Annotated in this window: 97 protein-coding genes, 2 tRNA genes and 4 riboswitches (1 of these 103 cut by a window edge); of the genes, 44 read left to right on the plus strand and 55 right to left on the minus strand. The window is 55.9% G+C overall.

Annotated elements, in window-relative coordinates; genetic code table 11:
* Window positions 1–1,756, plus strand: the 3' portion of a protein-coding gene (gene ggt / locus FJV47_RS12755; protein ID WP_159613611.1) for a gamma-glutamyltransferase. Its footprint begins 68 nt before the window's first position; the window shows 1,756 of its 1,824 coding nt (coding positions 69–1,824); its start codon lies beyond the left edge, outside the window; its stop codon occupies window positions 1,754–1,756.
* 91 nt (window positions 1,757–1,847) lie between these two features.
* Here ggt and FJV47_RS12760 read toward each other — a convergent pair whose 3' ends face one another.
* Together FJV47_RS12760 and FJV47_RS12765 are read right to left on the minus strand one after the other, a co-directional pair.
* Window positions 1,848–3,248: an LLM class flavin-dependent oxidoreductase gene (locus FJV47_RS12760; protein ID WP_159613613.1), complete on the minus strand. Its 1,401-nt coding sequence runs from the start codon at window positions 3,246–3,248 to the stop codon at window positions 1,848–1,850.
* A 52-nt stretch (window positions 3,249–3,300) separates the two neighbouring features.
* Window positions 3,301–4,641: an acyl-CoA dehydrogenase family protein gene (locus FJV47_RS12765; RefSeq protein WP_159613615.1), complete on the minus strand. Its 1,341-nt coding sequence runs from the start codon at window positions 4,639–4,641 to the stop codon at window positions 3,301–3,303.
* A gap of 15 nt (window positions 4,642–4,656) precedes the next feature.
* A riboswitch (SAM riboswitch) is annotated at window positions 4,657–4,748 on the minus strand.
* Window positions 4,749–5,015: 267 nt separating this feature from the next.
* Window positions 5,016–5,116, plus strand: a riboswitch (SAM riboswitch).
* Between the two features lie 174 nt (window positions 5,117–5,290).
* On the opposite strand from FJV47_RS12765, the gene acs reads away from it, so the two are divergent.
* The gene (gene acs, locus FJV47_RS12770) at window positions 5,291–7,285 is read left to right on the plus strand and encodes an acetate--CoA ligase (RefSeq protein WP_255475158.1); all 1,995 of its coding nucleotides are present in this window, start codon (window positions 5,291–5,293) and stop codon (window positions 7,283–7,285) included.
* A gap of 87 nt (window positions 7,286–7,372) precedes the next feature.
* On the opposite strand, the gene FJV47_RS12775 is transcribed toward acs, so the two are convergent.
* The gene (locus FJV47_RS12775) at window positions 7,373–9,220 is read right to left on the minus strand and encodes a BCCT family transporter (protein ID WP_159613619.1); all 1,848 of its coding nucleotides are present in this window, start codon (window positions 9,218–9,220) and stop codon (window positions 7,373–7,375) included.
* A gap of 659 nt (window positions 9,221–9,879) precedes the next feature.
* Between FJV47_RS12775 and FJV47_RS12780 the strand changes: the two genes are divergently transcribed.
* Entirely contained in the window at window positions 9,880–10,314 is a 435-nt protein-coding gene (locus tag FJV47_RS12780) for a Fur family transcriptional regulator (RefSeq protein ID WP_159613621.1), read from the plus strand.
* Window positions 10,315–10,404: 90 nt separating this feature from the next.
* Window positions 10,405–12,585, plus strand: coding sequence for a catalase/peroxidase HPI (gene katG / locus FJV47_RS12785; RefSeq protein ID WP_159613623.1), 2,181 nt, complete (start codon window positions 10,405–10,407; stop codon window positions 12,583–12,585).
* A 94-nt stretch (window positions 12,586–12,679) separates the two neighbouring features.
* Here katG and FJV47_RS12790 read toward each other — a convergent pair whose 3' ends face one another.
* Window positions 12,680–14,017: an MFS transporter gene (locus tag FJV47_RS12790; RefSeq protein ID WP_159613625.1), complete on the minus strand. Its 1,338-nt coding sequence runs from the start codon at window positions 14,015–14,017 to the stop codon at window positions 12,680–12,682.
* Window positions 14,018–14,197: 180 nt separating this feature from the next.
* Between FJV47_RS12790 and FJV47_RS12795 the strand changes: the two genes are divergently transcribed.
* Complete coding sequence (locus FJV47_RS12795) at window positions 14,198–15,034, plus strand: shikimate dehydrogenase (RefSeq protein WP_159613627.1); 837 nt, start codon at window positions 14,198–14,200, stop codon at window positions 15,032–15,034.
* An 8-nt stretch (window positions 15,035–15,042) separates the two neighbouring features.
* Here the strand turns inward: FJV47_RS12795 and FJV47_RS12800 are convergent, their stop codons facing one another.
* From FJV47_RS12800 to FJV47_RS12810, 3 genes are all read right to left on the minus strand, one after another.
* Entirely contained in the window at window positions 15,043–15,672 is a 630-nt protein-coding gene (locus FJV47_RS12800; protein ID WP_159613629.1) for a methylated-DNA--[protein]-cysteine S-methyltransferase, read from the minus strand.
* Window positions 15,669–16,166 (minus strand): RNA polymerase sigma factor, encoded by a 498-nt coding sequence (locus FJV47_RS12805; RefSeq protein WP_159613631.1) that lies wholly within the window; start codon window positions 16,164–16,166, stop codon window positions 15,669–15,671. The genes FJV47_RS12800 and FJV47_RS12805 overlap by 4 nt, the downstream gene beginning before the upstream one ends.
* A 95-nt stretch (window positions 16,167–16,261) precedes the next feature.
* Entirely contained in the window at window positions 16,262–16,822 is a 561-nt protein-coding gene (locus FJV47_RS12810; protein ID WP_159613633.1) for a histidine phosphatase family protein, read from the minus strand.
* A gap of 111 nt (window positions 16,823–16,933) precedes the next feature.
* Window positions 16,934–17,028: riboswitch (SAM riboswitch) on the plus strand.
* A gap of 119 nt (window positions 17,029–17,147) precedes the next feature.
* Between FJV47_RS12810 and FJV47_RS12815 the strand changes: the two genes are divergently transcribed.
* Together FJV47_RS12815 and FJV47_RS12820 are read left to right on the plus strand one after the other, a co-directional pair.
* Window positions 17,148–18,521, plus strand: coding sequence for an O-acetylhomoserine aminocarboxypropyltransferase/cysteine synthase family protein (locus FJV47_RS12815; RefSeq protein ID WP_159613635.1), 1,374 nt, complete (start codon window positions 17,148–17,150; stop codon window positions 18,519–18,521).
* On the plus strand, window positions 18,521–19,015 hold the full coding sequence (locus FJV47_RS12820; protein ID WP_159613637.1) for a CoA-binding protein: 495 nt from the start codon (window positions 18,521–18,523) through the stop codon (window positions 19,013–19,015). The genes FJV47_RS12815 and FJV47_RS12820 overlap by 1 nt, the downstream gene beginning before the upstream one ends.
* An 83-nt stretch (window positions 19,016–19,098) precedes the next feature.
* On the opposite strand, the gene FJV47_RS12825 is transcribed toward FJV47_RS12820, so the two are convergent.
* A complete protein-coding gene (locus FJV47_RS12825; protein WP_159613639.1) occupies window positions 19,099–19,404 on the minus strand; it encodes a helix-turn-helix domain-containing protein in 306 nt (101 codons plus the stop codon).
* 321 nt (window positions 19,405–19,725) lie between these two features.
* Here FJV47_RS12825 and FJV47_RS12830 point away from each other — a divergent pair, with 321 nt between their 5' ends.
* The 8 genes from FJV47_RS12830 (at window position 19,726) to FJV47_RS12865 (ending at window position 28,485) form a co-directional block, all read left to right on the plus strand.
* The gene (locus FJV47_RS12830; protein ID WP_159613641.1) at window positions 19,726–20,214 is read left to right on the plus strand and encodes a GNAT family N-acetyltransferase; all 489 of its coding nucleotides are present in this window, start codon (window positions 19,726–19,728) and stop codon (window positions 20,212–20,214) included.
* 238 nt (window positions 20,215–20,452) lie between these two features.
* Entirely contained in the window at window positions 20,453–21,229 is a 777-nt protein-coding gene (locus tag FJV47_RS12835; RefSeq protein ID WP_159613643.1) for a DeoR/GlpR family DNA-binding transcription regulator, read from the plus strand.
* Entirely contained in the window at window positions 21,226–22,206 is a 981-nt protein-coding gene (locus tag FJV47_RS12840; RefSeq protein ID WP_159613645.1) for a 1-phosphofructokinase family hexose kinase, read from the plus strand. The genes FJV47_RS12835 and FJV47_RS12840 overlap by 4 nt, the downstream gene beginning before the upstream one ends.
* Window positions 22,203–24,212, plus strand: a complete 2,010-nt coding sequence (locus tag FJV47_RS12845) for a fructose-specific PTS transporter subunit EIIC (protein ID WP_159613648.1) — start codon at window positions 22,203–22,205, stop codon at window positions 24,210–24,212. Before FJV47_RS12840 ends, FJV47_RS12845 begins: the two co-directional genes overlap by 4 nt.
* On the plus strand, window positions 24,209–25,891 hold the full coding sequence (gene ptsP, locus FJV47_RS12850; protein ID WP_159613649.1) for a phosphoenolpyruvate--protein phosphotransferase: 1,683 nt from the start codon (window positions 24,209–24,211) through the stop codon (window positions 25,889–25,891). Before FJV47_RS12845 ends, ptsP begins: the two co-directional genes overlap by 4 nt.
* A gap of 52 nt (window positions 25,892–25,943) precedes the next feature.
* Window positions 25,944–26,222, plus strand: coding sequence for an HPr family phosphocarrier protein (locus FJV47_RS12855; protein ID WP_131090591.1), 279 nt, complete (start codon window positions 25,944–25,946; stop codon window positions 26,220–26,222).
* Window positions 26,223–26,348: 126 nt separating this feature from the next.
* Window positions 26,349–27,653 (plus strand): MFS transporter, encoded by a 1,305-nt coding sequence (locus FJV47_RS12860; RefSeq protein WP_159613651.1) that lies wholly within the window; start codon window positions 26,349–26,351, stop codon window positions 27,651–27,653.
* An 82-nt stretch (window positions 27,654–27,735) separates the two neighbouring features.
* Window positions 27,736–28,485 (plus strand): polysaccharide deacetylase family protein, encoded by a 750-nt coding sequence (locus FJV47_RS12865; RefSeq protein WP_159613653.1) that lies wholly within the window; start codon window positions 27,736–27,738, stop codon window positions 28,483–28,485.
* A gap of 18 nt (window positions 28,486–28,503) precedes the next feature.
* On the opposite strand, the gene FJV47_RS12870 is transcribed toward FJV47_RS12865, so the two are convergent.
* From FJV47_RS12870 to FJV47_RS12890, 5 genes are all read right to left on the minus strand, one after another.
* The gene (locus FJV47_RS12870; RefSeq protein WP_159613655.1) at window positions 28,504–28,935 is read right to left on the minus strand and encodes an SRPBCC family protein; all 432 of its coding nucleotides are present in this window, start codon (window positions 28,933–28,935) and stop codon (window positions 28,504–28,506) included.
* A gap of 115 nt (window positions 28,936–29,050) precedes the next feature.
* Window positions 29,051–29,419 carry a hypothetical protein gene (locus FJV47_RS12875; protein ID WP_159613657.1) on the minus strand — a complete coding sequence of 123 codons (369 nt, stop codon included), beginning with the start codon at window positions 29,417–29,419 and terminating at the stop codon, window positions 29,051–29,053.
* A 134-nt stretch (window positions 29,420–29,553) separates the two neighbouring features.
* Window positions 29,554–31,158, minus strand: coding sequence for a hypothetical protein (locus FJV47_RS12880; RefSeq protein ID WP_159613659.1), 1,605 nt, complete (start codon window positions 31,156–31,158; stop codon window positions 29,554–29,556).
* A 21-nt stretch (window positions 31,159–31,179) separates the two neighbouring features.
* Window positions 31,180–32,439 carry a tetratricopeptide repeat protein gene (locus FJV47_RS12885; protein WP_159613661.1) on the minus strand — a complete coding sequence of 420 codons (1,260 nt, stop codon included), beginning with the start codon at window positions 32,437–32,439 and terminating at the stop codon, window positions 31,180–31,182.
* A gap of 165 nt (window positions 32,440–32,604) precedes the next feature.
* Complete coding sequence (locus FJV47_RS12890) at window positions 32,605–34,260, minus strand: thiamine pyrophosphate-dependent enzyme (RefSeq protein ID WP_159613663.1); 1,656 nt, start codon at window positions 34,258–34,260, stop codon at window positions 32,605–32,607.
* A 355-nt stretch (window positions 34,261–34,615) separates the two neighbouring features.
* Between FJV47_RS12890 and FJV47_RS12895 the strand changes: the two genes are divergently transcribed.
* Window positions 34,616–36,145: a sodium:solute symporter gene (locus tag FJV47_RS12895; RefSeq protein WP_159613665.1), complete on the plus strand. Its 1,530-nt coding sequence runs from the start codon at window positions 34,616–34,618 to the stop codon at window positions 36,143–36,145.
* A gap of 92 nt (window positions 36,146–36,237) precedes the next feature.
* On the opposite strand, the gene FJV47_RS16725 is transcribed toward FJV47_RS12895, so the two are convergent.
* The 3 genes from FJV47_RS16725 to FJV47_RS12905 all read right to left on the minus strand — a co-directional run bounded on the left by FJV47_RS16725 (window position 36,238) and on the right by FJV47_RS12905 (window position 39,996).
* Window positions 36,238–36,372, minus strand: coding sequence for a hypothetical protein (locus tag FJV47_RS16725; protein WP_255475162.1), 135 nt, complete (start codon window positions 36,370–36,372; stop codon window positions 36,238–36,240).
* A gap of 518 nt (window positions 36,373–36,890) precedes the next feature.
* Window positions 36,891–38,198: an ISL3 family transposase gene (locus FJV47_RS12900; protein WP_159613667.1), complete on the minus strand. Its 1,308-nt coding sequence runs from the start codon at window positions 38,196–38,198 to the stop codon at window positions 36,891–36,893.
* Between the two features lie 508 nt (window positions 38,199–38,706).
* Window positions 38,707–39,996 (minus strand): adenylosuccinate synthase, encoded by a 1,290-nt coding sequence (locus tag FJV47_RS12905; RefSeq protein WP_022875364.1) that lies wholly within the window; start codon window positions 39,994–39,996, stop codon window positions 38,707–38,709.
* 278 nt (window positions 39,997–40,274) lie between these two features.
* On the opposite strand from FJV47_RS12905, the gene FJV47_RS12910 reads away from it, so the two are divergent.
* Window positions 40,275–41,057 (plus strand): MerR family transcriptional regulator, encoded by a 783-nt coding sequence (locus FJV47_RS12910; protein ID WP_235026458.1) that lies wholly within the window; start codon window positions 40,275–40,277, stop codon window positions 41,055–41,057.
* On the opposite strand, the gene FJV47_RS12915 is transcribed toward FJV47_RS12910, so the two are convergent.
* Window positions 41,054–42,289 (minus strand): ROK family transcriptional regulator, encoded by a 1,236-nt coding sequence (locus FJV47_RS12915; protein ID WP_159613670.1) that lies wholly within the window; start codon window positions 42,287–42,289, stop codon window positions 41,054–41,056. The two genes, FJV47_RS12910 and FJV47_RS12915, sit on opposite strands and share 4 nt — an antisense overlap.
* A 132-nt stretch (window positions 42,290–42,421) precedes the next feature.
* On the opposite strand from FJV47_RS12915, the gene xylA reads away from it, so the two are divergent.
* The 3 genes from xylA to FJV47_RS12930 are packed head-to-tail and all read left to right on the plus strand — an operon-like array spanning window position 42,422 to window position 46,351.
* The gene (gene xylA, locus FJV47_RS12920; RefSeq protein WP_159613672.1) at window positions 42,422–43,609 is read left to right on the plus strand and encodes a xylose isomerase; all 1,188 of its coding nucleotides are present in this window, start codon (window positions 42,422–42,424) and stop codon (window positions 43,607–43,609) included.
* Between the two features lie 36 nt (window positions 43,610–43,645).
* The gene (gene xylB / locus FJV47_RS12925; protein ID WP_159613674.1) at window positions 43,646–45,073 is read left to right on the plus strand and encodes a xylulokinase; all 1,428 of its coding nucleotides are present in this window, start codon (window positions 43,646–43,648) and stop codon (window positions 45,071–45,073) included.
* 9 nt (window positions 45,074–45,082) lie between these two features.
* On the plus strand, window positions 45,083–46,351 hold the full coding sequence (locus FJV47_RS12930) for an FAD-binding protein (protein WP_159613676.1): 1,269 nt from the start codon (window positions 45,083–45,085) through the stop codon (window positions 46,349–46,351).
* A gap of 84 nt (window positions 46,352–46,435) precedes the next feature.
* On the opposite strand, the gene FJV47_RS12935 is transcribed toward FJV47_RS12930, so the two are convergent.
* Both FJV47_RS12935 and FJV47_RS12940 read right to left on the minus strand, forming a co-directional pair.
* Entirely contained in the window at window positions 46,436–46,990 is a 555-nt protein-coding gene (locus FJV47_RS12935; protein ID WP_159613678.1) for a hypothetical protein, read from the minus strand.
* Between the two features lie 54 nt (window positions 46,991–47,044).
* The gene (locus tag FJV47_RS12940) at window positions 47,045–47,920 is read right to left on the minus strand and encodes a LysR family transcriptional regulator (RefSeq protein WP_159613680.1); all 876 of its coding nucleotides are present in this window, start codon (window positions 47,918–47,920) and stop codon (window positions 47,045–47,047) included.
* Window positions 47,921–48,037: 117 nt separating this feature from the next.
* Between FJV47_RS12940 and FJV47_RS12945 the strand changes: the two genes are divergently transcribed.
* The 3 genes from FJV47_RS12945 to FJV47_RS12955 all read left to right on the plus strand — a co-directional run bounded on the left by FJV47_RS12945 (window position 48,038) and on the right by FJV47_RS12955 (window position 52,529).
* Window positions 48,038–49,204 (plus strand): FAD-dependent oxidoreductase, encoded by a 1,167-nt coding sequence (locus tag FJV47_RS12945; RefSeq protein ID WP_159613682.1) that lies wholly within the window; start codon window positions 48,038–48,040, stop codon window positions 49,202–49,204.
* A 33-nt stretch (window positions 49,205–49,237) separates the two neighbouring features.
* The gene (locus FJV47_RS12950; protein WP_255475168.1) at window positions 49,238–50,476 is read left to right on the plus strand and encodes an allantoate amidohydrolase; all 1,239 of its coding nucleotides are present in this window, start codon (window positions 49,238–49,240) and stop codon (window positions 50,474–50,476) included.
* Between the two features lie 1,651 nt (window positions 50,477–52,127).
* Window positions 52,128–52,529 (plus strand): nuclear transport factor 2 family protein, encoded by a 402-nt coding sequence (locus tag FJV47_RS12955; RefSeq protein ID WP_159613684.1) that lies wholly within the window; start codon window positions 52,128–52,130, stop codon window positions 52,527–52,529.
* A 791-nt stretch (window positions 52,530–53,320) separates the two neighbouring features.
* Here FJV47_RS12955 and FJV47_RS12960 read toward each other — a convergent pair.
* The 3 genes from FJV47_RS12960 to FJV47_RS12970 are packed head-to-tail and all read right to left on the minus strand — an operon-like array spanning window position 53,321 to window position 56,100.
* A complete protein-coding gene (locus FJV47_RS12960) occupies window positions 53,321–54,451 on the minus strand; it encodes a tyramine oxidase subunit B (protein ID WP_159613686.1) in 1,131 nt (376 codons plus the stop codon).
* Between the two features lie 38 nt (window positions 54,452–54,489).
* Window positions 54,490–54,837, minus strand: a complete 348-nt coding sequence (locus tag FJV47_RS12965; protein ID WP_159613688.1) for a P-II family nitrogen regulator — start codon at window positions 54,835–54,837, stop codon at window positions 54,490–54,492.
* A 24-nt stretch (window positions 54,838–54,861) separates the two neighbouring features.
* Complete coding sequence (locus FJV47_RS12970) at window positions 54,862–56,100, minus strand: ammonium transporter (protein ID WP_159613690.1); 1,239 nt, start codon at window positions 56,098–56,100, stop codon at window positions 54,862–54,864.
* Between the two features lie 386 nt (window positions 56,101–56,486).
* On the opposite strand from FJV47_RS12970, the gene FJV47_RS12975 reads away from it, so the two are divergent.
* Together FJV47_RS12975 and FJV47_RS12980 are read left to right on the plus strand one after the other, a co-directional pair.
* Window positions 56,487–57,224, plus strand: a complete 738-nt coding sequence (locus FJV47_RS12975) for a gamma-glutamyl-gamma-aminobutyrate hydrolase family protein (RefSeq protein ID WP_235026469.1) — start codon at window positions 56,487–56,489, stop codon at window positions 57,222–57,224.
* 40 nt (window positions 57,225–57,264) lie between these two features.
* The gene (locus FJV47_RS12980; protein WP_159613693.1) at window positions 57,265–57,798 is read left to right on the plus strand and encodes a TetR/AcrR family transcriptional regulator; all 534 of its coding nucleotides are present in this window, start codon (window positions 57,265–57,267) and stop codon (window positions 57,796–57,798) included.
* A gap of 141 nt (window positions 57,799–57,939) precedes the next feature.
* Here the strand turns inward: FJV47_RS12980 and FJV47_RS12985 are convergent, their stop codons facing one another.
* A complete protein-coding gene (locus FJV47_RS12985; protein WP_159613695.1) occupies window positions 57,940–58,563 on the minus strand; it encodes a thymidine kinase in 624 nt (207 codons plus the stop codon).
* Between the two features lie 180 nt (window positions 58,564–58,743).
* Window positions 58,744–58,886, plus strand: a riboswitch (SAM riboswitch).
* A 20-nt stretch (window positions 58,887–58,906) separates the two neighbouring features.
* Between FJV47_RS12985 and FJV47_RS12990 the strand changes: the two genes are divergently transcribed.
* The gene (locus FJV47_RS12990) at window positions 58,907–59,194 is read left to right on the plus strand and encodes a hypothetical protein (protein WP_159613697.1); all 288 of its coding nucleotides are present in this window, start codon (window positions 58,907–58,909) and stop codon (window positions 59,192–59,194) included.
* Between the two features lie 17 nt (window positions 59,195–59,211).
* Here the strand turns inward: FJV47_RS12990 and FJV47_RS12995 are convergent, their stop codons facing one another.
* Window positions 59,212–60,582 (minus strand): amino acid permease, encoded by a 1,371-nt coding sequence (locus FJV47_RS12995; RefSeq protein WP_159613699.1) that lies wholly within the window; start codon window positions 60,580–60,582, stop codon window positions 59,212–59,214.
* A gap of 124 nt (window positions 60,583–60,706) precedes the next feature.
* The gene (gene kynU, locus FJV47_RS13000; RefSeq protein WP_159613701.1) at window positions 60,707–61,987 is read right to left on the minus strand and encodes a kynureninase; all 1,281 of its coding nucleotides are present in this window, start codon (window positions 61,985–61,987) and stop codon (window positions 60,707–60,709) included.
* A gap of 104 nt (window positions 61,988–62,091) precedes the next feature.
* Here kynU and FJV47_RS13005 point away from each other — a divergent pair, with 104 nt between their 5' ends.
* The 4 genes from FJV47_RS13005 to FJV47_RS13020 all read left to right on the plus strand — a co-directional run bounded on the left by FJV47_RS13005 (window position 62,092) and on the right by FJV47_RS13020 (window position 65,190).
* A complete protein-coding gene (locus FJV47_RS13005; protein WP_235026459.1) occupies window positions 62,092–62,577 on the plus strand; it encodes an Lrp/AsnC family transcriptional regulator in 486 nt (161 codons plus the stop codon).
* A 69-nt stretch (window positions 62,578–62,646) separates the two neighbouring features.
* Window positions 62,647–63,084, plus strand: coding sequence for a hypothetical protein (locus FJV47_RS13010; RefSeq protein WP_159613703.1), 438 nt, complete (start codon window positions 62,647–62,649; stop codon window positions 63,082–63,084).
* Window positions 63,077–64,525 (plus strand): cell wall metabolism sensor histidine kinase WalK, encoded by a 1,449-nt coding sequence (locus tag FJV47_RS13015; RefSeq protein WP_235026460.1) that lies wholly within the window; start codon window positions 63,077–63,079, stop codon window positions 64,523–64,525. Before FJV47_RS13010 ends, FJV47_RS13015 begins: the two co-directional genes overlap by 8 nt.
* Window positions 64,522–65,190 (plus strand): response regulator transcription factor, encoded by a 669-nt coding sequence (locus FJV47_RS13020; protein WP_159613705.1) that lies wholly within the window; start codon window positions 64,522–64,524, stop codon window positions 65,188–65,190. The genes FJV47_RS13015 and FJV47_RS13020 overlap by 4 nt, the downstream gene beginning before the upstream one ends.
* 16 nt (window positions 65,191–65,206) lie before the next feature.
* Here FJV47_RS13020 and FJV47_RS13025 read toward each other — a convergent pair whose 3' ends face one another.
* The 13 genes from FJV47_RS13025 to FJV47_RS13085 all read right to left on the minus strand — a co-directional run bounded on the left by FJV47_RS13025 (window position 65,207) and on the right by FJV47_RS13085 (window position 80,823).
* On the minus strand, window positions 65,207–66,025 hold the full coding sequence (locus FJV47_RS13025; RefSeq protein ID WP_159613707.1) for a polyphosphate polymerase domain-containing protein: 819 nt from the start codon (window positions 66,023–66,025) through the stop codon (window positions 65,207–65,209).
* A complete protein-coding gene (locus tag FJV47_RS13030; protein WP_159613709.1) occupies window positions 66,025–66,705 on the minus strand; it encodes a DUF4956 domain-containing protein in 681 nt (226 codons plus the stop codon). Before FJV47_RS13030 ends, FJV47_RS13025 begins: the two co-directional genes overlap by 1 nt.
* A 783-nt stretch (window positions 66,706–67,488) precedes the next feature.
* Window positions 67,489–67,713, minus strand: coding sequence for a hypothetical protein (locus FJV47_RS13035; protein ID WP_159613711.1), 225 nt, complete (start codon window positions 67,711–67,713; stop codon window positions 67,489–67,491).
* Window positions 67,714–68,235: 522 nt separating this feature from the next.
* Window positions 68,236–69,396: a hypothetical protein gene (locus FJV47_RS13040; protein WP_159613713.1), complete on the minus strand. Its 1,161-nt coding sequence runs from the start codon at window positions 69,394–69,396 to the stop codon at window positions 68,236–68,238.
* Window positions 69,397–69,620: 224 nt separating this feature from the next.
* Complete coding sequence (locus FJV47_RS13045; protein ID WP_159613715.1) at window positions 69,621–69,992, minus strand: hypothetical protein; 372 nt, start codon at window positions 69,990–69,992, stop codon at window positions 69,621–69,623.
* A gap of 31 nt (window positions 69,993–70,023) precedes the next feature.
* A complete protein-coding gene (locus FJV47_RS13050) occupies window positions 70,024–70,215 on the minus strand; it encodes a hypothetical protein (RefSeq protein WP_159613717.1) in 192 nt (63 codons plus the stop codon).
* 137 nt (window positions 70,216–70,352) lie between these two features.
* Window positions 70,353–70,763 carry a hypothetical protein gene (locus FJV47_RS13055; RefSeq protein ID WP_159613719.1) on the minus strand — a complete coding sequence of 137 codons (411 nt, stop codon included), beginning with the start codon at window positions 70,761–70,763 and terminating at the stop codon, window positions 70,353–70,355.
* Between the two features lie 3 nt (window positions 70,764–70,766).
* Window positions 70,767–71,255 carry a hypothetical protein gene (locus FJV47_RS13060; RefSeq protein ID WP_159613721.1) on the minus strand — a complete coding sequence of 163 codons (489 nt, stop codon included), beginning with the start codon at window positions 71,253–71,255 and terminating at the stop codon, window positions 70,767–70,769.
* A 982-nt stretch (window positions 71,256–72,237) separates the two neighbouring features.
* Entirely contained in the window at window positions 72,238–72,651 is a 414-nt protein-coding gene (locus tag FJV47_RS13065) for a hypothetical protein (RefSeq protein WP_159613723.1), read from the minus strand.
* A 3-nt stretch (window positions 72,652–72,654) separates the two neighbouring features.
* Window positions 72,655–74,064 (minus strand): RHS repeat-associated core domain-containing protein, encoded by a 1,410-nt coding sequence (locus FJV47_RS13070; protein ID WP_235026461.1) that lies wholly within the window; start codon window positions 74,062–74,064, stop codon window positions 72,655–72,657.
* Window positions 74,065–74,185: 121 nt separating this feature from the next.
* Window positions 74,186–74,623 carry a hypothetical protein gene (locus FJV47_RS13075; RefSeq protein ID WP_159613727.1) on the minus strand — a complete coding sequence of 146 codons (438 nt, stop codon included), beginning with the start codon at window positions 74,621–74,623 and terminating at the stop codon, window positions 74,186–74,188.
* Window positions 74,624–74,653: 30 nt separating this feature from the next.
* The gene (locus FJV47_RS13080) at window positions 74,654–80,416 is read right to left on the minus strand and encodes a DUF6531 domain-containing protein (protein ID WP_159613729.1); all 5,763 of its coding nucleotides are present in this window, start codon (window positions 80,414–80,416) and stop codon (window positions 74,654–74,656) included.
* A 122-nt stretch (window positions 80,417–80,538) separates the two neighbouring features.
* Window positions 80,539–80,823 carry a pyrophosphorylase gene (locus FJV47_RS13085; protein ID WP_159613731.1) on the minus strand — a complete coding sequence of 95 codons (285 nt, stop codon included), beginning with the start codon at window positions 80,821–80,823 and terminating at the stop codon, window positions 80,539–80,541.
* Window positions 80,824–81,199: 376 nt separating this feature from the next.
* Here FJV47_RS13085 and FJV47_RS13090 point away from each other — a divergent pair, with 376 nt between their 5' ends.
* The 6 genes from FJV47_RS13090 (at window position 81,200) to FJV47_RS13115 (ending at window position 92,260) form a co-directional block, all read left to right on the plus strand.
* Window positions 81,200–84,409 carry a hypothetical protein gene (locus FJV47_RS13090; RefSeq protein ID WP_159613733.1) on the plus strand — a complete coding sequence of 1,070 codons (3,210 nt, stop codon included), beginning with the start codon at window positions 81,200–81,202 and terminating at the stop codon, window positions 84,407–84,409.
* On the plus strand, window positions 84,409–85,722 hold the full coding sequence (locus FJV47_RS13095) for an ABC transporter substrate-binding protein (RefSeq protein ID WP_159613735.1): 1,314 nt from the start codon (window positions 84,409–84,411) through the stop codon (window positions 85,720–85,722). Before FJV47_RS13090 ends, FJV47_RS13095 begins: the two co-directional genes overlap by 1 nt.
* An 81-nt stretch (window positions 85,723–85,803) precedes the next feature.
* Window positions 85,804–90,147 (plus strand): FtsK/SpoIIIE domain-containing protein, encoded by a 4,344-nt coding sequence (locus FJV47_RS13100; protein ID WP_159613737.1) that lies wholly within the window; start codon window positions 85,804–85,806, stop codon window positions 90,145–90,147.
* A 57-nt stretch (window positions 90,148–90,204) separates the two neighbouring features.
* Window positions 90,205–90,684 (plus strand): DUF1307 domain-containing protein, encoded by a 480-nt coding sequence (locus FJV47_RS13105; RefSeq protein WP_159613739.1) that lies wholly within the window; start codon window positions 90,205–90,207, stop codon window positions 90,682–90,684.
* A 48-nt stretch (window positions 90,685–90,732) separates the two neighbouring features.
* Window positions 90,733–91,311, plus strand: coding sequence for a DUF805 domain-containing protein (locus FJV47_RS13110; RefSeq protein WP_159613741.1), 579 nt, complete (start codon window positions 90,733–90,735; stop codon window positions 91,309–91,311).
* Window positions 91,298–92,260: a hypothetical protein gene (locus FJV47_RS13115; RefSeq protein ID WP_159613743.1), complete on the plus strand. Its 963-nt coding sequence runs from the start codon at window positions 91,298–91,300 to the stop codon at window positions 92,258–92,260. The genes FJV47_RS13110 and FJV47_RS13115 overlap by 14 nt, the downstream gene beginning before the upstream one ends.
* A gap of 89 nt (window positions 92,261–92,349) precedes the next feature.
* Here the strand turns inward: FJV47_RS13115 and FJV47_RS13120 are convergent, their stop codons facing one another.
* The 5 genes from FJV47_RS13120 to FJV47_RS13140 all read right to left on the minus strand — a co-directional run bounded on the left by FJV47_RS13120 (window position 92,350) and on the right by FJV47_RS13140 (window position 98,164).
* Window positions 92,350–94,302, minus strand: a complete 1,953-nt coding sequence (locus tag FJV47_RS13120) for a serine/threonine-protein kinase (RefSeq protein WP_159613745.1) — start codon at window positions 94,300–94,302, stop codon at window positions 92,350–92,352.
* Window positions 94,303–94,398: 96 nt separating this feature from the next.
* Window positions 94,399–94,815, minus strand: coding sequence for a DUF3151 domain-containing protein (locus FJV47_RS13125; protein ID WP_159613747.1), 417 nt, complete (start codon window positions 94,813–94,815; stop codon window positions 94,399–94,401).
* A gap of 2 nt (window positions 94,816–94,817) precedes the next feature.
* Window positions 94,818–95,840, minus strand: coding sequence for a class II fructose-bisphosphate aldolase (fbaA, locus tag FJV47_RS13130; protein ID WP_159613749.1), 1,023 nt, complete (start codon window positions 95,838–95,840; stop codon window positions 94,818–94,820).
* Between the two features lie 196 nt (window positions 95,841–96,036).
* Complete coding sequence (locus FJV47_RS13135; protein WP_159613751.1) at window positions 96,037–97,314, minus strand: peptidoglycan DD-metalloendopeptidase family protein; 1,278 nt, start codon at window positions 97,312–97,314, stop codon at window positions 96,037–96,039.
* A gap of 193 nt (window positions 97,315–97,507) precedes the next feature.
* Window positions 97,508–98,164 carry an RNA methyltransferase gene (locus FJV47_RS13140; RefSeq protein WP_159613753.1) on the minus strand — a complete coding sequence of 219 codons (657 nt, stop codon included), beginning with the start codon at window positions 98,162–98,164 and terminating at the stop codon, window positions 97,508–97,510.
* Window positions 98,165–98,362: 198 nt separating this feature from the next.
* Between FJV47_RS13140 and FJV47_RS13145 the strand changes: the two genes are divergently transcribed.
* Window positions 98,363–99,145 carry an HAD-IIA family hydrolase gene (locus FJV47_RS13145; protein WP_159613835.1) on the plus strand — a complete coding sequence of 261 codons (783 nt, stop codon included), beginning with the start codon at window positions 98,363–98,365 and terminating at the stop codon, window positions 99,143–99,145.
* 73 nt (window positions 99,146–99,218) lie between these two features.
* Here the strand turns inward: FJV47_RS13145 and FJV47_RS13150 are convergent, their stop codons facing one another.
* The 5 genes from FJV47_RS13150 to FJV47_RS13170 all read right to left on the minus strand — a co-directional run bounded on the left by FJV47_RS13150 (window position 99,219) and on the right by FJV47_RS13170 (window position 106,638).
* Window positions 99,219–100,895: an FAD-binding dehydrogenase gene (locus tag FJV47_RS13150; protein ID WP_159613837.1), complete on the minus strand. Its 1,677-nt coding sequence runs from the start codon at window positions 100,893–100,895 to the stop codon at window positions 99,219–99,221.
* A 132-nt stretch (window positions 100,896–101,027) separates the two neighbouring features.
* A complete protein-coding gene (locus tag FJV47_RS13155; RefSeq protein WP_159613755.1) occupies window positions 101,028–103,358 on the minus strand; it encodes a beta-glucosidase in 2,331 nt (776 codons plus the stop codon).
* 51 nt (window positions 103,359–103,409) lie between these two features.
* Window positions 103,410–104,297, minus strand: a complete 888-nt coding sequence (locus FJV47_RS13160) for a carbohydrate ABC transporter permease (RefSeq protein ID WP_159613757.1) — start codon at window positions 104,295–104,297, stop codon at window positions 103,410–103,412.
* Window positions 104,294–105,331 (minus strand): carbohydrate ABC transporter permease, encoded by a 1,038-nt coding sequence (locus tag FJV47_RS13165; protein ID WP_370515042.1) that lies wholly within the window; start codon window positions 105,329–105,331, stop codon window positions 104,294–104,296. The genes FJV47_RS13160 and FJV47_RS13165 overlap by 4 nt, the downstream gene beginning before the upstream one ends.
* 8 nt (window positions 105,332–105,339) lie before the next feature.
* Complete coding sequence (locus FJV47_RS13170) at window positions 105,340–106,638, minus strand: ABC transporter substrate-binding protein (RefSeq protein ID WP_159613759.1); 1,299 nt, start codon at window positions 106,636–106,638, stop codon at window positions 105,340–105,342.
* A 217-nt stretch (window positions 106,639–106,855) separates the two neighbouring features.
* Here FJV47_RS13170 and FJV47_RS13175 point away from each other — a divergent pair, with 217 nt between their 5' ends.
* Window positions 106,856–107,941: a LacI family DNA-binding transcriptional regulator gene (locus tag FJV47_RS13175; protein WP_235026462.1), complete on the plus strand. Its 1,086-nt coding sequence runs from the start codon at window positions 106,856–106,858 to the stop codon at window positions 107,939–107,941.
* Between the two features lie 60 nt (window positions 107,942–108,001).
* On the opposite strand, the gene pyrE is transcribed toward FJV47_RS13175, so the two are convergent.
* Window positions 108,002–108,559, minus strand: a complete 558-nt coding sequence (gene pyrE, locus FJV47_RS13180; protein ID WP_200832012.1) for an orotate phosphoribosyltransferase — start codon at window positions 108,557–108,559, stop codon at window positions 108,002–108,004.
* 39 nt (window positions 108,560–108,598) lie between these two features.
* Between pyrE and FJV47_RS13185 the strand changes: the two genes are divergently transcribed.
* Window positions 108,599–109,042, plus strand: a complete 444-nt coding sequence (locus FJV47_RS13185; RefSeq protein ID WP_159613764.1) for a MarR family winged helix-turn-helix transcriptional regulator — start codon at window positions 108,599–108,601, stop codon at window positions 109,040–109,042.
* A gap of 96 nt (window positions 109,043–109,138) precedes the next feature.
* On the plus strand, window positions 109,139–109,963 hold the full coding sequence (gene nadE, locus FJV47_RS13190) for an ammonia-dependent NAD(+) synthetase (protein ID WP_159613766.1): 825 nt from the start codon (window positions 109,139–109,141) through the stop codon (window positions 109,961–109,963).
* 3 nt (window positions 109,964–109,966) lie between these two features.
* On the opposite strand, the gene FJV47_RS13195 is transcribed toward nadE, so the two are convergent.
* Genes FJV47_RS13195 through FJV47_RS13205 form a run of 3 tightly spaced genes read right to left on the minus strand, consistent with a single transcriptional unit; the run spans window position 109,967 to window position 110,903 of the window.
* Entirely contained in the window at window positions 109,967–110,266 is a 300-nt protein-coding gene (locus FJV47_RS13195; protein WP_159613768.1) for a transcriptional regulator, read from the minus strand.
* Entirely contained in the window at window positions 110,263–110,703 is a 441-nt protein-coding gene (locus FJV47_RS13200) for a hypothetical protein (protein ID WP_159613770.1), read from the minus strand. Before FJV47_RS13200 ends, FJV47_RS13195 begins: the two co-directional genes overlap by 4 nt.
* Window positions 110,700–110,903 carry a hypothetical protein gene (locus tag FJV47_RS13205; RefSeq protein ID WP_159613772.1) on the minus strand — a complete coding sequence of 68 codons (204 nt, stop codon included), beginning with the start codon at window positions 110,901–110,903 and terminating at the stop codon, window positions 110,700–110,702. Before FJV47_RS13205 ends, FJV47_RS13200 begins: the two co-directional genes overlap by 4 nt.
* A gap of 176 nt (window positions 110,904–111,079) precedes the next feature.
* Here FJV47_RS13205 and FJV47_RS13210 point away from each other — a divergent pair, with 176 nt between their 5' ends.
* Window positions 111,080–111,583, plus strand: a complete 504-nt coding sequence (locus FJV47_RS13210; RefSeq protein WP_159613774.1) for a MarR family winged helix-turn-helix transcriptional regulator — start codon at window positions 111,080–111,082, stop codon at window positions 111,581–111,583.
* A gap of 22 nt (window positions 111,584–111,605) precedes the next feature.
* Here the strand turns inward: FJV47_RS13210 and FJV47_RS13215 are convergent, their stop codons facing one another.
* On the minus strand, window positions 111,606–112,634 hold the full coding sequence (locus FJV47_RS13215; RefSeq protein WP_159613776.1) for a 3-hydroxyisobutyryl-CoA hydrolase: 1,029 nt from the start codon (window positions 112,632–112,634) through the stop codon (window positions 111,606–111,608).
* 105 nt (window positions 112,635–112,739) lie between these two features.
* Here FJV47_RS13215 and FJV47_RS13220 point away from each other — a divergent pair, with 105 nt between their 5' ends.
* Window positions 112,740–113,540, plus strand: coding sequence for an exodeoxyribonuclease III (locus tag FJV47_RS13220; RefSeq protein WP_159613778.1), 801 nt, complete (start codon window positions 112,740–112,742; stop codon window positions 113,538–113,540).
* A gap of 2 nt (window positions 113,541–113,542) precedes the next feature.
* On the plus strand, window positions 113,543–114,397 hold the full coding sequence (locus FJV47_RS13225) for a hypothetical protein (RefSeq protein ID WP_159613780.1): 855 nt from the start codon (window positions 113,543–113,545) through the stop codon (window positions 114,395–114,397).
* A 55-nt stretch (window positions 114,398–114,452) separates the two neighbouring features.
* On the opposite strand, the gene FJV47_RS13230 is transcribed toward FJV47_RS13225, so the two are convergent.
* A tRNA-Asp gene (locus FJV47_RS13230) sits at window positions 114,453–114,526 on the minus strand.
* Window positions 114,527–114,581: 55 nt separating this feature from the next.
* Window positions 114,582–114,654: transfer RNA gene (locus FJV47_RS13235), tRNA-Glu, on the minus strand.
* Between the two features lie 136 nt (window positions 114,655–114,790).
* Between FJV47_RS13235 and FJV47_RS13240 the strand changes: the two genes are divergently transcribed.
* Window positions 114,791–115,162 (plus strand): metallopeptidase family protein, encoded by a 372-nt coding sequence (locus FJV47_RS13240; RefSeq protein WP_159613782.1) that lies wholly within the window; start codon window positions 114,791–114,793, stop codon window positions 115,160–115,162.
* Window positions 115,163–115,343 lie beyond the last annotated feature (181 nt).

A 115,343-nucleotide genomic window follows, 5' to 3' on the forward strand; every position in this document is an offset into this window, starting at 1 on the left:
CGCCCTCCCGGCGAGCGCCGATCCAAGGCACACCGAGAAGACTCCGACGGCTTCCGGTACGGGAGGCGCCGTCGCTTCAGTGGATCCCGAGGCTTCAGCCGCGGGTCTAGAAATATTGCGTCAAGGAGGCAATGCGGTGGACGCAGCCGTAGCCACCGCCGCTGCGCTGGGTGTCACCGAGCCATACAGCGCAGGTGTTGGTGGTGGCGGCTACTTCATGTACTACGACGCTTCCACCGGCAAGGTCAGCACCATTGACGGCCGCGAAACTGCCCCTGCAACCACCCCGCATGATGCGTTCATTGATCCGGCCACCGGCAAGCCATACAACTTCACTCCCGAACTAGTCACCAGCGGTGCGGCCGTTGGCGTTCCAGGAACCGTCGCAACGTGGGACAAAGCATTAAAGAACTGGGGTTCCCAAAGCTTCAAGCAGGTTCTGAAACCAGCAACGCAAGTCGCTTCGCGCGGATTTGTTGTTGATGAAACCTTCCACGAACAGACTCAAGATAATAAGGAACGCTTCGCGGCGTTCAGCTCGACCCGTGAGCTTTTCCTTCCTGACGGAGATGCGCCGCAGGTCGGAACCATCTTCAAGAATCCCGAACTGGCCGACACCTACCGCCTGCTGGCCAAAGAAGGCCCCAAGGCTTTCTATCAAGGTGATCTAGCCTCCGAAATTTCCCAGACTGTCCAAGCTCCGCCCAAGGTAGAAGATACCGACCTACCAGTACCCGCGGGCTTTGTGACCACAGATGATCTGGTCGCTTATGAAGTCGCCGAGCAGAAGCCAACCACGGTGAATTACCGCGGCTTGGATGTTTACGGCATGGCACCATCCTCCAGCGGCGGAACCACCATTGGTGAATCGCTGAACATTCTGAGCCAATTCGACCTTGCCGGCATGGAACCGACCGATGCCCTGCACCATTACTTTGAAGCTACCGCTCTGGCTTATGCAGACCGCGGCAAATACGTTGGTGATCCGGCCTTCGTCGACGTGCCAACCACGACGCTGACTAACAAGCTCTTTGGTGCTGAACGTGCCTGTGAAATTGATCCGCAGAAGGCCTCGGCCAAGCCGGTCGCTCCCGGCGATGTGGCTAACTTCGACGGGAAATGCCCGGCGAGCACAGCTCAGCCTGCTGAAGAACAGGACACCGAGAACATCTCCACCACCCATCTTTCAGTCGTAGACCGTTGGGGCAACGCAGTGTCCTACACACTAACCATTGAACAGACCGGTGGTTCCGGCATGGTGGTCCCGGGCCGTGGTTTCCTGCTGAATAATGAACTCACCGATTTCTCCACGGTCTATGACCCAGCGGATCCGAACCGTATTGAGCCGGGTAAACGCCCGCGTTCTTCCATGTCCCCCACCATCGTGCTGCAGGACGGAAAACCAGTGTTGGCCGTTGGCTCTCCAGGCGGTTCCACAATTATCACCACGGTGCTCCAGACGCTATTGAACCGCTACGACTTGGGGATGAGCATCAGCGAAGCAATTGCTGCTCCGCGTGCTTCGCAGCGCAATACCGCAGCTGTGACCGCGGAGCCTGAATTCATCACCAAGTACGGCTCAGCGTTGGAAGCCTTTGGCCATAAGCTCACCCCGGCCGGCGATTCCTTCACCCCGCAGGCAGAGATCGGTGCGGTGGAAGCCGTGGAGATCCATGCCGATGGAACGCTGACCGCAGCGGCCGAACCTGTACGCCGTGGCGGTGGCTCCGCCATGGTGCTCAAACCAAACAAATAGTTCCAGCAGACAAAAGCCCAGAGGCCTCGGGCACCCTCAGAAAGGTGCTCGATGCCTCTGGGCTTTTGTGGCGTGCTAACTTCTCTTCGTCTTAGCTTTGGGCAGCCAAGCGGTTGCCAATCTTGTACTTAGCTGCGCGGTGAGTTTCCTTCACGCGGTCGCCGGCTGCAAAGAGCTTATTGCGCAGTGAGCCGTCTGCGTACTCAGTCTTGTAAGCACCACGAGCCTGTAGCTCAGGAACGACGTACTCAACGACGTCTTCGAAGGTTGCTGGGGTGACAGCGTAGGCCAGGTTGAAGCCGTCCACGTCGGTGTAGTCCACCCAGTCGATGAGCTTCTCGGCTACCTCGGCGCCGGAGCCAACGGTGATTGGACCGAATCCGCCCACGCCAACCCATTCAGCAAGCTGACGGATAGTCCATGGGTTGCCGTCATCGCCGCTGGCCTTCTGGAAGGTCTCCACGGAAGACTGGATGGCGTTGGACTTCACGTTTGATCCCAACGGCTCATCAGGATCCAATTCGGAAAGGTCCACACCCATCCAGCCGGAGATCAACACCTGAGCACCTTCAACATCCGCATAGGACTTGTAGTCCTCGTACTTGGCCTGAGCCTTCTCGGATGTTTCATCTGTGATGATGGTCTGCATGGCGAAAATCTTCACGTCATAACGGTCACGTCCCGTAGCCTCGACAGCGTCACGAATCTTGGCGACGGTGGCCTTGAGAATTTCGCGGGTAGGGCTGGTAACAAAAACAGCCTCAGCGTTTTCCGAGGCAAACTTGATGCCACGCGACGAGGCACCGGCCTGGTAAATTACCGGGGTGCGCTGAGTAGAAGGCTCGGTGATGGCAATGCCGGGCACCTTAAAGTACTTGCCCTCATGCTCAATGTTGTGCACCTTGGCCGGGTCAGAGTAGATCCCGGTTTCTTTGTTATTCTGCACCGCATCGTCTTCCCACGAGCCTTCGAGCAGCTTGTAGACCACTTCGAGGTATTCGTCGGCATGATTGTAACGCTCGTCGTGTTCCATCTGGTCTTCTTGGCCCATATTTCGGGCGGCCGAAGGCAGGTAACCAGTGACAACATTCCAGCCCACACGACCTTCGGTCAGGTGATCAAGGGTGGCTAGGCGACGCGCGAAGGCGTAAGGGTGCTCGTAGGCGGTGCCGGCGGTGACACCAAAACCAAGGTTCTCGGTCACCGCTGCCATGGCGGAAACCAACATCATCGGGTCGTTCACTGGAGCCTGAGCGCCCGAGCGTAATGGCGATTCGTTGGTTCCGTTGAAGACGTCGTAGGTGCCTAGCACGTCGGCAATAAACAGGCCGTCGAACTTACCTTTTTCTAGCACCTTCGCTAGGTGTGTCCAGTAACCGATGGTGTTGTAGGTCGAGGCCTTATCATCGGGGTGACGCCACAGACCTGGCGACTGGTGCACCACGCAGTTCATGTCGAATGCGTTAAAAAGAATTTCGCGATTCTTGCTCATGGGTGTTCTCCTTGCCGTGAATCTGTAAATTGTGGGTAAAAATATTTGGCGCTTAGGCGCCGTAGCCTTGGTGGTTGCTGTCCTCGCCGGTAACCAAAAGTCGTTGCGGCTGAACCGCGTTGATTTCGTAGTCCCCCACAATTCGTGCCTTATATATGGCCGGGTTGTGGGTGGCGATGGTGCGGGCATTACGCCAGTGCCGATCCAGATTGCACACGACGCTGGTCGAGGAAGCGCCCAAACCATCAAAGATCTTGCTGGTTGCTCCGAGCACCAGCGGCTGGACGACGGTCTGCGCACGGTTGGCGGACAATTCACAGACCGCGTAGCGTTCTTCATCGTTAAGCCCTGGATCGACCAACGCAGCTTCAACTTCAAGCACCGCGCCGATAACCACCGAATCCACGGCGAAGGATTCTGCGGATACTTCACCAACCAACTGCAGAACCTGCGGTTCGCGGTAGGCCGGAACCCCGGTGCCGGTGGTGAAGATGCGGGTGCGATTCTGCACCGAAACACGGAGGTCGTTGAGTGCGGCGCGGGCAATGCCTGCCTGAACTGCCGTGAGCACCAGTTGATAGATTGCTGCCTCGGAGTCGTTGGAGGTTTGCGGGATGAAACAGTCCACCGGCACCTGATGGAATTCGGTAGTTCCGGTCCCGGTCAGTCCTTGGCCAAAGCCGTCCCAGTCGTCAAGGATCTTTACGCCACTACGCTGGGTGGAGACTACGGCGATTTGGCGTCCTGGCTTCTCTGGATGGGCCACAGCCACAGCGGTCCAGTCGGCGAAAATAGTTCCGGTGCAGTAGTACTTTTCGCCGTCAACAATCCAACGGCCCTCTGACTCAGTGACCTTGGTGTTCAGCGTGCCCAGTGCATTGCCGCCGCGCTCGGTGTAGGCGTTACCTACGATCTGTCCCGCAGCGATACGAGTGACCCACTTACTGCGCAGTTCTTGGTCCTCAAGGATCAAGACGCTCTCGACAAAGGCGATATGCGCACGCCACAGTTGGCCGACGTGAGAGTCCGCCTCGGAAAGTTCTATGAGCAGGCGGAACACATCCACTAGACGCGCGCCGTAACCGCCTTCTGCCACTGGAATGCGCAACGCACCAAAACGATCACGGTTCAACAGGCCCACTTGCTCGAATGGAAGCACGCGGTTGCGGTCCCGGTCCCTAGCAGTGGAAGCGATTTGAGCGAAGATCGGGCGGAAGATTTCGGCCAAACGGTCATACTGTTCGTCCGCGCCCGAGCCGGGAGTGACCTTGAGTAGTTGCCGGGTAGGCAACTGCTCTTCGAAGTCGTCTAGTCCCATGGCGCTAGTCTGCGAAGGATCGCTGAGCTGGTTGAAGTCCAAACCGGAAGAGTTCGGCGACTCGCCAAATGACATTGAAGTCCTCAATTCTTTCCATCGGTCCTGGCGGTAGCACCGTCCCGCGTTTCGGGTGGTTGCTGCGGCGTCGTCGAGCCAGATCTCTCAGCCGCTCTGGATGGGGTGTCATTCATTTGTAGCCGTAACAATGCAATCTTTCCAAGCCACGAAGTCACATTTCTCAGCCGAGACTGGCTGGCTTGACATAGGCGTTGCACGGTCAATGACGCTTCATGTCGAAGATGACTTGCCCAGAGTACTCAACTATCGATTAAACAGCCTTGCAATGAAATAAATAACGAAATAACCCGCGCATGTGACGTAGTTATCGAAGATTTTTCATGTTACGCAAGATTTGCGTTCTATTCATTCGAATGCCTGTAATGGAAGCGTAACCATCCCGAGCGGCCGAGAGATCTGGCTCTTAGACGCCGCAGCAACCACCTATGGATCACAGTCTTTAGGCCGGTGCTACCGCCAGGACCGATGGAGATGATCATGGCTCTTAGCCTTGCACTGCCTCAAACACATACCTCGACGGCATTAGATGTTGAATTCAGCAACGTTTCGCGTACGTTCACTTCTGCGATTGTCATTCACCTGCGACTTCATTCCCCGTAGGGCTTCGCGTATTTATTCCCAGACGGAACCACAGTAAAAATCGTTTTTGCCACCAAAGCACACCAAGGAATTTTCTCTCATGACCATCGAATCGGCATCCACCTCAGCCTTGCCCTCAGAGGAAGCACGCCATGCATTCTGGGACGAAGCAGCAAACCTCCTGGACTGGGAGAACCGCTGGCACACCACCAGCCGTATCGTCCCTGCCGATGCAGCTGCCAAGCGCGGCCCCGAAATCTCTTGGTACCTCGGAGGTACGCTCAACGCTGCGGTGAACTGCGCCGACCGGCATGTTGCTGCTGGCCGGGGCGAGAAGGTCGCCCTCTATTTTGAAGGCGAGCCTGGGGATCGGGTCACCGTCACCTACAAGGACCTGCAAGATCGAGTTAGCCAAGCTGCCAACGCATTGGAATCGCTGGGTGTTGTTAAGGGCGATCGTGTAGTCATCTACCTACCGGTGCTCATCGAAACTATCGTCATCACCCTGGCCTGCGCCCGCATTGGTGCGATTCATTCGCTGGTCTTCGGTGGTTTCTCGGCCGAGGCGCTCAAATTCCGGGTGGAAGATACCAAGGCCAAGGTGCTGGTTACTACCGATGGCCAGTTCCGTCGCGGTACCTCGGTACCGGTGAAAGACAATGCTGATCAGGCAGTCTCCGGTGAGAACCATATCGAAAAGGTTCTGGTTATCCGCCGTACCGGCGATCAAATTCCCTGGACTGATGGTCGGGACGTGTGGTGGCATGAGGTAGTTGAGACTCAGTCCACCAACCATCGCCCGCAGTTCTTTGATTCAGAAACCCCACTGTTCATCATGTACACCTCGGGCACTACCGGGCAGCCTAAGGGTCTGGTCCACACCACCGGTGGCTATTTGACTCAGGCAGCTGCCAGCTACAACCTGCTTTTTGCCAATCCCGATGAGAATCAGCGGGAGAATGACGTGCACTGGTGCACCGCGGACTTGGCCTGGGTTACCGCGCATACCTATGAGATCTACGGCCCATTGGCTAACGGTGTCACCCAGGTGATCTATGAAGGTGTCCCCAACGCACCACACCCAGGCCGCCATTTCGAAGTCATTGAACGTTACAAGGTCACCAGTTATTACACGGCTCCTACCTTGGTCCGTTCGCTGATGGGTTGGTTCCCCGAAGGCATTCCAGCCACTTATGATCTATCCTCCATCAACATTGGTGGCACTGTCGGCGAAGCAGTTAACCCCGAGGCGTGGAAGTGGTTCCGCGAGCAGCTCGGCCGCGATACTCCCATAGGCCTGCCCATGGTGGACACCTGGTGGCAGTCCGAATCCGGCGCAACGATCCTCTCACCGCTACCCACCGATGACTACTTCAAGCCCGGTTGTGCCGCTCGATCGTTGCCCGGAGTTTCAGTGGACATCGTTGATGCTCAGGGCCATAGCGTAGAACCGCATACTCAGGGAAATATCGTGATCACCCAAACCGGGCCGTCGATGGCTCGTACCGTGTGGGGCAACCCTGAACGCTACTACACCAGCTATTGGGAACAATACGTTCAGCAGGGCTGGTTCCTGGCTGGTGACGGGGCACGCTTTGATGAGGATGGCGATATTTTCATTCTTGGCCGTACCGATGATGTGATCAATATTTCTGGCCACCGACTTTCCACCATCGAGATTGAATCAGCTCTGGTCACCAATCCTGGGGTTGTCGAGGCCGGGGTGTGCCCGACGAGCGACGCGAAGACAGGACACGCTGCCACGGCGTTTGTGGTGCCATTGGATAAGAGCTTAATCGCGCAGTTCCCCGATGAAGCTCTAGCTGCTCGGCAGGCAGAATTCATTGCTCAGTTACGTTCCACGGTGACAACCCAGATCGGGCCGATCGCTAAGCCACGCGATGTTGTTCTGGTTCCCGACGTTCCTAAGACCCGCTCGGGGAAAATCATGCGGCGGTTACTCACCCAGCTCTTTGAAGGAAGCACTCTGGGCGATACCACTAGCTTGCAAAATGAACCATGCATTCCGGAAATCAACGCAATTTGCCGAGCACGTCAGTGAGAGTTCGGCAGCAATTCCCCGCTTAACCTCGTGAAGCCTCGTCCCTGTGGGACGAGGCTTCACGAGGTTTTCAGCTAGTAGTTCTAGCTAGGAGTCCTTGGACTGAGCTGATGGATTCTCATCGGCTTCAGTGACAAACACTTGAGTTGATTCACCGGCTTCACCCTCTGGCTTGTTAGCCGGGGTAACAATAGGAATCTCGGTGGTCATCAGGCTGAACTGGCTACCTTCGTGCAGGTCAACACCTTGGGTTACCGATTGCTCCAGCACGGTCCGTGCCACCTTGCCGCGCAGGATCAGCGGATCCTTACTGAGGTCCTTCCACAGCGCAACGCACAGTAGCAACATCACAATCACGAACGGCAGTGCCGAAACGATGGTGATGTTCTTCAGACCGTTGAGCGCTTCTGAAGGATGATCGCCACCAGCCAGCAACATCACTGCTGCCACAGCACCGGTAGCTACACCCCAGAAAATCACCGACTTCTTAGTTGGCTCCTCAGCGCCTCGTTCGGACAGCGCACCCATCACGATGGATGCCGAGTCAGCACCGGTGACAAAGAAGATCGCGATCAGCAAGACAGTCACAACCATCAGCACCGTGGCGACCCAACCGGACACTGGCAATTTATCGAGCAGGTCAAAGAGGATCAAGTCGAAGTTGATGTCCGGAGCGCCGTCCACCATTTTGGCCAATGCCTCGCCGGTATTACCGGCACGTTCAGCGCGTTCCTGCATGCCGATGGCACCGCCACCGAAGATCGAGAACCAAATCAGCGTTACTGCCGATGGAACCAAAAGTACGCCGGTCACAAACTGGCGGATGGTGCGGCCACGGGAAATACGGGCGATGAACAGACCAACGAATGGGCTCCAGGAGATCCACCATGCCCAGTAGAAGATGGTCCACGAGGACAACCAGCTAGACATGGTGCCATCACCGGAGGCCGCAGTTCGCGATGCCATCTGTGGCAGGTCACCGATGAAGGAGCCGACAGCGTTCGGGATGACGTTCAGGATGAACAGGGTTGGTCCACCGATGAAAACGATCAGTGCCAAAATCACTGCCAGAACCATATTGATGTTCGACAGCCACTGAATGCCGCGCTCAATGCCGGAAACGGCCGAGGCAACAAACAATGCGGTGAGAATCGCGATAATGACGACCAGTACGCCGGAGCCGATCTTCTCCATGATTCCTGCGGACTGGATACCGCCACCAATCTGCAGTGCGCCCAAGCCCAATGAACAGGCCGAGCCAAACAGGGTGGCAATAATTGCCAGAATGTTGATGACGCGTCCGCCCCAGCCATGGATGATGCGCTCTCCGAAGATGGAGGAGAACATCGCCGAGAATAGCTGTGGGCGTCCCAAACGGAAGCTACCGTAAGCCATGCCCAAACCGACGATTGCGTACATGGCCCAAGGGAATAACGTCCAGTGGAATAGCGTGGTACCCATGGCGGTGCTTAGGGCCGCATCAGTGGATCCCTCTACGGTTCCTGGCGGAGGCGACATGTAGAAGAACAACGGTTCGCCCACACCGTAGAACACCAGACCGATGCCCATACCGGTTGCGAACATCATAGAGATCCACGAAACCGTACTGAACTGTGGCTTTTCATCGTCCTTGCCCAGTGGGATACGCCCGAAGTTCTTCGCGGCGACGACGATGACAAAAAGTGTAAAGACCGAGGCTGCGATGACAAACAGCCAACCGGTGTTGGTGATAACCCAGTCAAGGGCTACATCCGAGGCCTTACCTAGGCCCTCTGGGGTAGCGAAACCCCAGATAATAAATGCCAGCGCAATGGCGCCGGCGATACCAAATACCCAGTAGTCGGTACCTGTTGCAGCATATTTTTTAGGACGTCGTTTTCGAGCTGTGTGCAACTCTCCGACGAGGTCCTCTAAAGATTGATCCGTCTGCTTCATTGCTTTCTTCCTTCACTGGTAAGACTCCGCGGATAAGATCCGGTGGGAATCCAACGAGTAATCGTTCTCATGAGATGCGATTGCCATGCAGTGTGCTTGATTGCGAATTGCTTATCGGTGCCGATTCATTGAATCCTAATCTAGCGTTCGCGAGAGCTGATTGATACAGCAATCGCATTGGAATGACCGGGCAATTTCTCCGGTGACCCGACGCTATTTCTTCTCGGATCGTCACAATAAATCGTAAATAGTCCTTTTCAAGCATGGTCGAACGACTCTCATTGGTCAAACTCAAGGCTTGATTTTTCGCGGTTTTTGATCCTCTCTTGCCTCTGTTGCGCATAGCAGACAAGGCCGATATCAGCGCTGTGAGTTCAATCCCAAGGGCTAAATCATGGTGTAAATCAGACGAAGAACCGGTGACCACGTCGATTGAATTCCGCACATCATTTTCACCTAAATTTGCGATTCTCCGGAGAATTGGGCGCACTTCCACCGACCCCGATGAGTGCTTACGTCCAACAAGCTAATATTCCCCATGCGGAATACTCACTACCCAGCAAGTAAGAACGCTTGTCGTCTTCCGATCATCGTGACGTAACCTGAAATACATTGAGACTTATCTTGACTCATTCAAAATAAGCAGGCATGCTGAGGATATGACTTCTACAGACGGGCTTGAGCAAGTGCTCAAGGCAGCATCAATGCGGGTGACGCAACCTCGCGTTGCAGTGCTCGCTGCAGTTGCAGCAAACCCGCACGGTGACACCGAAACAATTATTTCGGCGGTACGCCGCGATCACCCCGCGGTATCGCACCAAGCGGTCTACGATTCACTCAAGCTTTTCGCCAGCTTGGGCGTTATTCGTCAAATTCAGCCACAAGGTCATATCGCACGCTACGAAACTCGCGTCGGAGACAACCACCACCATGTGGTGTGTCGCAACTGCGGAAAACTAGCGGACGTCGACTGTGCCGTCGGCGGCGCGCCTTGTTTGCACGCGTCAGATGATCACGGTTTCAAGATTGATGAAGCCGAGGTTATCTACTGGGGCACCTGTCCCGAATGCCAGGCTGAACTGCGCGACGAGTAACCACAACCACAAAAACTTTGTCATCAAGCGGTACTCTCCGTGCGGTGAACATTGAAACCTAATCCCCAAAAAATCCGTAAGGAAGAGCATATGTCTGAGACAACAGCAGGTCAGTGCCCGGTTGTAGGCAACACTGGTCGTGTACACCCGACCCAGGGCAACGCCAACACCGAATGGTGGCCAAATAAGCTGAATCTGAAGATTCTTGCAAAGAATCAGGAGGCTACCAACCCTCTGGATGCAGACTTCGACTACATCAAGGCTTTCGAAGCACTGGATCTAGCCGCCGTCAAGGCTGATCTAGCTGAGGTTATGACCAAGTCCTACGACTGGTGGCCAGCAGACTTCGGTCACTACGGTCCCTTCCTGATTCGTATGGCTTGGCACTCGGCGGGTACCTACCGCTCACACGACGGCCGTGGTGGCGGTGGCGCCGGACAGCAGCGCTTCGCTCCACTGAACTCCTGGCCAGATAACGTGAACCTGGATAAGGCTCGCCGCCTGCTGTGGCCTGTAAAGAAGAAGTACGGCCAGTCCATCTCCTGGGCTGACCTTATGATTCTGGCCGGCAACGTCGCGCTAGAAGATATGGGCTTCAAAACCTTCGGTTTCGCCGGCGGCCGCAAGGACGTCTGGGAAGCTGACGACGATGTTTACTGGGGCCCTGAAAAGGTATGGCTAGAAAGCGAACGCTACACCGGCGCCCGCAACCTCGATGCCCCACTGGCAGCCGTTCAGATGGGTCTAATCTACGTCAACCCTGAGGGTCCAGATGGCGTTGCTGATCCGCTAGCTTCAGCAGCCGATATCCGCGAAACCTTCCGCCGCATGGGCATGGATGACGAAGAGACAGTCGCCCTGATCGCCGGTGGCCACACCTTCGGTAAGACCCACGGTGCTAGCGCTGAATCCCACAAGAGTGGCGATCCAGAAGCTGCACCACTGGAAATGCAGGGTCTGGGCTGGAAGTCTGACTTCGGCACCGGTCACGGCGACGACACCATCGGTTCCGGTCTAGAAGTAACTTGGACCTACCACCCAACCCGTTGGGACAACGAGTTCTTCCACATTCTCTTCGCCTACGAGTGGGAGCTGTTCCACTCTGAAGCTGGTGCACAGCAGTGGCGTCCAAAGGACAACGGCGGCGCCGACATGGTTCCAATGGCGCACAACGCATCGGTACGCCGCGAACCACGCATGCTCACCAGTGACCTGGCTCTGCGCGTTGATCCTTCCTACGAGAAGATCTCCCGCGAGTTCAAGGACAACCAGGAAAAGTTCGCGGACGCCTTCGCCCGCGCTTGGTTCAAGCTGACCCACCGCGACATGGGTCCAAAGTCCCGCTACTTCGGCCCAGAAGTTCCAGCAGAAGATCTACTGTGGCAGGATCCACTGCCAGCCGCACCAGAGACCACCCTAGGCGCTGCAGAGATTTCCGAACTCAAGGAACTGATCAAGAACTCCGGCCTGTCGGTTCAGCAGCTGGTCTCCACCGCATGGAAGGCAGCGGCAACCTTCCGCTCCTCGGACAAGCGCGGCGGTGCCAACGGCGGCCGTATCCGTCTGGAACCACAGATTTCCTGGAGCGTGAACCAGCCAGAGCAGCTCAAGCCAGTTATCGCAAAGCTGGAAGAAATCGTTGATACCTTCAACGCAACTTCAGGTATCAAGGCTTCCTTCGCCGATGTTGTGGTTCTTGCCGGCAATGTAGGCGTTGAGCTGGGCGCTGCAGCAGGTGGAACTCAGGTTGAGGTTCCATTCACCCCAGGTCGCGTTGACGCAACCCAGGAACAGACCGACGTCGAGCAGTTCGCATGGCTGGAGCCAGTAGCTGACGGTTTCCGCAACTACGACTCGGGCTTCTTGAACCTGCCTTCCGAGTACCTGCTGCTGGACCGCGCTAACTTGCTGGGCTTGACCGCACCAGAAACCACCGTACTGCTTGGTGGTCTGCGCGTACTGGGCAACAACTGGGATGGTTCGAACACCGGTGTGTTCACCGAAACCCCAGGTGCGTTGACCAATGACTTCTTCGCAAACCTACTGGAACTGGGCCTTGAATGGACCCCAGATGCAGAAGAGAAGACCTACGCAACCACCGACGGCCGCTGGGTTGGCAGCCGCGTAGACCTGGTCTTCGGCTCTAACTCCGAGCTGCGCGCGCTGGCCGAGGTTTACGCTTCGGATGATGCCAAGGAGAAGTTCGTCAAGGACTTCGCTGCAGCATGGGCCAAGCTCATGGATGCTGACCGCTTCGAGCTACGCAAGTAAGCAGCCCTAAGCGCAAAACGGTGGCCGTCACCTTTCCGAAATTTTCGGAAGGTGGCGGCCACCGTCGTTTTTGAGAGCTGTCGTTGCGCTACCCCTAAGGAACCGGGTTGCCTAGTTCGCGCAGATCAGTCTTGCTTGTTTCGCGAGCCCATACTGCGCCAATCACAGCGAGGATCGAAGAGGCAGCCACAATCCATGCTGCAGGACCCCAGTTGGCAGTCACATCTCCCACGAGGGCGGTGGCAAGCATCGGGGTGAACCCGGCGCAGAGGATGCCGATCTGCAGGCCGATGGCCATGCCCGAATAGCGCACCTTCACGTTGAACAGCTCAGAGAACCAGGCCGGGTAGACCGAGTTCGACGCGGCGTATGTTCCGGCTGTGATCAGCATGCTGGAAACAAAAATCATGGCCAGGTTTCCGGTGGAAATCGTCAAGAAGTACACAAAGATCATTACACCGGAACCCATGACGCCGGCGATAAAGACCTTCTTGCGCCCGAAGATGTCAGAGAGCCGTGCGAAGAATGGCTGGCTGATAATGGCAATGATGTTGCCTGCGATACTCACCCACAGCATGGTGGCCGCAGAAACCCCAACAGACACCGCATAGGCCAGTCCAAAGGACTGCATGAACGTGTTGGTAACGACCTGGAATGACATCAGCGCCACCTGGATAAATTGTGCCGGGTGGGTGGTGATCATCTTGGTGAACGGCAGCTTAACCGTAGCGTCCGCTTCCTGCTTCTCCTCGAAAACCTCAGGCTCCTCCAACGAGCGGCGCACGAGGTAAGCAGCGACGAGAACCAGCAATGAGAGCCAGAACGGAATCCTCCAGCCCCAGGCCAACCGCGCCGATTCTTCCATCGTGGCCACCGGGAGGAAAGCGAGCGAGGCGAGGACGATACCGAAGGAAATGCCGCTCATGGCAAAGCTAGCGAAGAAGCCACGGCGGCCTTCGGGCGCTTCCTCGGTGGACAGCGCCGAAGCGCCAGCCGTTTCCGCTCCCGCGGACAATCCCTGCAGCAGGCGCAAGATCACCAGAAGTGCCGGTGCCCAGTATCCGGAGGTCGAGAAGTCTGGAAGTACCCCGATGAGGAAGGTTGCCGAGCCCATGAGCACCAGGGTCATCACCAGAGTTGTCTTGCGTCCCAGCCTGTCACCGAGATGTCCAAAGAAGACTGCGCCGAAGGGTCGAGCTATGTACGCGACACCGAAGGTGGCAAACGAGGCCAGCAGTGCGATGGTTGCATCCCCAGCCGGGAAGAAAATCTTGGAGAAGATCAAAGAAGCCGCGGTCGCGTAGATAAAGAAGTCATAGTACTCCAGCGCGCCGCCGAGGAATCCCGCGAGCGCTGCTTTCTTGGCTCGCTTGAGCTTGCGCTGTTGCTCCTCATCGAGGCTCGCGCTCGTATGGGTGGTGGTCTTGCTCATGGGGTGTCCTTCCACAGCAGCGGGGATGTTTCACGTCCTGCACTCATGTTAGTTGTACGCAATGCGCACATCTGTGCGATATGCGACAATGAATAAAGTACAGCAAAGGTGAGGCGTGTCACAAGATGTTAATTAGCCTGCGTCATCAACACTGAACCAGTTCGTCTCGGAAGGACAACAATGAGTTACGAGGACAACGCAACACAACTATTCATCATCGGATCCCACGCCTCCCACACCATGTCGCCCGATCTCTGGAATCCGGTATTCGAAAAGCTAGGCAACCACTGGACCTACCAGCCCTGGGACGTACCCGCGCAAGGCGAAATGCAGGAAGTCCACAATGGATTGCTCGCTGCGGATGTCGTTGGCGCCAACGTGACCATGCCCCACAAGCAGTGGGCCGCGGCCATCGCAGACGAACGCTCGGAACAGGTCAGCCTCAGCGGCGCAGCAAACCTGTTGATTCGGCAGGACGATCAGCTCCACGCCTACAACACTGATCTGATTGCCGTAGAAAACAGGCTTGCCGCGAAATCCCATGATCACGTTTTGCTGCTCGGCGCAGGTGGCGCCGCTCGGGCCGCGCTGGTTGCGCTCAAGGGGCGCATCGGCACCGTCACCATCACGGACCGAAACCAGGATGTCGCCGAAGAGCTACTGTCCCTGGCCAATGGCATGGGAACCCGGGGCAGGACCGTGGATTTCTCGCACGTTGCCGAAGCAGCCACGCAAGCCTCGCTGATCATCAACGCCACACCCATCGGCAAGTATCCAGAAGACCCGGCGCCTTGGGGCAAAACCCGGCTCACGCCTGGAACCTTTGTCTATGACTTCGTGTACGGCGAGCACGTCACGGGAACAATCCAGTCGGCCATAGACCAGGGCCTGGAATATTCCGACGGCTGGGAGCACCTGCTGCTTCAAGCCGAAGCGATGATTCCGCTGCTGGGCTTGGGAGAACAGACCGCTGCCCAGCTGCAGCTCTCCCTGAAGCGCATCCGCGAAAACAATTGAGCCGGGCTCTAGAACAGCGTGCCCGGCGCACCGCCGAAGTCCGGATTTTCCAGCTTCAGCAATTCTGTTTTCGCTTCCAGTCCGCCCAGGTATCCGCCTAATGACCCATCAGTGCGCAGCACCCGGTGGCACGGCAGGACGATGGGGATCGGATTGGTCGCGCAGGCTGACCCGACGGCGCGTACGGCCTTCGGGTTGCCGATGCGCTCGGCCATGTGCGAGTAGCTCCAGGTATGCCCGTAGCCGATCTCGCCCAGCTCCAGCTGCACCTGGCGGCGGAAGGCAGTGGAGAGCTTGAGGTCCAAGGGCACGTCGAAATTGTGCCGGGTTCCGGCAAAGTACTCGTCCAGCTGCCTGGCCACGGCATCCAGGCGCGAAGGATCCTTGAGGATTCGCGGGCTGAGTTTTTGAGCGAGCAGTTCAAGGATCTTGTCGTGGTCTTCGGTTTCGAAGGCCACCCGCACCAGGCCAGCCGGGGTGCTGGCCAAAAGCAGCGAGCCTACCGGGCTATCAACGATGCGGTAGGAAACGTCGAGCAGTTCCTCGGCCTGTGCCTTGGCCCGAAGTTCGTTGCCTAGTTTTTCCAAAAGCTCGGTTTCTTCTCCGGTTGCTGTTGGGTTGATTCTTGAGTCAGTCATGACTGCTCCTGCCACAGTGTGTCGTCGCCGAGTATCCGGCGAAGGTTCTTGATCCCGTCGCTGCCTGCACGCCGAGCCGCGGCCTCAGTCCCGAAAACCAGATGGGCTATTTGCGCATAGCTCAACCCGCCGAGATACCTGTACCCGACTACCAGCCGTTGCTTCTGCGGCAATTGGGCAACCTCTCGCCAGAGCTGGAGGTTCTCCAGCTCCAGCCCAAGATCCGGTTGTCCGTCAGCGTGCTCCCATTGCTGATGATCGTCAAGGATCTCCGGCTTGTTCTTGCGCAGTTCATCGATGGCCTTGTTGCGCGCGATACGCACCAGCCAGGCGAGGACATTGGCATCATCCGCAAGCTGCGGATAGGCCTTGAGCGCAGAAAGGAAGGTCTCGGACCAGGCGTCCTGGGCGCGGTGCTCATCAAGCAGGGCACGGCAAACCCGTAATACGTTCAGCCCATAATCCTGGACTATCCGCTCAAACGGTACTTGCATGGCTCTCCTGAAGTTTGGCGCCTTGACGGGCTTTCACCATGTAAACGCTGCGCGCTGCAAAAGTGTGAGGTTCCGGAGAAGAAAACTTCCAGCTCCTAGCAGCTGACCAAATCGAGTTCTTCAGCCAGCTCGTTGAGGCGTTGGATATTGATCTGGATGATCTCGCCGTTTTCCACGCCTCGTGGCAGCTTGGTTCCAGCCAGTGCATCGCGGATGGCGCGCATGGTTGCGCCATGGCTCACCACGGCCACCTTCTTGCCGGCATGTTCCACCGACAGGTCTATCAAAGCGGGAATCGCCCGGCGCAGGATATCGTCGATGGGTTCGAGCTGGGACTGCAACGACGCTGATTCCTCTTCGGAGACCTCGGCCATGATCCGGCCTTCCAACGGCCCGAATCCGCGTTCGATGAGATCCGGGACCGGCTGGCCGGTTTCTGCGTTTAATTCCTCGGCAATCAATGCGGCGGTTTCCTGGGCCCGGCCCAGAGGGGAAGCCAGGATCAAGGAGAAGCCCTGGCCTACCAATTCGCGGCCGACACCGCGGGCTTGCTCGCGTCCGGTGTCATTCAGTGGAATGTCGGTACGCCCTTGAAGGCGGCCAGCCAGATTCCAATCGGTCAGTCCGTGTCTGATCAACACCAGCGCAGTATCCATGAGTCCAGCGTACCGGCGAGCATGGATATCGAAGAATCTCCGATATTACGTCCAATACGCAACGTTACGACTCATAGTTAGGTCACGAACGGTCATGTTGCGAAGATTATTACACCATCCCGAGCGGCTGAGAGATCTGGTTCGATGAAGCCGCAGCAACCTGCCACATCCGGTGGTTACGGTGCTACCGCCAGAAACGATGCAGCCGCTTTTCCTGATTAAGCAAAAACAGGAAGCGACATTGATTCCGGGATTCCTGCCTCGATCGCACCACCGCTTGCCGGTGAATCGCGAAAACCCAATCGACAAGGAGTCGTAAGCCATCATGGCAGATCATCAGTTTGGATTCCGCACCCGCGCATTGCACGCCGGTGGCACCCCCGATGCCGAGCACGGCGCCCGCGCAGTGCCCATCTATCAGAGCACCTCATTCGTCTTCAAAGATGCCGATGACGCAGCCAACCTCTTCGCATTGCAGAAGTACGGCAACATCTACTCGCGCATCGGCAACCCGACCGTCGCTGCTTTTGAGGAGCGCATGGCTTCCCTGGAAGGCGGCATCGGTGCAGTAGCCACCGGTTCCGGCATGGCCGCCGAGTTCGTCACCTTCGCCGCCCTTGCCCAGGCCGGGGACCACATCGTGGCCTCCTCCAAGCTCTACGGCGGCACCATTACCCAGCTGGACGTCTCACTGCGCCGCTTCGGCATCAACACCACCTTCATCGACTCCAATGATCCAGCCGACTTCGAGGCCGCCATCCAGGAGAACACCAAAGCCGTCTACACCGAAGTGGTAGCCAACCCTTCGGGCGATATCGCCGATCTCAAGGGCCTGGCCGAGGTGGCGCACCGCCACCTGATCCCGCTGGTCGTCGACTCCACACTCACTCCCCCATACATCCTGCGGCCAATCGAGCACGGTGCCGATATCGTGATTCATTCGGCCACTAAGTTCATCGGCGGCCACGGCACGACCCTTGGCGGCGTCGTCGTGGAGTCCGGCAAGTTCAACTGGGGCAACGGTAAGTTCCCGGCCATGACCGAACCGGTAGCCAGCTACGGCAACGTTTCTTGGTGGGATAACTTCGGCGAGTACGGATTCTTGACCAAACTGCGTAGCGAACAACTGCGCGACTTCGGCCCGGCCCTGCCAGCCCAGTCGGCATTCCAGCTGCTCCAAGGCCTAGAGACACTGCCTCAGCGCATGGATAATCACTTGGCCAATGCCAAGCAGGTTGCCGCATGGTTGGAAGCCGACCCACGGGTCACCTACGTGAACTACGCAGGTCTGCAATCGCACCCGCAGCATGCACATGCCAAGGAACTACTGCCGATGGGTGTCGGCTCGGTCTTTAGCTTCGGCGTAAAGGGCGGCCGCGAGGCCGGCTCCAAGTTCATTGAAGCTTTGCAACTGGCCAGTCACCTGGCCAATATTGGCGATGCCCGCACCCTGGTGCTTCACCCCGCATCCACCACACACCAGCAGCTGAGCGCTGATCAGCTGGTTGCTGCCGGTGTTCCTGAAGACCTGATCCGCCTATCGGTGGGTCTGGAAGATGTCGAGGACATCCTTTGGGATCTGGATCAGGCACTAACCGCTTCGCAGGAAGCCGTTGCTGGTTCTGCCGAAGAATTCGCGGCACCAACCTATGACGGTGCAGCTTGCGCCATTCCTGCAGCACCGAAGGGAGCCAACTAATGAGCACCACCGAACGCACCTGGGAAGGTCCGGGCGCAGCCGAACGTCTGGGCATCCTGCGCGACACCAAGACCATTGCCATCGTGGGCGCATCGAACAAGCCCTCGCGTGCCAGCTACTTCGTCGCGACCTACCTGCTGTCCTCGTCCAAGTACAAGGTGTACTTCATCAACCCGGTACTCGATGAGATCCTGGGCCAGCCGGTCTACAAGTCCCTGGCAGATCTGCCAGAGACCCCGGACCTGGTGGAAGTCTTCCGCAAGCACGATGACCTGCCCTCGGTTTTGGACGAGGCCTTGGCTGTGGGTGCGAAGACCCTGTGGCTCCAGCTCGGTTCATGGCATGAAGACGTGGCGCGCCGAGCCGAAGCGGCCGGCATGAACGTCGTGATGGATCGTTGCGTCAAGATTGAGCACGCCCGTTTCCACGGCGGGCTGCGTTTAGCCGGCTTTAATACCGGCGTGATTTCTTCCAAGCGCCAGGTACTCGCCTAACCAGTCCTGATGAACTAATGCCGGTGCCGGGCAGCCTATTTGGTTGCCCGGCACCGGCATTACCTGTCTTTTACAGTCCAGCTCTAGGCGATCCGATAAGTTTCATCGCCGAATTTCGCTTCCACGAGCAACGTCCCACCGAGCGCTTCAACATACCTGCGCAAAGTATCAACTTGTGCCCGCTCAACGGCGCCGTGCTCGATGTTGGAGACACGTTTCTGGCTGACGTCCAGGACCTTAGCCATCGCAGTCTGCGTGAGTTTTGATTTTTCACGCAACTCCCTGAGGCGATAGGCGCGGATTTCGGCGCGCAATTGATCCTCAAATATTGATGCGAGCTCTTCATTCACCGGTCTTTGTTCTAGTAGTTCATCAAGGTTCTTAGTCATCACCTTCACCATTCAGTAGTCGTTGCCAACGAGCTTCATAGACTGGATCCGCGAATTCTTTATGGCGTCTGTAAGTGGAAGCCCCAACGCAGGAACATCAGCGGCCAGAAACCTGGGTACAGAAAATACGCGAACAATGCGACGCCTATTAAAGTGCCATGAACCAGAGCTCAAGATTTTCAACATCGATGTGCCACATGACAAATTTTACTATTCATACGTTCTAGAACTCATAAGGTATGCAGCACACTCCATGGATTACGATTGAAATATCCAAAGACTCTCGGGCTAGGCCCACCCAACTAACAAGGAGTCCCCCAAGTGACCGTTACCGTGCGTCGCGCAGATTCGTCAGATATTCCGGCAGTTCAGGCCATTGGACTATTAACTTGGCCTGCCACCTACCTACCGTTCACATCGCCAAACTATGTTCTGGCAAATCTGAACTCGTGGTGGACAGAATCTGCCGTTCGGCAAACGATCGAAGAAGACGCTACCTTTGTTGCCTGCGATGGTGAGCAGGTATTGGGCACGGTGACCATTGGTGAGTTCGAGGGAGATGCCGTGATCTGGAAGATCTACGTGCTTCCCGAAGCGCAGGGCAAACGTATTGGTCTCTTGCTCATGAATACTGCACTGGAATTTGTCGGCGAGCACGCCGACGTTCGCCTCGAATTCGTCAAAGGTAATGAACACGCTCGGGGCTTCTACGAAAAAGCTGGGTTTGCTTTTGATTTCGAGGAAGAACCGGGCGATGGCAGCGTTACCGTGTGGATGCGCCGCAAAGCACGCGCCGCACACTCAATCTAGCGCGGTGAGAATCCGACAACAAGCTAAGCATCAAACCATTCATCAAGACGAAAATTTTTGTCTCCTCAGCTCTGCGATAAGTTGGCCACTTGGCAAAATACCAACTATAACCACTTTTAAATGTCCACATCGTTAAATTTCGCTCACATTTCACTTGACGTTCCCACGCAATCGGGCATAAAGTCATGGAAACACAGATTCATGTGGTGCAGGTCATGAGGAATTGCGGAGGCAGTAAATGTTCGCCGAAGAACGACACCGGCTGATCGTCGAGCAGCTTGAGAAGGACGGTAAAGTTACCGTCGCTCAGCTCGCCGAACGCTTTGAAATCACCCGGGAAACGGTCCGCCGCGACCTTGCCCAACTCGAATCAGAAAACTTCTTACGCCGTGTTCACGGTGGAGCGGTCACCACCACCGAGGCAAGTACCCGAGAGGAAAGCCACCTGATCCGCACCGCCATCCACTCCGATGCAAAATCTCGGATCGCTCAGCGCGCCCTGAGCCTGCTGCCGGTCTCGGATGCTTCGGTCATCATCGATGCGGGCACCACCACCGAGTTCCTGGCCGAACGCATGCTGCGCACCAACGCAAGCGCAGGGCTAGTAATCATCACCCATGCACTGCCTATCGCCTCGGTTCTGGCGCAGAGCCCTGAGACCACCTTAGAGCTGATCGGTGGACGCGTGCGTGGCCTAACCGGTGCAGCTTCGGGCGCACAGACCGTGGAAGAGTACTCCCGTCACCGTGCAGACATTGCGTTTATCGGCACCAACGGACTGCACGCAGGTTTTGGGCTAAGTACCCCAGACCCGCTGGAAGCAGCCGTGAAGCGAGCACTGGTTTCCAGCGCCCGCCGCGTGGTCTTGCTAGCGGACAGCTCCAAATTTGATCAGGAAACTCTGGTTCGTTTTGCCAACCTAGGCTCCGTTGACACCCTGGTCACCGACCAGCAGCCTGGCGCTGAACTAGCTGCAGCGCTGGAAGCTGCCGATGTAGAGGTAGTGATCGCATGATCGTCACATTGACTGTTAACCCAGCCCTCGATAAAACCGTCGAGCTCAGTGAGCCACTGTCCCACGGTGCAGTACAGCGCGCCACCGCCAGCCACGTGCAGGCTGCCGGCAAGGGCGTAAACGTCTCGCGCGCCATCGCCGCCGCAGGCGTGCCCACCTTGGCAGTACTCCCCGGGGCGGTCACCGACCCGCTGGTCACTGCGCTGAGTCACGACAAGCTGGCTCACCGCACCCTATCGATCAGCGAACCATTACGCACCAACATCACGCTGACCGATCCTGATGGCACCACCACCAAGATCAACGAGCCGGGCCCTTCCTTGGACGCCGCCCTGCTCACCGAGCTCAGCGAGCTGGTGGCCACCGCCGCCGTCGAAGCCAACTGGCTGGTCTTAGCAGGTTCGCTGCCTCCGGGCGTCCCTGCCGACTTTTACGCGCAGCTCACCGCTAAGCTTCGTACCGACCTTGGGGAAAAGTGCCCAAAGATCGCAGTGGATACCTCTGGTGCTCCGCTGATCGAACTCTTTGCCCATAGTGCGCAGCACGTCCCGGATCTGATCAAGCCTAATGCTGAAGAGCTGGCTGAGTTGGTCGGTGGCTGCGACGAAGAAGCCCTTGAAGGCTCGGTAGAGCTGGCCACCAATTGTGCCCAGCAACTGCTGGCTAAGGGCGTTGGTTCGGTTTTGGCCACTTTGGGAGCCAAGGGCGCCCTGCTGGTCACCAAGGACGGGGTCTGGCATGGATCGCATACCCCGATCACCCCGCGCAGCACGGTGGGGGCCGGCGACTCGTCGCTGGCTGGTTACCTGCTGGCTGATGTTGCAGGAGCCAGTGCTCCCCAACGGCTAAAAAATGCCGTCGCCTACGGGGCTGCCGCCACGCAGCTACCAGGCTCCACCATCCCGACAGAATCTGATCTCACCGTTGACGCCGTCACCGTCAACGAACTTATCCCAACACAAGGAACCGAGTCATGAGTGAACTAATCACCCCCGAGCTCGTGCTGCTCGACGCCGATTTGGGCAACAGCACCACCGAAGTCATCGAAAAGCTAGCCCAGCTAGTTGCCGATCAGGGTCGAGCCACCGACGCTGCCTCGTTGGCTGCCGACGGTAAGGCGCGCGAAGCCAAGACCGCCACCGGCGTTCCTGGCGGTATTGCGATCCCGCATTGCCGTTCCACCGCGGTCACCGAACCTACCTTGGCCATGGCCCGCCTAAACCCGAAGGTGAACTTCGGCGCCAAAGACGGCGAGGCTGATCTGGTCTTCTTCATTGCTGCCCCGGACGGTGCTGATCAGGCCCACCTCAAGCTGCTCTCCAAGCTGGCTCGTGCACTGGTGAAGAAATCCTTCACCGGCGCCCTGCGTGAAGCCAAGAGCGAAGCTGAGATTGTGGAACTGGTGCGCGAAGTGGTTGCTGACAAGCCTGCCGCTGCTCCAGTGGCCGCACCGGCCGCCGAAGCGGCTCCAGCTGCAGCTCCCGGCACCAAGAAGAAGTCCATCGTTGCGGTGACCGCCTGCCCTACCGGCATCGCGCACACCTACATGGCTGCTGACTCGCTGGCGCAGACCGCCGAAGAGATGGGTGTGGACTTCGCGGTAGAGACCCAGGGTTCTTCGGGCTCCACCCCACTGGATCCAGCAGTCATCGAAGCGGCCGACGCGGTGATCTTCGCCGTTGACGTGGACGTGCGTGACCGTGGCCGTTTTGCCGGCAAGCCAGTGATCCAGGTTCCAGTCAAGCGCGGCATCGATGAGCCAGAAAAGCTGATCAACGACGCTATTGCAGCCTCCGAAGATCCACAGGCACGCCGCGTTCCAGCCGGTGCCGCAGCAAGCACCGAAGAGAATAAGGACAACGAGTCCTTCGGCGCTGGCCTAAAGCGCGCACTGCTCACCGGTGTCTCCTACATGATCCCGTTTGTGGCCGGTGGCGGTCTGCTCATCGCTCTAGGCTTCCTCTTCGGTGGTTATGACATCACCGAAGTTGCGGATAAATACCTGACCGAGAATACTTTATTCAACCTGCCTGATGCCGGCTTCATGGCCTACATCGCAGCAGTTGCGTTCAAGATCGGTGGCCTGTCCATGGGCTTCCTGGTCCCAGCGTTGGCCGGCTACATTGCCTACGCCTACGCTGACCGACCAGGTATCGCACCGGGCTTCACCGCTGGTGCGGTAGCAGGCTTCATGGGCGCTGGCTTCCTCGGCGGTATCGTCGGTGGTCTGCTCGCCGGTCTGGCTGCCCGTTGGATCACCTCGTGGAATGTTCCTCGTTGGATGCGCGGCCTGATGCCGGTGGTCATCGTGCCGCTGTTGGGTTCGATCATCGCCTCGGGCATCATGTTCCTCTTCCTTGGCGGTCCGATCGCTAAGCTCACCGAAGCACTGAACAACTGGCTATCGGGCATGTCCGGCACCGCTGCTGTGGTCCTGGGTCTGATCCTAGGTTTGATGATGGCTGTGGACCTTGGCGGTCCAGTGAACAAGGTTGCCTACTCCTTCGCAGTTGCTGGTCTGGGCACCGGCTCGCTGACCGATAACCCTGCCCCACTGATGATCATGGCTGCCGTGATGGCTGCCGGCATGGTTCCGCCACTGGGCATGGCGCTGGCCACCGCGGTGCAGGCAAAGCTGTTCACCGAAGCCGAACGCGAAAACGGCAAGGCAGCCTGGTTGCTGGGCGCCGCTTTCATCTCTGAAGGCGCGATTCCATTCGCCGCCGCGGACCCACTGCGCGTGATCCCAGCTTCCATGGTGGGCGCCGGTGTCACCGGTTCACTGGTCATGGCATTCAACGTGGTCAGCCAGGCCCCACACGGTGGCATCTTCGTCTTCTTCGCAATGAACAACACCTGGCCACTATTCTTGGTAGCCACCCTGATCGGCGCGGTCATTTCTGCCGTATTGGTCATTGTGTTGAAGAAGTACGCACGTAAGGCTCCCGCTGGAGCCGCTGAATCGGCAAAGGTCGCAGCATGAGTAAGAAGTTCACCGGAGTAGGCGTCAGCGCCGGACGTGTCATTGGACGCGTCCGCCGTATGCCTGAACCAATCCTCGCACCAGCGGATGGTGCGCCACTGCCAGCAGGCGTGAGCGCTGAGGAAGAAACCGCACGGTTGACCGAAGCCTCCAAGGCCGTGGCCACCGGGCTGAAGGAACGCGCAGCGCTGGCTACCGGCGACGCGCAGGCCGTACTGAAGGCCACCGCGTTGATGGCCAGCGACCGTTCGCTGCTTAAGTCCGCCACCAAGCTGGTCACCGGTGGAACCTGCGCAGAGTCGGCCATCTGGGAAGCTGCCGACGCGGTCGCCACCCAGCTGACCGCTCTGGGCGGTTACATGGCAGAACGTGCCGGAGACGTACTGGATGTGCGCGCCCGCATCGTGGCCGAGCTGCGCGGGGTCCCTGCCCCAGGCATCCCGGATTCGGATGAGCCATTCATCCTGGCTGCCGTAGATCTGGCCCCAGCGGACACTGCCACCCTGGACCCAGCCAAGGTCCTGGCCCTGGTCACCTCCGATGGCGGACCGCAGTCGCATACCGCGATTATCGCCCGCTCGCTGGGCCTGCCAGCGATCGTTGCTGCACCAGAAACCACCGAACTGGCCGACGGAGACCTGGTCTTTGTTGATGGCATCGACGGACAGGTTGTCACCGACCCATCCGAGGCCGAAGAACACCTGGCCACCACCTACGCCAACCGCGAGGTTTTGCCAGATTTCTCCGGCACCGGCGAACTCTCCGACGGCTACCGCGTTCCACTGCTTTCCAATGTGGGTAGCGGCGAGGACGCACAGGCTGCGGCCGCGGCCGGCGCCGAAGGCGTGGGCCTGCTGCGTACCGAGTTCTGCTTCTTGGGTAAGGACAAGGAACCAACCCACGAAGAGCAGGTGGCTGCCTACGGTGCCGTCTTTGCTGCCTTCGCGGGCAAGAAAGTTGTGGTTCGTACCCTGGATGCCGGGGCCGATAAGCCACTGCCATTCTTGACCGACTCCTCCGAGCCAAACCCGGCACTGGGTGTGCGCGGTTACCGCACCGATCTGACGAGCCCTGGGGTCCTAGAGCGTCAGCTCAAGGCCATCGCTCAGGCCACCAGCGAGCACGAGGCAGATGTCTGGGTTATGGCTCCGATGATCTCCACTCCTGCCGAAGCGCAGGACTTCGCCGAAATGGCGAAGGCTGCTGGTCTGGCTACTGCCGGAACCATGATTGAGGTCCCCTCCGCTGCTGTTCTGGCCGGACAGATTCTGCAGCGTTGTGACTTTGTTTCCATTGGCACCAACGACCTGACCCAGTACACCATGGCTGCTGACCGTCAGCTGGGCACCTTGGCCGAGCTGAACGACCCATGGCAGCCAGCGGTACTGCACATGGTCGCCGCAACCACCGCTGGAGCCCAGAGCGCCGGGGGCAAGCCGGTGGGCGTCTGTGGTGAAGCTGCTGCTGATCCAGCCTTGGCTGTTGTTCTTGTGGGCTTGGGTGTGAATACCCTCTCCATGAACAAGCGCGCTTTGGCCCCGGTCTCTGCGGTACTGCGTACCGTGGACTTGGCCAATGCTCAGCGTCTGGCGAAGTTGGCTTTGGATGCTCCTTCGGCCGAGTTGGCTCGTAGTGTAGTACGCGCTGAGCTTAGCGAACTAGACCGCTTTGGCCTGTAGACCATTAGAATTTATCTGAAACAACGTTTCATCTAAACCTGAAGGAGCCATCATGGCAGAACGTACCGCAATCATCGGCAGCCGCGTCGGTTTGCACGCCCGCCCGGCAGCGATCTTCGCTGAAGCTGCAGCAGAACTTCCAGTTGAGGTCACCATCGCTCTGGAAGGCGAGCCAGCAGATGAGGCAATGGACGCATCGAGCATCCTGTCCCTGATGGGCCTTGGTGCAGAGCACGGTACTTCCGTGGTTCTTCGTGCAGAAGGTGAAGGCGCAGAAGCTGCCCTTGACCAGCTGGTCACCATCTTGGAGACCGACCACGACGCTGAGTAATTTTTAGCTCAAGAACTCGGGGAACAAGCTGTGGCTTGTTCCCCGTTTTTTGTGCTCAATTTACTGATTGACAGAACTCAATCAGTTAGCGGATGATGATACTTACGCACTAACGTAGGAGTTTGCATGAGCGCGCTCAAGACCTCCGCGCTGCGCCTCATCAGGCCCTTCGCCGTTCGCGATTACGCCCTGCTGGCCAGCGCCCTTGTTTTCTCGACTTTCGCCGCCGGCATGTGGACCGTCGCCATGGTTTATCAGGTACGTCGCCTGGACGGCGGACCGGTAGAACTCTCCATGGTCGCCACCGCCAACGCCGTGGGACTGCTGTGTTTTGTGCTTTTCGGTGGCATCATGGCAGACCGCCATTCATGCCGTCGCATTGTGCTGCTGGTAGAAACCTTCTCCTTTGCCCTAATGGGCATCACCGCACTTCTGGCCATTTCCGGCGCTCTGGAACTATGGCATCTGATGGTCACGGGATTCTTCATGGGCGCAGGCTCAGCATTCTTCTATCCTGCCTACTCCGCCTTGCTGCCCAAGATGTTGCCCAGCGATCAGTTGCTGGCCGCCAACGGGCTGGAGGGAACCGTGCGCCCGGTGGTGCATACAGCTTTGGGGCCGATGACCGCGGGATTCCTAGTCGCAGCGCTCTCACCAGCGCACGCCATTATTGGCGTGGCTGCGGTACATTTGACCGCCTTGCTGATGCTGCGCAGGATTCCCAACCGGGAGGCCTACAACGCGGTAGCCGTCGCCGAAGGCGAAGCGAAGCCTGGCATAGTCCGACAATTGCGCGAGGGCGTTGGGTACACCGTACGCACTCGCTGGCTGTTGTGGACCCTCTTATTTTCGGTCATTTCCGTGTTCACTTTTATAGGTCCTTTTGAGGTGCTGTTACCGTTCATTGTCAGCGACAATCTGCACGGCGATGCGAAACTTTTCAGTTTTGCGCTGGCCTTCTTTGGCGTTGGCTCAGCGCTGGGTTCATTACTGATTGCCTCGGCTAAATTTCCGCGCCGCTATTTGAGTTTGATGACTGCTTGCTGGTGTTTGGGCACTTTGCCCTTGGCCTTGGTGGGCTATGTTGATCAAGCGTGGATGCTGTTCATCATCCTCTTGGCATTCGGTATCACCGATGCGGTGGGCATGGTCATTTGGGGCACACTGTTGCAGCGAAGAGTGCCCAGCCATCTGTTGGGTCGAATTTCCAGCCTAGACTTTTTCGTGTCGTTGGCACTGATGCCGCTGTCCATGGCAGCCGCCGGCCCGTTGAGCCAGGTCCTAAGCTTGCAATCGATTTTTATCATCGCCGGCCTTGCTTCACCAGTATTTGGCGTCATTGCGTGGTGGATGGGCAAATTTGCTCGCGATGAAGTGGAACATCCGTTGCTCAGCGATCCCGTTACTGTGTCTGAAGGTGAGATTCGATAGCTGCCAATAGCTGATATCGATTTTTCGACTCAATCGGGCAGAAGCCTGTACTAAACGAGCTTTCAACGGCAAGACTAGAAAGATGAGCCGACGAATTACTCACTGGATCATGTTTTCACTGTCTTTGATCGGGTTGGCAACCCTAGTGTCCTGCTCCGCAACTACCGACCAGCAAACATCCGCGCACTCACCCGACCCGAGCCACGAAGAACACGTAGATTGTGCGGTCCTACGCTGTGTGGCACTGACTTTTGACGATGGCCCGGACCAATTCACTGAAGAACTTTTGAATACTCTGAAGTCAGCTCAAATTCCCGCGACGTTTTTTCTCATCGGAAGCAAAGTAGAGAAGTACCCCGGCACGGTACAGCGCATGAGCGCAGAAGGCCATCAAGTGGGAAGCCATACGTGGGATCATTCGGATATCACCAAGTTGTCCGGTGACCAGCTGGATCAGCAACTGATACGCACCGACACTGTTATCAAGAAGCTAACCGGTGACAGCCCCAGTGCATTTAGACCACCGCTAGGGCATCACGATGTTGCCCACAATAAGCTAGTGCCCTATCCATTGATTCTCTGGGATGTTCACAGCCACGATGGCAGGCTCAAAGAATCAAACAAGATCGTGGATGCCGTAATGGACGCCATTCAACCAGGCTCCATTATTCTGATGCACGACACCCGTCAGGTCACAGTGCACGCGGTTCCCGAACTCTTGGCGCAGCTGAAGTTAAAGGGATACACACTTGTTACCGTTGATCAGCTCTTTGATGGGAATTTGAGGATCTCCACGCCCTATTCGTCGGCGCCGCGGGAACCCAAACAATAGGGCACGAAGTCATACCTGTCAGGGGGCCTGCTCCGCGTAGAGCCGCAGTTGATCCAGTTTGTCCCCTTCACTTTCGCGCACGTTCGCGGCAAGCGCCTCGCACTGTTCGATGCTCAAATCCGGATTGATGATCGCTACCTGAAGCACCACTTCGGTGTTTCCCGCGTCATCTTTCAGGTCATATCGATAGGACAGGCCATCTGGATTTTCTGATGTGTGCAGGATTAGCAGTCGGTTCTCTATCAGATCGTGAACCCGATACACCCGCTCATGCCCGGCGACTCGATAAACCAGGTTTGTCCCCACTTTGAGTTCAGGTTCATCTGAATGCATGGAACCAATCCCATGAATCCATAAGGGAGCAGCTGCCCAGTCGGTCAGCAACTCCCACACACGGCGCACCGGCAAATGGATAAGAACGGTGCTTTCAAAAACACTGAACTGGCTCATACCCGAATAGTTGCACTCAGGTCGAGTATTGGGAATAGCTTTCAGAAGATTCGTGTGGACAAAAACGGCACCAAGCAGTTGTGATGCTTGGTGCCGTCCAAAGTATTACCGGTGTTTACCAGTCTTCATCAACATCGGCTTCGGAAACGCCCAGCTCGGGCTCCTGCTCTAAGTCAAAGTTGTACCAAGCTTCGGTGAAGTCGGCCATCGAGTCCAGCGCTTCCTGAGCATCGCCGTCCAAAGCTTCCAGGGCTTCGGGGGTGTTCAGCACCGCAGTCACCGCAACGAACGGGTGATGCTCGAAGTAGTCGGTTGGGGTGGCGTTTTCGTTGAAGGTCAGGTTCTCACTCTGGGAAAAAAGTTCGACGTACTGAGCCACTGCCTCAGGCAGACGGCTAAGGTTAATGCCAGTCAAGGACTCATTGTAGATTTCAGCAGTAGCATCTGCCCACTGCTCAATGAGCTCTTCGCTCATCATTGCCATCTGATTATCCACCTTGTGGTTGGGGTTTATTGCAACATGTAGTTCGGTAGCAATTCATCATATTTCGTCAGGCCGAGCATGCCAAGACAGAATCTTCAGATCGCTTGTGATCTTTGCAATCAGTGAAATCTGACTTACTTGTACTCGTCAAGCTCGGTGATCTCGGGTAATTCTGGCATTGGTGAAAAACTGAAATTTTCATGGGTTGGACTAGGCAATTGAGTTGGCAAGACCTTGTCCATTTCTTTGGGCTTCTCATTGACTGAGTCTTGTGAATTACCCGCAGGCGCCGGGACCTCACCAAGCAAGGCAAGAGACGCAGAGAATGCCACGAGTCCTATCAGCAAGTGCAGTCCAATGAAGTACAGCCCACCCACATTGCCCCGGAGTAGTGCAAAGCCCCGCGATTTTGCTGACGCACTGACTGCAAGTCCGTAGGCGAAGGCGTTGTTCTTGAAACCCAACCGTAATTGGCAATAGGCCAAGATCCCAGCGATGGTTAACAGACCAACACCTATCGAACCCAGCGGCACCGCTGCAATTTGGCTGGGGTGAGCCATACAAACCACGAAAAGAATCACCTGTACGACTACCAGCAGTACTCGTTTCCAAAATCCGGCTGCGTACCCTCCACTCAGGCGCACCAGATAGATTCGCCGTGCTTCGCGATCTGTCCGATCTTTTGGCGGCCCGGAAACCTCTCGGAGAATCAGTGCCGAGGCCACCCTGCCCAGCACAGCGCTGAGAATCATGAGGGTAGCTCCGATCAGCGGAACAAAGCAGCCAGCTATAGCTCCGAGCACCGCTACGCCCCAACTGATCTGATAGCACCTAAGAGCTTTACCTAGCGTAGGGAAACGTGCGTGAATATCGTTGAGGTAACCGGATGGAAGTAATTTCTTGGTTTTTTGATCAGTGGAAATATTCCACCAAGCGAACAGTCCTGCACAGGCCAGAAGCAGCACAATAACCACGATGCTGCCCACAACGTTGGCGCCGAATCCGAAAGAAGCGACGGTCGCGAGTCCGGGCACAAATACCCACCACCGGTTCGCATAAACCGCCTGTTTTTCAAGGAAGTTCTCCGCGTAGTCCTGATGCAACTTTTCATTCATTGGGTCACTGGCCAGCATGCCGCGCAGCAGTTGGCCGTGATCGCCCACAACTTTGTGCCCATTCTCAATATTGCCAGCGGAGCGCAACAGGCCCTGATGATGTGGATCTATGCGCAAACCAGTTTCCAGAAAATGCAGAGCACTGCGCTGGTCACCGGCTACATCCGCGGCCAACGCAGCACCCTGATAAAAATCCGGATTTTCCGGTTCCAGTTCCAGCGCATGTTCGGTAGCTTGGCGGGCTAGGATTCGCTCGTCATTGTTCTGGACATTTCCTAGCAGGATCATGCCCAGCAGATGATGTGCTCGCGCATACTCTGGAGCTGTCGCGATAACTTGATGAATCGTAGCCAATGCTTCGCCTCGTCGACGCTGCCCCGCGAGAGCCACAGCAAGCTGCTCGCCAGCTATTGGATGCTCAGCATTCAGCCCCAGCGCCGCACGCGCTGTGGCTTCGGCTTCGCCCCACTGTTCTAGATTCAGATGGCATGCCGAATAGAGAATCCAAAATTCGGCAAACTGCTGATAATCATTGAGATTGTCTTTCAGCAGTGCAATGGCCTCAGCTTCTCGGCCTGTCTCCAGGTGGTGTGCGACTCTGGTGTGAAGGAGGTCAAAATCCATGCGGTGCCTTCCCGGCTTGGACTACAGAAGTTTTCTGGATACCAAATAGTCGGCGAGTTCGTCGTAACGACCATTTTCGTTGCTAAACCGCACCACGTTCCGTGCAGATTCTAGCCACGGCAAGGTTGATGGCTTCACTTCTTTCAACGCCACACTGATGTGTGACATATCTACCGGTAACACTTCATTACGTTCAATGGATTGCATCATAGCTTTTTCGGCCGCAGTGGTGCACAGATGCTCTAAATCGGCTCCGGAGAAACCATCGGTTTGCGCGACGATCGACTTCAGATCGATACCGGCAATCGGCCGGCGCTCCAAGTGGTACCGAAGAATGGATTCGCGGGCGGGTTCATCCGGAGCGGTTACCAAAACGGCACGATCAAGGCGTCCGGGCCGTAGCAATGCCTCATCTAGATCCCACGGGTGGTTGGTCGCGGCCAGAACGTAGAGCCCATCATTGTTGGAGGACAGGGAGTCCATTTCCATGAGCAACTGATTAACCATCTGACGTAGCCATGACGCGCTACCGGTCAACGAACCTCGTCTAAGCCCAAGGGCATCGACTTCATCAAGGAACAAGACTGTTGGCGAATTGCTCCGAGCCTTATCGAAGATGGCTTTGATGTTTTTCTCGGTCTCGCCAATGTGCGAATCAAGAATGTCGGTCATCGTTACGGCCATGAAGTTAGCTTGTAGCTCACCGGCAACGGCCCGCGCAACGAAGGTTTTTCCGCATCCCGGAGGGCCGTAGAGAAGCAGTCCGCCACGCAGTGATTTGCCGAAGGCCTTAGCGATGGCCGCGTTGCGCATGGGCGCTAAGAAGGACTCATTGAGTCGGTCCTTAACATTCTGCAGGCCGCCCACGTCCGCCAGGGTGATGTGCGCTCCTGTTGGTTCCACTGGCGCGATAGTCTCGGCGCTTGAACCCATCTGGATTTGGGGCTCTGCAAAGGGAGCCGGCACCGACGGATCGAATTGTTGTGCTGCGGCGTCCCAATCGAAGTCAGACTTTTCGGTTGACTGCGGCAGATTGGCCGTTGCCGACTGAGATGTTGCGGCAGGAGCGGCGTTGCCTAATAGCGCAGCGCTCACCTGTGCCAACAATTGCAGGGCGGAGGCATTACCCGGATCCTTTTGGATCACCGTGTTGATATGTCCTAATGCTTCGCCCGAGCGGCTAGCTGCATGTAGTTGTTGGGCCAGGTGAAGGCGCAACTCGTGTTCCTCAGGTGCGGCCTCGACGGCACGCATAAGGCTAGCGATCAAAGGATCATTCATCTGTAAGAGCTCCGTTGGTGCAAATTGGTGCTGGCAAACTTCATCTGACTACTGCGCCGTTTAAGGCACCCAACGGATATCGCGTAAACGATACCCGTTGGAATTATATGATTATTTTTTGCTCTCGCCCATGATTAGACGCGAGACGTGACGCCCTCATGCGATCTAGTAGGCCTTAACACCTTGCTCCACAATCAGGTGGATGAGTGCAAAGGTGTTGTTCTCGTCGATTGCCTTGATAGCTGCTTGCACCGCGGCAGCAACATCTCCATCTTTTTCTACACGGACTCCAAATCCACCAAAGGACTGAGCCATCAACGCAAAATCTGGATTCTTCAACTGCGTTCCAGAAACTCGGTCTGGGTATTGACGCTCCTGATGGGTACGAATGGTGCCGTATTGCTGGTTATCCATGACGATCACCAATGGTGTGGCCCCGTACTGCGTCGCGGTAGCCAGTTCTTGACCGTTCATGAGGAACTCTCCATCACCAGCGATGGTGACGACGCGACGTCCTGGATAATTCAATGAGGCGGCAACGGCCGAGGGAATCGAGTATCCCATCGATCCGTTTCGCGCCGAAAGCATCGAAGCATACCCATTGGTTGGGAAGTAACGGTGTGCCCAGTTGGTGTGCTCCCCCGCGCCGAAGGTGACCATGGCATCCTCGGGTAGCGTGTTGACCAAGTTAGCCATCAGGGTTGCCATTTTTGCCGGACCATCGGCTGCCTCAGAAGTTGGCAGAGCCGCAAACTTCTCCTGCTCACCGCGCATCCGGGAGGTCCATTCCTTCCAAGAATCCTTGACTGGCAAATCCATCAACAGAAGATCACGAACGAAAACATCCGGCTTGGAAACAATCTGGTGCGAGACTGGACCAGAGCGCCCGCGCAGCGACGGGTCGATAGTGACCAGGAAGTTTTTCTTCTCCCAGTTTTGACGGATGTTAAAGCCATCGGTGATGACGTCCCCAGGAACGGTTCCTACGAACACCAGCAGGTCTGTTTCTTCCAACAGATCATATGTTGGCTTGGGGCGACCGTAGCCAATGGGCCCAACGTAGGACGGTGAGCTGAACGGGACAGTACCCTCACAACGCCATTCAGCAGCAGCTGGAAGATCATGCTCCTCGAGCCAGCGGGTGAATTCTTCAGCACCCTGCTGAGACCAATCATTGCCACCAAAAATAAATAGTGGCTTATCGGAATCTTGCAACGCACTCTTCAACGACTTCCAGTCCGTTACGGTCATGCCACCGGTGGCTACTGGAATCTCTGGGTGCAATTCAGCAGAAATTTCGTGGCGAATAACATCTTCGGGCAGTCCCACTACGACCGGCCCCGGCCGTCCTGACATTGCGGCAAACATTGCTTCGGAGACGACTTCACTGGCACGGTCAGCATGATCCAGGATCATCACACGCTTGGCGCCGGTACCAAACCATGCTTTTGGGTCAAATTCTTGGAAAGCTTCTTTTTCACGGTGTTCAAAAGGAATCAGTCCCACGAAAAGCACTAGCGGAGTAGAGTCCTGCCAGGCGGTGTGCAAGCCGACGTGAGCGTTGGCAGCGCCCGGTCCACGGGTCACCATGGCGATTCCCGAGCGTTGATGCATCTTGCCCTCGGCTTCAGCCATGTAGGTTGCTCCGCCTTCGTGGCGGCAAACAACGGTCTCAATGGGTGAGTTGTGCAGTCCATCGAGGACATCAAGGTAGCTTTCACCTGGGACTACATAGGCTCGTTCAACGCCGTGTGCGGCGAGTGTATCGACAATGACATGTCCGGCTGACTTCTTTGTCAGGCCTTGGGCATTTTCACTCATCTGTTGGCGTCTTTCTTCTTGCGGGAAATTGTCAGACGCAACGGAAACTGAGGGCACTAGACCCAGTGATGCAACGTTGCGTTGTCGCAAAACAGTACTAAAGAAGAACAGATTGCGCACTGTGAACGCCTATTACTACGCAACTATGACACCATGCAAGCTGTGATGCATATTTCTAGACAAATTGTCTATATTTTCGAGAACCATAGAACAGTAATGTTAATCACAGCTCGTAGCGGTCCACTTCACAGACACAAACTCGATAGGCATTGACCTGTCATAGGTCACACAAGTAGCCTATTGAGAAATAAAAGTTTACTGATAGTAAGCATTCTCACTCGCATCGGGGAAGTCCATGGAATTCATCAATGGGAGCATTGTCGCGTTATATCTCGCTGCAATGCTCGCTTTCGGCTGGTGGGGCAAGTCCCGCACCAAGAACAGTAGCGACTACCTAGTCGCCGGTCGGCGCCTCGGCCCATTCCTCTACACCGGCACTATGGCCGCAGTCGTACTCGGCGGCGCCTCCACCGTGGGTGGCGTAGGGCTGGGATACAAATGGGGCATCTCAGGTATGTGGCTAGTCGTTGCCATCGGCACCGGAGTCATCCTCCTTTCAGTATTCTTCGCGCCAACTTTGCAAAAGCTCAAGGTCTTCACCGTCTCGCAGATGCTCAATCTGCGCTACGGCAGCGCAGCAGCCACCAATACCTCCGGCATTGTTATGCTCGCCTACACCCTCATGCTCTGCGCCACCTCGACCAGCGCCTATGCCACCATCTTTGTGGTGCTCTTCGGTTGGGAAAAGTGGGTAGCTATCGCTATCGGCGGCGCAATTGTTGTGGTCTACTCGACCATCGGTGGCATGTGGTCCATTACCCTGGCCGATCAGGTTCAATTCGTCATCAAGACCATTGGCATCTTCGCCCTCATGCTTCCGTTCTCGATGCACGCCGCGGGCGGCCTTGATGGCATCCGTGAACGTGTTGGTGAAGAGTTCTTCAGCTTTACTGGTATCGGACTACAGTCGATCATCACTTACTTCGTGGTTTACACCCTCGGCCTGCTCATCGGCCAGGACATCTGGCAGCGCGTATTCACCGCCAAGACTCCTAAGGTGGCTCGATTCGGCGGCATGACCGCTGGTATCTATTGCATCCTCTACGGTGCAGCAGGCGCGCTGATCGGCATGGCTGCAAAGGTAGCACTGCCAGAGATTGCGGGAGCTGCAGATAATAAGGACGTCGTTTACGCAGAGGTCGCCACACAGTTGCTACCAGTAGCCGTGGGCGGTCTGGTGATGGCAGCTGCTGTTGCCGCCATGATGTCCACCGCCTCGGGTGCCTTGATCGCAGCTGCCACCGTGGCACGCACCGACGTGACTCCATTTGTCGCTAGCTGGTTTGGCAAGCAGATCCAGGTCAACTCGGATGAGAACCCGGAGCACGATGTTCGTGCCAACCGCATCTGGGTGCTGGTGCTGGGTGTAGTCACGGTCACCTTGGCCATTCTGGTGGATGACGTGGTTGCCGCACTGACCATTGCTTACGACATTCTGGTGGGCGGTTTGCTGGTGGCCATCATCGGAGGCCTGCTGTGGAAGCGTGGCAATGGTGTCGGAGCTACGGCCTCCATGGCTGCTGGCTCCTTGGTGACCCTGGGCACGATGATCATCTTAGAGATCCGGGCCGAGAACAAGTTCGATGGTGTCTATGCCAACGAGCCGATCTATTACGGTCTGATTGCTTCGGCCGTAGCGTTCATCGTTGTTTCAATGTTGACCAAGTCCACGGACCGACAGGTCATTGAGCACTGGAACCTACGCGTTGCTGGCAAGATCCAGGACGACTCAGTGGCCGCGACAGCACAGGAGCCTACGCTCTAGCCCGCCAGCCAAACTGAGTTGGACCCATAAATTCGAGCCCTGTGCTCAGCGGTGCAACCGTTGAGCACAGGGCTCGAATTGTTCCTCGTGCTTTAGTTCTTAGATCCCGTGCTCCATTTGGCCGCCGGTGCCTGCCATGAGGACAGGGCCTCCAAAAGCGCTTGAGGCTCGCTGTCCACCACCAACGAGTCCCGGAACTGTGGGGCCAAGAAACCTTGATTAGTCATGTGATCCAGCATGTTCAAATAGAAAAATCGGCTGGGCCTCCAGCGGACAGGCCGCAACCATCCGGTTTATTACCAGCAGCTCGGGTATCACGCAGTCCTGTAAATGGGTAGCATAGAACGATGAACCCACTAGTACCTAACGCATATGAACTAATAGTTTTCATCATAATTCCCGTATTGGTAACGGTAGGACTCGCAGTTTTCTTGTTCGTCGTTCTCCGGAGAAATTATTCGAAGCCACACAATAAGCGGCAGAACGATCGTTCTGAGACGGACGATTAGGAATTTGCTAGCGCAAAGCCCACAGTGGCAGCCCGAAAAATTCGGGCTGCCACTTGTTTTTCTGATTGAATCTAGCGGTTCCCCTCGGCGCTGGAAAAGTTCGTTGCGCTTTCGGAGAATTTGCTTATTCGTCTACAGATTAGTCAGTGCCCCCGGGATTTACATAGAACTCCCGGATGCACAGGAACACCACCTGGCACTCATCGAACGGCGTCTAGCCGACCAATACGGGCTCTTCAGGATTCAGGGTGTAAACGAGGCCTAAACCCACCGGTCTCCAACAACGACCGCACGATATAGTGCGCCAAATTCCTGAACCCCAAAGCAATACCCCTCAAATGCTCCAACCTGCCATTGATCGCTTCGGCAGGACCATTCGACGAGCCCACATGATCAAAATATGCAAGCACATCCGACTTGCGTCGACGCAGCGTCCCGCCCAGCTTCTTCAACTCCGGCAACCCCTTCGGAACACTAGTCCCGATCTCCTCAATCAGCTGATCTAACGCCCATCGACCGACAGCTGGTTTCTCCTGCCGATACGCATCAACCATCCGCTGATACACACTCCACACGATCTGCACCGACTCATACTTCCGGTTTTTAAACAGGTCATCCAGCCTCGCTTTCTGCTTCTCGGTAGCGAAAGCTAACCCCTTGGTCAGCGTGCGTCGGCACTGATACAACGGGTCTTCCTTACGCCCACGCCGCCCGTGTTCTTCTCGTTGAATTCGTTGCCGTGTTTGATCCATGGCCTCGGAAGCGAGTTTGATGACATGGAATGGATCCATGACTTCCACCGCCTGCGGTAACTCTTCAACGGCAGCGGTTTTAAAGCCTGTGAAACCGTCCATCGCTACCACTTCAATGCGTTGCTTCCACGCTTCGTCTCGTTCGGCTAGCCAGGTTTTGAAGACCGCTTTAGACCGCCCAGGGATCATGTCGAGTAACCGCGAGGGGCCGGTACCGTTTTTCACTGGGGTCAAATCAACAATGACCGTCACGTATTTATCACCAGTCTTAGTATGTCTCCAGACATGCTCATCCACGCCAAGAACCGTGACACCCTCAAACCGGGCCGGATCATCAATGAGCAGACGTTGCCCCTCAGCCAAGACAGCGTCATTGGCGGTGTTCCAAGTGACGCCGAGGCCTTCAGCAATCCGTGACACAGAGAGGTATTGGGTGACCAGCCCGGTTAGGGCCCAGTGGATGCCGGTGTAGCTGATTTTCTGTCGTGGTACTGCCACCCCGGTGAGGTCTTCACGCCACACTTTCTGACAGGTGGCGCATCGGTAGCGTCGGTGACGGATGATCAGGGTGGTTGGCCGCCATCCGAAGGGTGCATGGGCCAGACGCCGGGTGACGGTATCTCGGGGAACACCGGCTTCACCGCAGGTGCGACACCATGGGGCAGGATTGGTGACTTTACAGAGAATTTCAGCTTTCACAGTGGTGAGCCGTTGGCCTATGGCGGTGAGTCCTAGTTGATCTAGGCCGGTGAAAGTCGTGAGATTTGGTGGGGTGAAGATAGAATGGGGCACAGTCGAGGTCTTTTGTTAATGGTTAGTGTGGTAACTTCCATTATCTTTGAAGGCCTCGACTTTTTCGTGCCTTGGTGACATGCCCGGGATCTGTGGTGTTGGGTTGGGGTAGTTACACTCTCAATCCGGAAGAGCCCCAATACGTTCCGCATACCCCATAAAGAGGACCTAATATTGGGCATCAACTACAATTTTTCTGGAAAACGCAGATTAATTCGCGGAAATTATTATAAAATCGAAATCCTGCAATAAATTAATAAAACCTAACATGCCTCTCTTAATTGGAAATAAAAGGCTGCATTAGTAGCGACCGTCTCGCAGGTAACTAGTAATTGTATTTTGATTCTTCGCTCCAGCCGCTACATAAAGTACAACCCTCCTAATGATCCGATCCCTGCTATCGCGAATCTGATATGGAGCGAGATACTTGTCCAAACCTTGCGACTTAAAAGAAGCCGCCACAGTTCATCAATAAATGAACTGCGACGGCTCCCTAACGTCTATGTATCTAGTCCTGGATCAGATCGTGACGCACGATGGTCTGATCTCGGTCCGGGCCCACGCCGATGGCGGAGATCCGGGTGCCAGAAATCTTCTCCAATGCCAGGATGTAGTTCCGGGCGTTCTCCGGAAGATCTTCCATGGTCTTGGCATCCGAAATGTCCTCGGTCCAGCCCGGGAAGTACTCGAAGATCGGCTTCGCGTGGTGGAAGTCGGTCTGAGTCATTGGCATTTCGTCGTGGCGGACACCGTCTACGTCATAGGCCACGCACACTGGAATCTGCTCAATGTTGGTGAGCACATCCAGCTTGGTCACGAAGTAGTCGGTGAAGCCGTTCACGCGCGAAGCGTGGCGAGCCAGAACTGCGTCGTACCAACCGCAACGACGTGGGCGACCGGTGTTCACACCGAACTCGCCACCGGTCTTCTGCAGGTAGATGCCCATCTCATCAAAGAGCTCGGTCGGGAACGGACCGGCACCCACACGGGTGGTGTAGGCCTTGATGATGCCGATGGAGCGGGTGATGCGGGTTGGGCCGATGCCCGAGCCCACCGATGCGCCGCCAGCGGTTGGGTTGGAGGAAGTCACGAATGGGTAGGTTCCGTGGTCCACATCCAGGAAGGTGGCCTGGCCGCCTTCCATCAGCACAACCTTGTCCTCGTCCAGAGCCTTGTTCAGCTCGTAGGTGGAGTCGATGACCAGTGGGCGCAGGCGCTCAGCGTAGGACAGGAAGTACGAGACGATTTCCTCGACCTCGACGCTGCGGCGGTTGTAAATCTTGACCAGAAGTTCGTTCTTCTGGCGCAGTGCACCTTCAACCTTCTGCCGCAGGATGGACTCGTCGAAGACGTCCTGTACGCGGATGCCAAGGCGTCCGACCTTATCCATGTAGGCTGGGCCGATGCCGCGTCCGGTGGTGCCGATGGCACGCTTGCCCAGGAAGCGTTCGGTGACCTTGTCCATGGTCTGGTGGTACGGAGCCACCAGGTGCGCGTTGGCCGAAACGCGCAGCTTCGAGGTGTCGGCGCCGCGGGATTCCAAGCCATCGATCTCATCAAAGAGGGCTTCAAGGTTCACCACGCAGCCGTTGCCGATAATCGGAGTGGCATTTGGCGAAAGGATGCCCGCAGGAAGAAGCTTAAGCTCATACTTCTCTCCGCCGACGACTACGGTGTGCCCGGCGTTGTTGCCGCCGTTTGGCTTCACTACGTAGTCGACCTTGCCACCGAGTAGGTCGGTAGCTTTACCTTTACCCTCATCGCCCCATTGGGCTCCGACGATCACGATTGCTGGCATGGGATCCTCCCCCTTGCAAAAAGCAGTGGTTACGGCGTGCTTAGCGCCGTCCCGGCACGGTACCGGGCAAAAAATATGCCCCTGTCCTGCTCACTGAAACCCGAAGGTTCGTTGCAAGAGTTAGGGGCTCTTACGACCAAAGTTTACCGAAACGATTAGTGAATCTCGAGTTGTGCGTCACGGAGTCGAGCTTAAACATGGATATCAATGACTTTCTGATGCAGACTTGACCCTGACACAGTGTGAGGGCGGAGAACTGAAGAATGTTATTCATCGGGATGTTTGCTCAGATCGGTCAGGTAACCCACCGCATGTTGCGGCACTGGGATGCTGCCGGCCTGCTCAGACCCGCCCACGTGGACCCGTTTAGCGGCTATCGCTCCTATGATCCCTCCCAGCTTCAGCGCTTGCATCAGATTGTTGCCTTGCGTGATTTGGGATTTGGGCTCGAAGAAATTTCTTTGATCCTGGATCAAGGTGCGAGCGTAGAAAAAATAGCCGACCTATTGCAGATTCGCCAGACTCAGGTTGAGGCCGAGCACCAGCTGGCCACGCAACGCTTGGCTGATGTGCGGCGGCGCCTGCAACTGATTTCCAAGGAGAACCTCATGTCACGCATTGAAATCATTCACAAGCCATTGCCCGCGGTGCGCTTGGCCGCCGGCCGTTTCACGGTGGCCGAGCAGCCTGAAATCGCTGGACGCATCGGCCCGCTCTTCGACAGAATCGCGCAGTCCATTCAGGGCGAAAGTCTTGCCACACCGATTGCGCAATACAACGGTACCGAGGATGGAGTGGAGGTCATCGCCGGGTATGCCACGAGCACTCAGAGCCTGGCCGATGTCGAGATCATCGAGCTTCCCGCAGTGCCCGAAGCCATCTGCGGAGTGCACCTCGGAGCTATGGACACCATCCATGAAAGCTGGCAGGCCGTGCACGAAGAAGTCCTCGCCCGCGGTTTAGTCCCGACCGGTCCGTGCCGCGAAGTCTACGTGCGTGCCGTGTCCGATGACCAGGCTGATTGGGTGACCGAACTTCAGCAGCCGGTCGGCACGCCCTAATCCACCAGTTGGTACGGAGCTTCCAGCAAGTCCCCCACCACGCTGCGTGCTGCACCGACCAGTGCGCCGGTTTGGCCCAGAGGCGAACACAGCAGCCGCGTCTGGCCAGCAATGCTCGGCGCGTGCATCTGGAGGCTGGCTTCCATAGCCGGACGCATCCATTGTTCAAGGGCCGCGAAGTGCCCGCCAAAAACGACAGTGGAAACGTTGTAGAGGCGCAGGGCCGAGGCCACGGCGATTCCCAAGGATTTTCCGGCCTCGGCTACCGCGTTGATCGCTGGTTCGTCTCCGGCTTTCAGTGCTTGGTAGAGGCGGCTGATTCGTTCTTGGCGCGATGCGGTTTCCGTGCCATCGCCAAGCCCAGCGGCAGCCAAAATAGCTTCCTGTCCGGCAATGGTCTCCAAGCAACCGCGTCCGCCGCAGCTACAGGTTTTGCCATCGGGTGCGATCACCACATGGCCGAGTTCGCCGGCGTGGCCCTGGGGCCCGACAAAGAGTTCAGCGTCGATGATCAATCCGCCGCCAATGCCCACTTCCCCGGAGACGAAGAGGAAGTCGTTCTCTTGCGCGTCCATCAATTGCTGTTGGGCCAGCGCTGAGGCGTTGGCTTCGTTAAAAAGCCGGAAGCGGGTTTTGGGTTCAGGCAGCAATGCTGCCACGTCCAGTTCCTGCTGAACCCACCCAAGGTTTGGTGCCTGCAGGACGATGAAATGTTCTTCGTTGACCAAACCGGGAACGGCTAATCCTCCGCCGAGGATCATCAGACCCTGAGCCTGGGCAGCAGCTTGGAGCCTCTGGTTCAACTCCCCCAACGCAGCGAGCACTTCGCTGGCTGTTGAGCTGTGATTGGCGCGGGGCAGGACTTCGTGAGCCAGCAGTTTGCCGCTGAGGTCCACCAGCCCTGCGGCGATGTAGTCGACATTGATTTCCATGCCCATGACGCAGCGCGCGGGGTTCAGAATGAGTCCCACCGAGGGGCGGCCGCGTTCCCCGTCGCGATGCACGCCAATTTCAATAACTAATCCGGCGGCCAGAAGGTCGGTGACCAAGCTGGAGACCGAGGCCTTGGTGAGCTGGCTGAGTTGCGCGATATCGGCACGCGATAGCCGTTGGTCTTCCCCGGCGGCTGCGATCACCGACAGGACCCTGGCCAGGTTGGCTTTGCGCACATCGCCGACGCTGCCCGGGGCCGAAGATGTTGCAGCTCGGGCGGTAGTCGCTGGCTGGCGCATGGCCTCTCCTTGAAAATTTTCTGGACTGTTTTTGGACTGCTCACTATTGACTCTAGCGCATGAGCGCCCATATAGTTCAGAACATAAACTAAATGGCATGAGCCACCGCGAACGATCCAAGGATGTATCACCATGAGCCTTACCCCGACCCCTGCAGACCACTTCACCTTTGGCCTCTGGACCGTGGGATGGACCGGGGCCGACCCGTTCGGCGTCGCCACCCGTAAGAACCTAGACCCAGTAGAAGCCGTACACAAGCTCGCCGAATTCGGCGCCTACGGCATCACCTTCCACGACAATGACCTGATTCCTTTTGACGCCACCGAGGCTGAACGCGAAAAGATCTTGTCTGACTTCCGCGCAGCTCTTGAAGAGACCGGTCTGAAGGTCCCAATGGTGACCACCAACCTGTTCAGCCACCCGGTCTTCAAGGACGGCGGTTTCACCTCCAATGACCGCTCGATCCGTCGTTTTGCACTGGCCAAGGTCCTGCACAACATCGACTTGGCAGCAGAAATGGGCGCCGAAACCTTCGTCATGTGGGGCGGCCGTGAAGGCAGCGAATACGACGGATCCAAGGATCTGGCCGCAGCACTGAACCGCATGCGCGAAGGCGTGGATACCGCAGCTGGCTACATCAAGGACAAGGGCTACAACCTGCGCATCGCGCTGGAGCCAAAGCCGAACGAACCACGCGGCGATATCTTCCTGCCAACCGTCGGCCACGGTCTGGCATTCATCGAGCAGCTCGAGCACGGTGACATCGTCGGTTTGAACCCGGAAACCGGCCACGAGCAGATGGCGGGCCTGAACTTCACCCACGGCATCGCCCAGGCGCTGTGGGCCGAAAAGCTCTTCCACATTGACCTCAACGGCCAGCGCGGCATCAAGTACGACCAGGACCTGGTCTTCGGCCACGGCGATCTGACCAGCGCATTCTTCACCGTTGACCTGTTGGAGAACGGCTTCCCTAACGGCGGGCCAAAGTACACCGGCCCACGCCACTTCGACTACAAGCCATCGCGCACCGATGGCTACGACGGTGTGTGGGACTCGGCCAAGGCCAACATGTCCATGTACCTGTTGCTCAAGGAACGCGCCCTGGCCTTCCGCGCGGATCCAGAAGTACAGGAAGCCATGAAGGTTTCCGGCGTCTTTGAACTGGGTGAAACCACCCTGAACGCCGGGGAAAGCGCAGCGGATCTGATGAATGACTCCGCCAGCTTCGCGGGCTTTGACGCCGAGGCTGCCGCACAGCGCAACTTCGCCTTCATCCGCCTGAACCAGCTGGCCATCGAGCACCTGCTCGGCGCCCGCTAAACCGCCACCCCCACCGTAGAAAGTAGCCACAGTCCAATGACGCTCGTTGCCGGCATCGACTCCTCCACCCAGTCCTGCAAGGTGGTCATCCGCGACGCCGACACCGGCGCGTTGATCCGCTCCGGACGCGCCAGCCACCCGGAGGGCACCGAGGTGGATCCGGAGTTCTGGTGGATTGCCTTGCAAGAAGCGATCACTCAGGCCGGAGGCCTGGATGATGTGGCTGCGATCTCGGTGGGCGGGCAACAGCACGGCATGGTGGTACTGGATGCCACCGGTGCGGTGATCCGCCCTGCGCTGCTGTGGAACGATACCCGCAGCGCGCAGGCGGCCCGCGACATCATCACCGAGGCCGGCGACGGTGATAACGAGGCTGGCGCCGCCTACTGGGCGCAGCGCACCGGCACCCTGCCCGTCTCCTCAATTACGCTGACCAAGCTTCGCTGGCTCAAGGACAATGAACCGGAGAATGCGGCCAAGGTCGCCGCGGTCTGCCTGCCCCACGACTGGCTGTCCTGGCGCCTGGCTGGCTATGGCCCGGGCAGCGGTGCAGAAGGCCTGGCCACGCTAGGCACCGACCGTTCCGATGCTTCGGGCACCGGGTATTACCGGGCCGCCGAAAAGTCTTATGACCTCAAATCCCTAGAACAGCATCTGGGGCACGCCCCAATTCTTCCTACTGTGGCTGGCCCGTTGGAATCCATCGGCCGCACCGCTACCGGCGCGCTGATCGGCCCAGGAGCAGGCGATAACGCCGCCGCCGGATTAGGGGTTGGCGCCACGGTAGGCGATGTGGTGATGTCCCTGGGCACCTCCGGCACGGTCTTCGCCGTGGCCGATACCCCCTCGGTTGACACCAGCGGGCTGGTGGCCGGGTTTGCCGATGCCACTGGAAACTACCTCCCCCTGGTGTGCACGTTGAACGCCACCCGAATTTTTGATGCCACCGCCAACCTACTCCGGGTGAGCCTGGCAGAGCTCAATGACCTCGCATTATCTGCCACCCCGGGCTCCGATGGACTGACTTTGCTCCCTTACTTTGACGGCGAGCGCACCCCGAACTTGCCAGATGCCACCGGTTCGTTGCACGGAATCACCCGCGCAAATTACACCGCACCCAACTTGGCTCGCAGTGCGGTGGAAGCAATCATCTGCTCGTTGGCCGATGGGTTGCGCGCACTTGAAGCCCAAGGGGTTCAGGCCCAGCGCATCATCCTGGTGGGCGGCGGAGCGCAGTCCACAGCGGTGCAGCAGATTGCAGCGCAAGTACTAGGCCTGCCGATCATCGTTCCGGCCCCGGGTGAATATGTGGCTGATGGCGCGGCACGGCAAGCCGCCGGCGTGCTGTCCGGAGCATTCCCGCAGTGGACCCAGGACTCCACCGAAGTCCCTGCGGCAGAAGCAACACCGCACGTTTTGGAACGCTACCGTTCGCTGGTTTCCAGCCAGTGGCTAGAGAAGTAAGGATCAGTCGTGGAGCTAGAGACCAAGGAACTGAACTGGGCAGGAAACCTTGAGTACCGTGCCAGCGAACTGTTGTACCCCACAAGCGTTGAGCAGTTGCAGGAACAGGTTCGCGCCGCCAGCAAGGTGCGCGTGCTCGGTTCCCGCCATTCCTTTAATGACATCGCCGATACCAGCGAAACCATGATTTCTCAGGCCAAGATGCCACAAGTCATTGATATCGATACGCAGGCCATGAGCGTGCGCGTCAGTGGCGGGATCACTTACGGCGCGCTGGCCGATGCACTGCATGCCGCCGGTTTTGCGTTGCACAATCTCGCTTCCCTGCCACATATCTCGGTGGCCGGCGCGGTGTCCACCGGAACGCATGGCTCGGGCGAAGCCCACGGCAATCTTGCCACCGCAGTCAGTGCGGTGGAACTGGTGCTCGCCGACGGCTCACAGCTGACCGTCAATCGCAACGACCCAGAGTTCAACGGTTATGTGGTGTCCCTTGGCGCGCTAGGCGTGATCACCCATCTGACCTTGGATGTTGTGCCGAGCTTTGATGTACAGCAGACTGTGTATGAGCAGCTGGCCTGGGACAAAGTTCTGAACAACTTTGATGGAATCCAGGCCTCGGCCTACAGCGTCAGCCTGTTCACCGACTGGAGCGGAGACTTGGTAGGCCAAACATGGCTCAAGCGTCGTGTTGGCGATGCACTTCTCGATGATATCGATCAGGGAAAATTTGGTGGCCTGGCGGCGATCGCTCCGATGCACCCATTGCCCGGTGCCGATGGCGCGATCTGCAGCGAACAGCTCGGTGTGGCTGGGCCTTGGTCAGATCGCCTCTCGCATTTCCGTATGGACTTCATGCCCAGCGCCGGAGCAGAGTTACAGACCGAGTATCTGGTCCCGCGTGAATACGCTGTTCAAGCCATCACCGCGATGCGCGAACTGTCTTCTGTCATCACCCCGTTGCTGCTGGTGGCTGAGGTGCGAACCATTGCCGCCGATGAGTTGTGGCTCAGTGGCAACTATGGCCGTGACGGCATTGCCTTGCACTTTACGTGGAAGCCACAGCAGGAAGACGTCGAGGCAATCCTGCCACAGGTTGAAGCGGCCCTAGCGCCTTTTGAAGCCCGTCCGCATTGGGGCAAGCTCTTCACAGCCGCTGCAACCGAACTAGAGAAGCTGTACCCAAAGTTCAACGACTTTATCGAGTTGGCCCAGCGCTTGGATCCTGCGGGCAAATTCCACAACGAATTCCTTGATCGCAATCTCTTTGATGCTTAGGTTCTAAAGCCCTAAAGCACGCCGAGCTTATACCGGTCGGTCTAGTTGTCGCCCTAAAGGAACCGTCGCCTAGTGGATGCCCGGCTATCTGAATAATCTCCGAAGTTTCTTTTTTGACCTTTTAGGATCTTCCGGCCACTTCACGTGACTAAGTCGTAGTCCCTCAAGCTCATCCAGCGGCACGTATCCAAAAAAGAGATGCTGCTCAATCTGATATAGGCGCACTGAGATATACCTATCGTCCTCCAACCTATTGACAGCAGAGTCCATGTATCCACCGATCAGATTCTCGTCAGGAAGATACTCAAGGTTGAACATGGTGATACCAGACCACGTCGCCGACCCGGCGCACTGGAAAGTTTCGTTGGCCTCGGAACGCTCGATGATCCTAGTCCACTCGGTAGTGGAACTACCCGGATACGGACGCGTGAGCTGCCATCCGGAACCCGGGTTTTCCGTAGCGGAGATGAGTATCAGCTGCGTGACCGGGGCGTTCTCGAACGCGGGCTTCACCTCCCGGCACTCGTACAATCGTCCCTCGAATCGGGCATAGCGCCCCGGAAGGGGGATGCCACCGGGCAGGAACGATGACTTTGGGCCAAGCGGGTCTTTAGACGGCTCGGATTCAAGACTAGACATATTCAGCATGCTACCGAGAACTCTTAGCCCACCCCATTCGCGCCACGTACTTACTCAGCCTTCGCGGTCAGCCTCAAGCAAGCACTGTTGGAAAGCCTGGGCCGCAGGATTCGGGGTCCCCGTACCCGCATAAAGCCGGGTCTTTGGCTCACCGGCCAACGGGTGGAACGAGACTTCAGGCATCTGGAAGCGCGACACCGATGCAGGCAGGATTGAGACTCCTAGCCCGGCGGCGACCAGCCCGAGAATGGTCTCCTGATGAATGGCTCGCTCAACAATCCGAGGTGGCGTGCGGCCATCGAATAATGAGTGCACCAGCGAGTAGAAACCGCTCATGTACTTGTAGGGGAAGAGGACAAAGTCCTCATCTGCAAGATCCTCGGCCTTGATTTGCCCATTGGCGCCCAGGCGATGACCGGCCGGAAGCGCCACTACCAGTGGCTCCGAATGGATCTCTTGCAATTCGACGCCGGGCACTCGTGTTGGATCACGCAGAATTCCGAGATCAAGACTATTTTCTAGCAGCTTTTCAATTTGCTCGTCGGTAGTCAGCGGGTGCAGCACCAGCTCAACATTGGGCCGCAGTTCGCGGAACCTGCGTAGCGCCGACGGCATGGTGGCATAACTGGCAGAGCTGACAAATCCGACATTGAGCCGTCCGCGTAGCCCCAGTCCTGCCTCGGTCAGTTCTTGATTGGCCTTATCCAGATCCGCCAGCAATGGCTTGATGCGGTCCAGATACATCCGCCCCGCGGGCGTGAGGATCACGCTGCGGGTGGTGCGGTCAAAGAGCTGCACGCCCAGCTCTTGTTCCAGCTTTTTCACCGCGACGGTCAGCGGTGGTTGCGACATGCGAAGTTCTTCGGCGGCACGGCCGAAGTGCAAATGTTCAGCAACAACGAGGAAGTAGTGGAGGTGGCGGAGTTCCATGCACTCAATTTTTGCACAAAAACTAATAATGTCTAGGAAAAAGGTATTGGACGCCCTAATAATATTCGTGGGTTACTAGAGGTAGAACAACAAAGATGCCCAGATCAGGAGCAAGCCATGAGCACCTCGTCCCAGTCGCCCTCTGCAGAATACGTTGTCATCGGAGCAGGCCTCGCCGGCTCCTCGGCAGCATGGCGGTTGGCTCAGCGAGGCCATGAAGTTGCCCTGCTGGAGCGCAAAGTGCCCGCCACTGACGATGCCAGTTCGCACGGCTCAGCACGCATCTTCCGTTACGGCTACCCCAACCAGCTCTACACAGACCTTGTTGTTCAAGCGCGCAAAGCCTGGGATGAACTCGAAGAGGCCAGCGGCAGCCAGCTGATCAACCCTTGCGGTTCAGCGGACTACGGACCCCTGCGCAATCCACGTATGCTCGCCGGGATTCTCGCCAACGCCGGGGTGGAACATGAATTGCTCTCCGCCGCCGAAGCCCGCAACCGCTTTACTGGAATCAACTTTGATACCGAAGTCCTCTGGCATCCAGGAGCCGGAGTGCTCGATGCCGAACGCTCCGTTCAGGCCATGGTGGCCCAGGCCAAGGCTCACGGCGCCCAGGTGGAAACCCAATGGCCTGTGGCTTCCGTCGAGGCAACCGCCACCGGTTACAAACTCACTTCCGCAGATGGTCGCACCTACTTGGCATCCAAGATCATCGTCGCTGCAGGTGGCTGGTTGCCAGAGCTTCTGGGCAACCCTCCCCTGCCGTCTGGCTTTGTCCGCAGCGTTCCAAAGATGGTTGTGTACCAAGAAAATGCGTACCACTTCCCCTACCGGGACCAGGATCCCGAAGCACGCCAAGCGTGGCCAACGTACATCCACAAAGACCCAGCTTTTAAGTCCTACGGGCTACCCGGTGGTCGCGACGCCAACTTCCGTGGACAAAAGGTTGCCGAATACATGGCGGGACGACAGCTAGATACGGCCAGCCAGCAGAACGGCCAGATCGATCCAGCCAACCGCGAACGCGTGATCGAGTACGTGAAGAAGTACCTGCCTGGCCTGGAGCCAACTCCATATGCGGAAACCACCTGTATTTTCAGCTCCACCCCCACCGAGGATTTCATCATGGATGAAGCCAACGGAATCACCATTCTCTCGCCATGCTCGGGGCATGGAGCCAAGTTCGGCCCGCTGCTTGGCGAGCTTGCTGCGGACTTGGCCACCGGGGTGCGGGAAACCCCTGAGCTTTTCCGCCTCGCATCACACGCCAAAGCCATGGTCTAGAAGTCCCAGCAGCAAGCTATTTTGGAGAATCCCTTGTTCAACATCCCGCTAGACCTGCCCACTACGACAGTCACCGCACTCATGGCAAGCATTGCCAGCACCGGGCAAGACCAATTGCGCGGAGGCTATTCCCGCCCGGTGTATTCCAGTGCTGAACTTGATTTGCGCACATGGTTCATTGAACAAGCCACCAAGCGGCAGCTCAGCGTGGAGGAAGACGGCAACGGCGCACTCTGGGCCTGGTGGGATCTGCCCACAGGAATCCGCACCAACGCTGTTGTCACCGGCAGCCATCTCGATTCGGTTCCCGGTGGCGGACCCTTTGACGGGCCGCTGGGCGTAGCCAGCGCATTGATTGCTTTTGACTTGCTGCAGTCACGGAACCTAGTGCGCACCCGTGCCATGGCCATCGTGGTGTTCCCGGAAGAGGAAGGCTCTCGCTTTGGTGTGGCTTGCTTGGGCTCGCGTCTGCTCACCGGAGCCATTGACCGAAACAGGGCGTTGAATCTGAGGGATCCTGACGGCAATAGTTTTGCCGACATAGCATCCAGCAATGGGCTAGATCCACGTTTCATCGGCCCAGACCGCCGCCTCTTGGGACAGATTGGTGTCTTTGTCGAGTTGCATGTGGAACAGGGACTCGGGCTGGCGGATCTGGATCACCCGGTGGCCATCGGCGGATCCATCCTCGGCCACGGACGTTGGAAGTTGAGCATGCGGGGACAAGGTAACCACGCAGGAACCACGCTGATGTTTGACCGCAAGGATCCGATGGTGGCTGCTGCCCGCAGCATTACCGCGGTGCAGCAGATTGCCCGCACACGGGATAACGCGCGAGCTACAGTGGGCCGGCTGCAACCGGTTCCTGGCGGAACTAATGTCATTGCCTCGCGGGTGGACTACTGGCTGGACGTGCGCCATCCAGATGATGCGGTTACGGCCGGTGTTGTCCAAGAGATTCACGAGTCGGCGCAGGTCATTGCCACCGAAGAGGGCTGCACCCTCGATTTATCCCAAGAATCATTGAGTCCAACGGTAAGTTTTGATGCAAAGCTTTCGGGGCAGCTTGGACTGGCGCTGCCCAACGCTCCGGTACTCGATACCGGTGCGGGGCATGATGCTGGCGTACTCGCCGGGCACGTACCGAGTGCAATGATTTTTGTTCGCAACCCCAACGGCATCTCCCACTCCCCTGAAGAATATGTAGAAGACGCTGATGCCGAACTCGGCGCGGCAGCTTTGTCCGATGCCTTAGCATCGTTGCTTCAATAGCCGGGGCTGGATCTCTTCACCTGAACTTGGGCAGATTTTGCCCGAAGCTACGCTGCCATATGCAACTTCTGGAACCAACTTCAAAAATCGCAGGGACTAAATGCCACCGGCCGAAAGTTGCTGTGGTCCGAAAAGAACTGCCCAAATTACTGGAATAGTCGCTGAGAATCCCCTATCTCTGTATTCCCACTTTCCACAGTTTGAGGGAATACAGAGCTAAGTGATTCCCATTCCTGCAGGAGAACCCATGTAAAAGGGCTGAAATCGGTCACAGAGTTGATCTTCCGCGAACCAGCCATCACCGCCTAGATGCTCAATGAAGTCACCGGTCCCTCTTCCAGCGCCGCATAGCTCAATATCGAGTGCCTGGAACAAGTCGGGGCCTTGAATCCTTTAGGTCATATCAATGGTCACAGGGCAGGGATCGCACCCAATGACATCGAGGCGCTGAACAACTTCGCCGCTAGAGCTGGCCGCAGCATGCGTGGCTAAAGAGCGCATATGAAGTTTATCCACCAATGTGGCAGGAATACCTCGGGCCTAGACGGATCATTTTGCGAAAATTCAGTACAACTTGGTCCGCACGTACCTTAGGGTGAATCGAGTTGCCTTAGTTGCCCTGGGCGTATCCATCGCAGGCGTCAAGGATCCAGTTCTTGTCCGCAAATAACGTGGCGGGTCGCATAAGTCTTCAGCCGAGACCTTCAACCGACCGCGGCTTCGGTTTCGTCTACCAATAATCACTCATGCCGTGTCGCCAATATCTATCGCGAACCACGCTTCGTCGTCAGTGCGAACTATCGCTTACTAACCAGCGCTAGAGTCTATGTAAAGGGCATTCAATTTGGGGCCTATGAGCCTGCAAGCAAGGTATTTGCTTGCAACGTCACTGCGTGAGAGGACTGCAGCTGATGAACGATTGGGTCATATTTCACCACGAGAACGATTCCAACACAGCGGTTGAATATGACTGGACAACGATTGACACGTTGATCGCTAGATTGGTCCAGTTGCAATCAGTCGAGAAGAACCCCACACCTGCCGGCCCATTGGTTGGATGCATTGCAGAACTTGAAAATGCTATTTCTTTGGCCCTGTTGCATGGAGTATCCGTACGTGCAGTAAGTGTTCGTACAAATTTAAGTCAAAGCGACGTTACACGAATACGGGACACCGGACATCTATATGAAAGATAAGACCACCTTTCTTCCAATAATGCCGTTGGTTCTCAGTTGGCCCTGTGAACCAAACGTTCGTTTCTGAAGTTTCCAAGACTGCTGTTATTATTCGTACCTAAACGACCGTTAACTTTAGAAAGCGCAATCCTGGTCTAAAACGGTCGTTTTCTGGGGTCCGTATATGGCCCCTTCACCGGGCTTTTTCTCGGGCGGGGTAAACGGGAATCTGAAAGCTTTGAAAACCCGGAGTTTCGAATATTTAGCAAGTCAACGGATCGAGTGACCCATACGACGACCGGCTTACGGGACAGTTTGAAAAAGTCAGCACAGGGCGACACTGAACGAACCTATAACGTGAATCTGCTCGGCCGATAGTAGCGTTGCAAGCAATTGCAAGTCTTATGGGAGCCGGGCTGCTCGCGCCGCCCGAACAACCTGCAGTCACCAAACATCTACGTCAACAGGAATTCAACATGCAAACTATCGAAGCCGCGCAACGCTGGGCGACAACATGGGCCACCGCTTGGCCACTCAAGGATGTAGATGCAATTGTCGGGCTGCAAGCTGACGACGGTGACCACTGGGCCTCGATGTTCCGACCATTGCGTGGGCCTAGCGGTTTGCGCGCTTATCTGGAGGAATGCTTCGCGGAGGAAACCCAACCGGCAGAAACATGGTTCAGCGAACCAATCGTCAATGGAAGTTTAGCTTCCGTCGAGTACTGGGTCGTCATGTTCATCAAGGACCAACCAGTGACCGTTTCAGGATGCACAGTACTTTCATTCGACGAGTCAGGCGCAGTAACAACAGCGCGAGACTACTCACACGTAAAAGACGGGTACCACTTGCGACCTGAGCTTCCATTCAGCGCCTGACGTCACGCTCTGTCCCATAGAACGTTCCTGCTACGAGACGGGTTTGGCTTGATTCTGTCCCGTAGCGGAACCTTGACCGGTGCAGGCGAAGCTCTTCTGATGCCCCTGAGCGTAATCACGGCAATGGAGCTGGCCCTCCGCTGACGCCTGGTAGATACATGCACGGAAGTGCAAGTGAACTGACTAGTCTCGACTTTTCTTCTTCGTGAAGAAGCCCGCGCCAATCAATCCGATTGTCACGATTACGCCGATCATAATGACGTCGGCACTTTCCATGTCGTTACCCCCGGTCGCTCTTCGGTTTTCTTACACTATAGCTTTTCACGGGATGGCCAAATCGAGGCGAAGCCCCGCTGTCCCATAAAGCGTTCCCCCTACGGACAAACCGGCGTAACACGGAAGAAAATAGACAGACTTCTGAGAGCTTCGGAAACTGATAGCACTGCAGGATTCGAAATAGATTCATGTCTTGTTTGGCCGGCGGCAGTACTAAATCGAGCTGGTGCTCTGCCTCCCAAACGAATGTGTTCATCACCCCGTCAAACTCGCAGCCACTGTTGCCCATCGTCCCTGCGATAGAACTCCTTGCGATACTCGACGTCGAGACTGAGCGGGCTGGACGCGATGTGGATCGACCCGCCGGGGCCCGTTGGGCAAACTGTAGCGACCACGGCAATCCTTCCACGACAGATGAACTTGGTCCCGGACATGGCAGATCCCCGAACAGCGGCCACACTCCGCTTTTCGGGGATCTACGTATTTCAAGGTCCGGTTTCCCCGGACCTAAATCTTTAGGCGAGGACCGGAGTCTCCCACAGATTCAGCACCTGGCCGATGTTCTTCTCCTCGGCCGACTGGTACAAATCGGTAGCCCAGGCCACGTCTTCAATCGGCATGCCACCGACCGAGTAGAGGATGATTTCCTCATCGTTGCGGCGAGCTGGAATCTTGCCGGCAGCAACGTCCGCGATCTCTTCCAGCTTGGATTCTGGCAACTTGCCTTCACGCATCAAATCGTGGAAGTGCGTCCCCGGAATGCCCAGCAGCTGGTAAGCCTGGGTTCCGTATTCCTCAGCCCACGCATCGTACAGACCTCGGGCGTCGAGGACCAGGCGTGCATCATTGATAACAAAGTCATCATCAAAACGAGCAGCGGCTGGCAGCAGTAGGAGTGCACCGGGCTTGATTGCGGCGGTTGGGAAGTAAGGGAAAGCCTCGGAGCCCTTGATGTCGGTGCTGGTGGTCGCCATAATGACGTCCGCGTCCTTGATGGCTTCTTCAATGGTCTCGGCAGCCACCACCGAAGTCACCTGAGGGAAGTTTTCACGGATGTACTGTGCGAAGGTCTCGACACCTGCCGCCGAACGCCCCTTGATGGTCACCGTATCGATGCTCGGGCGTAGCGACAGGGTCGCGTCGATGACGGACTTAGCAATTACGCCGGGGCCAACCACAGCGGCAACCTTGGCATCCTTTTTGGCCAGGTGCTTCACTCCCACACCTGGAACAGCACCGGTACGGTAGGCGCTGAGCAGGTTGGCGCTCATCACAGCCATCGGTGCACCGGTGTCGGTGTCATTCAGGGTGAACAGGTGGATGGAGCGAGGCTGACCCTTGGTACGGTTTTCGGTGTTCGAGCCGTACCATTTCACTCCCGTGGTGCGGAAGCGGCCACCCAGGTAGGCCGGCATCGCCATGAAACGGCGGTCCGGCCCATCGCTGGGCATGCCCTCATGTTCTGGATCCTTCGGGAAGGTGATCATTGCGCCATGCGAATTGCCGTTTTCGCCGGCCATCCGGTAGTCGCCGTTGCGCAACAGGATCAATGCCTCTTCCATGACGTCGGTGCATCGGGTGATATCGGTGACGCCGGCAGCGATCATGTCCTGTTCGCTGAGGTAACGGAAGTTGATAGTAGTCATGTGGAACTCCTTCGTTGGATTCTGCTAAACGTTCAAACTTAGATGGCTGCTTCGCCGGTTTCGCCGGTGCGCACGCGGATGATCTGTTCCAAAGTGGTCACCCAGACCTTTCCGTCACCGATCTCACCTTCATCTCCGGTCTTGGCGGTGTTGACGATAATCTCTAGCGCACGTTCCAGATCCGGGTCGGCGACCAATAACTCCAGCCGGATCTTGGTCCGGAACATCACCGAGAATTCCTGACCTCGGTAGTACTCGGTGCGCCCACCCTGGGCGCCACGGCCTTGGACCTCAGTGGCTGTTATTCCCGAGAAACCGGCCTTTTCCAGTTCGGAACAAATTGATTCAAGCCGGATGGGCTTGATGACTGCGGTAATAAGTTTCATGGCAGAGCCTTTCTGTCCGGGCTTCTAAAGCTGGCGGCTGTCGTAGGCGGATTCAGCGTGAATGGAATTGTCCAACCCGGCTTCTTCTTCGGCCTCGCTGACACGAATCGGGGAGATCTTGTTCATCACCCAGGCGATAGCGAAAGTCATACAGAAGCTGTAAATCAAGGTGGCAGCAATCGCGATCAGCTCGTGCCCCAACTCGGCGAAGTGTCCGCCAAAGAAAATGCCAGCCATTTCCCCAGGCGCTTTCGGGTTCGCGAAGAACGTTGCGAACAGTGAGCCGGTGATACCAGCGATGCCGTGCACTGCGAAGACATCCAACGAGTCATCAATCTGGTGACGGCGCTTCCAGGTGATGGCCCACGCGGCAGCCGCTGCGGAAAGGAAACCCACCATGATGGCGCCGATGGGACCCACTACGTCAGCGACTGGGGTGATACCGACCATGCCTGCAATGGCGCCGGTACCCAAACCCAGCATGGTGGCATGCCCATCACGAACACGTTCGATCGTGATGAACCCCAGCATGCCACCACACAGGGCTAGCAAAGTGGTGAGAATGACGTACTGGGCCATGAAGTTCGCTCCGCCGGCGGTACCGCCGTTGAAGCCCATCCAACCAGTAGCGAGCAGACCCACGCCGATCATCATAAGCGGCAAGTTATGTGGACGGCCCGGGCTCATCTTGCGCTTACCCAGAACCACGGCCAGAGCCAGACCTGCAGCACCGGCGTTCATGTGCACCGCGGTGCCACCGGCAAAGTCGTGGAAGCCTAACTGGTTGCGCATCCACCCGCCAATGGTTCCAGCTTCCGGATTGTCAAGGGCAAAGACCCAGTGACCCAAAGGACTGTAGACCAGGATGATCCATAGGGCCACGAAGACCAGCCAGGCACCGAACTTCATGCGTCCGGCCGCACCGGAAGCGACGAGTGCTACGGAAATGGCAGCGAAGAGAATGTAGAAGGCGCCCCAGAAGGTGCCACCGGCCTCATCGTCGCTCATGAAGTCAGAGAAGAAGGTGTACTCGAAGGGGTTGCCGATAATTCCGGCGCCCCCTACGGAGTCACCTAGAACCAGTCCGTGGCCGATGACCACGTAGACAACGCCGGTCACCGCCAATGCGCTGAGCACCATCAGCATCATGTTCAGGACGTTACGTCCGTTGAGCATGCCACCGTAGAGCATTGCCAGTCCTGGGAACATCAGCAGGACCATGGCGAATGCCGCCAGGAGCCATGCCATGTCAGCGGCTTCCATGATGGGCGCCCCTTTCGAAGTTTGTTTGTGCGAGTGGTTTCAAACTATCGAGGCGAGATTCCATGGGGCTTTCGAATCCGTTTCCAACAAGGAACACAATGTTTCATTTCACCGGCCAAATATCGGCTGTGTGAATTGTCTGTAAAAGGACGGTCATCTTCAGACTTTTTCTTGGGGAGCGCCTTGTCAGACGGTATTCTAGAAGGCAATTATTAGGGGTCGACATGGCTTTATTAGTCTGTCGCTATAGATGAACTTGTGGAAATGCGCAGGAAACATCTGCGATTCCGTTAGGAAATCCCTTACTTGTAGCGTGGGATGCATCAACCTTCATGGGCCAGTTTTATCGGCCCGAAACGCATTAGTTGGAGCTGGTCTTGGCACCTATGAATTTCTCGGTCCTGCACATTCGCGAGTCCCGTGAGCACAACCCGCAATTCCAGCTGGAACTTGATGAGCTCAACGAAAACACCATCGGCCAGATCATTGATGCCGGGCACAACGCGTCATTAGTTCCCTGCAATGATCTGAGCGTTGAGCAGATGCTGCAGATTGTTGATGCTTCGGACGCGGTGATCATCATGGGCGGCGAAGATGTCGAGCCGTCCCTTTACGGAGGCACGTCGTCCTACCCCGGCGGTGGCTCTCACGAGGTGGCCTCGGATCGGAACCAGATCGCGGCCATTCAGCATGCCATCACCACCAAGACACCCTTGTTGGGCATCTGCCGCGGCTTGCAGCTGCTCAACGTGGCCTTGGGCGGAAGCTTGATCCAGCATCTGGAGAACGCCGACGCGCACCGCAGCACCGGCAGCGATCCATTTGTTGATACCCGTTTCGACTCGATCATCCCTGAACTTGCAGAGGCCCTGTCTGCGAACGACAGCCACAAGTGCACCCATCACCAGGCAATCCTCGAGTTGGGCCACGGACTGCAGATTGCGGCGATGTCCACCGATGACATCATTGAAGCCGTCATTCACGAAACGGCACCAGTGACCGCCGTGCAGTGGCACCCGGAGCACCCGCAAACTGCTGCAACCCAGCTAAGGGTGTTGATCGAGCGTCTAGCAACACAGTGCGAAAACCTATCGGGAGTAGCCCCGGAACTCGTCAACGGTTAGCAACAGGAGAGCTAGAGTCACTGACGCTAGACTTGGTCTTATGGCATTGACTCAGTTAACGGTCGTGGATACCGCGGTCGACATCCTGCAACAGTTCGGGTTGGCTGACTTGTCCATGCGTCGCCTGGCCAAAGAGCTGGATGTCCAAGTTGGTGCTCTCTACTGGCACGTGAAGAACAAGCAGGAGCTGCTGGCCCAGGTCGCAGCCAAGCTGCTTAATACCCCGCAGCTCTCGGTGGATGTTGAGGACTTCAAAACTCCTGCCGACGCCATTCTCCAGCTGTGCCGCCGGCTGTATTTAGCGTTGCTGCCGATCCAAGACAGTCCTGAAGTCATTGAAGTGGCCACCGCTATGCAAGCCACCGAGCTGGCCCCAGTTCTGCAATTGCGTGAGCTCTTGGAAGCTTCGGGGCTGTCTTCCGAGAACGCCCGCCACGGACAACAACTGCTGCTCAACCACATCCTCGGCTCTATCGCCTTCCGCCAGAACCTTGTGCAGTTGGATGTTGATGCGCCTCTGGCTGATGGCTTCGACTGGGGCCTGCAACGAGCTGTGGCCGGGCTGGTTAGCTGACAGCTCGGGCAAGAGCCCTATACTGGTTCTTGAAGAAACTGAACTGGTACCGGCTTAGGCCCGTCAAGGTTCTGGGCTCCCGGCGACTGCTGCGGCACAAGGGAGCTTCTTCACTTTAACTAACGTTCACTCGATTGAGACCTAGCTCAGTTTCCCACCGGAAGCCTCGAGGTAGCACGTAGCGCACAACGACTCATACCAAACGTCCTCCCCGTCTATGGCGACTTGGTCGCCGTCAAAGACCACAGTTTCGCCAACACGACGGGTGTTAAACATAGCCTTGCGGCCGCAGCGGCAAATGGTCTTCAGCTCTTCCAAAGAATGGGCGAGCTCCATCAGTCGGGCTGAACCCGGGAAGGCATGGGTACGGAAATCGGTGCGGATGCCATAGGCCAATACCGGTACGTCATCCAGCACAGCAATACGCAACAGATCATCCACTTGGTCACGGGTGAGGAATTGCGCTTCATCCACCAACAGGCAGGCCACCGGCGGAGCATCAACATGTGTCACCAACGCGTTCGGGTCATCTCCCGAACTCTGGGCCGCGAATTGCTCCCGGACATGATCCTCAGGACCGATGGTGAAATCGGTGATGCGCTTGATGCCCAGCCGCGAAACAATCGAGTTGTCGCCCTTGGTATCGATACCTGGCTTGGCCAGCAGGATTCGCTGGCCGCGTTCTTCGTAGTTGAAAGCAGCCTGAAGCAAACTCGTGGACTTGCCAGAATTCATTGCTCCGTAGCGGAAATACAACTTGGCCACTATCGCTCCTTGAAGATTGGTTGTGTCAGCAAACTAGATGGCACCCCTACGATCTTAGTGCCGGTCCAGTTTCTCGTCGGCGAACCAACGCCGAGCAACACTAAGTAATGATGAACTCACGTTGCGACCCTCAACAAAAACCTTGTGCCTAGATTGGTGACTTTTGTAGCATGGAATCAGCTTCACGAGTTCTGATCGCTGAAGCCACCTGCCGGTGGTTTTCGCAAAGCTCCGACTGATCAGACACCAACCCCACAGTTGTACGGCGGGTGGTTCGGATGAAGAAGCGGCCCAGCGCAAAAGCGCCACGGCAAGAACAACAAGTGAAAAGGTCTCGGCTGCAATGCACCGTTCTATTCAAGGAACCCTAACCCGCCCCCAAAATTCTTCCCGCTTCGCTTCTGACTGGATTAGCGCGCAATTCTGGTTGGACCACTCCACCAAAACATTGGCAATTACCGCTGATGATCAGCAGTGGATCTTGGAGGCAGAAGAGCCAGAGTTTTTGGCGAAAGCGCTGGATCACTTCCCCGGTCAAGTCGTAGAGTTCAACGCAAAGCTCAAGATCTTGCTAATTCCTGGTGCCCATCAAATCGTCGGTACGTCCTTTTTCCGACTACGAAACCCTTAAGTCATTCAGCCGCGCGGTTACTGACTTTTCTTGGCAAAAACTAGCCGGTAGATGATCGACATGACGATCACAAATGGAACGCCGAAGATCAGGGTGTACTTGAACTGCGGAACAAAGAACGAGGTCACCAGCAGAGCGGCCAGCAGAAGAGCGCCAAAGATGGAGGCGGCCGGGTATCCGAATAATTTGAATTCTAGGGTTTCGTCTTCTTGTTTAACCCTGCGTCGGAAGGACACATGGGTTATCAGAATCATGAACCAAGTAGCCAACGCCCCAAAGGTGGCCAATGACAGCATGATGCCAAAGCCACCGTCCGGGACCAGCGCGTACACCACCGCGGCCACGGCAATGCCACCGGCGGACATCCAGACCGCATGAACCGGTGCGCCGGCACGATTGGTCCGATACGCCATGCGTGGCGCATGACCGGAATCAGCCAGCGAATGCAGCATGCGGGTCGCCGCATACAGCTGGGCGTTCATCGCCGAGAGCGCGGCAACAATCAGCACAAAATTCAACACCGAATCAGCAAAAGGAATACCCACCTGCGACATCACGGTGACAAAAGGCGAGCCACCGGCAATCAATTCGCTAGTGGGTGCCACCGCCAGGATCAGCGCCATGGTGAATACGTAGAACAGTAAGAGTCGAAGGAAGGACACCTTGAAGGACTTGCGCACCGCGACCTTCGGATTATGCGCTTCCGCTGCAGCAATCGAGATGGCCTCGATTCCCATATACGAGAAAATCGCAACGATGACCGCACTCCATGTGCCGAGTAATCCATTGGCGAAGAACCCGCCTTCGGCACTGTAGTTGTGCACGCCAAACTGGTCCTGGGAATTATGGAAGACCAGCCACAGGGCAATGATGATGAAAGCAAGAACAGCAAAAACCTTGATAGCCGAGAACCAGTATTCAGTGGTTCCGAAGATCTTCACGCTGGAGAAGTTCACTGCCAAGAGAATGACAGAGAAAATGGCCACCCACAATAATCCAGGGATCTGCGGGAACCAGTACTGCATATACTCGCCAACAGCGCTGACCTCGGTGCCCACCGCAAAGATCAATGCGGACCAATATAGGTATTTGGTCAGGTATCCGGCGAAACGGCCAAGATAGCGTTCAGCATAGACGCCGAAGGACCCTGCCACCGGCTGCTTCACGGTCATTTCGGCGAGCGCGCCCATCACCAGCAGAGCCACCACCCCGCCGATCACGTAGCTGAGGATCACCGAGGGTCCAGCCATCATGATGGCCAGCTTGCTGCCGGCGAAAAGCCCGGTGCCAATGGCACTGCCCAGAGCGATCATGGACATCTGCGCCGGGGTTAGTGACTTTTTCAGGCCCGACCCGACATCAGTGGCGCGTACCGGCTGCTTGCCCAACTATATTCCCCTCAATCGCCTACAACGGCACGGCATCAGAGTATGCCACGCTGCGTATAACCCTACTCTGGCCGTAACTGGCTAGCGATGGAGCTGATTATTGGGATCGCCGCTGGTTTTCCGCTTAGGTCACGGCATTTCGTACGGCGTACTCTTCGCGCTGCCATGCGTTGGTGTGCAGAATTTCACGCAGTTTCTCCACGGCATCCCAGATATCAGTGCGCGACAGGTACAGCGGGGTGATGCCGAAGCGCAGGACTTCAGGTTCCCGGTAATCGCCGATGACCCCTTGGTCGATCAGCGCGGCGATGATCTCGTAGCCATGCTCATGGCGGAAGCTGACGTGGCTGCCTCGCGCAACATGCTCGCGTGGGGTCACCAGTTCCAGCCCATAACCAGCGCAACGCGTCTCAACCAGTTCAATGAAGAGATCTACTAGCTCAAGGGACTTGGCGCGCACCTGGGTCATATCTGCTTCCAAGGCGATGTCGAGTCCTACCTCGACCATGGCCAGTGAGGTCATGGGCTGGGTGCCACACATGAATCGGCGGATGTCATTGGCTGGGGTGTAACTTTGTGACATTTCGAAGGGCTTGGTGTGGGACCACCATCCAGACAGCGGTTGCCAGAAACGTTCGTGGTGGCGGGCGTTGACCCAGATGAAGGCCGGCGAGCCTGGTCCGCCGTTGAGGTACTTATATGTGCAGCCCACTGCATAGTCGGCATCCGCAGCATTTAGATCCACCGGCATAGCCCCTGCAGCATGGGCCAGATCCCAGATCACCAGCGCGCCTGAAGCGTGGATCGCAGCGGTAATCTCATCCATGTTCCACATGGCACCGATCCGGTAATTCACGTGCGACAGCGCCACGACGGCAACACTGTCATTCAAGGACTCGCGCAATGAATCCTCGTCATCGATGAGCTTCACCTCGTACGCAACGCCGGTCTCCTGAGACAGCGAGTTGACCAGGTCTGCCAAGCCTTCGGCAATGTAGATGTCGGTGGGGAAATTATCGCGTTCGGTCAGGATCACCCGGCGCTGTGGCGCATCGGCTTTTTGCGTGCGCAGTGCCGAGGCCAATGCCTTGAATAGGTTCAGCGTGGTGGTGTCGGTGATGGCCGTTTCATTGGGTTTTCCGCCGAGCAAGCTTCCCAGCTTGTCCCCCAGCTTCAGTGGCAGGTCGAACCAGCCGGCTGTGTTCCATGAGCGGATCAGGCCCTGCCCCCATTCTTCACTCACCACCTGAGCTGCCCTTTCGGCAGCGCCCTTGGGCAGAGCTCCCAGAGAGTTTCCATCAAGGTAAATGGTGTCCTCCGGCAGGATGAAACGGTCAGCGAAAGCCGTCAAGGGATCCGCTGCATCCAGCTGGGACAAGGCTTGACGCGTCAACTCGGTAGACATTTTTCTCCTAGGATTTCAGTTCTCCACGCTGTAGTTATCGTAGAATCAAACACAAGATCACGCGACTGATTCAGAACTTTCATAAAGAATGAAATGAGATATCCGTGGAAAATTCTCTCTGGGAAGTGCAAGGCGATGCCGTTCCGAATCCTGTTCGCGTTGACGCGACCGATCTGGCGATCCTCTCGGAACTGAGCAAAGACGCCCGGATTCCCAATAACCTTCTCGCTGCCACGGTGGGCATAGCCCCTTCGACGTGCCTCGGCCGGGTCAAGGCACTATCCACCGCCGGAATCATCACCGGTTACCACGCGGCGATCAATGAAAAACTGCTTGGCGTCACGGTCAACGCGATGATTTCCGTGCTCGTCTCCCCCTCGGCCCGGGACCGGCTGCTTTCCTCGGCGAAGTCCCTGCAGCAGTTGCCCGAGGTCAAAGAGGTCTTCGTGCTCGGTGGATCGCCTGATCTATTAGTCCGGGTAGCTACCCGGAGCATCGATGATCTGCGCACCTTTGTTGCGGCTCATCTCGGATCCAACCGTGCGTTTTCTTCAACCCAAACAGTGATTATCTTTGAGCACCTGCGCTAGGTCTGCCTGCCCCGTCATCTAGTGGCATCTCTCATCTAGATCTCATTTGCATCCGGAACAATGGGTGGCATGGGAAAGGAAACGTTGCGCCGCATCGTGGCTTCCATCGCCGTCGTGGCGATCATCTGCTTGGGAGCCTTCGGGATCAGCCGCGCCTTGGGCGGCCCCTCGGATCAAGATCTAGGTGAAGGATTCATCTTCGAAGAAGAGTCCCCCTCACCGACCAGCGGAGTACCTAATGGCCCAACCCCATCGCCAAGCCCCTCCGCATCCAAGACCGCAAAGCCCACGCCATCCCCCACCCCCAAGCCGAGTAGCTCTACGAAGAAACCCACGCCTAAGCCCACGCCGACGGTCAAGCCCAAACCAAAACCCACGGCTCCGGTTCCGCCTAAGAAAACCGTCACCCCATTGCCACCGTCAGGGAACCAAAACTACGATGACGACGATGATGATGACGATTACGAGTCTGATGACGACGATGACGAGCTAGATGACGATGACTAAAGCACCCGAACGCCGATGGTCCATCCGCGCTCGCGTGCTCACCGGCATGTTGCTTCTAGTTGGCCTAGCCCTAGTGGCCGCGGGTGCCGCCAGCTTCGCTGTGCAACGCCACGAGCTCAATGAACGTCTTGATGAATCCCTCTCCCGTTCCGTTAAGGAATTCGGCGTACTGACCGAAACGGGTGTCGACCCGCGAACAATGAAAAGGTTCGAGCACGCTGAAGACCTGCTCTACATCGCTATGCAGCGCACCTTACCCTCACCCAAACAGGGAATGGTCTCCCTTGTTGGCAAGGAGGTCCGTTGGACTGCGCCGGATATCGTGGGCACCCGACTAGAAGACGATCCCGAATTCATCGACTGGGCCTTCCAAGTCCAAGACAGCAACCACATTCGGCTGGGCACCGTAAAAACGGATATCGCTACCTATCGGGCCGTTGTCGTTCCAGTGAGCCTTCCGGCCGATCATGAGCGCGGCTCCTTCGTCTTGGCCTATGACTACTCAGCCGAGGCCATCGCCAATGACCGGAACTTCATGATCTACAGCGCCGTAGGCGCGTTAGTCATGGTGCTCTCAGCTCTAGCGGCTTGGCTTGTGGTGGGGCGAATGCTTGAACCCATTCGCAAACTGCAGACCACCGCACAGCAGATCTCTGAAACCGACGTCTCCCAACGCATTGAAGTCTCCGGCAACGACGAATTTGCGGACCTAACTGTCACAGTCAATGAAATGCTGGACCGTATTGACGGCGCACTCAAAGCCCAACGCCAGCTGCTGGACGATGTGGGTCATGAACTGCGCACACCGGTGACCATCATCAACGGCCACCTGGAATTGATGGATCCTGATGATCCGCAGGATGTGAAGCAGAGCCGCGATATTGCCATGGACGAGCTGGGCCGCATGTCCCTGCTGATCAATGACCTAGTGACGCTCGCCAAGTCCAACCGCACGGACTTCCTGCAGATTGAGCCGGTCCAGGTGGGCAAGCTGCTTGATGACATCTTGGACAAGGCCCGCGGCCTCGGCCAGCGCCAATGGCGCATCGATTACCGCACCGAGGCTACCGTCAAACTGGACCCGATACGCCTGACCCAGGCCATGCTGCAGCTCTGCGCCAATGCCGTGAAATTCTCCGAGGATGATAGCCGCATCGCATTGGGCAACGAGATCCTACGCACTGGACATGGAGAGACCACCCTGCGCTGGTGGGTCTCCGATGCCGGCAGTGGCATCCAATCAGAGGACCTGGAACGCATCTTTGAACGCTTTGGACGCGGGCAGAACTCTGCACGCTCGTCGGGCTCCGGGTTGGGATTGAATATTGTGCAAGCCATCGCCGAAACCCACGGTGGCCGCGTCTGGGTAAACTCGAAGCCAAGCAAGGGTTCCACGTTCTATATTGATTTGCCGCTGTCGACTGGAAGCAAGGAAGCATGAGCCAAATATTGATCGTCGAAGATGAACCCCGCATCAGCTCGTTTGTCGCCAAAGGGCTGCGGGCTGCCGGGCTGACTTCCTCCATTGCAGAGACGGGCCACGACGGATTCACCCAGGCACTCGACGGCGAGCATGAATTGATCATCCTGGATTTAGGCTTGCCGGATGAAGACGGGTTCTCCGTTCTGCGCCGATTGCGGGCAGCACAGATCACCACTCCGGTCATCATCCTGACCGCTCGCGGAAGTGTTGAAGACACTGTCGCCGGGCTGCAAAACGGCGCGGATGACTACATGGCCAAGCCATTCCACTTTGATGAGCTGCTCGCCCGAGTGCGGCTGCGCTTGCGGACCGAAGACAACGCCCCTGAGGTTTCTTCCTTGACCCACGAAAATCTGCACATGGATCTGCTGCGCCGGAGGGTCACCGTGGATTCAACCGAAGTGGATCTTTCAGCCCGCGAATTCGCCCTGGCCGAAGCCTTTTTGCGCAACCCCGGCCAGGTACTCAGCCGGGAGCAGCTGCTTTCGCGGGTGTGGGGCTACGATTTTGATCCTGGTTCTAACGTGGTTGACGTGTATGTACGCTACCTTCGCAATAAGCTCGGCTCTGCACGCTTCGAGACTGTCCGCGGCTTCGGCTACCGGCTGGCAGCCGCAAAATAACTAGCCTTCGCGAGGCTTAGCGCAAGGTGGGATCCGGGACAAAGTTCTGTTGCAGCAGCCGGCTCCAGCGGTTTGCCGGCAGATGCGGATTGAGCAGAGCCACTCCGATGCAGTACTTGGACATGGACACTTCCCTGATTCCCAGCTCCGCCAGCGCCCGGTCCGAGGCTCCGCGGCCATCGGCAGACTTCGTCTCAACAACAATCAAGTCTGGCCCGTTGAGGTGAGTCTTTGAGTTGGCGTATTCCAGTTCGACGTCGCAGGTCAGGCGTTCGGAATCGATGGGGTTCACGAAAGTTGCACGTGTATAGGAACTGTCCAGCACAGGTTGCAGCTCTGGGACTTCCTGACCGTACTCACTGTCTAACACGGATTCCAGAAACTGTAGGTTCTCTTCAGTCAGCTCGCCTGCGGCATCCAGGTCTTGCTGGATCCGGTGTTTCACGGTTGCCCCGCGCAGACCCTTGGTCTTAATCTCGAACATGGACAGTCCAGTATCCGCGTAAGTTCTGGAGCGGACCTTGTAGCGTCTGCGTCGGCCTTGCCGGTGCGCCCGATACTGGTCAAAGTCTTCGGTATCGAAGTACACAGATTCATAGCGGAAAGTGCGAAGACCCTCGATCTGCATGATCTTGAACTTCTCGCCGAGGCGTTCCGACAATGCAGTGAACTGTTGTGGAGTGAGCAAGAATTTCTTATCAACACGCGTTTGTAGCGCGGCTTCAGACACCACTTCTTCCAAGCTGATCGGTTCTCGGCAGGCAACTGCTTCTTCCAACGCCTCACGAGCCTTTATCGCCCGGTCAGTTTGAATACGGCTATCCACGGCAGTCATTAGGACCACGTCTCCTGCTTGGCTCTATTCTGCACTGAGGAATTCTGGGCAGCGCTCTGTCCCTTAGCCAGTTCGTAAGTACCTGCATAGTTCTGCGCCTTAGCGTGGTTGCTATCCGAGCTAGTGGACGAAGCGGCATTGGTGCGGAATCGAACATCAACGATGGTTAGATCTCGAACCATATCCAGCTCAACAACCACGGTGCGCAGGACCTTGGCATCAAGCAGCTCTTCTAAAGCCGTCTGGAGCTCAGCCTTCTTGGCGTAGGACTTCTCCAAGGTGACTGTCTGGCGTTCGGTCCGTGGGGCGAAACTTGGGTGGTCCGCCAGGAACATGACCAGCACCAGGGCTGCGGTAGCGGACGGGGCCAACCATGCCGGGTCCGGGTGCAGGCCGTTGACCAAACCAATGGCCAGGGAAATGAAATAATAGGCGACTTCTTCCTGAGTCAGCGTGTCTGAGCGAAGGCGGATGATTGAAAGGATGCCGAAGAGGCCAAGACCCAACCCCATGCCGGCTCCGCTGCCGGAGAGCAGCAAGGTGACCGCGAAGATGCCCATGCTCAAGGCGATGTATGCAAGTACGAGGTCACGGCGGAAGTGTCGACGGAAGTATACGAAGTACACCAACACGGTAATGCCGATGACATTTGAGGCTAGTCCTGTCCAGAAAGACAACATTCTTATCCCTTTCAAAAGTATGAAGCGATGATCACTTCTAAATGAACTTTAGGAGAACAGGATGAAGACAAAAGTAGAACTAGATGAGAATGCCTTCATATTTCGATGAAGCACTTGACTTGAGGTTTTTGGAAATCAGACTAAATTTTCAGACTGGTTTCTGATCGCCTGCGAGGCATTGTGGAAGCCGGGAGGGAGTCTGGGCCAAGCTCCAGCAGCAGGAGATCAGGCACGCGTCGGCGTTGCTAGTGGCTCGCCAATTCGTTCCGAGCAGGTCAGTTTACTCGATGGTATTCCTGTGAACGCTCGGCGGAAGTTGCAGGACCTTCATCAAGAAATTCCGCGTGTACCAACCGAGTTCGAGATCTATTAGCGTCCAGGCTCGAAGGAATCCGCAACTTGGTCTTTATTATCCGGATTTGCAGTCTTACCGCTAACGTTGATCCTTCCGCGATTCTTCGTATGAACGACAACAAGCGGCGCGGCAGCACCTCCACGAAGCCCCATCCCACCCGAAACAGTTGCAGCAGAAACGACCTCGCGCTTCCAGTCTTGGCAATGCCTCGTATTTAGCCGCGGACCGCTTACGATCAAACCAACTCATACAAACATCAAGGCAAAGATAATAAAAGAGATAGTGAAACCTTTTGCTTTCTACACGCTCAGCCACCAGACATACAGCAAGGCCGTCATGCGCAAGGCCCACGAAATCAGTTTCGCATCGACCGCGTCTTTTCATTCATACGTAGCGGCTAAATCTGGGGTCGCAGCGGTGGCGTCCCACTACAAATCAGTGCCATCAATCCCTGCGAGGTCGCCCAGCGAATCAACCCACATCTCCTGCGTCACAGGTTCACGAACGGGTGCACCGGCGGCAGGATCCAAGGCCGTGGTGGTGATGCCGTTCAGCCGGCCGGTGACGGCCCACTCAAAGTCGCACCCCGTCGTATCAGAACGCTCACTTATACGCCGGCCAGCACCGCCATAAGCATAGGTAACGGTTTCCACTGTTCCATCAATGCTGCTGGTGGTGCGTGAAAATAACCGGTCCACCGTTTACTGGACGAACTCAGCGGCGACGTAGCCTACTGTTTCCTCATTCCTTTGCAGGTTGCGTGAGAGTGTCACTTCAGAGACTGGTCTCACTCTCAACGCCGGGGGACCTGAAAATGATCAAGAAGTTTCAAGTCTGATGACTGCATTTCTTTCCGTCTTAAATTTTGGATGGGGGAATGATAAATTCCATCAGCCTTCGACTTGCAAACGACCTGACTACATTCGTCGCATTAGTTAATTCTCGAGATTTCTTAGCATTTTCCGGAAAGTACATTTCCACGATTCCACCTGGGCGGCTAGCAAGCAAGCTCCTCAATTCGGTACGAAGCTTAGCAGTCTGCTCTTTGGATGGATTAGACAGCAGTTTCCGATAGACGTCATCTATTGCGCGTGAAAAATTGCATTCATCAATCTCTTTCAAGAGTTCGACAAGAGTCCTGAATGCGTTGTCTAGCTCAGTTTCCATCTGAATTCTCATTGCGGTAGTGGGGATGAATTTATTATTGTTCCCTTTTGAGGCAAGGTTCTAGTCTCACCTTCTAGCGGGATTTCCCATTGATACTTAGGGATATACATCTGCTCCGTTCCACCAGGGTAAATTTTGTCTTGGTATTTTCCGTCGCGTTGCGGCGCTACGATACCTGAATACCTTTCTGTATATTCCTTAAACTCCGCCTGGTATCTCGTAGTGTACGAAGTCGGCCCGTAATTTGGATTGTAGCCTTCCTCATGATTTTTTGACTGCCAGTGCAACGGCAAAGCTTTATCGTTGCGCACCTGCGCGAGATTTTGCGGTACATCATGTGACCAGAATTCGCCGAATGGCCGGTTGTCGTTTCCGACTCGGTTGAGAATTTCCGGCTTGTGATTATATCCCGATCGGTAGAACCCGTACTTGAACGTTTTCATGGTATCCCAGCTGAGCCATTTAGGCTTGTACGCTGTGACCCCACCGGGCAGAGCGCCAGCCAAGGTTGCCGCTCCAAGTTCGCTGGTCTCGATCTTTCCGTCGTTCTTGATAAGTCGCTCCACGCTACTGGTCGCAGCCCCCTCGACAGCGCCACTACCAGCCCCGATTGCAGCTCTCGAACCAAGACTCAACGTCTTCCCAGCAGTTTTCATAGCGATAAATGCACCAGATCCACCACCTAGTGCACCAGAAAGAGCTCCGACGCCGGCGTCTTTTGCTACTGTAGACCAGTCGATTTTGCCCGTTGAAAGCTCCTGATTAGCCATCGACATGCCTCCACTGATCATCCCGCCTGAAGCAGCCATGAGCGCAAGACCAGCCGGCCCACCAACCCCAGTGAACATCAATGCGACCCCAGCGAGAGCGATAGCACCACCAGCGATAACACCTTTGTGCTCACCAATCCATTTACCAGCAGTTTTCAGCCCATGCCGGATGGAAGATAAGGTGCTCTTCGCTCCTTCCAACGCAGAATGGCCAAATGACTTCGCTTGATTCCAGATGTTCTGGCTCTGCTGGGCATCGTTGTAGGACTTGAGCTCCTCAGCGCTCACGGTCTGCAACCCCAACGGGTCAATCTGATGCACCGGATCATTACCCGCATACGAATAAGGATTAGACGCCCAACCAGCACCCGTAATCGGTTCCAAAGCATCAGTACTCAAGAACCCACGAGCTTGTGCGGTGCGATCTTGTTGCTGTCTTCGAGCAGTCGGCGATCAGCGTCAGTGATTCGGGTGTTTGGCATACCCGCAAATCAATGCTCGGCGAAGTTCACACGCGGATCGACGCAAGGGTCGGGTTTGGGTCATTGAATCCGATTTTGATCTGCCCCAGCCATAGCCCCTTGCACACGGCCTTCGAATAATGCTCAGTGAGGCGACAAACGCTAGAGCATGCCCGCCGCAGATGCCAACCCATGCATTATTATGAGTTCGACAACGACAAAACCCAGGGAGAAAACTGCTGAGAGGATCAACAAGAAGATATCAGAGCTCTTCGAAGCCAAAACATCGTCGCTTTTTGACCTATTTTCTACTAAACTTTTCTTTTGTTGTTTCCAAAGGACAAAGGCTAGAGCCGGCATACCCAGCAACGTATACGTTCCAAGGCCATTTCCGTGTCTTCCTGCTCCCTCAACCACTGTTCCAAGAGGAATGAATATAAATCCGACCACGGCCAAGATCGAGGCTACAATTCCGCCTACCAATACGATTTTTATGGATTTTTTCCCATTTGCGTAAACCTCATCGCTGTTCACACGAAGATTATTAGTAACTGTCGGTTGGTCGTCACTGGTCATATTGTGCGTGATCTTCCTTCACCGTTTCATAGCCTTGTTCGCCCGCGAACTTAAGAGACTCCAAGCTGGTGCCGGCCATTAAGCCATCATCACTGCTTCCAAGATACGCCCCGAAACTTGGTCGTGCTTCATCGTTGAACTTAGCCCCAGGGAAGTGGGACATCAATCCACCAGTGCCCACGGCCCATTGATGCTCAAACCCGGTGAATTGTCATGATGTTGCGATCACCAGCTTCGCACCCAGCACCGAGCAACGAACTAGCTTCATCGACATCTAAGGGAATCGTAGGATCAACTAAGACCGCAACTCCAGACTCACTAAATAAGCCCTGCCGCTTCAGCAAAACCATACATGAAGGCTAATTGGCTCAAGATAAACATTGTTGCAATCAAGCAGGTGAATACCGTACCGGTGTTCAGCATTGCAATCGAAGTCTTGGCGTCATCACCTTTGGTTCGATTTTCTATTGCGCCCTTCCGAACCTGACGGAAGAGAATAAAAGCACCAATCGGAAAAATAACAAATGCATATGTCCCTAGGTTTGCATTTCGCCTCCCCACATCTTCAAGCATAGTACCGAATGGAATAATTACCAGTCCAGCAACTGCTAGGACTGCAGACAATATTGCAGTCACCAACATGATTCTGGAAACGAGAATACCGTTTCTTTCGGATTCCGGGCCATTCAGTTGGAGCTTCTTCTTTACTGGTGGGGTATCTTCGTTCACTATTCAGTCTCCCTGCCCCGTCAATTCGCTTGTGACAAACTCAGCACCATCAATATTGACACTCGCCATCTTCGCGGCGTAGCCATACCCTGCATATTCAACCATTGATGGTGACATATGTTGCTGATTGGCCGGAAGCGAAGGGTCGTCAACTTTAGGGCCAGGGAAATGAGTCATCACGGCGCTTCCCCCCACTGTCCACGCATGGTCCCAGAAAGCAACGTCCTTACCAGCAATACCCGCTTCGGTATATAGGCCAGCTTCACCGCCACCAATGCTTATCATGTAAGGGGCGAGCTTTGAAGCTCCGCCCCATCCTTCAGGTACCACCTTTGCAAGGGGCCCCAAACCACCGAGCCCACCTGAAACTGCGCCACCGGCATAAGCCCCCAATCCTTCTCTAAACGTGAATCCGCTACCCGGTTGGCTCCTGTCGTCAGTGGCGTATGCCCACCCCAGATTGCCCACACCCTCCACCTGGGAATTAGCCACACTTGTCTTCCACATGTCTGTCCAATTCTCTCTAAAGAAATTGGTCGTGCCTGCCCAATAGCCTGATCAGAGTCTTAAATGCGTGGTCTAGATTTGTTTCCATTACTACTTTCACCGAGGTAGAGGCGGCGTATTTAGCTGTGTCCCTTTTGCGGAAGAGTGTCAGGCTCATTTCCTTCTGGCTTCCGCCACAGGCTCCTGAGGACAGATATCTATTCTGTACCTCTTGGGTAGACATGGTCTTTATATTTTTCATCGCGTTGAGGAGCTACGATTCCCGAATACATGTCTGCGTCCGATTTGGATTCCGTTTAGAGGCGCGTTGTGCACGGGGTCGAGTCGCAGCCTTCGATATGCTCTTTGACTCTCACCTGTAGTCATGAACTCGAGAGTAAGACACGCCTGAACGCCTACAAAGGCTCCCACCACGACGATGGAGAGAGCACGAGCGCGACCCATGTAGTCCTGGCGTTCAGCAACCGGTCAAGTGCCCCACAACAGAGCATCTGAAACAAGCACTCCGGTTGGGCTGCCTCAGACCGTTCCTGCAGCCTCTGCAAAGCCATGCAAAAACATGATCTGAATGGCAACGATTAGTAGCGCAGCGAGAGCGTTCAGTATCGAAAAAATCGATCTGGTGCTTCTCCTCGTCACTATTTCATCGCCTTTCATTTTGTTTTCTGCATTTCCCCTTTTGTAAGAGTTAGCAAATAAGAACGCAACGATCGGAGGCATGAGCAGGGCGTACATCCCAATTACCTTTTCTCAATTGCCAGAAACGACGAATGCAAAAAGAGACTCCGACGAACGCATAGGTATTGGCATTACGACTATGCCAGTCCCAATAAACCAGTAGTTTCAGACAGTGGCAGCAAACAGATCTTTAGCGCTAGATAACAATCTGACTGAGCGTACACGGATACCGTTCTCAAAGGCCCCTTCCAAAAAGGGGTCAGCAATCCATTTGGGATTCTTCGTCGACTCAGAGCATCCCTGCAGCGTCTGCAAAGATATACAGGCCGACTATCTGCCCAGCTACAAAAAATGCACCGGCCAAGCCAGCCACTATGGCATTTACGCGAAATGTGGCGACAGAGGTCTTGAGGCTATCATCTTTCTTCTTAACCTCTGCAATGCCCCGCTTGAATTGCCAATACATCGAAAAGGCTGCTAAAGGGAATAGTGCAAAGGCATAAGTGCCCATACTCATGCCTCGCCTTCCTACATTTTCGATTACTGTATCGAACGGTATAACAAGTACGCCTAAGACCCCCAGAACCAAGCAGGTAACGGCAGACACCAATACGATTCGAGCACACAGTATTGCGTTCTTTTCAGATTCCACTCCATTCAGTTGGAGATCTAGCTTGCCAGCTACTGGCTCTTCACCGCTCATTTGTCACTCTTCTTGCTCCGTCAATTGCTCTTGTATGAATCTAGCAGCATCAACATTTGCGCTCGCCATCTTAGCACCGAAGCCATAGCCCCCATATTCAATCAATGAAGGAGAAAGATGTTGTTGGCTTGGCGAAAGTGTTGGGTCATCCACCTTGGGACCCGGGAAGTGGGTCATTGCGGCACTTCCGCCTACTGTCCAGAAATGATCCGCAATCGAAACATCCTCGCCTGTGATGCCGTTCTCCGTGTACAGACCAGCTTCGCCCCCCCCACCAATGCTGAGCCCATACGGCGCTACCTTGGATATGCCAGCGAATCGTTCAGGAACCACCTTCGCGAGTGGACCCAATCCACTTAAACCGCCGGCAACAAAACCTCCTGCGTAGGCTCCTAAACCTTCTCTGAACGTGAATCCGCTTCCAGGTTGGCTCCTATCGTCAGTGATGTAGGACCACCCTAAGTTTCCGACCCCTTCGACTTGGGAATTGACTACACTGCTCTTCCACATGTCCGTCCAGTTTTCCTTATAGAAATTGGAGGTACCAGTCTTCACGCGATTGGTAACCAACTGCGCACGGGATCTCGCCTGGCTTGATAGCGCACGATAGTGTCTAGTGATGTCGTTCTTGATGTAGCCAGCGCCGTTCCTCGCGTGTCTGAGCTCTGATTTAGCAAATGTGGCAATATCACGATAGGTTGTTGCAGCTTTTGCCTTCAGAATCTGAGCCTGAGTGCTGATGCTTTGCCGTGCTCCATTCATTGCTCCCTTGGCTTTCTGAACTACTCCTGGAATTCTGGAAGCTAGATTTTTCGCTGCGTTAGTAACACCGCCGAATGCCTTTTTGCCAACGTTAGCCACGCGACCTGTCAGCATTGATAACGGCTTGGGCCCGAATTTCATAAGAGGAACCGTAATGGCCCCGACCAATGCATCTTTTCCTACCATTGACCAGTCAGTCGCCCCCGTCATGAGCTCCTGGCTGGCCATAGAAACGCCACCACCGATCATTGCACCGGAAGCTGCCATAAGCGCGATACCCGCTGGCCCACCAACACCAGTACAAGTCAAAGCAACACCAACCACCGCTAAGCCAACGCCAGCAATCACTTCCCAATGCTCGCCAACCCAATGCCCAGTCTTATTCAACCAACCCTGCTGCGAATCCGAATAAGCTTTGAGCTCTTCAGCGCTCACTGGAGACAAGCCGAGTGGGTCGATTTGATGGATCGGTTCATTACCCGCGTACGAATATGGGTTTGATGCCCAACCAGCACCGGTGGTTGGTTCCAACGGATCAGTGCTCAAGAATCCACGGGTTGATGGGTCATACAATCGTGCGCCCAACCAGTCCAAACCCTGGACGTTCAGCTGCCCGTTACCGGTGAGCTGGACATGTTCCAGCAACCTCACTGTCTGTCCGGGTGGGGTGTTGCTATGAATGACCGATCTCGCTCAACCCTGACAGACCGGGCACCGCTGAAAGGCCTAACTACCTAGTCATACCCGACTAAAATGCAACTCACTACTGAACTTATTCGTTCAACTTGTGGTATTCCTGTGAGCTGGGCGAACGACGTTCTATCGGCATTCCGATGTATCTCGAATACCAGCCGATCTCAAAGATCCATTGACTGCCCGATTTAAACTTGGCCGCTGCAAGTTCAGGTCGATCCGGGTCTACGGTTTTACCGTCAACATTGATCCGGCCACAATTCTTGGTCTTTACAACTATGTGGGGCGCCGCGCCTCCGGTCCGGAAACCATCACCACCGCTAACGACTTGCGCAGACTCAACTTCACACTGCCACCCACGTCGGTCCAAAGTATTCAGCCATGGGTTCAGCAGATAAAGAGTCATGAAAATAGCTAGAGCCATAAATGCTGTCATTACTATTGCATCGCCTGCTTTTTTCCAAACGATTTGTAGTAACCGGTATAAATTTTTTGCAAAATCTTTGACGTTGGACATGAAGGTTCTCAACTTGAACCTTCCCTTCTACTAGTGGCGCCCCGAAATGGTTCCAGACGAACCACGCGCGAACCCTTGCAACGCAGAGTTAATACCTTCTGTTTCGACCGAATCATCTTGACCCTTGTCAGCAGGCTCGCTTGTTAAGCGTGTATATCCATAGCCAATTCCTGCACCCGCAAAACGATCAGTAAGTTGTTCTCCGGAGAACCCGGCCCAATTAAATCTTACCAACGGGTCTGCACGTCGGCCGTGAGTTGAATGACGTCCGCGTGTGAACGGCACGGATAATTTAGGTAGTTTGCGCGAAATAATTCCAGAAACTTTCGAAGAAGCCAAGCCTACGCCACCGGCGCTGACCGCACCAAGGCCGAACCCAAGCCCCGTCTGAAGTACGTAGTCCGACCATGTGTTTGGCTCACCATCCCTATACAAAGCTGTAGCATTGCTAGCGGCGCCGCCTCCTCCTGCGGAGATGACTCCGCGGGCCACGGGCCGGCTCAGTAGTTTTTGTCCAGCCTTGTGAACGAATTGCGAGGACCCCGATCTTATTGCACCAATTGATGCGCTTGCCCCCTTGGCAGCGATTGCGGCGATGCCACCTGATGCCGCGCCACCAGCAGCTCCTATCAACGCGTCGTTTCCGACCTTTTTCATGTCAACTTTTCCTGTTGTCGCTTGTTGAGCGACAAGTGATGCCCCGGCTGAGGTCATCCCGCCAGTGACTGCGCCCATCATTACCAGTCCCACAGGTCCACCCACGCCGGTGAACATCAATGCTGCGCCACCAACCATGAGAGCAGTGCCTGCGATGTATGGATGTTTCTCTATCCAGTTACCGGTTGCGCGAACTGCGTCCCCGACAAAGCTGTCGCTGATCGCATGCCCGACCGAAGCCGCGCCAGATCTTACCTGGTTCCAAAGGCTCTGACCTTGCCGCGCTTCCGAATAAGCTTTGAGTTCTTCTGTGCTCACTGGAGACAACCCGAGTGGGTCGATCTGATGGACGGGGTCGTTACCTGCGTAGGAGTATGGGTTTGATGCCCAACCAGCACCGGTGGTTGGTTCCAACGGGTCAGTGCTCAGGAATCCACGGGTTGATGGGTCATACAGGCGTGCGCCGAGCCAGTCCAACCCCTGGACGTTCAGCTGCCCGTTACCAGTGAGTTGAACATGTTCCGGCAACCCAGGGATACCCGTGATACCAGTGCCCGTCCCCATTCCGGTTCCAGGAGTTGAGGGGAGCCCGGGTACAGCGTTCTGCGACCACGGAGTTGCGGGATGCGAAGGGTGCGCGCTACGCCAACCAGCAACCGACACGTGTCCATCGACGATGGTGTTGCCTGCCGGTGCGTGAGTCACCGAGACCCCGCCAACAGCCAGCAACTCTGGGGTGGTTGCGGTGGTATCCCACCACAAATCAGCACCATCAATCTGGGCGAGGTCACCCAGCGCGTCAACCCACAACTCCTGTGTCACCGGTTCACCAGCGGGGGCGCCGGTGGCAGGATCCAAGACGGTGGTGGTGATGCTATTTAACCGGCCCGTGGCGGCCCATGAGAAGACGCGCTCCGAAGAGTCAGAACGTTCGCTGATACGCCGCCCCGCCCCGTCGTAAGCGTAAGCGACGGTTTCTACTGTTCCGCCAGGGCTGGTGGTGGTGCGGGAGAGTAGCTGGCTCGCAGCATCATAGACATACTCAGTCGTCCTTCCGCCGTCGGTTTCACGAATCAGGCGGCCAGCAGTGTCATACACCCACTCAGAACTCAACACCGTCGCAGGCGTATTGGTTGCCGGCGTGCTGGTTGCAGAAGCCGCTCCTGTGGAGTTTTCTTCTGAAGAATATGCACTGTCGCTACCGGTCACCTCATAGACGCCCACCAACTGGTGCGCACCATCAAAAGCGTACTGGGCGTTCACCCCGTTAGAGGACTGAACGCTGGCGATACGTCCCAGATCATCACGAGCAATCGTGGTCACCACCGGTGCCTGGCCACCACCAGAAACCTCATGACGACTAACAGCACCAAAGGCGTACTCCCACGACTGGGTCACCGCCTGATCCAAAGCATCTTTCGGCTGAGCAGCAGTAGAAACCAGCTGCCCTTCATGGTCATAGGTGTAAACAATTTGCCCGAACACCGGGTGTTCTACCACGGTCACTCGACCTACTAGGTCATGGCCATAGGACACGGTGATGCCGGTCGGGTCAGTGACCGACACAACCCGACCCTCACTGTCATACGCCCACGACGGGCCCTGGCCATCACGAGTATGCGAGAGCAGGTTGCCGACCCCGTCAAACCGCAGCACGTGCTCCACCGGAACACCAGCACTCCTGGTGTGGTCAGTAATGCTCACGCACCTGCGGGCGGCATCACGAGCATACTCAGCCAACACACGCGTCGGAGTCCCCACGGTTTTCAGCTGGCCTGCCCGGTCATAGGTCCACCGCAACTCTTGCTCGTCCCCGGTGCGCTGCCAGATCAAACGACCCGCCGCATCATAACCAGCACAAGTCTTTCGTCCCAGCGGGTCAATCTCCGCGATCAGGCGGCCGGCGTCATCGTATTCCCGTGATGAGACATTGCCCAACGGGTCAATCGTCGTGATCAGATTGCCGGTGACGTCGTATTCGTAGCGGGTCACCCCGCCCACACCGTTCGCCACCGCAGTCAACTGGCCTGCTGCATCGTACTGGAAGTGGCGGGTGCCGTGGATCGGGTCCTGCAACCCGGTCAAGCGGCCGCACGCGTCGTACTCGAAGCGTGCCGCGCCTTGGGCGATGACCCGGCCAACCTTGTCATAGAACGTGTACTCCGACTGCCACTGATCTTCAGACGCCTCCGCGCTGCTGGCGTAGTGGCGTGCAATAACGAGGGAATCCTCGTTATATTCCAACCGCACTTGGGCACCGGACGGATCAGTCATCACACTCGGACGCCCGGCAGCATCATACTCGTACCGGGATACGGCCCCGCTGGGCGAGATCTCTTGGACCATGCGGCCAGCGAGATCATAGGTGAACTTGGTGAGGTGCCCTTCGCCGTCCAAAAATTCAACAACACGTCCAGCGAGGTCGTAGACCATAACTTCCGCCGAACCATCAGGGGCCACAGACTGTACTGGGCGCCCGAACTCATCAAACTTGATGGTTTCTTTGCTGAACGCATCAGCGACGGTCAGTGTTTTTGTCTTCTGGTCAATGGATGCTGATTCGCGCACTCCGGTCGGGTCCACAGTGGCAGTCAGGTCCCCGTTGACACTGTATTCGTTACGCCATACCCCACCCAGCGGGTCAGTTACAGACCTCAGCTGGGAGAGCAGATCATGCTCAAAAGACCAGCGTGCTCCGTTGGCTAGCGTGACTGCCTCGACGCGTCCGAGGTCATCGTAGGCTTGCTCGGTGGCGCGGCCTAGCGGGTCGATAGTGGAGATTAGGTGACCATGGACCGGATCATATTCGTAGGTAGTGCGTCCACCAGACGGGTCGATACTGGCACTAATGCGGGCGTTCTCACCGTACTCATACCGCCAGGTGCCGCCCTCAGCATCCGTGAGGCGAATCAGGTTTCCCACGGTGTTGTATTCAAATACGGTGGCAGCACCAGAGGGGCTGATGGCCCGAATGAGTTGCCCTGCACCATTTCGTTCGAAAGTGGCCACGTTACCGTACGCGTTGGTGATCGCGGTGAGATCACCGTGGTCGTCATAGTCGAGGGTGATGGTGACACCGGTCGGGTCAACGACCTTGGTCAGTAAACCATCGTTCCAGGTCATCTGCGAGTGCCCACCCATGGGGTCGATAATGACCGACGGGTTACGAGTCGCCCCAACAACAGCCCCAGCTACTTCGGCCGTTGGGTCTGAGTACTCAAAAGTGGTGGTTCCCCCGTTGCCGGCTACCATGGTAGTAATACGGTCATTGGCGTCGTACCCGTATGTGAGCTCACCGCTATCGCGGGTCTTGGTACGAATTCGGCGTCCGCGACTGTCATACTGATGCCGGGTCACGCCACCGTCACGCTCAATAGCGTTCAGTAGGTTGCCATGGGCGTCGTAGGACATGCGTTGCTCTTGATCATGGCCATCAGTAACACTGATCAAACGTCCCAGAGGATCAGAAACATAGGTGTTGGACCGTGACCCATCCACGTCAGAAACACTGGTCACCAAACCCGGAAGATAGGAGAATCGGGTGATGCGGCCGAACTCGGAGATCTGGGTGATGACGCGGTTTTTCTCGTCATAGGTGTTCTCGGCCTCAACTACACCATGAGCATCAATAACCTTGTAGATCAGCCCTGCTGCATTCCACTCGTAGCGTCGAGTGCCCGCACCGGTTGCGGTCACTGAGGTCAACTGACCGGCGGAGTTATATTCATAGCTCGCTGTACGACCGTCACTAGTAGTGAGTGAAGTGATTCGCTGTTCCGGATCGCCTGAATTGCCCTGATTTTCCGCAGTGTCAGTAGTGAGACGTTCAATGCTCACCCAGCGACCGTATTCATGCACCAATCGGGAAACGCGTGCACGCTCGTCCCGTTGCACCTCAATGCGGGTGCCTTCACCTTGAGTAGCGAACAACCAAGCTCCAGCGTGGTTGAAACCCCATTGGGCGCCCTCATTGTCGGCGACGACGAGCAGTTCCGTACCGTTGATAATGTATTTGTTCAGCCAGTAGTTAGCCGCGTTAGCCCGGTCCCAGCCATCTCCTTGACGAGCGAAGAAGAGCTCGCGGCCGTCAGACATGACACAGGTAGCACCTTCAGCAGTGAGGTTCAGCCGGATATCAAAGATACTGTCCCAGCCGGGTCCGAAGGACCCGTTGGTTTCCGAGATGCTGTTGTACATGCGTTCAACACGCAAGGCTTGGGCTGCGCCAGCGAAGGTGAGGTCGAGTTCAGGTTCGATGAAGTTACCGGTCGCGGTATTGATCGGATCAGATGCGTAACCGGTGGTGGTTTCGCCACCTTTGACCTCGGCGGCAGGGACTTTCAAATCGCTACGCGTTGCGCCGACACCAGCATTTTTCAATGCAGCGAAGAGTGACGCGTTGGAGACGGTGGATACGGTTCCTTCGCCACCGGCGGCTTCGAAAGCATCAGCGACGGAGCGGGCCCAGGTGACGTCGTTTTTATTGGCTGATAGCCAGTCGTTGAATGCAGTGATGACGCCGTCGGCATTCAGGGTTCCGAACTTGCATTGGGAGGCGAAGTCGGTGAGTTGTGTCCTCAGGGTTCCGGGAAGAGATGACAGATCATCGTTAAGGCTTGAAGAACCACTGGCATATGAGCGTAGGTTGGTTGGGTTACCAGAGGAGACACCGTTGGAGGCGGTGGCTAGTTCCAGCGGGCTCTGACGAGCCATACCCTTTGGAGTTACTGGTGCGGGCTGAGACACTGGCGCAGAACTGGGCCCAGTGGGTGCAGGGCCCTCAAGATGGAAAAATTCTTCGACTTTCCCTACCCAGGATTCCTTGCGCTCGAAGTACTCTCGAGCGACCCGACGCCGGTCATTCTCTTCTTTAGCTTGCCGCGCCAGGTCATCCGCTGCTGCAGCGACGTTGTCGAGCTGAGTTGCAAGTTCGGTGGCATCGGATGACGCGGTTTCAGCGTTGAATTTGAACCCATCGGCGAAGCCACCCTTGAAGTCTTCACTACCTGTAGTAACCAGGGAGTTCCGTTGCGAGTGCTGATCTCTGACACTTTGCGCGGCTGACCGGAATTTACCAGCAACTGTTTCTGCAGTACTGAAATTAAAAGTGAGGTCTTCGTTGCCGTGCATAGCCATGGGTGGAACTCCTGGGGATCAGTTACGTTGAACTGTCGCGTTAGATAAATGAAGAACAGAGGCGTAGCGAAGCCACCGGCGACCTGAGGTGGGGCCGGTGGCTTCGTTGTCATAGACAGGAACTAGCCGTTACCGCCAGCGGAGAAGATGTCCTGCGAGATCTTGCCGAGTTGCTGGTGCAGTTCTTCTAGCTCGGTGCGGGCCTTATCTAGGGCTGCCTTGGTTTCCGGCCAGGTATCGTTGCGGAACTGAGAAGCAAGGTTTCCGTCCCAGATATTTGGGTCAGACAGGATGCGGCCCTGCGAGTCCAGTGCGTCGATCTGATCGGTGAATCCACCGGTGATGATGTTCTGTAGCTGCGTGATGGCAGTTTTGGCTTCTTCGGTTGATAGCACGCGTGGTGGCATGAATCTCAGCTCCTAACAAATTTTAACGAATGGATTGCGGACAAACACGCCTTGTTAACTATCAATTCACTAGGACATGTTGATCGGCACCTATTCGACCAACTGGTCGACTGATTACAATCTAACGCAGCATCCTCGGTCGCGCAATTCATCCACTACATTGACTTGTAACATCATTTTTCAGCAAATCTGCCATTAACTAGTGGCTATGTGATCGCTACAAGGAGGATTCCCGTGAATCCCCTCAGTAGGGAAGCGATCTCAGCAAATTTATTTGAACCTTCAAGTTAAGTCTCTCCCGTGGAAGAATATGACAAGATTCGATTCAACACAGAGGTTCCATTAGACTAACTCTGGTTTGTCTATCAGGAGAAGAATGAAGCGTCAGCTATTACTTGGTTCAGCCACCCTTGCAGCCATTGCGCTAGTTGCGGGGTGCACTCAAGCGCCGCCTGCAGTGAAAGATCCAGTAAACATTTCTCAAGGCGTACAAGTATCTCTAGCGCCCGACGCTTCCATCACCCAGATCATGAGCGACGCTGTGCTGGTGGGCCAAGACGGACAGATGTCCAGCGAGCACAAGAAAATGAACGCTGCGCTCGTCAAGGATCTACCAATCCGGATCAGCACGACGTACCGAACCGACGATGGGTCCACGGGCACAAACCTTCAAGACCTTTCCGGGTACACCGGCAAAGTCGAAATCAGACTCAATGTTCAAAACCTAACAGTCAAATCACAAGACGTCTCATACGATGTAGCAGGCAAATCAAAAACTGATCCTGCTCTGGTAGGCGCACCATTAACAGTGATGGCCTCCGCTGAATTACCTGGGATTCGAGTTGATCAGCTCGCCCCTACGGATGATAAGAATGAGTCCGGAACCAACGGAGTAATCTCCACTTCAACACGTACAACGTCTCCTGCAAATAGCAGCAAAGATGGACAGTCCCCGGCGACTGTCGTTCAATGGGCGACCCTTCTCGCACCACCAGTTTCGCCAGCTCAAACAACACTGCGGCTATCTGCTGATGTGGAGAATTTTGAAGTTCCAAACTTTGATATCGCTGTGCAACCTGGCATGAATACTGACCCGTCCGCAGCGGGGGCACTCACAGCTGGAGTAAAAAGCAACAGTTCAACCGAATTGGAAATGCAAGAGCGAACTATCTCTCTAGTTATGTCCGTCAATGATGTGCTGGCGCGAGCAGGCAAGACGATGACTGACGTTCGCGACAACCTAGATACAGCTTCAGGCACTCTTGGCGTAGACGCCGCTAAGAGCCTCAAGACTAACAGTGAGTCGTTAACCAAAACCATGGAAGGTGTACACGACCAAGTCGAGCAGCTTAGTGATGACCTCACTGCCAATACTGAGGCCGCCAACAAGGCCACGAATGAGCAACTCATACAAGTTGTCTCTGCCATGGATTCCATGCTCGGAGATACCTCTGCACCATCGCGTGCCATGCAGTCCTCAGGTGAAACCTGCGGCGCAAATGTCCATAGCTCTGATGCTGGATACAGTGTTTACTCCAGCCTGACCCAGATCTCATCACAACTCGACGGTTATGCCCAGGCAACGTCTGCTTGCCGAGATTCCCTTTCACAGACCTTGGCAAATTCCATCGGTCCGGCTGAACCAACTGAGCAGAACTGCACCGAACCATCGATGACATGTGCTTTCCGTGATTCCTCAATAAAAATCACAGAAGAACTCATCGGCCTGGTCGTCAACGGAGACAAACTAATCGCTGATCTTCAGCCAGAGCTCATCGGCAACACCACGGGACTCCATAAGGACTTGACCAAGTCCTTGGAAGAGTCCGCAAAGGACCTCGACGCACTGCGCAAACAAGAAGACGAAAAGATCAAGCCCGAAGATCTCGAAACCCTAAAAGATTCGGTCGACTTGTCGCAGGCGCAGCTATCAACAATGACCGAATCATTAGATAAGCTTCACGCACTCGCTGAGAAGAACATTGAACGCATCGGAGCGGTTGAGAAGACCAATTCAATGCAGGGACAGAACAAAGAACTGATTGACCAGATCTGTGCTTTGGCGCAGAAGCCCGATCACGAAGGTGGACTCTCAGCGCAAGAGGCAAAAAAGCTTCTGGATCATCTGACGCAGGATGCCGATTGCCTCAAAGACTTGCCCGTTGTTCCGAGCGCCACAGTTACACCATCCGAGTCGGAAGTACCCGAGTATTCACCTCAGCCAACACCCTCTGAGGATGTTGTTCCATCGCCTTTGACCCCGACTCAGGTACCGCTAGAACAAGACAGCAGTACTCCTTCACAGACACCTACCGCTACTCCGTCGCCAAGCGCAACGTCTACCCCTTCGACTTCGCCCTCGGCTTCCCCTACCCCCTCGGACAAGCAGCTCGACGTCGCTGAGCCAGCGGCATGGGTACATTCCAAACCAGCCCCGTCTGAAGATACTTCCGAGTCAGCCCTTCCCACTGCCAACATTCCGGAGGAACAGCCTTCACCTACCAAGGCAACACAATCACCTGACGGACCACTACCAACAGGAAATATCCCTGAAGATCCTTCTCCGACCAGCTCACCAGAACCATCAGAATCGGCATTACCAACCGGCAAAGTTCCCGAAGATGATCAGGATCCTGCCGACAAGGTGCCCATGGACGTGCAGCTCAGCCGCCAGTCTGAAGATTGGAGCACTGTTCTTGAAGCGACCGACACTTCAAGCCAGAACGATGGCGCAGGCAAAAACCTCAAGGATCTTTCTCAACAGCTTGATGAACTGAGCAAACAACTCGACGAGCTGAACAACGCTGATGCTTCGGGCTCTCCAGCCCCCTCTCCTGCCGTGGAGAAGCTTGAGAAGGAATTTACAACGACTCTTGAGGCCAATACCAAACTCGGCGAAAGCCTCTCTGAACTAGATCTGCAGCAGAAGGCCCTCGAAGATCGGATTCGCGAAGCCTTCTCAAAGGCTGCCCTCGATTCATCGGCGAGCGCCGCGCAACTCATCAACGATCAAGTCCGGGTCATTTCTGATCAAGGTAATCTCAGTCGCGAGGCAGTAATCAAGGCATTTGACCAGTCCGTTGCCGGCCTGCTGGCCACTTCTGACGACGTTGAAAACGGCGTCAAGAAAAACGTTGAACAGCAACGTGCCGAATTGCAAAGGCAGGCAGAAGCACTGGGCACCGGCATGGACGACCAGACAGCTAGCGCGTTAGAAGCCATCGCTCAGTCCTCCGGTCAGTCAGCTCGTGACATGGAAGGTGCTAAAGCGCAATTATCTGCTTCATTGAACAAGGTGATCTTGGACTTGGGTAACCGCAAGGTTAATGGTTCGGGACTCCTGGGGTCGTTAAGCACCAGCGCAGCGTTGTCAGAAACTGCTGACTACCAACTTGCGCTGGCAAGCAAAACCGCCGAGGAGTACGCAAACCTGCGGGAAGAAGACGTTTCCGCTATCTTGCACCGACAAGCCCAGGTAAAAGCCTCCATGCAAGCGACAAGCGAACTGCCCGCCTTCGGAATCGACGTTCCGCAAGGGGCAGAAAGCACCACCTTGTATTCGTTCCACGTGGAGGGCACTTCCTAATGGAAAGACAGCACAAGAAAAAGTCCTCGCGTACCTCTCCGAAAGCAAAGTTGATTCTTGGCGCGGCATTCCTCATTGTCATTGGTCTGGTTGTCGCTGGCAGTGCTCTCTTCCGACCATCACAACGGCAGGAACCGATATCAGCTGCACCGATTACCTTGGCGCTGGAAGCATCCAGAGTTCCAAAGGATGCGTCCATCGGGCTGGTCGTATCCTATGGCGACTCCGCAGGTTCTGAATGGAAAGACGCCGCGAACGGGGCATTAGTCGCAGCCAAGAGATTTGAATTGGGCGGAACGGCTGTTTCGGTGGAAACACGCGATGACCGTGGCACCGACGAGGGCGCGCGTGAAGCAGTGGAAGAGCTGAAAAACTCAAATGTGTCCGGGATCATCATCGCGTCTTCAGGAGAGCATGTTTCAGCCGCACTCGATGAAGCGCAAAAATCCGGCATTCCTGTGGTTCTGCCGTACTACACCGGCTCCATAGATCAGTACTCTGATGTTTACCGCACGACTGCAAGTAATGCTGCAGTTGCCAACAAGCTGAACCACGTAGTTCAGCCAGCTACCAACCCAATGCTGCTTAACGCTGGCGGTCAGCCGCTGGATGGTTTGACCGCTGGTCAGGTACGCGAGGTTGGCTCCTCTGAGGACTTGGGCGAACTGGCCAAAGCACTAAAGTCCTTGGCAGCGGCGGAGCGGAGTTTCCCAATTGATGCTGTGGTAATCAATGGCACTGCCCGCCGGCAGGCACAGTTGGTGACGGCATTGCAAAAGGCCAAAGTCGATCTTCCTATCGCGCTGTCGTCCGAGGCCACTAGCCCGGTCTTTGCTACGAGCATGGTTGCAGAAAACGCCAGCTTGTCCAACGAGCTGGCCACGGTGGGAAGTCAAAGTTTTGATGATGCCGCGCTCGACGCTGGTGCTTCGGGTCAAGCCATGAACAGCTATCTGGCCGTATTGCAACAGATGGCTAGCAATGAAGAGACCCTGAGCCTGGCTGGGGACCGCCCTTTTGCTGACGTGGCCCCGGTAGCGGATTCACGAGCACATGATGCGGTAGTTGCCTTGGTTCGTGCCATCGAGGACGCGCACAGCACCCAACCGCAAAAAGTCGCCAAGAACCTGCGCGGACTGTCACTGGATACCGGTGAGGGGCTAGCCCATGGCACTTTGGATTTTGACACCAGCGAAGCTTTCACTGACCAACCACAAGAGCTGCGGTTGAGCAATCAAGATTTGGGGTTGCGCACAGTGAACAGCACCGACGGTTCGGCACAGCAATGGTTCGCCGTCCGCACTGATGGCTAGGGCACTTACCTAATTGCAAGAAGCAGTTGCTATACGGCTGCTTCCGGTTGCGTCGGATTCTTCAAGGAGGGGCTAACCCACATGCGTATCGCATTCGACTTTGACGGTCAGCGGATGATCCGTGATATTCACGCAGCCGATGATTCGACGACACTGCAAGACTTACTTATCAAAGTTGGTCTAGCGGACACTTTAGCCGCAGACATTTACATTGATGACACTCGCACTGAATTGGACGCCCCGCTGAATGAGGTGAAGTTGCTCGAAGGCAGTGTCATTAGCAGCCGCCCCAACACCATGGCAGCTGACTTCTCTGGATGGACCGCTTCAATTTCTGGCGGGCTGAGCAGTGGTGAGATTATTGAGCTTCCTAGGCATCGTCGGGTACTTTTGGGCCGTTCCCCTCATGCAGACATCCGACTAGAAACGCAAAGCGCTTCATGGGAGCACGCCTCATTCGAAGTTGAAAATGATGACCAGTCTGGGTCTGCGGTCCGAATTCGTGACTCAGAATCTACGAACGGAACGTTCGTTAACGGTGAGACGGTACCTTCCGATGAAGACGGCACACTAATCTCGGACACCGCAATTATCACAGTCGGTGGCGTCAGCATCCTACTCAGGCCAGATTTTAGTGAGCATAAGGCTCCAAAACCTGGTTCGTTACACAATCTCACTTCCTCCCATACTGCGCCTTTTAACCGGCCCCCTCGACCTGGCCGACCAGCTGAGCATCCTCCAGCTACCGTCCCGGAGCGCAAGACCGTACCCCCTGCGTCAAAGTTCAGCTACGTCACCGTCATCGCTCCCTTGCTCATGGCCGGTGCCATGGTCATGATGATGGGCAACGCACGTTACGCACTGTTTGCACTGTTAAGTCCCGTGATGGCCATCGGCATGTGGTTTGAGCAGAAGAGAAGGCACAAAAAGAATCTCGCCGAAGAAGAAGCTCGATTCTCCCAAGCTCTCCTGGAATTCAAAGATCAACTGGCACAAACCTCTGCACAGGAAGCCGCCCGCTTACGCGAATGGGTTCCCGATACCACGGTTGTTATGCGCACCGCTCGATTCCCAACCACACGACTGTGGCAACGACGAGCTCAGGATGAAGAAGTCTTGGCGCTAAACGCCGGTACCGGTGAGAACTATTGGAAGCCTGAATTGCCTAGGGGTACTAATGTGTCACGTCTAGACAAAGAGGCCCGCGCAATTTACGAGGCCAACAAACTAGCGGCTGCCCCGGTTATTGCTGACCTTTCCAACGCTGGTGTCGTGGGCATCGTTGGTAACCGTCAAGGGGCACTAGCACTAGCTCGAAGCCTGGTCGTTCAAGCCGCAACCCACATCGGTCCAGCCGACCTTCGCATAGCTGTCTTCTGCGACCGGGGTCGGGCAGATAGCTGGGGATTTACTTCCTGGTTGCCCCATACCCGGCGCCACGGCAGTAACGATCAAGAACTGTGGCTCTCGGACCAGAATGAACGTAGCAAGGCACTTCTCAAAGACCTAAAGGCTGCGACTGACGCGACCATTCCTGGCTTGACCCTCATGGTGGTGGATTCAGAAGTCCTGACCGAAGGCCGAGACGCTCCGGCTCGATCCCTGTTGGGTCATGGCCGTTCGGTGGAGACCGGCTACAAGTCTCCCGGCCCGGCAATGCACAAGATCTCAGGTATCGTCATTGCCACCGAAGAGCATTATTTACCTGCGGCTTGTAATACGGTCATCCATGTTCGTGACGATGCCGAAGCGACCGTGGAACAACGCCATGCCCAGCAAAGCGTTGACAACGTCACCATTAGTGGGCTTAGCGAAGCCTGCGCCGAGCACGCCGCCCAAGATCTCGCTCGCTTTGACGACCCTGAACTAGTTGTCCCCGGCGCCGGCCTGCCATCTCTAGCCAAGCTTCCTGATCTGCTGGGTCTGCAACAGATCAATGCAGGACAAATTAGGAAACTTTGGGCTTCATCCAAGGGTTTCGAAACTCCCATCGGAATCAGCGAAGCGGGGATCATGTCCTTGGACCTGGTCAAGGATGGGCCCCATGGGCTCGTCGGCGGTACCACCGGTTCAGGTAAAAGCGAATTCTTGCGATCGATGGTCGCTGGATTGGCAGCGCGCAACGCCCCGGACAAACTCAACTTCATCTTGGTGGATTTTAAAGGCGGTGCCGCCTTCGCCGCTTGTGAGGCGCTCCCCCACACCATTGGCACCATTTCCAATCTTGATGAACAGCTCGCCACTCGTGCTCTGGAGTCCTTAGAGGCAGAGATGGAACGCCGCCAGCGCCTTTTCGCTGCAGCTGGTGAAGACATCGATAATCTTGATGCCTATCTCAAGACCGACCCTGAAGAACCTATGCCACGGTTGCTTCTGGTCATCGACGAATTTGCCATGTTGGCCAAAGAATTCCCTGACGTTCTTAAGTCGCTGGTTTCAGTTGGCGCTGTGGGACGTACCCTCGGCGTGCACATGATTCTCGCTACCCAGCGCCCGGCCGGTGTCGTCACCGAGGATATTCTTGCCAATACCAACTTGCGCGTCGCCCTTCGAGTGCAGTCTCGAGAAGACTCCAACAACGTTATTGGTGTCCCCGCAGCGGCCAGCATTAGCCGCAAGCAGATGGGACGCAGCTACGTAAAACTGGGGCAGGACGACATCACCGCAGTACAGACTGCGCTCGTGACGGGCCGTGCAGTGATTAGCAGTGGTCCTACCCTTCAGGCCCTCGAACCCGGACACTTCGGATCAGCCGGAACCACGCCGGTGAACACCAACACGGTGCTCAGCCAAGACAGCGATCTTGATTTGCTCATTGAAGCCATCAATGAAGCCAATGATGAGCTGGGCCTGAAAAAACCACGATTCGTCTGGCCAGAGGCTCTGGGCCAACGGGTGGAGTTGCAAGGATTCGAGTCCGTCTCCGGAACGGGTGTCGAGGCCATCCACACCGCCGGCGGTTTCGAAGACGACATCCTCAAAGTCGCTTTACGCGATGAACCACAGCTGCAGCGGCAAACTGCAACCGGCTGGAATCTTCGCGAAGGTAACCTCCTGTTAGTTGGTATACCTGGTTCGGGCACCAGTACCACGCTGTGTTCACTGGCATTAACTGCCGCACTGAACGTGGACCCGGATGAGCTTGATCTGATGGTGTTGGATCTAGGCGCAGGTGCATTGCGGCCACTAGCTCATTTGCCACACACGCTGGCCTATGTCGGAACTGACCAAGGAAGCAAGGAACGTCAGGCACGCTTCTTGCGCTTTGTAGGCAATGAGCTTTCCGCGCGGAAGGCCGATCCACGCCGTCGCAAGAAAACCGTCATCCTAGTAGATGGCTTTGTAGCTCTCCGCGAAGAATTTGATGCTTATGGTTCGGCCGGTTCCCTCATGGAACAATTCATGCGCGCCTACGCTGAGGGGCCAGCACTTGGCCTGCACTTCGCTGTAACTAGCTCGATTAATAATCGTGTTCCGACCGCGATGAACGCTATTACGACTCAGAAGTGGGTTTTTAAGCTCTCTGACTACCATGAGTACAGCGCGCTAGGCATTAAGAAGGGCAATGTCCCGGCTCCCGTGCCGGGTCGTTGTGTAAGTATTAATGAATTGCTCCAGATGCATGTTGCCTCCGTCAATGCTGATCTTTCAGACGCGGTAGCACTGATCGACGAACGTTGGGGGCACCGTCCGGCGCGACCGCCAGTGATTCGCAACCTGCCTACGGAACTAACGCCCGCGCAACTAGGCGCTGTTCCATCCCTCACCGGGGAACCGTGGAAGATTCCCGTAGGCATATCCGAGAGTGACCTGTCGCCGGTCTTCCTTGAGATTTATCCGCAGGAACATGTGCTCATTGGTGGACCTGCACGATCAGGCAAGTCGACGTTGCTGATGGCACTGGCACAGCTGCTCCAAGAAGTACCGGTCGGCGGTTTACAGCATCCTGAAGTCTGGGCGATCTGCGATAAACGCTCCCCACTAAGCGCAGCTGGACTTGATAAAGTCTGCGCTACTAACGGTGATATCAGTGGCTTTGTCAATGATCTGTTGTTCCTCGACGGGCCTCGGTTCTTGTTGATTGACGACGTCGAGAAACTCGATGACCAGGGCTCCGCCATAGAAAACTTGCTCAAGAGCGGTCCCGAAGGAGTATGCGTTATCGCTGCTGGTCGCAGTGCAGAGCTCAGGAGCCTCTATAGCTGGCAGAAGATCCTGCGCAGTTACGGAACCGGTGTCCTCTTGCAACCGGATCCGTATAAGGATCAGCCAATTTTTGGCATTGATATGCCGGGTAAGACACCCGTGGCGCTAACGCCAGGACGCGGCTACGCGCATTCCGGCGGACATATCACCTTGATTCAGAGTATTAGCCCTTCCGCCCCCGAGCACAAAGGCGCTACTACTGACCATCAGTTTTTGTAAGAAGTCAGGTAGGTCGGGATGGCTGGTCTATCGCCGACACAGATAAGGAAGAAGAATATGAGCGTCACTCGCCCATCAAAGAAAAAACGTCAGCTAATCATCGGCTCAGCCACGCTACTGCTCGGCACCACCATGCTCACCGGTTGTGGCACTGAAGCAGTCAAGATGGTCACCGACCAAAACGGAGTCAAGTCAGAAATGGTTCTTGTCTCCAAGGACAACCGCGTGATCGAACAATACGGTTCTAACACCATCGATTTCCAGAAGATGGGCGCCAACGCGGATGCGATCAAAGGTGCAATTTACGACTATCAGCAAAAGACAAAAGATCTAGCTGGCGTTGAATACCGTTACGCGGTAGGTAACTCCAAGGCCCTCGAATACACCGAAGTGAATTTCGACGAAGCAGACCTGAACAAATTGAAAGAACTTGACATCCTTCAGGGAGATTCCACGGACGCAGATAAGACGGACTTTGTTGATCTTCAGAAGACTATCGATGCGCTGGAGAAGATCGGTTACACGAAGGAACAGTAATTCAACCCGCCACCCTCTTTCACCTACCGCAGAAGGATTTCAACACTCATGACTTCAACTCCACAAACTCCAACTTTTCAACAGCCAACAAATACCGAACAGCCCTTGGATCAGCCTCTATATGGGGCATCGTTCGGACAGGCCGTTTCTCGTTACTTCAAGAAGTACGCGACTTTCAGCGGACGTGCATCGCGTAGCGAGTACTGGTTCGTGGCGCTCTTTACCTTCGTTCTCAACCTAATTCCGTCAGTGTTCATGTGCATCGGTGTTGCCCGAGGACAGGCGTGGGCTGATAAATACCAGGTGGAGGTACCTTACGGAACCACCGATGGCGAACACTTCGAAACGTACACTCGAGGCCCAGGCGGGATCCAAAGCCCCGACGCAGTATGGATTTACATTGGCCTAGTGCTCATGATTCTGATCTCTTTGGCTTTGATCGTCCCTAGCCTAGCCGTCGCCTGGCGCCGTCTGCACGACACTAACCGCCCCGGGCCTTGGTACTTTATTTCGCTGGTTCCCGGTATTGGCGGAATCATTCTCCTAGTACTCATGCTGTTGCCTTCCAACCCTGAAGGTGCACGTTTCGATCGCACCCAGCAGACACCGATTCATGCAGCCAACTAGTTCGCTAAAGCGTCGCACGGCCAGTGGTGTCATCCAACGTGCACGTGCAGCGGTGATCCTCATTCTCAGCATCACGTGCTTCACGTTTGCTCGCAACATTGGTTTCAGAAACCTTTTCGCCGGATTCTTCCCGCCCATAGTCGGTATCGTGCTCGGGCTAGTTCTGGGAGCAGCTATTTCCATGGCGCTCATTCGATACCTTCCACGAGTCGTGGCACTCTTAGCGGACCTCGCGTTGTTTTTCGTTGCCATCGGTCTAGCAGACAACGCTTCGTCGACCGGAGTAATCTTCCTTTGGATAGCCAGCTTCATGGGCCTGGTTGTAGGCGTGCCAATCGCCATCTCCAGGGAATTTCGGAAAGAAGAAACAACCGTTGAACAGCGACGAGGGGTTCTCTCAGCTCAGAGCAAAGACGAGGATCGCCTGATCTCGTGGTGGCGCGAAGGACGCATGGAATTTGAAAATTCCATCGCAACGCCCGCAGATTTGCAGGCGCTTCTTGCCGCTCTGAACGGCAAGAAACGTGCTCGTTTCAGTGCCTTCAATAAGGGTTCACGAATCGATGTTTTTGGCGGGCCTAAGCAAGGTTATGTTTTCTTCTACTCAGAAGATGCGACGCTACCACTCGAAGAGCAGAATTGGATTCAACTCTTAGATGATCCATCAGCTAAGGCAATCTTGGTTGATTCCAATGGGCAACGACGCAAAGCGCACAAAAAGTCCAATAACACGGCTCGCACCTACCCCGGCTATAAACCAGTCGTTTTCGGACAGGACGAGCTGAACTCGATTCAAGCAGTCGCAGAGGTCGTGGACCGCTTCGCAACTGGTGCACCTGTCAGACCTGAGAAAAAATGGGTTGAAGGGGACCAAGCCTATTATGCTCGGCCTTTGGTCTTCCCTAAGGAAACCAACACAGACACGGTTACGCCCATCAACAACGGCTGACCAAGTCCAACGCACCGGCCACGTTGCAGTCCAAGAACTGCAACGTGGCCGGTACTGTTTAAATCAAGTACTTTACGGCCTGAGACGGTCTAGCGCGTAGTGATGCTGAACGGGTTGCTTTGCAGGTCCGTATAGTTCCCTACCGTCGCCCGCACAGTGCATTGAGGTGACACCGACAGCGCGGTAACGACTAGACCGTCTTTGGACACGGCCAAGGCACCCGAGCAACCATCGGCGAAGCGAACTCCCGCTTCTCCTTGCGATACCGATTGCAGAACTGCAGTTGGTTTTCCTGTTGCGGGGCTAGCGTAAATTGGATTGAGCTCGTCAGGCCCAGATGGCCACACCGGAATGAGCTTCACCGGTAATGGAGTCTGGCTGACCGTCCGGGTGGGGGACTTCACCGCAATATCCTGCAATCGCTGAATTGGATAGGCACTTCCCTGAGTGGCTGGGTCACTCATTGCCTTCTGTGTTGCTTCCGCAGCAGATTTCAACCACTCGTCCAGTGCCTGTTGGTCAGCCATTTCAAGGTGCAACTTTGCCCTAGCTTCCGCTGTTGATTGCTTAGGCACTGCCACGTCAGTCAGTTGCCACCCGCAGTCGCCGGCGACCCCATTGATGCTTTGTTGGTTTCGGACAGCCTTCGCACCATCCCACGTTGCATTGGGGCACGTACTTCCGTCCCCTGATGCTGGCAAGGATTCAAAGAATTCTCCGCGTAGAGGTGTCTTCTGGGCCGAATAGGTAACGGTGAGTTCAACGTCGCCAGTTTGCGAGTCATAAACGGCCCGTCGTGTAATGCCCAGGCCAGACGGCAAAATTTGGTCTTGCTGCGTTGCAGTCAGTTTCTCTGCGTTTGCCTTTCCTTTGCCTCCTGCACCGGGAATCAGGATGATTCCTAGTATGAGAACCACAAGCAGAAAAGCTGCCGTGGACAGTAGCCAGATCGCCTTGGTTGTCAGCCAATCAGGACGTTTCACCTGGCTTCGCTGATCAGTTTCAGGCTCCTTCTCAATGGGGACCGCCGGCTTCCGGGTTCCCATCGGTCGAATGACCGTGTGGTTCGAGGGAATACCCAAATCCGGAAGTTCAGGTGACTCTTGTGCTTGGGACGTTTCGGGCTCACTTGTGCTTTGCAGCTTTTCACTACTGCGGATAACGGTTGCCGGCCGTTCCAGTTCTCTAAATTCTGTAGGCTCTTCAGTCACCACAAGAGCGGGAAGGTCTGCGTACTTCTTGGCCAGCTCACGCAGCTGGTAGGCCGCTGTGCTGGCGTCAGGCCTATCGGATGGGTCTTTAGCCAACATTGAAGACAACGCGTCCCACAGTGTTTCCGGCAGGTCCAATCGTGGCGGAACGGTCGAGACATGGCGGAACGAGAGGGTGTAATCGTTGCCGCTACCGGCGAAGGGTGTGCGTCCGGCGAGCAACTCGTAGAGCAGGACCCCCGTGGCGTAAATATCCCCCGAAGTGCCGGCTTCGCCTCGGGTAAATAGCTCCGGAGGCATATAGGCCGGCGTGCCTAGCATGCCTGAGGTGCTCTTTTTGGCGCCTTGAAGCACTGAGGCAATTCCAAAGTCAGAAACTTTGGCCATCTCGTGGTCCAACAGCACGTTATCAGGTTTGATGTCGCGATGGGTGACACCATTTTGATGGGCCACGGCGAGCGCGTCCAACACTTGGATCGTGTAGCCAAGGGCGGATCCAGGCACCAATGTGCCATGTGATTGCAAGGCGTCCCTGAGAGTGCCACCTTCAACCAGATCCATCACGATGGCCAGCTGATCGCCTTCAACCACCAGGTCTCGGGCAACAACAATATTTTCGTGCTGCAAGCTCAGGAGCACCGAGCGTTCTTTGATGAACTTTTCCACTAGGTCCGAGTCCTGTGCATGTTCGGGACGCAAGAGCTTCGCGGCGAGGTCAAGACCTCCGCGTAGGTGGCTTACACGCCACACTTCACCGACGGCGCCGGAGCCAATTTTCTTGATCAGCTTGTAGCTGGATCCCAGTGCATCGCCTGCTTGCAGAACACCCATGATGTTTGTTTGATACTTCCTTTTTGCTGCACTTTAACGTGCCAAACGGCGGCTCATCTCCCACGGAGATGAGCCGCCGTTTAGGCTACAAAATACTTACTCGCCAGATTCAATCGCAGCCTTAGCTGCAGGGTCGGAATCGTCAAGGAACTTGCCGATGCGATCAACTTCTTCCGCTTCGCCGATGGCTGCGGCCGCACGGCCCAGCGCATAGAGCGAGCGGAGGAAACCGCGGTTAGGCTCGTGGCTCCAAGGCACTGGGCCCTGGCCACGCCAACCGGCTTTGCGCAACGAGTCCAGGCCACGGTGGTAGCCAACGCGAGCAAACGCGTAGGATTCCACGGTGCGACCTTCGCCATGTGCTTCATCGGCCAGTAATGCCCACACCAACGAGGAGGAGGGGAACTTGGCCGCCAGGTCCACTGGCTCGTCGCCAGCTTCAAGACGTGCCAAGACCTCGGACTCCTCGGGGAGCAGGGTTTCTGGAATGCCCAACAGGTTTTCGCCGACCATATTTACTTCAGCGACTTTCCGGCCGAGCCCAGCTGCTGAGCTGCTTCGACGATGCGAGCTGCCATGGACTCTTCAGCCTTGGCGCCCCAGACGCGTGGGTCATAGGTCTTCTTGTTGCCAACTTCGCCGTCGATCTTCAGCACGCCGTCGTAGTTGCCCAGCATGTGGCCGGCGACTGGACGGGTGAATGCGTACTGGGTGTCGGTGTCGATGTTCATCTTGATGACACCGTAAGCAACTGCGTCAGCGATTTCCTGCTCGGAGGAGCCCGAACCACCGTGGAAGACGAGGTCGAATGGGTTTTCCTTGCCAATCTTGGCGCCAACCTGAGCCTGGATATCCTTCAGGATCTCCGGACGCAGCTTCACGTTACCTGGCTTGTAGACGCCGTGAACGTTACCGAAGGTCAGCGCGGTGATGTAGCGGCCCTTTTCACCGGCGCCCAGTGCGTCGATGGTTGCCAGAGCATCCTCAACGGTGGAGTACAGCTTGTCGTTGATAGCGTTCTCTACGCCGTCTTCTTCGCCGCCAACAGCGCCGATCTCAACTTCGAGGATCTGCTTGGCAGCTGCGGTGCGTGGCAGCAGCTCTGCTGCGATACGCAGGTTCTCTTCCAGGGTCTCAGCCGAGCCGTCCCACATGTGGGAGTTGAAGAATGGGTCGCGACCTGCAGCAACTTCTGCCTCGGAGGCAGCCAGCAGTGGCAGTACGAAGCTGTCCAGCTTATCTGCTGGGCAGTGGTCGGTGTGCAGTGCGATGTTTACGTCGTAGTTCTTAGCTACTTCGCGGGCGAAGGCTGCGAAGCCCAACGAGCCTGCGACCATGTCCTTGATGGAGGCGCCGGACCAGTAGGCGGCACCGCCGGTGGAAACCTGGATGATGCCATCAGATCCTGCTTCAGCGAAGCCGCGAATTGCGGCGTTCAGGGTCTGCGAGCTGGTGACGTTTACTGCTGGGAATGCATAACCGCCAGCCTTGGCGGCGTCGATCATGGCATTGTACTTATCGGGGGTTGCGATAGGCATGCTTCACTCCTGGTGATTAGCGAGGTTTCGCGTCTCCATTGACGGCGGTTCGCCATCCATCCTATCGCCTAGGTCACTATCTCTACCTAAAATCTCATATCGTGACACGTTAAAGAACCTGTATTTGCAAAGACAGCGGCCATGAGTATCCAGAGAACTACTCGCTACTCACGGCCGCCGAGTTTGTACTAGACGATTATTCGGTGGGAGACACCGAACTACTAGCGCTGCCAGTGTCGCTTGGACCAGTTTTCGTTGTTGACGATTTTGCAGTCGTTGGCGATTGTGAGCCGCTCTCTGCGGGCTGCGTGCTCTTAACGGTTGGCTTGCTTTCCACTGGCGCCGAAGACTCTTCTTTAGAAGGTTCGGGAGTCTTTGTGACGCCAGATGGTGAGGGCTTCACCGTTGGTGTCGGTTTCACAGATGGCGCTGGAGCTTTAGTGTCACTTTCACTTGGATCACTTGGCGCACTTGGGCTCTTTGTTGCGGTGGGCTTGTCAGTATGGCTGGGGCTAGGAGTAGTCGGTTTAGCAGTCTTGGTTGGTGTCGGCCGTGGCTTCGGAGCTGGGCTAGGAATATACGGGGTGTCGTTCTCCGGGACAATAATGTCCGGATCCGGCTGGTTGGTAGATGGTGCTGTGCTCTTGGAACCGCCGCCCTTCGGAGCAGAGTTGGCGCCCACTGTCAGACGCTGTGAATTGATCATGGCCTGACGTTGACCAGGGATCAGCGGCAGGTAGTTTCGCGGGTCATGCCAGCGTCCATCGATGATGACCTCGAAATGCACATGGCAGCCGGTAGAGTTTCCTGTGGTTCCGGCCAAGGCAATAAGTTCACCTTGTTTAACGCTCTGCCCCACTTTGGCAATGAGCTTTGAATTATGGCTGTAGCCGGTTTGGACATTAGATCCGTGATCAAGGGTGACACGCATGCCTGAGTGTCCCGCCCATCCTGAAACGATGACCGTTCCGTCCTCAGCAGCATAGACCGGGGAGCCACAAGAGATGGGATAGTCCTGGCCGATGTGGATCTGATTGCCCGCACCGGTGGGGTTTGAACGCCAACCATAAGGGCTAGAAATTTGGCGCGAAGTTACCGGATGCATTAATTGCAGATCCCCCGGTAGCTTTCCAATGTCACCGACGGTACCGGCCAATAGTGCGGTACTCGCCGTTTCTTCCTCTGCGGCAGCCTGACTACTTTCGGCTTCTTCCTCGGCGTCAAAGTCCACGGTCTCTGAGCCCTCAGCGGCCCCTTCTACCATTCCCACCGGGCGCCCATCGATGGCCAGTTTCTTCCCCGACGCACCAAAGGCATTCAGCGGAGCATCCACACTTACGAATACTGGAGCATGTGCCAACGAGGAATCGGCAACCGCATCCAGGGCTACGGGCGCGATTCCCTGACGGCTATCTGCCGATTGTGCCACCAATGGAAAGGCCAGGGCGCCGGTCAGCCCAAGCGCAGCGGTCACCGAGGTTGACCAGATGAGCAAAGGCCTTCTCCGGCCAGGTAATCTGTGGCGCGCTTGGTCATGATTCACTTGATGACGACGTTTCACAGCCACTCACTCCCAGATCACATTTCCATAACTGGATTCCAGAGTAAGCTGAAAAATGTAACTAATCCAGATGCTCGACTAATACTCACGAGTATTAATTTTTGTGTTAGCCCACCTGTTGACCGAAGACATGCCTGCGAACCCACGCATGCATGGCAATTCCGGCGGCAGATGCCGCATTGATGGAACGCGTCGATCCAAACTGTTCAATTGACAAGGTGTCTTTGGCCGCAGCATGCACTTCGGGGCTCAAACCCGGGCCCTCTTGGCCAAACACCAAAACGCAGTTCTTCGGCAGGTCATAAGTTTCTAGCGGCACAGAGTCAGGGAAAATATCAATGCCCAAAATGGTCAGACCCTCGGCTTGCGCCCAGATAACAAAATCCTCAACGGTTGGGTGATGACGCACATGTTGGTAACGATCCGTCACCATCGCGCCGCGTCGGTTCCAACGACGCCGACCAATGATATGCACCTCTTTGGCCAAAAACGCATTGGCACTTCGCACCACGGTGCCAATATTCATATCGTGCTGCCAATTCTCAATGGCGATATGGAAATCATGGCGGCGCTCATCTAAATCTGCGATGATCGCATCCATGCTCCAGTAGCGGTACTTATCCGCCACATTTCGGCGGTCGCCATTGGCCAGCAGCTCAGGATCATACTTATCGTCGGTGGGAAGCTCCCCTTCCCAAGGCCCAACCCCGATGATGTGTTGCTCGTTGGGGTCGTTTGCTGGTTCCTGCGTTTCTTGATTCACACTATTAAGCGTAGTTCTTTCTAATCGTGCCCTTGTTCACGGCGCAATCACCCAAGGCTGTGTAGTCTTTTTACTAGCAGGGGAATCTTTCAACGCAGATAGCTCCCACCACAATTTCCTCAGGGAGGACTTCACCTCGTGACGACTACCAACCGCGCTGCCCGTACTGTCCACGACATCCAGTGCTGGCTCACTGACATGGACGGCGTTCTCGTCCACGAAAATCAGGCCGTTAAGGGCGCCTCCGAGCTGATGAGCTACTGGCGCGAAAACAACCTGCGCTTCCTGGTGCTGACCAACAATTCCATCTACACCCCGCGCGACCTGCGAGCGCGACTTCTCGCTTCCGGTTTAGATGTTCCAGAGGAGAATATCTGGACCTCAGCGATGGCCACCGCAGAATTCTTGGCCCGCCAGCGTCCAGGTGGACGCACCTTCGTTATTGGCGAGGCCGGCCTGACCACCGCACTGCACGAGGCCGGGTTCATCATGACCGACCAGAACCCTGACTACGTGGTTCTCGGCGAGACCCGCAATTACTCCTTCGAAGCGATCACCAAGGCGATCCGCCTGATCGAAGGTGGCGCGAAGTTCATCGCGACCAACCCGGATGCCACCGGACCATCGGCCGAGGGGTTATTGCCGGCCACCGGAGCTATCGCTGCGCTGATTTCCCGAGCCACCAACCGCGAACCATATGTTGTGGGCAAGCCAAACCCAATGATGTTCCGCTCCGCTTTGAACCGTATTGATGCACACTCGGAAACCACCGCCATGATTGGTGACCGCATGGACACCGATATCGTCGCAGGCATGGAAGCCGGATTGCTCACCGCTTTGGTCTTCACCGGTATCACTGCTCGCGAAGATATGGACACCTTCCCCTTCCGTCCAGATCTGCAGTACCCATCGGTCGCAAACCTGCACGCGGAACTAGCCAAGGGCAAGAGTACTCCTGAAGCTAAGGAAGCCAAGAAGTAAGCACTGCAACATTCAAGGAGCGCCCAGAGATTTCTGGTCGCTCCTTTTGTTGTTTCATCCTCTCTAGCGCACCTCAGAGCGAACGGGCCAAACACCGACCAGCAGTTCGCCCGGTAAAGATGCAACCGCCAAGGAATGTTCCTTCCAACGCGTTGTAACCATGGGCGCCGCCACCACCAAACCCGGCGGCTTCTCCGACGGCGTAAAGTCCTGGGATCGGCACACCATTCGCGCCAAGTGCCCTTCCCTCCAGATCGGTTTGAATTCCACCAAGTGTCTTTCGTGTGACCACCCATAGTCTCACCGCGATCAGCGGACCGTGGGCTGGATCGAGAATCTTATGGGGTTTGGCAGTGCGGAATAACTTATCTCCCAAGAATCGGCGAGAGTTTTGAATTCCGATGGTCTGTGCATCTTTTGAATACGGGTTAGCAACTTCGTTATCGCGGGCCATCACAATGCTCTCGATGTCCTTAAAATTCAGCAGGCCATCCCCGCCCAACTTGTTCATCCCCGCGACTAGTTGCTCAAGGGTATTTGCTACCACGAAGTCCTCACCATGGTTTTTGAAGTCTTCCACCGGCCCGGTTGCCGACCGCCCGAGCCTGCTTTTAAGTAGCAACTTCAGGTCGCGATTGGTGATGTCAGGGTTCTGCTCCGACCCAGAGAGGGCGAACTCCTTTTTGATAATTGACTGGTCAAGGATGAACCACGAGTAGTCATAGTCCACGAGGTCGTTGGTGGTCCTTAGGAGCTTGAGCGTACCGAGAGTGTCATACCCGGGAAGTCCCGGCGCAGGGAGCCGACGCCCGCGAGCATCAAGCCACAATGACGACGGTCCAGGTAGTATCCGAATGGCGTGCGATGGCCAGATTGGATTCCAGTTCTGCAAACCTTCGGTGTAATGCCACATGCGGTCGCGGTTAACCAGGCGCACGCCTTGGTCGGTAGCGATGTCGAGCATGCGCCCGTCCACATATTCGGGCACCCCGGAGATCATCTTGCTTGGCGGTGTTCCCAAACTTTGTGGCCACCACTTTCTGACCTGTTCATGGTTACCGCCGATGCCACCGCTGGCGATCACTACCGCTTGGGCTGAGAATTCAAACTCATCAATTTTCTGGCGGTTGGAGGGTACACCGCGCTTAGCCTGATCATCAGCGAGCACCGTACCGCGCACGCCGGTCACTTGCTCCCCGGTGAAGACCAGCGCATCAACTTGATGTCTAAAAGCGAACTGCACTGTGCCGGTTTCAGCGGCTTCGCGTGCTTTGTTGGCGAAAGGTTCACTGATGCCAGTACCGGTGCCCCAAGGAACGTGGAAGCGTGGCACCGAGTTTCCGTGTCCCTGGGCTTCAAAATTACCGCGTTCAGCCCAGCCAACTAGCGGTGTGAACTTGATGCCCTGTTCTTGGAGCCACGCTCGTTTCTCGCCCGCGGCAAATTCAACATAAGCACGTCCCCACCGTTGCGCCCACAGATCCTCAGGGTACTCCCCTTCCAACCGGTCCCATCCGGCTGATCCTTGCCAGTCTTGCCAAGCGAGGTCGAAGGAATCGCGCACACCCAACCGGCGTTGCATTGGGGTATCAACCATGAACATGCCGCCGAATGACCAGAAGGCCTGACCACCAAGGTTCGTCGCGTTCTCTTGCTCTACGATCAGCACTTTCTTGCCGGCCTTGACGAGTTCATTGCTCGCCACGAGGCCGGCAAGGCCACCGCCGACAATGATGACATCTGCGTCCATCTGATCCATCCCAAAGTTCCGATCCCGTTGATTACATCGGGCTTGGACTCGAACTGTACTCAATAGACAAAGAAATGAATACCTCCGTTCTCCCGCACAGGCGGCACATCATGGCCTGAAAAATCGCAACGGCTAGATGATGGACACCGGTGTATCCATGACCCTACCTTCACCGACTTCTCGGACTCTCCCGACGATCTCAAATGAGCTTTGAAGTGAGAGGTCTTCACTACTGGACCCAACGGTCGCCGTGAACTTTCCCGGTTCAACAATCCGTCGTCCAGCCAGTCCGGTAAATGATGTTCTGTCGGCATGTACACGGAAAGAGACACGCTTAGACTCCCCCGCCTCCAACTGAACTTTGGCGAAACCAGCTAACCAGCGACGAGGACGCACTACCTGAGAAAACTCATCCGACAAATACAGTTGCAACGCTTCAGCTCCAGAACGATCACCAGTATTGGTAACCGTCGCGCTAATTTCTACAGTTCCCTCGGTAGAAATCTCTCGCTGCGATAACTGAAGACTTGATACCTTGAAACTTGTATATGAAATCCCGTATCCAAAGGGAAACAGCGGACGAGGGTCTAGATTTGAAATGCCATCTGAATGCCAGCCCAGCTTGGGCATCAGGTAGGTTCCAGGCTGCCCGCCCACATGATCCGGTATCTGCACTGGTAATTTGCCCGAAGGATTCACCTCCCCGGTGAGCACACCAGCCAACGCGGTGGCTCCTTCCACACCTGGCATGAAGCACTGGATGATGCCCGCTGCTCGCTGGGCGAACTGCCCCAAAGAGTACGGGCGACCGGTCACTAACACTAGAACCGTCGGCGTTCCAGTATCCAAGACCGCTTCAACTAGTTCTGCTTGTCGTCCTGGCAACTTCAGGTCCACCACATCGCAGCCTTCGCCAGAGGTTCCTCGGCCAAAGAGTCCGGCAAGATCTCCGACAGTCACAACTGCGACCTCAGCTACCTTCGCTGCTTCAACTGCCTGGGCGATGCCGGAGTCGTCCAGATCGGTGAAGTCCACCGCACGTACGTATTCAATGTGGCTTCCGGCGAGCGCAGCAGATTCTTGAAGGGCCTGCAGTATGGATTTCATTTCCACACCGTAATCGTCCTGCTCAGCAAAGCGGGAGTACACGTGGTTGGTAAATGAATAGCAGCCCAGATGGGTGCGCGGCTGTGTTGCACTGGGACCAATGACAGCTACTCGTGCTGGATTTTGCAGTGGGAGAATTTGCTCGTTCCGTAGGAGAATAATGGATTCTTCGGCCATGCGCCGAGCGTGCTCTCGATTCTCGGCCGAGTCCAGTTCAACGTCGTCGCCCTGCCAGTCAGCTCGCGGGGTGTATTCAGAATCCAGCAGCCCCGCATCAATTTTTTGAGTCAATACTCGACTCACTGCAGTGTCTAATATGTCCTGATCTAGTCGGCCGGCTCGTACTGCTTCAGCAAGATTAGCGAAGGAAATAGTTTCAGGCAGTTCTACATCCATGCCCGCCGTCAGCGCCAACAAGCCCGCAGCGTCGTCGCTCTCTGCAATTTCGTGCATACTGTGCAGGAAACTGACGGCCCAGTAATCCGCCACCACGGTACCGGTGAATCCCCAGCGTTCGCGCAGCACTTCGGTCAGGAGCCGGCGACTAGCCGCAGGAGCTTCACCGTCAATATCTGCGTAGGAATTCATCACCGAAGCCACCTTCGCTTCACGCACTGCGCGTTCAAACGGGGGGAACACTGTATCTTCCAAAGCTCGTGGGCCAATGAAAACTGGCGCGTGATTACGTCCTGCTTGGGAAGCTGCGTAGCCTGCAAAATGCTTTAGCGTAGCGCTGACGCCAGCACCTTGAAGGCCTTTTACGTAGGCAACTGCCAGTTCCCCCACTAGGTGCGGGTCTTCGCCGATAGTCTCTTCAACTCGTCCCCAACGGTAATCTCTGACAACGTCCAAAACCGGTGACAGGCCTTGATGAACGCCCAGTTTTTTCATGTCCGCACCGATCCGTGCAGCCATGGCCTCGATCAATTCAGGATTAAAACTCGCTCCCCAGGCAATTGATGCCGGATAGCAGGTTGCGCCCAACGCGGTGAAACCGGTCAGACACTCTTCATGAGCAATAGCCGGGATCCCGAAACGGTTGGCAGCCATAACTTGTTCTTGAAGTTCAGCCAATCGTTCTCTTCCCTGCGCTGGGTCCACCGGCACGGTGCCAAAAGCTCGGGTGATATGCCCTAGGCCATTTTTGATTGCGGTCTCAAAGCTAGGTCCTGCCCCGAAGGTATCCGCCATCGGAGCGACATTCGCTTCGCTGTCGTGGGATTCTTCCTCCGGGCGAATCCAGTAGGACCCTAGCTGAGCAGCTTTTTCTTCGAGGGTCATTTGCGCCAACAGCGCGGCAACACGCTGATCGGTTGGCAGGCTTACGTTACGCCAGGTCTGCTCGGCAGTTTTCATGAAAGTCCTATTCTTCAAAGAAGGTAATCAGGCGATGGAAGCCTGTGGGCATCAGCCCTTGACCGCTCCCTGCAGCCCATTAACGATGCGTTTTTGCATGGCGAGGAAGAAGATCAAGGCTGGGATCATTGCCAGTGCGGTGAAAGCGAAAACTCCAGCGGTATCCGCGGAATGTTCCGACGAGTAATCGGCGACACCCAAGGGCAGAGTCCGCATATCGCCTTGTAGCAAGAGCAATGGGAGCAGGTAGGCATTCCACGAACCGACAAAGGCAAGTACCCCGACGGTGACCATGCCTGGACCTGATAATGGCAGCAAGATTCTCCAGAAGAATCCGATGCGGCTCGCTCCATCAAGTTGCGCGGCTTCTTCCAACTCTTGTGGCAGCGCCATCAAGAACGGACGCAGAATAACTACGGTCATCGGTAAAGCAAAGGCGGCTTGTGGCAGGGCCACGCCCCACCAGGTGTTGCCCATATGGAGGTCTCTGGTAATCAGGATAAATAGCGGAACGATGGCCACGGTGGCTGGGAAAAGTAGCCCCAGAACAAAGACCATGAAGATCGGTTCGCGCCAACGGAACTGGTATCTGGCCAGCGGGTAGGCTGCCATGATCCCAAGGACCACCACGATCAGGGTCGTAGTCACCGCGATCATTGTTGAGTTCATCGCGTAGCGCCAAAAGTCCGGATTTTTTAGGACTCCAAGATAGTTATCTAGTACCCATGGGGCGGGAAGCCCCGCGGGGTTTTGCGCCAGCTGAGCGTTAGTACGAAACCCTCCGAGAACTCCGTAGAGTACCGGCCCGAGGGTCAGTGCTACAACCGCTAATGCGATGGCATAAACCAATACGTTGCCGCCTTGGTTTCTGGCACGTTTTTTGGCTCGTAGCGCTTGGATTGGTGTGTGTTGTGGGCCGGTGCCCAGGATGGCGCTCATACTTTGACCTTCTTGGACTTAGTGCGATCTTCATCTGGCTGCGAGTCTCGCTTGAGAACAAACTGCTGATAGGAAATCGCGAGGATCAGCGCGACGATGAATAGCACCACTGAGGCAGCTGCAGCCACTCCGAAGTTTTGCCGCTTGGTTCCTTCAGAAACCAGGAAGCTGGCCATGGTTGTTGTTGAATTAGCGGGTCCTCCTCCAGTGAGAATCCAGACCATGTCAAAGAGCTGCAATGAACCAATCATGGACAAGAATCCCCATGTGCGCAGGGTCGGCCCCAGCAACGGAATGGTGATCTTTCGTTGGATCTGCCACCAAGACGCCCCATCAATTTCAGCCGCCTCATACAGTTCTGAGGGAACACCCTGCAGTCCGGCCAAGAACAAGATGACGGCAAGCCCCAGGTATTTCCAGGTCAACACGGCCAGCACTGTCCACAGCGCTAGCTCGGGTGTACCTAACCAACCTTGAGCTGGTCCTTGAATTCCCAGCTTGGACATGATGGTGTCCACTACCCCGTACTGTGGCTGCAAAAGCTGGAACCAGATCACTCCGGCAATGACTTCGGAGAGCACATAAGGAACAAAAATAATGGTGCGCAAGAGAGACTGGATCTTCATCTTACGGTTCAGCAACAAAGCGATACCCAAACCGATGGGTAGCTGCAAAGCGATGGACCCACCGATAATGATCAGGTTGTGAATCATCGCGTCGGTGAACACTTCATTTTGCAACACGCGTGCGTAGTTTTTCAGTCCGACGAAGTCCACCAGAGGGCCGAAGCCCTTCCAGTTGTAGACCGAGAAACGAATAGCTTGAATGATGGGCAACAGCATGAACACGGCGATGAGGATCAGGGCTGGAGAGATGAAGAACAGGATCTCTAGCGTCTTGCGTTTATCGGCCGGTTTTCGCCTGCGCCCAACCGCTTGTTGAGATTGCACCTTGTCGGGGCGCGGCTGGCGCAACTGCTCACTAGCAGCGTCATTACCGACGGAGTTTGATACGTAACTAACTTCTTGAGCCACGGCGAGAATCACTTCTCCAGATCAGCGGCATCTTGGCTGGCATCAACGATCTTCTGCGCGTCCGACTTGCCGGCAAAGAGCAAAGCGATCTGATCATTCATGGCCCCACCTACCGAAGCACCAAATGCCGTATCAAAGTACAGCTGGAAGTAGGGTGCCTTATCGCGCACATCAAGCATCGATGCCAGGGCCGGGTCTGCAACTGCATCCTTAGCCTCGGGGTTGGTCGGTAGACCCATATCCAGTTCGGCGAATCCGCGCTGAACCTTTTCGGAAACCATGTACTTGGCAAACTCAACGGCTTCATCCGGGGCGTCTTGAGCTACTGCCCACGCATCACCGCCGCCAAGCTGTGCCTTGGGATCGCCTTGTCCACCCTCAATGGCGGGGAAGGAGAACCAGCCGGTATCTTCGCCTAGGCCCTTGCCGTCTTCGGTGAGCCCCTGCATCACACCTGGTTCCCAGTGCCCAGCCAGCTCCATGGCAACTTTACCGGTAGCCAGCAGTCCCGAGGCAGAGGTTGGACCGGACTGTGCGGGGGTGGACAGGAATCCCGGGTTGAATGGTTCAGCGTCGATCAGCTGCTTCACATCATCCCCGGCTTTGACGAAGCACTGGTCGCTAAAGTCCAAGTTGCTTACCGCATCGGACAACGTTTGTTCGGCACATTCGCGCACCGCGGCGTAGTACCAGTAATGGGCTGCCGGCCATTTGTCTCCGGCTCCAACCGAAATCGGGGTAATACCAGCCTTCTTGAGCTTGTCACTGGCGTCCAATAAGTCCTGCCAGGTTTCTGGTGCTTTCTCCACGCCAGCTTTTTTGAATAACGCCTTGTTGTACCAGAAGCCGGCGGCGCCCAGCGAGTAGGGCAACGCATAAGTTTTGCCGTCGATCTGCCAACCACCTGCGGTATCACCGAGGAATTTCAGTTCGTCACTGGCCGAGTCGCTTAGGTCTTTGGTCAACCCGGCTGCGACGTGGGCGGCAAGTTCTCCGCCGCCGCGTTCCATATAAACATCTGGGGTGTCACCGCTTTGGAATGCAGCATCTAGTTTCGTGAGCATGTCTTCGTGCTGCATGGCGTGAACCTCGATGTCCACGCCTTTGTGCGCAGCTTCAAAATCCTTAGCAACCTTTTCGTAATAGGCTTTGCCTTCGCCATTGTTCGAATTGTGCCACCAGGTGATCGTGGTGGTTTTGTCGCCGGAGGCTTCTGGATTCTCCGAGCCTGAGGCACAGCCAGAAAAGAGTAGCGAACCGGTGGCTGCCAGCGCGAAAAATTTCGCGGTACGGGACTTAGAGACCATGCGTGTGCTCCTTTGCATTGATGATGTGAGACCCGTCGACTTCTGCGCGGCAGGACTTGACTTCACCAAGAATTGCACTGTGATACAGCTCATGTCAATCGTTTTCGATAACGTTTTCGAAATCCTTCGCGAAAACGTTATCGGAAATTTGCGATTCACTTGCTACAAGGCCATAAACTCCACTATTTTCGCGGAATTATGCGCTACTGTTAGTCGGGTGAAGTCCCCAAAGATACAACCACGCTCGAATGTCGCCTCCGACCAGCCGATAACCCCTGTCGAAAACCATTCAACGGGCCGGGTTACCATCAACGATGTTGCTCGAGTCGCCGAGGTCTCGGTATCGACGGTCTCCAAAGTGGTCAACGGTCGCTACGGGGTCGCGCCGACAACCATTACCCGCGTACATCAGGTCATTGACGACCTCGGCTACGAAACTTCACTAGTCGCATCCTCCATGCGTAGCTCGCAAACTAACATCATCGGCATTCTGGTCGCCGAGTTTGAGCCTTTCGCACTTGAACTACTCAACGGAATCTCCGCCACTTTACGGGGCACCAAATACGACCTCATGGCCTATGCTGGCAACCTGAGCCCCGAAGGACATGTCGGCTGGGAACGCCGTTCTCTCTCGCGGCTCGGCGGCACCCTCATTGATGGCGCCATCATCGTCACTCCCACCGTAGAGATTCCAAATGGTTCAGTTCCCGTGGTAGCTATTGACCCACAAGCAGGCGCCGACACTCCCCTGACGGTGGATGTGGACAATTCGGTAGGAGCTGCCAAAGCTACCGAGCATCTCATCTCTTTGGGCCATCGTCGCATCGGGCATATTCGAGGTCGAGACGATTTGAAATCCTCGCAACTGCGCGAAGAAGGATACCGCCAGGCACTAGAAAACGCTGGGTTGGAATTGGATGAGCAATTGATTCAAGCTGGCGATTACCAGCACGACACGGCGCTCGAAGCAACCCAGCGACTCTTGGATATGCCACAGCCACCTACCGCAATTTTTGCAGCCAACGACATTTCTGCCCTCGCCGCATTGGAAGTCGCCACCGACAGAGGGCTCTCAATCCCCGAGGACCTGTCAATTATCGGATTTGATGACATCCCCGCGGCGGCTCAATCGACCCCGATGTTAAGCACAGTACGTCAACCCCTGCACGATATGGGCGGCCATGCGGTGAAAATGCTCCTCGCCTTACTTCAAGGCGAGGAGGTCAGCGAATCACAGCAGCTACCGGCAGTACTTGTTCTGCGTGATACCACCGCACCGGTAGCCACCAGGCAGTCAAACTAAAAAGAGAACCCGCCACACCGGTTGGTGTGGCGGGTTCACTTATTGAAAAATGCTAACTGGCTACAGGCCCAGCTCGTCCTTGCCGTAGGCGAACAGGTACGGCACGCCTGCCTCAGCTTCGATACGTTCCTTGGCACCGGTGTCGCGGTCCACAATCACAGCTACAGCGATCACATTGCCGCCGGCCTTGCGCACGCCTTCAACGGCGGTCAGTGCCGAGCCACCGGTGGTGGAAGTGTCTTCCAACACGATCACGTCACGTCCCTCAACGCTAGGGCCTTCAACCTGGCGGCCCATGCCGTAGGACTTCTGCGCCTTGCGCACCACGAAGGCGTCAATGGCACGGTTCTTGCCGCGGGCGGTATGCATAATCGCGGTGCCCACCGGGTCTGCACCCATGGTCAGACCGCCAACGTTGGTGAATTCCAGTTTTGCTTCGTCCAGCAGGTCAAGCATGACCTCGCCTACCAAACCCGAAGCTTCTTGGTGCAGGGTCACACGACGAAGGTCGATGTAGTAATCGGCTTCCTTGCCCGAAGACAAGATAACCTTGCCACGCACAATGGCTAGTTCTTGGATCAGTTCTTTTAGTCGCGCACGGGCGCCGGTTTCGCTCATACTCTCGATTCTAGTCGGCATCATCGCTAGGCTGATTTTATGAACGCACAACGCCCCTTGGGTTACTGGTTAAAATTGGTGGATTCGCTGATTGACGAGCAGTTTGCAGCGACTCTAGAAGAACACGGTGTGACACGCCGGCAATGGCAGGTATTAAACCTACTGGAGCATCAGCCGGCCACCGAGGCGCAGCTGAATGCCGGGCTCTCCCCGTTCTTCGCATCGGAGGATGAACCACAGTCACTGAGCGAGCACCTGGCCGAGCTGGTTGAATCCGGCTGGGTTAGCGCCCACAACGGTCAGTATTCGATCACCGACCGCGGACACATCTCATTGCTTAAGCTCAGCGAGCTAGTGGAAAAGATCCGCACGCAGTTCGGCGAAGACCTCGATGGCTCCGAATACGACGCAGTTGTAGTGGCCCTGGAAAAAATCGCACGCAATCTAGGCTGGCAACCCGAAGAAGAACAACCATCACCCTAGCCTGCCTCGGCGCACTTTGTTGAGAACAGATTAAATTTCCCGATATACGCCAGGGTGATGGCCCTGCGCCTGCCCGCACTGCCTAGGATTAAAGACATGCGTGAATTGCAAGCAGAGATCATTGAAGAATTGGGCGTACTTCCAGAAATCGACGCGGCACAGGAGATTCGCCGCCGGGTCGATTTCCTCAAGGACTACCTCGCCGATACCGGCGCCAAGGGGTTCGTACTGGGGATTTCTGGCGGCATTGATTCCACCTTGGCCGGGCGACTGGCCCAGCTGGCAGTCCAAGAGGTCCGCGAGGCCGGCGGCGAGGCTCGCTTTGTCTCGGTACGACTGCCCCACGGCGTCCAGCAGGATGCCGCGGACGCTGCGGCGGCCATGGATTTCATCGCCGCCGACGAACAAGCTGAAGTGAATATCGCCAAGCCCGTCGCGGCACTCGATGATGCAATCTCCGACGCTGGGCTCGAGAAGATCAGCGACTTCAACCGCGGCAACGTCAAGGCTCGCACCCGCATGATCGTGCAGTATGCGTTGGCTGGCGACCGCGGAATGTTGGTGCTTGGCACCGATCACGCTGCAGAGTCGGTCACCGGCTTCTTCACCAAATTTGGTGACGGTGGAGCGGACCTTTTGCCATTAGCGGGCCTGAACAAGCGTCAGAACCAAGCTCTCTTGCGTGAGCTTAACGCTCCAGAACTACTTTGGTCCAAGAAGCCAACGGCCGACCTTCTTGATGGTCAGCCACAGCGAAGCGATGAGGAAGAACTTGGGCTGACCTACGAACAGATCGATGATTACCTTGAAGGTCGAGAAGTCAGCGCTGCGGCCGCACAAATCATTGAGAAGCGCTTTGTGAATTCGCGCCACAAGCGCGCGGTACCCGCTACCTATTGGGATAAGTGGTGGCGGGCCTAAGGGTTAAACCAGCCCGGTGATGTCCTTCAGTGCTTGAACGTGTTCTGCAAAGGCCTGGTGCCCGGTCGAAGTTAGCTTCGCCCAGGTACGAGGCCTTTTGCCTACGTAGCCTTTCTTGATTTTCACGTAACCCGCGCTCTCCAAGGCGCTCAGGTGGCGGGAAAGCACGGAGTCGGATACGCCCACCGTTTCTTTTAGGGTCTTAAAATCAGCTTCATCAACGGCCCGCAAGGCTCCCATCAGCGACAACCTGACAGGGTTAGAGAAGTCATCATTGAGCCGTTCTCGGGCATGCGCACTCATTTGCGCACCATCACAACGCCAGTCAGACAAAGCGGCGCCGCAACGGCTATCCAGGTCAAGGCCGTAACAATCCAGCCCAACGAACCGGCACTGAGCAGCATCACCGCGACAAGATACAAAGCCATGCTGATGAAAAATCCCCGGAGATACAGCTTCGAGTACCCGCGCGGAAGGGAACGGTACATTCTTCCGTAAGCCAGCGAGATTGCTACAACAGCTACGACAAAGAGAGCAGTGATTACGATGAAACCCCCGAAGTTTTCCTCAGGGCGATAGACCTGTAGTAACGCTGCCAAAGTGCCGAGCAGTAGGCCTAGAACAATGCAATACACACCCAGGAGCTTGGCCCCATAAACAGATGCACGCTCCATGTTCTGTTGCGCAGATTCAAGTGCAGCCAGCTGCTCACTCGGGTTCATCTTCTTTTCGTGGTTCATTTGATTACCTTGGCGCGTGCATCGTGCTGACGGCCTGCATAGAAAGTCGTCATGATCATGGTTGCCCCGGCAAAGAAGGCCACACCAATGCTCAGCAGGTAGGTGAGGCCAGTGACATAGCCGATCACCGCCAAAACCATGAATGCTAGCCCCGAACCGCAGATAATTGCGAGATACCAAGTGTTGAATGTCATCGTCATTGCCCTGCTCCTCATCTAATGGTGCCTTCGAACACCTCCAATCTAACAAGTACTTTCCAATTTGGAAAGTACTTGTTGAAACTTTTTCATTTTGCCTAGGTGGGGTCGTAGCTTTTCGTTCTCTTGGAAGTCCAAGTATATTGGTGGACTAAGTCTTCATATTTGGGGGTACATCAATGGCTTCACCTTTAAAACGCGATCCGATCGCCCAAGCGCGGGAGCAGTGGATTTCGCACGGGTGGACCGCTGAAGCCGAGCCAATGGCGGCGATCACCGCGGTGATGCGCACCGCTTCAATTTACTTGCAGCGAGCCGATGCGATCCTCAAACCTCATGGCCTAACCTTTGCTCGCTTTGAAGTACTCGCCCTTTTGGGTTTTTCAAAACGCGGTTCACTTCCCATGAGCCAGGCCAGCGAACTACTTCAAGTTCATGCCACGAGCCTGACTAACTCGGTGGATCGTTTAGAAACTACCGGCTTGGTACGCCGCATGGCGCACCCCACCGATGGACGCACGCGCCTCTTGGAGCTCACCACAGAAGGTCAACGTGTACTCACGCAGGCCCGCGATGATCTCAACAAACAACTTTTTTCACAGAGCAACCTCACTACTTCTGACGCCACCGACTTGTTTGAGATCCTCTCTCGCTTTCGCAAAGCCTCCGGCGACTTCGAGTAGCCTCCTGATCAAGACGGCCTTTTTAGTGCTCTAGCAGCGCAAAATTAAGTTCCGCGCCCGGTAGGGGCCCGAGCTGCCTTTCGGTGCGTTGCTCATGACTCAGCCCGGGAAGATATTCCACCCACTGCGGTATTCGATCCTTATCGATAACGGCAGCCCTGATACCTTCGGCAAAGTCCGGATCATCTAACCGGTGAACGACGGCACGGAATTCTCGCTGTAAGTCCAACCGCAAGTCTTCACCTGCCCGTCGTATCAGCTCACCTGTCAGACGAACCGAACTTGGGCATGCTGCTTGTAGTGCCTGAGCCGTTTCTTGAGCCTTAGGTTCACGGTGATTTCGCAGTTCAAGAACGACTTCGCGAAGGTTTTCATAAGCGAAGGCCTGAACCCACTGCTCGTGCATGAACCCCTGCTGTGGAACTTGGGCATAGCGCCGCATTAGAGAATCCACCGGCTCACTCTCCAAATCATGAAGCAGCTGCGGCAATTTCGCCTGCGGCACATAAGAATCAGCCAAACCGAGCAAGATAGCGTCGGCAGCCCCAAATTTTGCCCCAGTCAGGGCAGCCAACCGACCGGCAGCTTGGGGCGCTCTAGCTAGCAGGTGCGTTCCCCCGACATCTGGGAATAGACCAATACCAACTTCCGGCATGCCACATTTGCTCGCCTCGGTGACAATGCGATGACTACCGTGGGCAGAGATCCCAATACCGCCACCCAGAACTATCCCGTCCATAAGGGCTATATATGGCTTGGGATACTCACTGATCAAGACATTGAGCTGGTATTCAATACGCCAAAAACTCTCTGAAAAACCTGTGCGGTTTTTGATGTCTTGGTAGATGGCCACGATGTCACCACCAGCACACAATCCACGCTCCCCGGCACCGCACACTGCTACTTGAACAACGTCAGGGTCATCACGCCACTGCAATAGAGCATCCAAGGCGGTCTGACACATTTCAGTATTAAGCGCATTGAGTGCTTCTGGTCTATTGAGGGTAATCAAACCCAAATGCCCGCGTCGTTCAGTCAGAATTTCAGGCAACCTTGCCTCCTAGTAGCGAATGGCGTCACGGCTTGCCTAAGAATATACTCGGGCTTCCAAGTAAATTGAAGTGGCACAGTCTCGCAAACTTGATAGGTTGAACTTGTGAAGATTGCTACTTGGAATGTGAACTCTCTACGAGCCCGTGCCGATCGTGTCGAGGATTGGCTGCAGCGCAACGACGTAGACGTCCTGGCTATTCAGGAAACAAAATGCAAAGACGAAAATTTTCCGTGGGAGTTGTTTGAAAACAATGACTACGAGGTAGCGCACTTTGGCGTAAATCAGTGGAATGGCGTAGCCATCGCATCCCGCGTAGGTCTCGAAAACGTCCAGCGCACGTTCGAAGGTCAGCCGGAATTCGGCAAGGGTGGCAAGAACCCCATTCAGGAGCCTCGCGCCATCGCTGCCACCTGTGGCGGAGTGCAGGTTTGGAGTCTATATGTCCCCAACGGCCGAGCACTTGATGACGAGCATATGGGCTACAAACTTCACTGGCTTAATGAGCTAAAGCAGCGCTCCGGTCAGTGGCTTGAGGAAAATCCTGACGCGCAGATCGCTTTGATGGGCGATTGGAACATCGCTCCAAAAGATGAAGATGTCTGGGATATCGACTTCTTCATTGAAAACAAGCTAACCCACGTTTCAGCACCAGAACGCGCCGCGTTCGCTGCCTTCGAGGACCTTGGATTCAAGGATGTTGTTCGAGATTACACCGAGGGACAATACACCTACTGGGATTACACGCAACTGCGCTTCCCTAAGGGCGAAGGTATGCGCATTGATTTCTCACTAACTTCACCCGCGCTGACCGCACGTGTCACGTCAGCGAGCATCGACCGCGAAGAACGCAAAGGTAAGGGCGCAAGCGATCACGCTCCTGTCATTGTGGAGCTGTCCGACTAATTATGAATTCTAAACTGACTGGGCCCATCAGCGAACTCACTTCTGCTACCGCTTTTCTTCGGGTCTACGAACCACTAGATACCTTTGAAGACTGGGCCCAGTCAATCATCCTCAGGGCACCGGCGCGTACCGCTGATCAATGGGATGACTTTGAAAATCAGGGTCTGTGGCAACGCACCCTGCGAAATGTCTCTGACCCATTCCCACATGATGAACCAGAATTCTTCCGTAGCGTGAAGACACTGGACTATCAGGGTACCGAGCACACTCGTTACTGCCCCGGCCAGCTACAGGCCCGTAGCGTCTTGGCTGCCGAGCAGGCCGAGGAAGCAATCCGCCCAGAGGTCTTTGATCTTTTGGTTCCGCCGGTTTCGCGTGAAGCCAATTCGCAGCGTATCGACCCTCAACGCTTGGCAGCAGATCTCACACATCTACACACCCGCACTTCGTCCTGGGGAATTCCACTTAGTTGGTTCGCCCTATTCCGCGAAGACGACGAATGCGAAACCGTTCATGATGGCGATCGATTGAAAGCTGTGCGCGTGTATATCGGCTTCGATCAGGCAGTAGAACGTCTAGCTTGGGCCGTTCAGACTTTGGTCACCCACGCACCTCATTCTCAGCTCTTTGAAGAGCTGGGTGACCTTGGAGCTTGGTTAGAATCTTTTGATGACCGCTCAATCATCGAACTGGACTATGGCTTACTGGCAGAAATTGTATGGCCCGATGATTCAGCGAGCGATCTGATGGACGGCCTTCAATCAATGGAAGATGGAGACATGACTGGCGCTGCGGCAGCGTATCGCCGGCTAAGTAACCGCTGGTTGGGTCCGAGGCATCTTGGTCGGGCCAACTGATGTTCCCCAGATACAGCAAAAGCCCCGGTGAACAACCGGAGCTTCTGTTTGTATGCGACCCTGACGGGACTTGAACCCGCGACCTCCGCCGTGACAGGGCGGCGCGCTAACCAACTGCGCTACAGGGCCTTGCTTTCGCAAGCCAATGAATTTCTTCATCTAACAATCACAGAATGATTGTTTGTACCCCCAACGGGATTCGAACCCGTGCCGCCGCCGTGAAAGGGCGGTGTCCTAGGCCGCTAGACGATGGGGGCCTAAGTTGTTCGCTTCGGTTTGTTGCCTCTCCGTAGCGGACTCCAATAACTATACGTAGGTTTTTTGATTTCGCAAAATCGGCGCCCTGACCGAAATTTTGACTCTGATCTCAGGTCTCTGACCTAGGCTGAAATCATGCTTTTGAACATCAGTGACGACGAGTTTGAACAGCTAGTCGAGCGCGCCATTGATTCCATCCCCGACGCCATCTTCGCCATGATGCAAAACGTCATCTTCTTCATTGAAGATGACTACACGCCACTCCCCGGAGAGCCAAAAAACCTTGAAATTATGGGGCTATACGAGGGGACCGCCCTCACCGAGAGAGACGCAGGGTGGAGTGCTGGAGCCCTGCCCGACCGCATAACAATCTTCAAGAACCCAACCTTGAAAGCATGCGAAACACACGATGAAGTGGTGCGCGAAGTTGGCATTACGGTCATGCACGAAGTGGCTCACCACTTCGGTATCGACGACGAAAAATTGCATGCACTGGGGTGGTCTTGAGCCAAAATTAGCAAAAACTTGTTTTGAGATCTGCCTCACAAATTGCACTAAGTTCCGTGGTGAGAAGCCTATTGAACGAGAGGCATGCCACACGATTTATCCTGCGCCAAGCCCCAGGGCAGCTCAAGACCGCTCGTTCGCTTCACCACTTTCACAAACGCTCCCTATTAATGCATCCACT

The sequence above is a fragment of the Glutamicibacter sp. JC586 genome (assembly GCF_009805585.1).
Taxonomy (GTDB): Bacteria; Actinomycetota; Actinomycetes; order Actinomycetales; family Micrococcaceae; genus Glutamicibacter.

Coding starts and splice junctions, on each gene's coding strand:
- FJV47_RS12880 (WP_159613659.1), bottom strand. CDS start 31,158: ATGGATTTTGACCTCCTTCACACCAGAGTCGCACACCACCTGGAGACA.
- ptsP (WP_159613649.1), top strand. CDS start 24,209: ATGAGTAAGAAGTTCACCGGAGTAGGCGTCAGCGCCGGACGTGTCATT.
- FJV47_RS13020 (WP_159613705.1), top strand. CDS start 64,522: ATGAGCCAAATATTGATCGTCGAAGATGAACCCCGCATCAGCTCGTTT.
- FJV47_RS13095 (WP_159613735.1), top strand. CDS start 84,409: ATGGAAAGACAGCACAAGAAAAAGTCCTCGCGTACCTCTCCGAAAGCA.
- FJV47_RS13200 (WP_159613770.1), bottom strand. CDS start 110,703: ATGAACCACGAAAAGAAGATGAACCCGAGTGAGCAGCTGGCTGCACTT.
- FJV47_RS13110 (WP_159613741.1), top strand. CDS start 90,733: ATGACTTCAACTCCACAAACTCCAACTTTTCAACAGCCAACAAATACC.
- katG (WP_159613623.1), top strand. CDS start 10,405: ATGTCTGAGACAACAGCAGGTCAGTGCCCGGTTGTAGGCAACACTGGT.
- FJV47_RS12870 (WP_159613655.1), bottom strand. CDS start 28,935: ATGAGCCAGTTCAGTGTTTTTGAAAGCACCGTTCTTATCCATTTGCCG.
- FJV47_RS13100 (WP_159613737.1), top strand. CDS start 85,804: ATGCGTATCGCATTCGACTTTGACGGTCAGCGGATGATCCGTGATATT.
- FJV47_RS12795 (WP_159613627.1), top strand. CDS start 14,198: ATGAGTTACGAGGACAACGCAACACAACTATTCATCATCGGATCCCAC.
- FJV47_RS12760 (WP_159613613.1), bottom strand. CDS start 3,248: ATGAGCAAGAATCGCGAAATTCTTTTTAACGCATTCGACATGAACTGC.
- FJV47_RS13210 (WP_159613774.1), top strand. CDS start 111,080: ATGGCTTCACCTTTAAAACGCGATCCGATCGCCCAAGCGCGGGAGCAG.
- FJV47_RS12840 (WP_159613645.1), top strand. CDS start 21,226: ATGATCGTCACATTGACTGTTAACCCAGCCCTCGATAAAACCGTCGAG.
- nadE (WP_159613766.1), top strand. CDS start 109,139: ATGCGTGAATTGCAAGCAGAGATCATTGAAGAATTGGGCGTACTTCCA.
- FJV47_RS13205 (WP_159613772.1), bottom strand. CDS start 110,903: ATGACGATGACATTCAACACTTGGTATCTCGCAATTATCTGCGGTTCG.
- FJV47_RS12990 (WP_159613697.1), top strand. CDS start 58,907: ATGCACCGTTCTATTCAAGGAACCCTAACCCGCCCCCAAAATTCTTCC.
- FJV47_RS12970 (WP_159613690.1), bottom strand. CDS start 56,100: ATGGAAGCCGCTGACATGGCATGGCTCCTGGCGGCATTCGCCATGGTC.
- FJV47_RS12960 (WP_159613686.1), bottom strand. CDS start 54,451: ATGACTACTATCAACTTCCGTTACCTCAGCGAACAGGACATGATCGCT.
- FJV47_RS12905 (WP_022875364.1), bottom strand. CDS start 39,996: ATGCCAGCAATCGTGATCGTCGGAGCCCAATGGGGCGATGAGGGTAAA.
- xylB (WP_159613674.1), top strand. CDS start 43,646: ATGACGCTCGTTGCCGGCATCGACTCCTCCACCCAGTCCTGCAAGGTG.
- FJV47_RS13065 (WP_159613723.1), bottom strand. CDS start 72,651: ATGAGCGGTGAAGAGCCAGTAGCTGGCAAGCTAGATCTCCAACTGAAT.
- FJV47_RS12820 (WP_159613637.1), top strand. CDS start 18,521: ATGAGCACCACCGAACGCACCTGGGAAGGTCCGGGCGCAGCCGAACGT.
- FJV47_RS13080 (WP_159613729.1), bottom strand. CDS start 80,416: ATGGCTATGCACGGCAACGAAGACCTCACTTTTAATTTCAGTACTGCA.
- FJV47_RS13085 (WP_159613731.1), bottom strand. CDS start 80,823: ATGCCACCACGCGTGCTATCAACCGAAGAAGCCAAAACTGCCATCACG.
- FJV47_RS12780 (WP_159613621.1), top strand. CDS start 9,880: ATGACTTCTACAGACGGGCTTGAGCAAGTGCTCAAGGCAGCATCAATG.
- FJV47_RS13120 (WP_159613745.1), bottom strand. CDS start 94,302: ATGGGTGTTCTGCAAGCAGGCGATGCACTGGGATCCAGCTACAAGCTG.
- FJV47_RS12860 (WP_159613651.1), top strand. CDS start 26,349: ATGAGCGCGCTCAAGACCTCCGCGCTGCGCCTCATCAGGCCCTTCGCC.
- FJV47_RS12955 (WP_159613684.1), top strand. CDS start 52,128: ATGCAAACTATCGAAGCCGCGCAACGCTGGGCGACAACATGGGCCACC.
- FJV47_RS12945 (WP_159613682.1), top strand. CDS start 48,038: ATGAGCACCTCGTCCCAGTCGCCCTCTGCAGAATACGTTGTCATCGGA.
- FJV47_RS13240 (WP_159613782.1), top strand. CDS start 114,791: ATGCTTTTGAACATCAGTGACGACGAGTTTGAACAGCTAGTCGAGCGC.
- FJV47_RS12825 (WP_159613639.1), bottom strand. CDS start 19,404: ATGACTAAGAACCTTGATGAACTACTAGAACAAAGACCGGTGAATGAA.
- FJV47_RS13145 (WP_159613835.1), top strand. CDS start 98,363: ATGGACGGCGTTCTCGTCCACGAAAATCAGGCCGTTAAGGGCGCCTCC.
- FJV47_RS12875 (WP_159613657.1), bottom strand. CDS start 29,419: ATGGCAATGATGAGCGAAGAGCTCATTGAGCAGTGGGCAGATGCTACT.
- FJV47_RS13170 (WP_159613759.1), bottom strand. CDS start 106,638: ATGGTCTCTAAGTCCCGTACCGCGAAATTTTTCGCGCTGGCAGCCACC.
- FJV47_RS13075 (WP_159613727.1), bottom strand. CDS start 74,623: ATGTCCAACGTCAAAGATTTTGCAAAAAATTTATACCGGTTACTACAA.
- FJV47_RS12965 (WP_159613688.1), bottom strand. CDS start 54,837: ATGAAACTTATTACCGCAGTCATCAAGCCCATCCGGCTTGAATCAATT.
- FJV47_RS12800 (WP_159613629.1), bottom strand. CDS start 15,672: ATGACTGACTCAAGAATCAACCCAACAGCAACCGGAGAAGAAACCGAG.
- FJV47_RS12790 (WP_159613625.1), bottom strand. CDS start 14,017: ATGAGCAAGACCACCACCCATACGAGCGCGAGCCTCGATGAGGAGCAA.
- FJV47_RS13195 (WP_159613768.1), bottom strand. CDS start 110,266: ATGAGTGCGCATGCCCGAGAACGGCTCAATGATGACTTCTCTAACCCT.
- fbaA (WP_159613749.1), bottom strand. CDS start 95,840: ATGCCTATCGCAACCCCCGATAAGTACAATGCCATGATCGACGCCGCC.
- FJV47_RS12835 (WP_159613643.1), top strand. CDS start 20,453: ATGTTCGCCGAAGAACGACACCGGCTGATCGTCGAGCAGCTTGAGAAG.
- FJV47_RS13105 (WP_159613739.1), top strand. CDS start 90,205: ATGAGCGTCACTCGCCCATCAAAGAAAAAACGTCAGCTAATCATCGGC.
- FJV47_RS13150 (WP_159613837.1), bottom strand. CDS start 100,895: ATGGACGCAGATGTCATCATTGTCGGCGGTGGCCTTGCCGGCCTCGTG.
- FJV47_RS13010 (WP_159613703.1), top strand. CDS start 62,647: ATGGGAAAGGAAACGTTGCGCCGCATCGTGGCTTCCATCGCCGTCGTG.
- FJV47_RS12775 (WP_159613619.1), bottom strand. CDS start 9,220: ATGAAGCAGACGGATCAATCTTTAGAGGACCTCGTCGGAGAGTTGCAC.
- kynU (WP_159613701.1), bottom strand. CDS start 61,987: ATGTCTACCGAGTTGACGCGTCAAGCCTTGTCCCAGCTGGATGCAGCG.
- FJV47_RS13160 (WP_159613757.1), bottom strand. CDS start 104,297: ATGAGCGCCATCCTGGGCACCGGCCCACAACACACACCAATCCAAGCG.
- FJV47_RS12935 (WP_159613678.1), bottom strand. CDS start 46,990: ATGTCTAGTCTTGAATCCGAGCCGTCTAAAGACCCGCTTGGCCCAAAG.
- FJV47_RS12890 (WP_159613663.1), bottom strand. CDS start 34,260: ATGAGTGAAAATGCCCAAGGCCTGACAAAGAAGTCAGCCGGACATGTC.
- xylA (WP_159613672.1), top strand. CDS start 42,422: ATGAGCCTTACCCCGACCCCTGCAGACCACTTCACCTTTGGCCTCTGG.
- FJV47_RS16725 (WP_255475162.1), bottom strand. CDS start 36,372: ATGACTAATCAAGGTTTCTTGGCCCCACAGTTCCGGGACTCGTTGGTG.
- FJV47_RS13030 (WP_159613709.1), bottom strand. CDS start 66,705: ATGTTGTCTTTCTGGACAGGACTAGCCTCAAATGTCATCGGCATTACC.
- pyrE (WP_200832012.1), bottom strand. CDS start 108,559: ATGAGCGAAACCGGCGCCCGTGCGCGACTAAAAGAACTGATCCAAGAA.
- FJV47_RS12765 (WP_159613615.1), bottom strand. CDS start 4,641: ATGTCATTTGGCGAGTCGCCGAACTCTTCCGGTTTGGACTTCAACCAG.
- FJV47_RS13090 (WP_159613733.1), top strand. CDS start 81,200: ATGAAGCGTCAGCTATTACTTGGTTCAGCCACCCTTGCAGCCATTGCG.
- FJV47_RS13225 (WP_159613780.1), top strand. CDS start 113,543: ATGAATTCTAAACTGACTGGGCCCATCAGCGAACTCACTTCTGCTACC.
- FJV47_RS13115 (WP_159613743.1), top strand. CDS start 91,298: ATGCAGCCAACTAGTTCGCTAAAGCGTCGCACGGCCAGTGGTGTCATC.
- FJV47_RS13155 (WP_159613755.1), bottom strand. CDS start 103,358: ATGAAAACTGCCGAGCAGACCTGGCGTAACGTAAGCCTGCCAACCGAT.
- FJV47_RS12940 (WP_159613680.1), bottom strand. CDS start 47,920: ATGGAACTCCGCCACCTCCACTACTTCCTCGTTGTTGCTGAACATTTG.
- FJV47_RS12845 (WP_159613648.1), top strand. CDS start 22,203: ATGAGTGAACTAATCACCCCCGAGCTCGTGCTGCTCGACGCCGATTTG.
- FJV47_RS12915 (WP_159613670.1), bottom strand. CDS start 42,289: ATGCGCCAGCCAGCGACTACCGCCCGAGCTGCAACATCTTCGGCCCCG.
- FJV47_RS12810 (WP_159613633.1), bottom strand. CDS start 16,822: ATGGATACTGCGCTGGTGTTGATCAGACACGGACTGACCGATTGGAAT.
- FJV47_RS13025 (WP_159613707.1), bottom strand. CDS start 66,025: ATGACTGCCGTGGATAGCCGTATTCAAACTGACCGGGCGATAAAGGCT.
- FJV47_RS12980 (WP_159613693.1), top strand. CDS start 57,265: ATGGCATTGACTCAGTTAACGGTCGTGGATACCGCGGTCGACATCCTG.
- FJV47_RS12895 (WP_159613665.1), top strand. CDS start 34,616: ATGGAATTCATCAATGGGAGCATTGTCGCGTTATATCTCGCTGCAATG.
- FJV47_RS12815 (WP_159613635.1), top strand. CDS start 17,148: ATGGCAGATCATCAGTTTGGATTCCGCACCCGCGCATTGCACGCCGGT.
- FJV47_RS13015 (WP_235026460.1), top strand. CDS start 63,077: ATGACTAAAGCACCCGAACGCCGATGGTCCATCCGCGCTCGCGTGCTC.
- FJV47_RS12865 (WP_159613653.1), top strand. CDS start 27,736: ATGAGCCGACGAATTACTCACTGGATCATGTTTTCACTGTCTTTGATC.
- FJV47_RS12975 (WP_235026469.1), top strand. CDS start 56,487: ATGAATTTCTCGGTCCTGCACATTCGCGAGTCCCGTGAGCACAACCCG.
- FJV47_RS12805 (WP_159613631.1), bottom strand. CDS start 16,166: ATGCAAGTACCGTTTGAGCGGATAGTCCAGGATTATGGGCTGAACGTA.
- FJV47_RS12885 (WP_159613661.1), bottom strand. CDS start 32,439: ATGAATGATCCTTTGATCGCTAGCCTTATGCGTGCCGTCGAGGCCGCA.
- FJV47_RS12910 (WP_235026458.1), top strand. CDS start 40,275: ATGTTTGCTCAGATCGGTCAGGTAACCCACCGCATGTTGCGGCACTGG.
- FJV47_RS13125 (WP_159613747.1), bottom strand. CDS start 94,815: ATGGTCGGCGAAAACCTGTTGGGCATTCCAGAAACCCTGCTCCCCGAG.
- FJV47_RS13185 (WP_159613764.1), top strand. CDS start 108,599: ATGAACGCACAACGCCCCTTGGGTTACTGGTTAAAATTGGTGGATTCG.
- FJV47_RS12855 (WP_131090591.1), top strand. CDS start 25,944: ATGGCAGAACGTACCGCAATCATCGGCAGCCGCGTCGGTTTGCACGCC.